Origin of the sequence: Streptomyces diacarni, from assembly GCF_003323715.1 — a bacterium.
Lineage (GTDB): Bacteria > Actinomycetota > Actinomycetes > Streptomycetales > Streptomycetaceae > Streptomyces > Streptomyces diacarni.
The window spans coordinates 115,344-229,940 of the sequence record NZ_QOIN01000036.1; the positions used below are offsets into that span (position 1 = coordinate 115,344).

A 114,597-nucleotide genomic window follows, 5' to 3' on the forward strand; every position below is an offset into this window, starting at 1 on the left:
CTTCCGCCCGACGACCCCGGACGGGCAGCCGGTGCTGGGCACGGTTTCCGGTGGTTCGGGCATCCCCGAACTGGTCGTCGCCAACGGACTCGGCTCCGGTGGCCTGACGGCAGGACCGTTCGCGGGCGCTGTCGCCGCCCGGCTGGCGCTCGGCCGTGAACCGGGCATCGACACGGGGCCGTACGACCCGCTGCGGTTCGCCTCGTCGGCGTGACGGGAGGCGGGCACCGCGGCGGCGGGCGGGGCCGACCCACCCCGACGCGCGGCGGAGCCGCCCGCCCGCACGCCTCAGCCTGACCGGGAACCCGCTCGCCGCGAGCTCCGCCCTGGCCGGCCTCTCTGCCCTGCCCCTGCCCCCCGTCCCGCCCTGCCTCCGCACCGACACCTGCGTGCCGCCCCGCCGTTCGCGGCTTCTGCCCTACCCGGCGCTGTTCCTACGGCAAGGACGGCGACCTGGCCGGTGCGGACAAGGAATCCCAGGAGGTCAGCATGCTCGCGCTGCACCTGCTCCAGTCCGCGCTGGTGCACGTCAACACGCTGCTGATACAGGAGGTCCTGGCCGATCCGAAGTGGGCGGACAGGCTCACCGACGCGGACCAGCGGGCCCTGTCGCCGCTGTTCTGGACCCATGTCAATCCGTACGGCCGGTTCGAGCTGGGCACGAACAGCCGTCTCGATCTGGACCTGTCCGTTCGGGCAACTGTGCCCGGTCCTCGTACCCCGAGCGGGGAAGCAGCCGTAGCGCCGACGTGACACCCGCGTTGAGGCAGCACGCGGGGTGCGGCCGCGCTATGCCGGATTCCCTGGCATCGGGGCTGGTGGGCTCTTATGTTGAGGCGTCGAGATGGCTGCGGATCTGTGCGATGACGACGGAGACGAGCTGGTCGAACTGGGTGTCCGCGGTGGGGATGGGCAGCGCGGCGGCCTGGCGCAGGGCAGGGAGGTCGAGATCGGCGTGGGCGGCCAGCCATACGTCGGGGACGAGCGTGCCGCGGTCCGTCGCGGCGTGCGTGGCGGGGCGGTCGACCACGAGCGCGAAAGAGAGCATGAGCAGGGAGAGGTGGCGGTGTACCTCCAGGGCAGTCGGGAAGCCGATGCCGATGCCGTGCAGGAGTTGGAGGAAGCGGTCGAGGTTGAGCAGGCGGTTGGGGTGCACGGAGGTGGGGGGCGCGTCCTCGTCGAGGGAGACCAGCAGGGCGCGCGGCCAGCGCCGGTACAGCTTGCGCAGCGACCTCGCATAACCGGCGACGGATTCCTCCCAGGCCGTGGGGTCCAAGGGAGGGGGATTCCAGGAGTCGAGCATGAGCCCCAGGGCGAGATCGACGACGTCCTGGCGGTCCTCGACGTAGTTGTACAGAGCGCGCACGGTCACATTGAGCTCAGCGGCCAGGGCGCGCATGGTGACGGAACGGAACCCCTGCGTACCAGCCATCTCCAGCGCCTTCGCGGCGATGGCCTCCCGGGTGAGGACAGGGCGGCCCTTGCGTGTCGTGGGGCGGCGGCGGGAGGTGGCAGGCATGGCGCCATCGTACGGGCCTCGCTTGAACTTCACACGCGTTGACTTTTAGCGTCGGGAGGCCGCAGGCTGGCGACACCGCCCGCTCCCGCCTGGAGGTCGTATTCCGCATGGCAGCTCAGAAGTCCCGTCGTCTCCCGCCGCTGAGCGGGGTCCTCGTGCTGGTGATGGCCTCCACGGGGCTGGTCGTCGTGGACCTCACGATCGTGGCCATCGGACTCCCGCTGATCAGCGCCGACATCGCGGACGGGGATTCGGCGGAGTCGGTGGTGGTGACCTACATGGTCGCGATGGGTGCACTGACTCAGGCGGCCGGAAGCCTCTCGGACCGCTGGGGGCGGCGGTCTCTGTTCCTGGCCGGGATCGCCGTGTTCACTCTGGCCTCCCTGGCCGCGACTTTGGCGCAGGACCTGTGGTGGCTGAACGCCGCCCGGGTGGTTCAGGGCTGCGGAGCCGCAGTGATCATGGTGAACGGCATTCCGCTGATCTCGGACCGCTACACCGGTGAGGAGCGCAATCTCGCGATCGGTGCCTGGGGATCGTTCGCGACCGCGGCCGGGCTCCTCGCCCCGACCCTCGGTGGAGTGCTGATCGACGCCTTCGGATGGCGCGCGGTTTTCGCGATCAACCTCCCGCTCGGCGCAGCGGCCTGGGTGCTGGCCGCCCGCGTGCTGCCGCCAACCGCCCCCGCACCCTCCTTGACCGGGCGGCCGGACTGGCCCGGAAGCCTGCTGCTCATGCTCGGCCTCGGTACGGCGACCCTGCTCATGCTCCGCCCCGACGACACACCATGGGCAGGTCAGGACACCGTCGCACTGCTCACCGCCTGCCTGGTACTGGCCGCCTTCCTGGCCCTCCAGCTCCGCGTGCCCATGCCGACGCTGGAGCTACGGATGTTCACCCGACCCGCGTTCTGCGGCGCGATGCTGGCCGTCCTCCTCTCACGCGTCCTGACCATTGGCGGCTCGGTCTACTTGGTGCTGTACCTGTCGGACGGCCTGGGCCTGAGCCCAACCTCGGCGGGGCTGCTGATGACGCCGATCTTTCTCGCACAGATCGCCACCGGCATGGTCGGCTCCAAGCTGCTCAGCCACTGGGCCCCCGGCCTGGTGATCGGCTCCGGCTACTTACTCAAGGGCGTCGGCTTCACGGCCCTGGCACTGCTGATCACACCCAGCACACCGTGGTGGGCGCTGCTCGGGCCGCTGCTGGCCTGGGGAGCCGGCGGCGGAATCGCCGGCGCTCCCGTGATGGCCGTGGCGGTCGAGGTGACCGAACCCGAGCGGGTCGGCATGGTCGCCGGGACCGTCTCCACCCTCGCCTCCCTCGGCGCCGGCGTCGGCACAGCGGCACTGGGCGCGATCTTCACTCTTCATGACGGCACCAGTACAGGCAGCCAGGCAGTCGCTGACGGCACCCGGGCCGTCCTCACGGTCTCCGCCGTGCTCGCGTTCATCGCAGTACTCACCACACTCGTCCTCATCCATCCGCGCCGCGTCCCTCGCCCCGACCGAAGCCAGGAACCCGCCCGGTGACCATCAATCTCGCCCGTTACCGCGCCCGCACCGACGCCGGGACCTGGCACCTGTCACACGGCACCCGCACCTCGCATGAACGACCAGATGCGAGAGTTCCGAGAACACCCTCCGGGCGATCACGTTTCCGCAGGTCGCCATTGGCAGAAGTCCTCTCAAAACTGGCACATTGTGCGAGACAGTTCTGACAGACTGCCGGGGTGGAACTGGCGCCCGATCAAGCAGCAAATGCGGTAGAACGAAAAGACTGTCCGAAGTGTGAAGCCCCGGCCGGGAGTCCGTGCCGCACCCGCGGCGGGAAGACCGCGACGAAGTACCACACCCCGCGCTTCATCCTCGTCCCCGCGCTCCGCGAAGAACTCGACGTCCGCATCCCCGAGGATCGCGGACCCGGACGGGCATGGAAGCCGGGCCCGCCCATCGAGGCGGCGCCCCCCACGCCGGCCGCAAAGCCGATCCGGATCGGGTACGCCCGGTGCTCGACCGCCCAGCAGGAACTCCAGTCCCAACTCGAGGCGCTTGCCCTCGCGCAGTGCAAGCGTGTCTTCTCCGAGAAGATCAGCACCCGCGTCAAGGTGCGGCCCGCACTGGAGGAAGCACTCAAGCTCGCGTACGACATCCGGGAAGCCGCCCCGGACCAGGAGGTCATCCTCACCGTCCACGAGCTCAAGCGCCTCGCCCGCAACGCAGCCGAGCTGATGACGCTGTCCGGCCAGCTCCAGACCGCCGGCGTCCAGCTCGAACTCCTCACCGGCCCGCTCACCGGCATCTACGACCCCAACGGCATGGGAGCGATGTTCTTCGCCGTCCTCGCGGCCGCCGCCCAGATCGAGCGCGACTACATCCGCGAGAAGACCCTGGAGGGCCAGCAGGCCGCCGCCGCCAAGGGCAACCACGGCGGGCGGCCGAAGGTCATCGACGACGACTCCCTCCTCTTCGCCCGCGCGCTCAAGGACAAGGGCGTACCCGTCCCCGAGATCGCGAAGAAGCTGATCATCAAGACCGGCAAGACGCGGGCAAGAACCCCTCGGTCGCCTTGCTGTACCGCGCACTCGCCGAAGCCGAGCAGGCCGAGGCACCGGCCGGGCCGGAGATCATCGCTCCGCGCCGGCCGACGCGGGTGGACCTCACCGGTCCCGGCAGAGGCACCGATCCAGAGCTGATGGAACGGCCCCGTCGAGACCAAGTCCCGTGAGAACAACGTCCAGGTCAACACGTTCACCGGCTCCGAGGAATCCGACCTCCTCCACGCGGCCGGCTCCTGGATGGCCGAGCACCTCGACGCCGTCCTCGTCGGCCTGAACTGGATCGGCGACTTCCTCTCCCCGCACGACATCGACCCGCCCGGCCCGCCAGGCCACCGCCTGGACCTCACCGTCGACCTCTCCAACGGGAGGGCAACTGATGCGCACTCTTTACGTCGTCACCCATCCGGAGGCGACGCACCACGTCGAAGAAGTCGTCGGCGGATGGCATGACTCGAAGTTGACGCCCGCTGGCGTCCGTGCGGCCGTCTCCATCGCGCAGGCGTTGCGGGCCCAGGTCCCGGACGGCGCCGAAGTGGAGCTGTTCTCCTCGGATCTGCAGCGCACTCTGCGGACGGCCGAGGAAGTGGCCGAACTGTTCGGCGTGAAGCCGATTGTGGATCGCAGGCTGCGGGAGAAGTCCTATGGTGAGGCAGGGGGAAAGCCGCAGGAGTGGCTGGACCGGCGCTTCGTCCCCCCGCCGGCTGTCGGGGAGCGAATGGACCACGACGAGGGCGTGCAGGGTTCCGAGACCAAGGCTGCGTGGGCGCAACGCGTCTACGCGGCAACGGACGAGATCCTGCAGAACCCTTGCGAACATCAGATCATCGTGACGCACGGCGGCTCCCTGACGTTCGTCGTGGCGTCCTGGATCAAGATGCCGATCGAGTCGGCCGGCTATGCCAGTTTCCGGGCCCCCTCCGGCAGCATCACCACGCTCCGCGAAGACGACTTCTTCCACAATCGCCAAGTCGTCAGCCTCGGTGACACTCTTCATCTCGACTCCGCACAAGCTGGCTGACCTCAGCCTGGCCCGCTTCGACGGTCCGTCGCCCTCGTGGGCGACGGGCCGTCCCACACTGACGTCAGTTCTCGTGAACATTCCCGAGCCCGTCGACGTCCCTCTGCTGCCCAAGGTGCTGGACAAACGCTGCTATTGCAAGTGAATGAAGACAGTTCGGCTTCTTCGCCGCGATGGCCGAGACGGAGCGGGAGAACATCCGAGAGTCGACGCTGGGGCGAGTCCGTCGAGCAGATCCAGCCCGCCCTGATCATCCCCACCGGCAGGCGCAAGGGACACAGCCCGTCCGTGGCCAGCATCTACCGGGCCCTCGCCGAACACCAGAAGCCCCAGGCGTACCCCGAAGCCGTCGAGACGGCCCACGCCGACTTCGCCGCCCTCCAGCAATACGACCGCAACCCCAAGTAGTTACTCAGCGCTACACGCCACCTGGCGGTAGCTATACGAGAACAGGGCCTACCCGGGGGCGCCCTGCCTGGCTTTCCTTCCCGCCGTTCCTTCCCGCCGTTCCTTTTCCCGCCCCTCCGGCCGATTCCGCGACCGCACGTGTTTTCGAGAAAGTCCTTAAGTCCTTATGTCAGGACGAAGCCTTGACAGTGCTCGTCGCGGCGCCGCAGGCTGAGCCGACGACAACGTCGACGCCGCAACTGCCCGGTCGCCGCGGACCGGGGGGAGGAGACCCCAGCCATGTCCGCACCGCGTACGGGTGCCCCCGTCCTCGACCGGCTCCGCGTCGGATCGGCGCCCGACTCCTGGGGCGTCTGGTTCCCCGAGGACGCACAGCAGGTCCACTGGCGGCGTTTCCTGGACGAGGTCGCCGAGGCCGGGTACGAGTGGATCGAGCTGGGCCCCCACGGCTATCTGCCGACAGAGCCGGACGTCCTGCGCGAGGAGACCGCCCGGCGCGGCCTGCGGGTCTCCGCCGGTACGGTCTTCACCTCGCTGCACCACGGCCCGGCCGTCTGGGACGCCACCTGGGCGCACGTCGCGCAGGTGGCCGCGCTCGCCCGCGCGATGGACGCCACCCACCTCGTCGTCATCCCCTCCTTCTGGCGGGACGACAAGACCGCGCGGGAGCTGGAGCCGCGCGAGCTGACCGCCGAGCAGTGGCGCCACCAGGCCACCGGCATGGAGCGGCTGGCCCGGCGGGTCCGCGAGGAGTACGGCCTCGACATCGTCGTGCACCCGCACGCCGACACCCACATCGACACCGAGGAGAACGTCACCCGGCTCCTGGACGCCACGGACCGCGACCTGGTCCGACTCTGCCTGGACACCGGCCACTACGCCTACTGCGGCGGCGACAGCGTCAAGCTCATCAGGACCTACGGGGAGCGCATCGGCTATCTGCACCTCAAGCAGGTCGACCCGCGGATCCTGGAAGACGTCCACGCCAACGGCACGCCCTTCGGACCGGCCGTACGGCAGGGGGTGATGTGCGAGCCACCGCGCGGTGTGCCCGAACTGCCGCCCGTGCTGCACGCGGCGCAGGAGCTGGGGGTCGACCTGTTCGCCATCGTCGAGCAGGACATGTACCCCTGCCCTGCGGATCAGCCCTTCCCCATCGCCGACCGCACCCGCCGCTTCCTGCGCTCCTGCGGAGCCTGACATGAGGCTCGGTCTCATCGGAACCGGACGCATCGGGGCCTTCCACGCGGCGACTCTCAGGTCCCTCGCGGGTGTCGACCGTGTCACGGTCGCCGACGTGGACACGGGCCGCGCGCGGGCGCTGGCCGCCTCGCTGGAGCTGGAGGCCGCGGGCAGCATCGAGGAACTGTACGCCGCGGGGCTCGACGGGGTGGTGATCACGGCGGCCACCAGCGCGCACGCGGCGCTGATCCACCAGGCCCTCGACCACGAGGTGCCGGTGTTCTGCGAGAAGCCCGTCGCCCCGGACGTGCCGGGCACCGTCGCCGTCGTCGAGCGGGCCGCGTCCGGCACCGTGCCCGTGCAGATCGGCTTCCAGCGCCGCTTCGACGCCGGCTACCTGGCCGCCCGGCAGGCGCTGCGGGCGGGCGAGCTGGGCTGGGTGCACACCCTGCGGGCCTGCACCAGCGACATGGTGCCGCCACCCGCCTCCTACGTCCCCACCTCCGGTGGTCTCTTCCGGGACTGCGGCATCCACGACTTCGACATCCTGCGCTGGGTCACGGGGCGCGAGGTGGTGTCCGTCTTCGCGGCGGGTGCCAACAAGGGGGAGGACTTCTTCGCCGCGGGCGACGACGTGGACACCTGCGCGGCGCTGCTCCGCTTCGACGACGACACCCTCGCCACCGCCACCGCCACCCGCTACAACGGTGCGGGATACGACGTCCGCCTGGAGGTGTGCGGCTCCCGGGACACCCGGATCGTCGGCCTGGACGACCGGGCTCCGCTGCCCACCGCCGAACCGGGACGGCCCTGTCCGCGTCCGACCGGGCCGGACCAGGCAGAGGCGAAGGGGGCAGGACCGGGCGCGAACGCGGTGGCGCCGGGCCCGGCAGGGGAGCGCGGCACCCCCTACGCCACGTTCCTGGAGCGCTTCCACGACGCCTACGTCGCCGAACTCGCCGCCTTCGTGGACGTCGCCGCCGGGCGTGCTGCCAACCCGTGCTCGGCCGCCGAAGCCCTCGAGGCCCTCTACGTCGCCGAGGCCTGTGACACCTCCCGTCGCACAGGGCTGCCGGTGGCCGTGTCCAACGTCCGCTCGCGACGCGCCCCGGGCGCCGGGGCGACGGGTTCCAGCCGGTAGGTGTCGCCGTGCGCCCGCACGCGGCCGCCGGTGGGCGCCGGAAAGTGGGTGCCGAGAAGAAGAACGCCCGAGGCCGCTGACGTGGCGAGCAGGGAACGGCGTGTGTCCTCGGCCTGCCGCGGGTCGATGTCGACGCAGGCGCCGAGGTCCGGGTGCGCGAACTGCACGGGGTGGTGGACGGCGTCCCCGGTGATCAGCGCCGTCTCGCCGCGGCTGCTCACCTGCACGGCCACGTGTCCGGGTGTGTGTCCCGGCGCGGGCAGCAGGCGGAGCCCGGGGGCGACTTCGGTGCCCTGCGCGGGGACGTCGACGAGGTCGAGGAGCCCCGCCCGCTCGACGGGGTGCACCGAGTCGCGGAACATCTGCCGCCGCGGCTCGTCCATGGCGTAACCGGCCCAGAACTCCCGCTCCGCGCGGGAGACCAGGTAGCGGGCGTGGGGGAAGGTGGGGGCCCAGGTGCCGTCGGCCAGGGCCCGGGTGTTCCAGCCGACGTGGTCGGTGTGCAGGTGGGTGAGGACGACCAGGTCCACCGAGTCGGGGGCGAAGCCGGCGTCGGCGAGGCGTCGCGGGTAGTCGGTGCGCAGGTCGTGCCATGCGGGGTTGGCGCGCTGCTTGCCGTTGCCGATGCCGGTGTCGACGAGCACGCGGAGGCCGCCCGCGGTGAGCGCGAAGCTGTGGCTGTCCAGGCGCAGGACGCCCGCGTCGTCGGCGAAGTCGGGGTGCAGCCACTCCTGCCGGTTGACGACGTCCGCGGTGGCGTGCGGCAGCAGCCAGGGCCCGGTGGCAGGGGGCAGTGCCACCTCGTCGATCCGGTGGACGGTGACGTCCCCCACGCTCCACGAGGGGGCCGTGGGCGGGGCGTCGGAGCCGTCGGCCGGTGGGGTGAGCGCGTCGGTGGCCATGGTGGTTCCCCTTCTCCTGTGCGGGTTCTCCCTCAAACGCAACATCTTTGCGTTTACCCACCGTAGGCCCTACAGTCCTCTAAAGCCAAGTAATTGCTTTTAGCTGCCCGAGGAAAGGAAAGGGATCTCCATGCCCACCACCGACGCGCTCACCCCACCGGAGGCGGCCCGCTGGGCCGACCGCTCCGGGCTGCCGCTCGACGCGGCCCGCCATGCCGAGGTCGCGGCCACCGCCCAGTACATCCACTCCGTCGTCTCGGTCCTGCACGAGATCGACTTCGCCGACACACCTCCCGCCCCCGCCTACCGCGTGCGGGAAGACGTGCGAGGAGGGCAGCACCGTGCGCGCGCATGAACTCTCCCTGGCCGCCGCCGCGGAGGCGATACGGACACGACGGCTCTCCCCGGTCGAACTGACCGAGGCGGTACTCGACCGCCTCGACCGGACGGAACCCCTGGTCGGCGCCTACGCCACGGTCACCGCCGAACGGGCGCTGTACACCGCGCACGAGGCCGAACGGGAGATCGCCGCGGGCCGCCCGCGGGGGCCGCTGCACGGGGTGCCCATGGGCGTGAAGGACCTGATCGACGTGGCCGGCGTGCCCACCACGGCCGGCTCGCGGGTACGGGCCGGACACCGCGCGGAGTCCGACAGCACGGTCGCCGCACGCCTGGCGGCGGCCGGCGCGATCCTCGTCGGCAAGACCCACACCCACGAGTTCGCCTACGGGCTGACCACACCGCAGACCCGCAACGCCTGGGACCGGGGGCGTGTCGCCGGCGGATCCAGCGGCGGCTCGGCCGTCGCCGTGTCCGCGGGTTCTGCGACGTTCGCCCTGGGCACGGACACCGGCGGATCGATCCGGGTGCCGGCCGCGCTCAACGGCGTCGTCGGGCTCAAGCCCACCTACGGACTCGTGCCCCGCACCGGGGTGACGCCGCTGTCCTGGTCGCTGGACCACGTCGGCCCCGTCACCCGCACCGTGGAGGACGCCGGCCTGGTCCTGGCAGCCCTGACCGGACCCGACGCGGGCGACCCTGCCTCCCTGCCCGCCCTGCCCGAGCCGGGGACGGGCCCGGCCCACCCGACCGCCTCCGCCCGCCCCTCGGACCTGACGGGGCTGCGTGTCGGAGTGCCGCGCACCTACTACTTCGACCACGTCGACGGACAGGTCGAGGCGGCTGTCCGAGGCGCGCTCGCCCACCTGGAGGCACTGGGGGCGCGGCTCGTCGAGGTCGACACCCCCATGGCGCGCTACGTCCAGGCGGCGCAGTGGGGCCTGATGGTCCCGGAAGCCACCGCCTACCACGAACGCACCCTGCGCGCAGCGCCCGACCTGTACGGCGCCGACGTCCGCGTCCTCCTCGAAGCGGGCGCGCTGCTCGGCGCTGGAGACTACCTGCGCGCCCAACGGGCCCGGACCCTGATGCGGCAGGCGTGGGAGCACCTGCTGGAGGAGGTGGACCTGGTCGCGGCCCCGACCGTCCCCACGACCGCCACCCCCGTCGACGAGGAGACCGTCACCTGGCCGGACGGCACCACCGAGGCCGTCTCCGACGCCTACGTACGCCTCTGCGCCCCCGCCAACCTCACCGGGATGCCCGCGCTCACGCTCCCCGTAGGGCACGACGCGGACGGCCTGCCGGTCGGCATGCAGCTCATCGGGCGGCCGCTGGGGGAGCCGGACCTCCTGCGGACCGGCCACGCCTACGAGGCGACCCGCCCCGTGCGCGAACTCGCCAGGGCTGCATGAGACGGCACGCCACGACCCCGCCCGGGCCCGCGCTCGTTCGTGGTGCGGGGCGGCCCCGCGCTAGAAGCAAGGATTTTGCATTAGTGTGGGGGCCATGAGCCGTCGACCGATGGTGCGCCCCGGTGGACGCAGCGCCCGGGTGCAGGAAGCCGTGCACACCGCCGTCCGCGAACTGGTGGCGGAGGTGGGCAGGGACGCGCTGACGGTGCCCCAGGTCGCCACGCGCGCCGGAGTCACCCCCTCGACGGTCTACCGCCGCTGGGGCGACCTGAAAGAACTGCTCTCGGACGTGGCGGTCGAACGACTGCGCCCCGAGGCGCCACCGGAAGACCTGGGAAACCTCTCCGCCGACCTGACGGCCTGGGCGGAGGAGTTCCTCGACGAGATGTCCTCCCCGCCGGGCCGCGCCTACATCAGGGACGCACTGCTCGGCGACCCGGACGGCGGCAACGGCGGCCAGTGCTCGGCCTACGCCGCCGAACAGATCGACGTCGTCCTCGCCCGCGCCGCCGACCGCGGCGAGACGGCCCCCGACGTCGAAACCGTCATCGACCGCGTCGTCGCCCCCATGATGTACCGCATCCTCTTCCGCCCCGACGGGCTCGACCCCGCCTACGCCCACCGACTGGTGACCGGACTGCTCACCGCTGGGGCGTAGGTCCCGCACCTCCCCCAGCCGTTACGCCGCTCCCCACCCCAACACGGGCGCCCCGTCCGCGAGTTCGCCCCTCGCGGACCGGCGTAGGCTCCCGGGCGAGCGGGACGACGAAGGGACAGCGCAGTGAGTGAGCACAGCAGCCCGTCGAGCGGCGCCGGCGGACAGGCGACCACAGTGGCCCACAACGCCAGGGTGTGGAACTACTGGCTCGGCGGCAAGAATTACCACCCCGTCGACAAGGAGATCGGCGACCACGTGCTGAGCATGTTCCCCACCCTCGCCGAAGCGGCCCGCGCCGACCGGGCGTTCCTCCGCCGCGCCGTCACCCACCTGACGGAGACGGCGGGAATCCGGCAGTTCCTCGACATCGGGGCCGGGCTGCCCACCGTCGACAACACCCACGAAGTCGCCCAGCGCAGCGCTCCCGAGTCACGGATCGTGTACGTCGACAACGACCCCACCGTCCTCGTGCACGCCCGCGCCCTGCTCACCGGCTCTCCCGAGGGCGCCACCGACTACATCGAAGCGGACGCGCACCAGCCGGAGACCATCCTGCAACGCGCCGCCCGCACCCTGGACTTCGACCGCCCGGTGGCCGTGATGATGCTCGGCGTACTCAACTTCGTCCTGGACACGGACACGGCGAAGAACATCGTGCGGCGGATCATGGACGCCGTACCCTCCGGCAGCCACCTCGTCCTCACCCACCCCACCCTGGAGATCGGCGGCGAGGGCGGCGCCGCGATGATGCGGTTCTGGAACGAGAACGCGACGCCGCCGGTCACCGACCGCGACAGCGCCCAGATCGCGGACTTCTTCGAGGGCCTCCAGATGCTGGAGCCGGGCATCGTGCCCTGCTCGCAGTGGCGGGCCGAGCAGCCGGCTGACCTGAGCCAGCGGGAGGTCGCCGAGTTCGGCGCGGTGGGACGCAAACCGTGACCAGCGCCAACCGCGGCCGCCGCGCCGCTTCCCGGCCCCGCATGCGCGCAGGGCGGGACGGGGGCGCGGCACCACAGCGCGCGGGCCCTCAGATGTCCCTGAACGTCTCGATCTGCGCGCCCACCTCGTTGAGGCGCTCCGCCAGGTCCTCGTAGCCGCGGTTGATGACGTACACGTTGCGCAGGACCGAGGTGCCCTCCGCCGCCATCATGGCCAGCAGGACGACGACGGCCGGACGCAGTGCGGGCGGGCACATCATCTCGGAGGCGCGCCAGCGGGTGGGGCCCTCGACCAGGACGCGGTGCGGGTCGAGCAACTGGAGCCTGCCGCCGAGCCGGTTGAGGTCGGTCAGGTAGATGGCCCGGTTGTCGTAGACCCAGTCGTGGATGAGGGTCTGACCCTGCGCCGACGCGGCGATCGCGGCGAAGAACGGCACGTTGTCGATGTTGAGGCCGGGGAACGGCATGGGGTGGATCTTGTCGATGGGCGCCTCCAGCTTGGAGGGCCGCACCGTCAGGTCCGTCAGCCTCGTACGCCCGTTGTCGGCCGCGTACTCGGCGCTGCGGTCGAAGTCGAGACCCATCTCCTCCAGGACCGCGAGCTCGATCTCCATGAACTCGGCGGGCACGCGCCGCACCGTCAGCTCCGACTCGGTGACGATGGCGGCGGCCACCAGGCTCATGGCCTCGACCGGGTCCTCCGACGGCGAGTAGTCCACGTCCGTGTCGATGACCGGAACGCCGTGCACCGTCAGCGTGGTGGAGCCGACGCCGTCCACGCGCACACCGAGCTGCTCCAGGAAGAAACACAGGTCCTGGACCATGTAGTTGGACGAGGCGTTGCGGATGACCGTGGCACCCTCGTGCCGGGCGGCGGCCAGCAGCGCGTTCTCGGTGACGGTGTCCCCGCGCTCGGTCAGCACGATCGGGCGCTTGGGCGCGACGCCGGCTTCCACATCGGCGTGGTAGATGCCTTCGGTGGCGGTGACCGCGAGCCCGAAGTGGCGCAGCGCGCTCATGTGCGGCTCGACCGTGCGGGTGCCCAGATCGCAGCCGCCCGCGTAGGGGATGCGGAAGTGGTCCATCCGGTGCAGCAGCGGGCCGAGGAACATGATGATGCTCCGCGTGCGCCGGGCGGCCTCCTGGTCGATCGAGTCGAGATCCAGCTCGGCGGGCGGCACGATCTCCAGGTCCGCGCCGCCGTTGATCCACCGGCACCGCACCCCGATGGAGGAGAGCACCTCCAGGATGCGGTAGACCTCCTCGATCCGGGCGACCCGACGCAGCACCGTGCGGCCGGAGTTGAGGAGCGAGGCACACAGCAGCGCCACGCACGCGTTCTTGCTGGTCTTGACGTCGATGCTGCCGGACAGGCGGCGCCCGCCCACCACGCGCAGATGCATCGGGCCCGAGTACCCCAGCGAGACGATCTCGCTGTCCAGCGCCTCGGAGATCCGGGCGATCATCTCAAGGCTGATGTTCTGGTTGCCGCGCTCGATGCGGTTCACCGCGCTCTGGCTGGTGCCGAGCGCTTCGGCCAGTTGAGACTGCGTCATACCACGGTGCTGACGGGCATCGCGGATCAACTGGCCGATACGGGCGAGGTAGTCGTCGGTCATGCGAGGAGACTATCTCAGATGTGAGATAGCGGCTCACCCGGGGGGTCGTGGCGCACCGGAGCGCCGAGGAACCGCCCGAATGCCACGGCCGGCTTGCGTACGGACCCGGAAGGTTCCAAGCATGCCGGATGTGGCATGTAAACAAAATGTTCACCACGGAGCATTGACAACAGGTGGTGGCTGACGCAGGCTGTTCCCATGACGTCCGTCGACGAACCGCAGCCCACGGGCCAGGACCCCTTCACGCCCCCGCACCCCGACCAGGCCCGGGCCCTGCGCGCACACGCCGCGCTCTTCCGGATCGCCGAGCGGCACGCGGCGACCGAAGCGCAGCGGGCCCGGCAGGCCCACCCCGTCATGCCCGGCGCGCACGAGGCCGTACGGCTGGTCGCCTACCTGCTCAGCGGCGCCGCGAGCGCCCAGGCAGGCGAACCCGCGGTGGACGAGGCGGACATCACCGCGGCGCTCACCCTCGTGCCCCGCGTGCGCGGAGAGCTGGACGAACTGGAAGAAGGCCTGGTGCGGATGGCGCGCGGCCGCGGCATGACCTGGCCGCAGATCGCCTTCGGCCTCGGCCTGGGCACCCCGCAGGCGGCTCGCCAACGCCACGAACGGCTCGCCGAACGGACCCGCTCCGGCGAGCCCGGGGACGCGTAGCGTCCCCGGGTGGGTGGGGGAGCACCACCCGGCCACGCTGGCCGGTCAACCGGTACGCCGCCTGACCGGCCAGGCGAGGGCCGCCCGGTCAACCGGGCGACCACCGGCTCGTCGGTCACCGGCCCGCGGGGCAGCGGTCGGATCACCCGCCCGTCGACGTCTGGCCTGTCGGCGGGGCGGGGCGGGGCCGCCGGTCCGTCCGCCACTGGCCCGTCAGCGAGGGGCCGTCGGTCAAGGGACCGGCCACCGCTTCGTCGGCCAGGACCCGTCGGCCACCGGCAATCGGCGCGGCGCGCCCGTCACCGGTGCGTCGGCCAGGCGCCGTCACCGGCCTGTCGACCAGGGGCCGGGTCACTGGTCCGTCGGTCACCGGCCCGTCAGCGAGGGGCCGTCGGCCAAGGACCGGACACCGGCTCGTCGGCCACCGGTCCCTCGGCGAGGCGCCCGTCACCGGTGCGTCGGCCGGGGGCCGGGCCGCCGGCTCGGCGGTCACGGCCCGGCCGGGGCCGGGCGCCCGTCGGGGCCGGACGCCCATCCGGCGGCGAGGGGCGGCGGCCAGGGGTGGCGGCCCCAACGGCGGCCGGCCGGTCAGTGACCGGCCGAGTCCTCGTGGCGTACCCGCAGCACCAGCTTGTTGACCGCCCACAGGGCGACGCCGATCAGTACGAGGACTCCGGCCCTGATGTAGACGCCGGGCTCGCGGTCGGCCAGTGGGCTGGCGAGGATCAGCGCGGTGACGGCGCCCAGCACGGGGACCGCTGTGGGCGCCCGGAAGTGGTGTTGCTCCACTCGGTCGCGGCGCAGCACCAGGACGGCCACGTTGACGACGGCGAAGACGCACAGCAGCAGGAACGAGGTGGTGTCGCCCAGTCCCGCGATCTCGCCCGTGGACACCAGGCCGACCGCCAGCAGGGTCACGAAGACGATGCCGACGATGGGGGTGCGGCGGCCGGGCAGCACGCGGCCCATGGCGCGGGGCAGGATGCGTTCGTTCGCCATGCCGTAGCACAGCCGCGAGGCCATCATGATGTTGATCAGTGCCGAGTTGGAGACGGCGAACAGGGCGATCACGGCGAACAGTTCGTGGGGGAAGTCGACACCGCCCGCCTTGACCACCTCCAGCAGCGGGCCGCTCGACTTCTCCAGCGTGCTCGTCGGTACGAGCAGTGAGGAGACCAGCGCGACGAGGACGTAGACGGTTCCGGTGACCGCGACGCCGAGGAAGATGCCGCGCGGGAAGGTGCGCTGCGGGTCCACGGTCTCCTCTGCCATGTTGACCGAGTCCTCGAATCCGACGAACGCGAAGAAGCCGAGCGCGGTGGCGCCCAGGACGCCGGAGAAGAGCGCGTAGCCGGTGCCGCCGGTCTCCAGGTCGCTCAGCCGCGCGGGGTCGCCGTCGCCGGAGAGGGCCGCGTAGAGGCCGATGCCGAGGATGATGGCCAGTCCGGTGATCTCGATCAGGGTGAGGACGACGTTCGCCTTCACCGATTCCGAGACGCCGCGCAGGTTCAGTGCCGCGAGGGCGAGCACGAACAGGATCGCCATCAGCGTCGAGGGCAGTGCGCCGTTCGTCAGCTCGTCCAGGTAGTCGCCGCTGAAGGCCAGTGCCGCCGCGCTCGCGGAGGACAGGCCCGAGCACATCACCATGAAGGCGACGATGAAGGTCAGGAAGGGCACCTTGAACGCGCGCTGTGTGTAGAGCGCGGCGCCGGCCGCTTTCGGGTACTTGCCGACCAGCTCCACATACGAGGCGGCGGTCAGCAGTGCGACGACGAAGCCGATCGCGAACGGCAGCCACAGCGCACCGCCGACCTTCCCGGCGACCTTGCCCGTCGTGGCGTAGATCCCGGTGCCCAGGATGTCGCCGATCACGAAGAGGATCAGTAGTTTCGGCCCGATGGCCCGCTTCAGCGCGGGCTCTTCCGGCCGGCCGGGTCCGCGCGGCGCGGGGGCCGCCGGGTTCGTGGAGGACACGGCACCACTGTGCGGCAGGGGGCGCCGCGGGTCCATGGGTCGGACAGGCATCGGCGCGCCGCCGCCGCGGGCGTGTCGGCGAGGTCGGGCGGGGGCACCCGGGGGCAGGCATGACCGGCGCGCGCTCGTGTACTAGAGTTATCTCGACATCGAGATAACTGGCGACGGCAAACGTCGCGGTCGCTGTCGCGAGGCGGCACGGGTGGACGGGTGAGTCAAGTAAGGCTTACCTAACTTCGTGGCTCGCTCACCATAGCGCACCGGCGGCCGATGCACACAAGGCACTGAAGGAGACTGTCGTGTCGGCGAACAGCTTCGACGCCCGCAGCACGCTGCAGGTGGGCGACGAGTCGTACGAAATCTTCAAGCTGGACAAAGTGGACGGCTCCGCCCGGCTGCCCTACAGCCTGAAGGTCCTGCTGGAGAACCTGCTCCGCACCGAGGACGGCGCCAACATCACCGCCGACCACATCCGCGCCCTCGGCAACTGGGACCCGAACGCGCAGCCGAGCCAGGAGATCCAGTTCACCCCGGCCCGCGTCATCATGCAGGACTTCACCGGCGTGCCCTGCGTCGTGGACCTGGCCACCATGCGCGAGGCCGTCAAGGAGCTCGGCGGCGACGCCGACCGCATCAATCCGCTGGCCCCGGCCGAGCTGGTCATCGACCACTCCGTCATCGCCGACACCTTCGGCACCTCCGACGCCTTCAAGAAGAACGTCGAGCTGGAGTACGGCCGCAACCGCGAGCGCTACCAGTTCCTGCGCTGGGGCCAGGGCGCCTTCGACGAGTTCAAGGTCGTCCCGCCCGGCACCGGCATCGTCCACCAGGTCAACATCGAGCACCTGGCCCGCACCGTCATGGTCCGGGGCGGCCAGGCCTACCCCGACACCCTGGTTGGCACCGACTCGCACACCACCATGGTCAACGGCCTCGGTGTCCTGGGCTGGGGCGTCGGCGGCATCGAGGCCGAGGCCGCGATGCTGGGCCAGCCCGTCTCGATGCTCATCCCGCGCGTCGTCGGCTTCAAGCTGACCGGCGAGCTGCCCACCGGCACCACCGCCACCGACCTGGTGCTCACCATCACCGAGATGCTGCGCCACCACGGTGTGGTCGGCAAGTTCGTCGAGTTCTACGGCGAGGGCGTCGCCTCGGTGCCGCTGGCCAACCGCGCCACGATCGGCAACATGTCGCCGGAGTTCGGCTCCACCGCGGCGATCTTCCCGATCGACGACGAGACCATCAACTACCTCAAGCTGACCGGCCGCAGCGCCGAGCAGCTCGCCCTGGTCGAGGCCTACGCCAAGGAACAGGGCCTGTGGCACGACGCGTCCCGCGAGCCGGAGTTCAGCGAGTACCTGGAGCTGGACCTGGCCACGGTCGTCCCCTCCATCGCCGGTCCGAAGCGCCCGCAGGACCGCATCGCGCTCGCCGACGCCGCGCACCAGTTCGGCCTCGACGTGGTCAACTACGTCTCCGAGACCGACACCGACGAGGCGGGCAAGGAGTCCTTCCCCGCCTCCGACGCGCCCGCCGTCTCCAACGGTGTGCCCAGCAAGCCGGTCCAGGTGACGGGCCCCGACGGCGTCACCTACGAGCTGGACCACGGCGCCGTCGCCGTCGCGGCCATCACCTCCTGCACCAACACCTCCAACCCCTACGTCATGGTCGGCGCCGCGCTGCTGGCCAAGAAGGCGGTGGAGAAGGGCCTCACCCGCAAGCCCTGGGTCAAGACCACCCTGGCCCCGGGATCCCAGGTCGTCATGGACTACTACGACCGCGCGGGCCTGACCCCCTACCTGGACAAGCTCGGCTTCAACCTCGTCGGCTACGGCTGCACCACCTGCATCGGCAACTCCGGACCGCTGCCGGACGAGGTCTCCCAGGCCGTCAACGACAACGACCTGGCCGTCGTCTCCGTCCTGTCCGGCAACCGCAACTTCGAGGGCCGGATCAACCCCGACGTCAAGATGAACTACCTGGCGTCCCCGCCGCTGGTGGTCGCCTACGCGCTGGCCGGCTCGATGAAGGTGGACATCACCGAGGACGCCCTGGGCACCGACCAGAACGGCAACCCGGTCTACCTGAAGGACCTGTGGCCCTCCGAGCAGGAGGTCGAGCAGGTCGTCGCCTCCGCCATCGGCCAGGAGATGTTCACCAAGGACTACGCCGACGTCTTCGCCGGCGACGCCCAGTGGCAGGCCCTCCCGGTCCCCACCGGCAACACCTTCGAGTGGGACACCGAGTCCACCTACGTGCGCAAGCCCCCCTACTTCGAGGGCATGGGCATGGAGCCGGCCCCGGTCACCGACATCTCCGGTGCCCGCGTGCTGGCCAAGCTGGGCGACTCGGTCACCACCGACCACATCTCCCCGGCCGGTGCGATCAAGGCCGACACCCCGGCCGGCCAGTACCTCACCGAGCACGGCGTGGCCCGCCGCGACTTCAACAGCTACGGCTCGCGGCGCGGCAACCACGAAGTGATGATCCGCGGCACCTTCGCCAACATCCGCCTGCGGAACCAGATCGCGCCGGGCACCGAGGGCGGCTTCACCCGGGACTTCACCCGGGCGGCCGAAGGCGATGGGGAAGCCCCGGTCTCCTACATCTACGACGCCTCCCAGAACTACCAGGCGCAGGGCACCCCGCTGGTCATCCTCGCGGGCAAGGAGTACGGCTCCGGGTCCTCCCGCGACTGGGCGGCCAAGGGCACCGCACTGCTCGGTGTCCGCGCCGTCATCGCCGAGTCCTACGAGCGCATCCACCGCTCGAACCTCATCGGCATGGGCGTCCTGCCGCTGCAGTTCCCCGAGGGCAGCTCGGCCCTCGACCTCGGCCTGAGCGGCGAGGAGACCTTCACCCTCACCGGCATCACCGCCCTCAACGACGGCGAGATCCCGGCCACGGTCAAGGTCACCACCGACACGGCCCCCGGCGAAGCCGACAACGTCCGCCGTGAGTTCGAGGCGCCCGTCCGCATCGACACCCCCGGAGAGGCGGACTACTACCGCAACGGTGGCATCCTCCAGTACGTCCTCCGCTCCCTGATCCGCGACTGACGTCCCTCCGGACGCCGACCACACACGACGGGCCGCACCCGGGAGGGTGCGGCCCGTCCGTTGGTGGTGCGGGTCGGGGAGCGGTCAGTGGCCGAGGAGTTCGAGTTCCGCGAGGCGGGAGCCCGGCTCGGTCGGTACCAGGCGGTAGCTCGTCCAGTGGCCGGCGTGGCGGAGGGAGAAGACGCGGGTCTGCTTGTCCCAGCTGAAGGTCTCACCCTTGCGCCGGTCCACCGTGTGCCAGGTCTTGCCCCCGTTGCGGGAGCCCTCCAGTTTCCAGCCGGTCGGTGCGTCGGCGTGGTCGTCGGAGGTGAGGGTGTAGGACGTGACGCGGGAGCCCCGCTCGACGGTGACCGGCGCGTCGCCGGCCTCGGCGGCCGTGTCGGAGGTGTCGTCGGTCAGTGGGGAGTTCCCGGGCTCGCTCACGTCGCCCTGCGGGGAGGGCGCCTTGTCGCCCTTGGTGAGGGAGGTCGGTGCCTGGCCGGGTCCGGCGCCCCACTTCGAGGGCTTGGGGCCCATGTCGAACTCCAGGGTGCCGCCCTTGGCCAGCAGCTTGTGCGGCAGCGCCGTGGAGCGCCACTTCTTGCCGTTGACCTTCAGGCCCTGTACGTAGACGTTCTTCGCGCTGTTCTTCGGTGCCTTGATCACCAGGTCCCGGCCGTTCTCCAGGTGCACGGTCGCCTTGGTGAACAGGGGCGAGCCGACGGCGTACTCGGGCGAGCCCATCACCAGGGGGTAGAAGCCCAGGGCGCTGAAGACGTACCAGGCGGACATCTCTCCGTTGTCCTCGTCGCCCGGGTAGCCCTGGCCGATCTCGCTGCCGACGTAGAGCCGGGAGAGGACCTCGCGGACCTTCTCCTGGGTCTTCCAGGGCTGTCCGGCCGCGTCGTACAGGTAGGCGATGTGGTGCGCGGGCTGGTTGCTGTGCCCGTACATGCCCATGCGTACGTCGCGGGCCTCGGTCATCTCGTGGATGACGCCGCCGTAGCTGCCGGCGTACTTCTCCTCGCCCGTCTCGGGGGTGGCGAAGTAGGTGTCCAGCTTCTTGGCGAGGCCGCCGCGGCCGCCGTAGAGGTTGGCGAGGCCGCGGGTGTCCTGGGGTGCGGTGAAGGCGAAGTTCCAGCCGTTGGTCTCGGTGTAGTCGTGGCCCCACACGCGCGGGTCGTACGCGTCGGGGGACAGCCGCCGGGTGCCGTCGGCGTTCCGGCCCTGGAAGAAGTCGATCTTGTCGTCGAAGAGGTGGACGTAGTTGCGGGCGCGCTGGGAGAAGTAGGCGGACTCCTCCTTGTACCGCTTCTTGCCGGTCTTCTTGTAGAGGGCCTTGCCCATCTGGGCGATGCCGAAGTCGTTGAGGTAGCCCTCCAGCGCCCAGGACATGCCTTCCTTGGTGTCGGTGCTGGTGTACCCGAGGAAGGGGGAGGTGTTCATGCCCTTGCGGCCCACACCCGGGTCCGGCGGGGCGACGGTGGCGTTCTTGAGGGCCGCCTCGTAGGCGGCCTCCGCGTCGAAGTCGACGCCTTTGAGATAGGCGTCGGCGAAGGCGACGTCGGAGGAGGTGCCGGTCATCAGGTCGGCGTAGCCGGGCGAGGACCAGCGGGAGACCCAGCCGCCGTCCTTGTACTGCTGCACGAACCCGTCCACCATCTTCCCCGCCGCTTTCGGGGTGAGGAAGGAGTAGGCGGGCCAGGTGGTGCGGTAGGTGTCCCAGAAGCCGTTGTTGACGTAGACCTCTCCGTCGACGATCTTCGAGCCGGTCTCGGTCGGGGTGTCCGGCTTCTCGGCGGGCGAGAAGGGGCTGGCGTACCGGACCGCGGAGCCGACCTTCTCGTGGCCGGCGTTGGGGTAGAGGTAGAGCCGGTAGAGGTTGGAGTAGAGGGTGGTGAGCTGGTCGGGGGTGGCGCCCTCGACCTCGATGACGTCCAGCAGGTCGTCCCACTTGTGCTGCGCCCGGTCCCGGACCTGGTCGAAGGAGCGCGAACTCGGGATCTCGTCGCGCAGGTTGGCCTCGGCCTGCTCGACGCTGATGAGCGAGGTGGCTATGCGCATCGTCACGGTGCGGTCGCTGCCCGGTGCGAAGCGCAGGTAGCCGGCCGCGTCCTTGCTGCCGCCGCCGGACAGTTCGCCCCCGTCGGTGACGGGCGCGTCGAACTCGGCGTGGACGAACATCCGGGTCGCGCCCGTGGACAGTCCGCTCTTGACGTCGGACCAGCCGCTGACGACGCCCCGTTCGGGGTCGAGGGTGAGTCCGGCGTTGTCGTCGACGTTGTCGAAGATCAGGCTGGCGTCCCGCTTGGGGAAGGTGAAGCGCATCATGGCCGCGTGGTCGGTCGGGGTGACCTCGGCCCGCAGCTTGTTCTCGAACGTGACGCCGTAGTAGTGCGGCCGCGCGGTCTCGTTGGCGTGCCGGAAGGGCAGGGCGCGTGCCTCGCGGCCGGCGTCTGGGGTGCCCTTCGCGGTCGAGGGCATCACCTGGAACGTCTGCCGGTCACCCATCCACGGGCTGGGCTCGTGGCTGGCGCTGAAGGCCTGGAGGGAGGGCAGGTTGTCGGCGTTGTTCTGCTGTGCGTAGCTGTACAGCCAGTCCTTGGCGCCCGCGTCGGTCACCGGCGTCCAGAAGTTGAAGCCGTGCGGGACGGCGGTCGCGGGGAAGTTGTTGCCGCGTGAGAACGAGCCGCTGGAGTTGGTGCCGCGAGTGGTGGTGACGTGGTCGGAGAGGTGGTCGGAGGAGTGGGCGGCCGCGGCCGGCTTGCGCGGGGCGATCCGCACGTCGTCGAGCCAGCCGCCGAAGGGCCGGGTGCCGTCCTTCGGGCCGGTGGACGCGTCGTAGCCGAGCAGTACCCGGTCGACGGTCTTGCCTTCGGCGACGCGGCCGATGCGGGCCTCGGTGTTGTTCCACTGGTTGACGTACAGGGTCTTGGAGGCTCCTTGGGCGGCCGGGGTCAGCCGGTTGCCGTGCTGGTCGGCGGCGCGCAGTTCGCTCAGGTAGGTGCCGTCGGTGAAGGCGAGGTCGACGGCCACGTGCGTCGCGGCGTAGCTGCGGTCGCCCTCGGGCATCTCGGGAAAGAGCCGGTAGGAGAGCACCGTGTCGCGGGTGACGGTGACATCGACGTCGAAGACCTTGTTGGTGGCGTGGGCGCGCCCCGCTGCGGAGTGCTCGCCGGCGAAGCGCAGCGCGTGGGTTCCGGTGAAGCCCGCGCCCGTCTTCGCTGTGGGGGACTTCTCGGGGCCCGTGCCGGTGCGGGTGGCGAGTCCGGGCTTGCCTTCGTGGGTGACGTGGTCGGCGCGCGGGGTGCCGTCGGGGCCGGTCTCGACGGTGTCGTTCCAGTCGGGGGCGGGGGTGTCGGGTTCGAAGGAGGAGGCGAACCGGGTGGGGTGCGCTCCGGAGCCGGGGTCGGGGCGGGCGACGGCGCTGGTGGCCTCGATGGTGGAGGTGGCGACCAGGGCGAGGACGAGTGCGACGGCGGTCCTTCGCGCGGCCGTCATACGGGGCGCGGCGCGGAAGCCGGAGGGTCTGCGGCGGCCCGCTCGCCCGTCGGGCGGCGGCCGGTGTCCGGGTCTGTGCCCGGACGGCATACGGAGTCGGAGCAGGGGGCTGTGCGACACACGGACCTCTCAACGGGCCGACAACGTTGTCAGTTGTGATTTTCGACGACCAGTAATGTACGCGAGCCCGCTGGTGTCAAGGGTGCCGGGGCGTCTGAACCGAAGGGGAATTCGGCACAGGTCTCAACTCGGGAAAGATGACGGGCCGGTCCGTTCTTGATCTTGCCCAAATGGCGAAGAGTGGACTATACCTGTCCGCACCTTGAGCGGTACCCGCGCGCGGGAGACCGTACTCCTGGCGCACCATCGCACAACCCGCACCAACCAGCTTGAACTTCACCCGCGGTGTCGGGCCCTTCGCCGGTGGCGAGTTGACGGGAGACCGGTACACCGCCTGAGTCCTGGAGAAGGCGAGGACTTGAGCATGGGAACCACCAACGTCAACCGTCGTGACGTGATGAAGCGGGCCACGGCGGCCGGTCTTCTCGCGGTACCCGCACTCGGGTCGCTGACCTCCTGCGCCACCGGCGGTGGCGAGGAGAACAAGGCCGAAAAGGGAAAGAAGTCCGCCGACAATCCGCTCGCGGTCAAAAAGGACGCCGAACTCCAGGTCTATATCTTCAACGGCGGCTACGACGACAAGTACGCGCGCTACGTCAGCGACATATACGAGAAGAAGTACCCGGACGCGAAGGTCGACCAGAAGAAGACCGAGAAGATCGCCACGCAGACGCAGCCGCGCATCGTGAAGGGCGATCCGCCGGACGTGATCAACAACTCCGGCGCCGACAACATGAACATCCTCTCGCTCGTCCAGAACAAGCAGGCCGCGGACGTGAGCGAGCTGCTGGACGCGCCGAGCTGGGACGACCCGGAGGTGAAGGTCCGCGACACCTTCGTGCCCGGCGTCGTGGAGATGGGGCAGTTCGGCAGCGACGCCGTCTACCAGCTCAACGTCGCGCAGACCGTCTACGGCATCTGGTATTCGGACACCATGCTCAGCAAGACGCTGGAGGTCGAATACCCCAAGACGTGGGACGAGATGCTGGCGGTCTGCAAGACGGCGAAGAAGAAGGGCGTGCACGGCTGGACGTATCCGGCCGGACACCCGCGCTACATGTTCTTCAGCATGTACGCGATGTTCGGACAGGCAGGCGGCCGCAAGCAGCTGGAGGCCATGGACTACCTGGAGCCGAACGCCTGGAAGTCCGACGCGGTCAAGGCCGTCTTCGAGGCCTACGAGGAGCTGCTGGCCAAGAAGTACGTCCTCCAGGGGTTCGACGGCGAGAAGGCGCACATCGAGGCCCAGACCGCCTGGACGAAGGGCAAGGCCGTCTTCATCCCGGACGGCTCCTGGGTGGAGAACGAGGCGAAGCCCACCACGCCGAAGGACTTCGAGATGCGGGTGGGCGCCACCCCGTCCCTCGACAAGGGCGACGCCATGCCGTTCGGCACCCTGTACGCGCCGCCAGGCGAGCCGTTCCTCATCCCCGAGAAGGCCAAGAACAAGCAGGGGGGGATGGAGTGGATGCGGATGATGTACAGCAAGAAGGCCGCACAGAACTTCTTCCGCGAGGTCTCCTCCATGCCCGTGGTCAAGGGCGCCATCGACGGCCTCGACCTGCCCCCGGGCGTCGCCAGCTCGCAGAAGGCCATCAAGGCGGCGGGCGACAACATCGTGATCGCCTTCTTCAAGGAGTGGTACACGGCGCTGTGGAACGAGGAGTTCAACAACGTCGTCGGCTCCTTCATGAACGGTGACTCGTCGGTCAAGGAAGCGATGAACACCATGCAGAAGGCCGCCGACCGGGTCGCCAAGGACCCCGACGTCCACAAGATCAAGAAGGCCTGAGGCAGGGCGTCGGGAACGGGGAGTGGGGGAGAGCGGAGCGGCGTGAGGACTCGGACACGGCCGGACCCGAGCGGGCCGGCGACACAGGGAACGGTCCCGTGGCGGAAACTGCCGCCCGGCGACAAGCTGGCCTTCGCGGTGGCGGTCCTGCTGCCGCCCCGGTTCACCCCGGCACGGGTGCGTGCCGATCGCAGGTACCGGACGCTGGACAAGTACCGGTTCATCGTGGGATTCCTGATCCTGCCGCTGGCCTTCTACGCCGTCTTCGTCATCTCCCCGTTCTTCCAGGCGATCTACTACTCGTTCACCGACTGGGCGGGCGGCGCCACGGCGAACTTCGTCGGCTTCGACAACTACGTGAAGATGTGGAACGACGAAAAGTTCTGGTCATCGGTCCAGACCAGTCTGCTGCTGCTGGTGTTCGTTCCGGTGGTCACGCTCGCGCTCGGCATCTTCTTCGCCTACATGATCACCGCGGGCGGCCGGCACCGCAGGGGAGAGGCCGTCTCCGGGGTCGTCGGCTCCTCGTTCTACAAGGTCGTCTACTTCTTTCCCCAGGTCCTCTCCATCGCGCTGATCGCGGTGGTCTGGCAGCAGGTCTACAGCTCCCGCAGCGGCCTGCTGAACGGGCTGCTGGGCGAGGTGGGCCTCGGCTCCCTCGAACAGCGCTGGCTGGGCGGCGACTACAAGCTGGGCCTGTTCGCCACGATGGCGGTGATCGCCTGGAGCTTCGTCGGGTTCTACGTGGTGCTCTTCTCGGCCGCGATGGGGGCGATCCCCAAGGACATCTACGAGGCGGCGCTGCTGGACGGCGCGGGCCGGGGCGCCACGTTCTTCCGGGTCACGCTGCCCCTGATCTGGGACACCGTGCGCACCGGCTGGATCTACATGGGCATCCAGGCGCTGGACGCCTTCGCCGTCGTCCTGATCATGGTGCCGGGACACGTGCTGAAGGTGACCCCGGTCTACCTGTACGAGCGCTTCCGTGAGGGCCAGTTCGGCTACGCCACGGCCATCGGTGTGGTGCTCCTCGTCCTGAGCATGGCGTTCACGCTCATCGTGATGAGGATCGGCCGCCGTGAGACGATCGAGTACTGAGAAGCGGGTTGCGATGAGTGCCGAACCGATGAGCACGGACGCGGCGGCGGTGGCCGAGAAGGCGGCCGCGGACCCGGCGTCCGGGAGCACCACCCGCCCGCGCGCCGCGGGCGGCGGCAGGGGCGGGAAGGGCGGGAAGGACGCCAGGGGCCTCAAGGGCGGCGAGAGCCGCACCCTGAACGCCTTCTCGCACGGCTTCCTGGTCCTGTGGGTGATCATGGCGGCGGGCCCGCTGGTCTGGGTGGCGCTGACCGCCTTCCGGCCGACGGCGGACTACCTGGGCGACCCGATGGGTCTGCCCACCTCGCTGCACTGGGAGAACTTCGTCAACGCCTGGACCGAGGCGAAGGTGGGCCGCTACGCGCTCAACTCGGTCATCATCCTGGCGGGCTCGCTCACGGGCACCATGCTGCTCGGCTCGATGGCCGCCTACGTGATCGCCCGCTTCACCTTTCCCGGCAACCGGTTCATCTTCCTGCTGTTCGCCGGCGGAATGATGTTCCCGGTGATCCTGGCGCTGATCCCGCTGTTCACGATCATGGACAACTTGTCCCTGCTGGACACCCGTCCCGGGCTGATCATCGCGTACATCGCCTATTCGCTGCCGTTCACCACCTTCTTCCTCACCTCGTTCTTCCGGACGCTGCCCAGCGGGGTGCAGGAAGCGGCGATGATCGACGGGGCCTCGCACACCCGGACGTTTTTCCAGGTCATGCTCCCCATGGCGAAGCCGGGCCTGGTCAGCATCGGCATCTTCAACTTCCTCGGGCAGTGGAACCAGTACCTGCTCCCGCTGCTGCTCAACAACGACGACGAGAACAACTACGTGCTGCCCCAGGGGCTCGCGGCGCTGACCGTCTCCCAGGGGTACGCGGGCGACTGGGGCGCGCTGTTCGCGGGGCTGACCCTGGCCATGGTGCCGGTGCTCGTCGTCTACGCGGTTTTCCAGCGCCAGGTGCAGGCGGGGCTGACCGCGGGCGCGATCAAATAGGCACTATCGCGGTCGCGAACCGGGTGGGCGGCCCGGAGGCCGGGGGGAAACGCGCCGGTCAAACTACCCGCCCACAGCGGTGATTTCAGGTTGGCCACGAAAGTGGCCTAGACCTGTCGAGGCGGAATCCGCCATGGATAGTCTGCGCCGTGACTGCTGCGGGATCACCTTTCCGGGCGGTCGGGGCTCCTCGCCCGAGCGTTGCGTGGGGGACCGGGTGGCGCCCGGTGCGACGCATCACCTGCGAGCAAGTCGACACCGATGTCGAAGGGTTGAGCAACATGAACAAAAGAGCAGTGGCGGCCGGCGCCGCAGCGCTCGCCATGGCACTGAGCGTGACCGCCTGCGGCGGTGACAGCGGGAGCTCCGGGGACAAGAACACCCTCAAACTGGTGGCTGCCGACTACGGCGACAAGAAGTCCAACGCCTCGAAGGTCTACTGGGACTCGGTGGTCAAGGACTTCGAGAAGCAGAACAAGGACATCAAGGTCGAGGTCCAGGTCATCAACTGGAACGACATCGACAAGCAGGTCAAGACGATGATCCAGAGCGGCAACGTGCCGGATCTGCTGCAGACCGGCGGCTACGCCGACAAGGTCGCCGACGACCTGCTCTACAAGGCCGACGAGGTCCTCTCGCCCAAGACGAAGAAGAACCTCATCCCGTCGTTCGCCGAGGCCGGCGAGGTGGACGGCACCCAGTACGGCATCCCGTGGGTCTCCTCCACCCGCGTGCTGTTCTACAACAAGGAGGTCTTCAAGAAGGCGGGCATCAAGACGCCGCCCAAGACCTGGGACGAGCTGGCCGAGGCCGCCGAGAAGATCAAGAAGTCGAAGGCGGCCGACACCCCCTACGCGCTCCCGCTGGGCCCCGAGGAGGCGCAGGGCGAGTCGCTGATCTGGGAGCTGGGCAACGGCGGTGGCTACACCGACTCCAGCGGCAAGTACACCCTCGACAGCAAGAAGAACGTCGAGACCTTCGACTGGCTCCAGGACAACCTGGTCAAGCCGGGCCTGACGTACTCCAACCCGGCCTCAACCGACCGCAAGACGGCCTTCGCCGACTTCGCCGCGGGCAAGGCGGGCATGCTCAACGGCCACCCGAGCCTCGTTCAGATGGCGAAGGCGGGCAAGGTGGACTACGGGGTCACCACCATCCCGGGCAAGGACGGGCCGCTCAAGACGACCCTGGGCGTCGCCGACTGGATGATGGCCTTCAAGGACGGCGGCAAGCAGGAGCAGATAAAGAAGTTCCTCGACTTCGTGTACTCGAAGAAGATGCTGAAGTTCGACGAGATGTACAACTTCATGCCCGTCACCAAGGACGCGCTGGAGACGATGCAGTCGAACGGCAAGCACAAGGACCTCCAGCCCTTCTTCGACGAGCTGGACGGCGCGCGGTTCTACCCGCTGGGCGACCCCGCCTGGGACATCGTCTCCGCCGAGATGAAGAAGACCGGCGGCAAGGCGGCCAAGGAGGACCCGAAGAAGATCCTCGGGGACCTGCAGAAGAAGGCGGAGGAAGCGGCGGCGAACACCAAGTAGGCCGCCCGACGCCCCACTTCGCCCCTCCGTACCGCAAGGAGACCCCGTGTCATTGAAGGCCCCGCCGTCCCCGGCCAGCAGGAGCCGGGGGCGGGGCGGGCAGTCGGCCAGGCCGGTCCGCCGCTCGCGCGGCGGGCTGGCCCGGCTCGGCCCGCTTCCCTGGATAGCCCCGGTCGTCCTGCTCATCCTCGCCGTCGTCGTGTGGCCCATCGTCGAGCTGATCAGGACCTCGTTCCAGAACATCAGCATCTCGGGGGTCGTGCGGGGCTCGGCCGGCACCGAGAAATACGAGAAGCTCTTCGACGAGTCCGGCTTCGGGCACGTCATCGGCTACACCGTCCTGTGGACGGTCGTGGTCGTCAGCGTCACCATGCTGGTGTCGCTGGGCCTGGCCCAGCTGTTCAACCAGCGCTTCCCGGGGCGCAGCGTCACCCGATGGGCGCTCATCGCGCCCTGGGCGGCCTCGGTCCTGATGACCGCCATCGGCTTCAAGTGGATGCTCAACCAGACCGCCGGTGTGCTCAACACGGTGATGCTGGACCTGGGCATCATCGACAAGTCAACGGACTGGCTGGGCTCCCAGTCCACCGCCTGGCCCTGGATGATGTTCGTGGCGGTCTTCGTCTCGCTGCCCTTCACCACCTACACCCTGCTGGCGGGGCTCCAGACGATCCCGGGCGATGTGTACGAGGCGGCCCGCATCGACGGTGCGGGTCCCTGGCAGACCTACCGGAGCATCACCCTGCCCCTGCTGCGCCCCGCGTTCCTCGTCGGTGTGGTCATCAACCTCATCAACGTCTTCAACTCGTTCCCGATCATCTGGGCGATGACGCAGGGCGGCCCGGGCAGCGACACCTCGACGACCACCGTGTTCATGTACAAGCTCAAGGAGACGGACATCGCCGAGTCGGCGGCGATGTCGGTGGTCAACTTCGCCATGGTCGTCGTGCTCGTGCTGCTCTTCCTCAAGGTCAGCCGGTGGAACGAGGAGGACTGATGGCGACCGCAACACAGACCGCCGGGCCCGGGCCCGTCAAGGAGGGGCCCGCGGGGCCCGCCAAGCGCACCGTGCGCCCGCCCAGGCGCGGCTTCCGGCCGCGCAGCCTGGTGATCGCCGCCTTCGCGTGGCTGCTCGCCGCGCTGTTCCTGGCGCCGTACCTGGAGATGATCGTCACGGCGCTGCGGCCCGCCGACGAACTGCGTGACCGCACCTACCTGCCCGACAAGCTGGACTGGTCGAACTTCATCGAGGTCTGGCGCGAGTCCTCGCTCGGGAACAACCTCCAGGTCACCCTGTTGGTGGCGGGCGGCTCCACGCTGCTGGTGCTGCTCGTCTCGCTGCCGGCCGCGTACTACACGGCGCGGATGAAGTTCAGGGGCCGCAAGTGGTTCCTGCTGCTGGTGCTGGTCACCCAGATGTTCCAGCCGACCGCCCTGCTGGTGGGTCTCTACCGCGAGTTCTACCAGCTGGACATGCTCAACTCGGTCTGGACGCTGATCCTCACCAACGCCGCGTTCAACCTCGCCTTCGCCGTGTGGATCCTCACCGCCTACATCGGGTCCATCCCGCAGGAGCTGGAGGAGGCGGCGATGGTGGACGGCACCAGCCGCTTCGGGGCGATGACGCGGGTGACGCTTCCGCTGGCACTGCCCGGCGTCGTCACGGCCGTGATCTTCACCTTCATCTCGGCCTGGAACGAGTTCGTGATGGGTCTGACCCTCTCCACGGAGCCGGACAAGCAGCCGCTGACGGTCGGCATCAACAACTTCATCGGCGCCTACACGGTGCAGTGGAACTACCTGTTCGCCGCCTCCGTCGTCGCCATCGTCCCGGTGATCATCCTGTTCGCGTTCATCGAGCGGCACGTGGTCTCCGGGCTGACGGCGGGCTCCGTCAAGTGAGGTGAGCACCGCTGCGACGGCCCCGAGCCCGGGTCCCCGGCCACCGGCCGGGGACCCGGCGCGTTGAGCCCGCTCACCTCCGTATGATGAGGCACAAATGAGCGCCGACCGCTGCCGGCTCGATCGAAGGACTTGACGGGGAGGACCGCCGGGGCTCTTCTTGGGGTTCAGATGTTGGAGACAAGCGGGGAGTGAACAGTGGTGGAGACTCCGGGGTCGCAGTCCTCGCTGCACCGGGCGAATCTGGAGCGCGTCGTGCGGGCCGTACGGATGGCGGGCTCGCTCACCCAGGCGGAGATCGCCCGCAGTACGGGGCTGTCCGCCGCGACCGTCTCCAACATCGTCCGTGAGCTCAAGGACGCCGGAACCGTCGAGGTCACCCCCACCTCCTCCGGCGGCAGGCGGGCCCGCGCCGTCTCCCTCAGCGCCGACGCGGGCATCGTCGTCGGCGTCGACTTCGGCCACTCGCACCTGCGCGTCGCCGTCGGCAACCTGGCGCACACCGTACTGGCCGAGGACGCCGAGCCCATCGACGTCGACGCCTCGGCGGGAGAGGGCTTCGACCGCGCCGAGCGGCTGGTGCGGCGGCTGGTCGCCGAGAGCGGGATCAGCCCGGGCAAGGTCATCGGCATCGGCCTGGGCGTCCCGGGGCCGATCGACATCGAGACGGGCGTGCTGGGCTCCACCGCGATCCTGCCGGGATGGGCCGGCACCAACCCGCGCGACGAGCTCGCCACGCGGATCGGCGTGCCCGTCTACGTCGACAACGACGCCAACCTCGGTGCCCTCGGCGAGCAGGTGTGGGGCGCGGGGCACGGCGCCGGTGACCTGGCCTACATCAAGGTCGCCAGCGGCGTCGGCGCCGGACTGGTCATCAACGGCCGGATCTACCGCGGCCCGGGCGGCACGGCGGGCGAGATCGGCCACATCACGCTGGACGAGTCGGGCCCCGTCTGCCGCTGCGGCAACCGCGGCTGCCTCGAGACCTTCACCGCGGCCCGGTACGTGCTGCCGCTGCTGCACTCCAGCCACGGCACCGACCTGACCATGGCGCGGGTGGTGCGGCTGGCCGGCGAGGGCGACCCCGGCTGCCGGCGCGTCGTCGCCGACATCGGCCGCCACATCGGCAGCGGGGTGGCCAGCCTCTGCAACCTTCTCAACCCCTCACGGGTCGTGCTGGGCGGAGACCTGGCCGAGGCCGGAGACCTGGTGCTGGACCCGGTGCGGGACTCGGTGGCGCGCTACGCGATCCCCAGCGCGGCACGGCAGTTGACGGTGGCGCCCGGCGAACTCGACAGCCGCGCCGAGGTGTTGGGCGCGCTCGCTCTGGTGCTCAACGAGATGGGTGACACCACACTGGTGGACGCGGCAGCCTCGGCCGCGGCCTGAGCCCTGGGGGTCCTGTCGAGGCCTCGCCGCTGAGGCCCTGCGGTCCTGCGGCGTTGCGCGGTGCGGGCTCGTTGTGGCCGGCCGCGCAGTGCCCCGTACCCCTTACGGGGCGCCCCCTCCGGTCGTTCTGTGGCTTTCTGTTTTCAATGGATGGCATCGTTGTCATCTCGTTAAGGATTTTCTTATTGACCGGTGTGACGGCGGCGAGTTGACTTCCGGCTACCCCGGCCGCGACGCCGCGGCCCCGTCAGGGAGGTCACCATGCACGCAGCGCTGCGCGGCATCGTCTTCGGTACCGTCACACTCTCGCTCGCCCTCACCACAGCCGCCTGCGGCAGTGCTGACCAGGCGGACGGCAACGACAGCGGCAAGGAGAAGGAGGGCCCGCTGACGATCGGGCTGCTGCTCCCAGAGAACCAGACAGCACGTTACGAGCGGTTCGACAAGCCGCTGCTGGAGAAGAAGATCAAGGAACTGGCGGGCAAGGACACCAGAATCCTGTACTCCAACGCCAAACAGGACGCCAACCTCCAGCAGCAGCAGGCCGAGACGATGGTCACCAAGAAGGTCGACGCGCTCATCGTGGACGCCGTGGACGCCAAGTCCATCGCCAGCTCCGTCAAGAAGGCCGACGACGCCGACATCCCCGTCGTCGCCTACGACCGCCTCGCCGAAGGCCCCATCAAGGCCTACACCTCCGTCGACAACCCGCGGGTCGGCAAGATCCAGGCCGAGTCCCTGCTCAAGGAGCTCGGCGACAAGGCCGACGACGGCAAGATCGTCATGATGAACGGCTCCGTCACCGACCCCAACGCCAAGATGTACAAGGAGGGCGCCCACTCCGTCCTCGACGGCAAGGTGAAGGTCGGCAAGGAGTACGACACCAAGGAGTGGAAGCCGGAGAACGCCAACGGCAACATGAAGGGCGCCCTCTCCTCCCTCGGCAAGAAGAACATCGTCGGTGTCTACTCGGCCAACGACGGTATGGCCGGCGGCATCATCACCGCGCTCAAGGGCGCCGGTTTCACCAAGGACAACATGCCTCCGGTGACGGGCCAGGACGCCGAACTCAACGCCGTGCAGCGCATCCTGTCCGGCGAGCAGTTCATGAGCGTCTACAAGCCGTACGTGCCCGAGACCTCGGCGGCGGCCGAGTTCGCCGTCGCACTGGCCAAGGGCGAGAAGCTGGACGACATCGCCACCTCCACGTCCGACAGCTCCTCGCAGAAGGAGATCCCCACCAAGATCGTCACTCCGCTGCCGCTGACCAAGGACGACATCAAGAAGTACGTGGGCAAGTCCGGGTTCTTCACGGCCAAGGAGATCTGCACCAGCAAGTTCAAGAAGGCCTGTGACGAGGCGGGCATCAAGTAGGTCCAGGCGACATCGATCGGCCCGGCGGCCCCGTCGGCACCGCACTCGCCCGCCCGCCGTACGGAAGCCCCAGCGGCCCCGTCCGGCGGGCGGGCGGCGGCCCGACGGCCCACCGCCGGCGCGCCGATCACGGTTAAGGAGTGATTCACGTGTCCGCTACGCCCGTGCTGGCGTTGCGCGGAGTCTCCAAGCGGTTCGGCGCCGTGCAGGCGCTCACGGACGTCGAGCTGGAGGTCCACCCCGGCGAGGTCGTCGCGCTCGTCGGGGACAACGGTGCAGGAAAGTCCACCCTGGTCAAAGCCATCGCGGGCGTCAGCCCCGCGGACGAGGGCCGCCTGGAGTGGAACGGCGAGCCCGTCAGCGTCGACAAGCCGCACGACGCCCAGGAACTCGGCATCGCGACCGTCTACCAGGACCTGGCGCTGTGCGACAACCTCGACGTCGTCGGCAACCTCTTCCTGGGCAACGAACTCAAGTCGGGGGGCATCCTCGACGAGGTCGAGATGGAGCGCCGCTCCCGCGAGCTCCTCTCCACCCTCTCGATCCGCATTCCCAGCGTCCGCATCCCCGTCGCCTCCCTCTCCGGCGGGCAGCGGCAGACCGTGGCCATCGCCCGCTCGCTGCTCGGCGAGCCCCGCGTCGTCATCCTCGACGAGCCCACCGCCGCGCTCGGCGTCGAGCAGACCGCGCAGGTTCTCGACCTGGTGGAGCGGCTGCGGGAGCGGGAGCTGGGCGTGCTGCTCATCAGCCACAACATGGCCGACGTGCGCGCCGTCAGCGACCGGGTCGCCGTCCTGCGCCTCGGCCGCAACAACGGCACCTTCACGGTGAGCGAGACCTCCCAGGAGGAGATCGTCTCGGCGATCACCGGAGCCACTGACAACGTCGTCACCCGGCGCAATGCCCGAACCGCACAGCAGGCGTCCACCACGGAGGTGCGCAAGTGACCACCGGCACCCCCACAGACGGAGCCACGGGCGACAAGGCCACCGCCCCCCAGCAGGACGGGGGCGAAGCGAACGGCACAGCGGCCGCCGGATCCGTCGCGTCCGTCGACCCGCGCCTCCTCGTGCGCGAACGCGGCTTCGCCGGCTACCTCGACGACCTGACGCGCCGCCTGCGCACCGGCGAACTCGGCTCGCTGCCCGTGATCGTCGGGCTCATCGTCATCGGCCTCGTCTTCCAGCTCCAGGACTCCGCGTTCCTGAGTGCGAACAACCTCAGCAACCTGTTCGTGCAGAGCGCCGGAACCGGGCTGATCGCGGTCGGCATCGTCTTCGTCCTGCTGCTGGGCGAGATCGACCTGTCCGTCGGCTCGGTCAGCGGCATGTCCGCAGCCGTGCTGGCCGTGCTCAACATCAACCAGGGCATGAACGAGGTCCTGGCCGTGATCCTGGCCATCCTCGTCGGCATGGCGGCCGGCGCCCTGCACGGCTTCTTCTTCGCCAAGATCGGTGTCCCCGCCTTCGTGGTCACGCTGGCCGGCCTGCTCGGCTGGAACGGCCTGATGCTCCAGATCCTCGGTCCCAGCGGCACCATCAACCTCGACGACGACGGCGTGGTCGCCCAACTGACCAACCACTACTTCGCCGACAAGTTCTGGGCGATGGGGCTGGCCACCGTCTGCGTGCTGGCGTTCCTCGGCTTCTCGCTGCTGGACGCGCGCCGGCGCAAGGCGGCGGACGTGCCCAGCCGCCCGCTCAGCGAGATCGTGCTCCGCACGGTCGTCGTGGCGATACCCGCCTACGCGGCGGCCCTCGTCTTCAACTCCTACAAGGGCCTCCCGCTGGCGGTCGTCATCTTCGTCGGCGTCATCGTCCTCGGTGACTTCGTGCTCCGCCGCACCACCTACGGGCGGCAGGTCTTCGCCGTCGGCGGCAGCAGCGAGGCCGCCGCGCGGGCCGGCATCAGCGTGCCCATGATCCGGATCACCGTCTACGCGATCGCCGGGACCATGGCCGCCGTCGGCGGACTGTTCTTCGCCTCCCAGATCAACGCCGCCAACCAGTCCTCGGGCGCGGGCAGCCTGCTGATGAACTGCATCGCCGCCGCCGTCATCGGCGGCACCAGCCTCTTCGGCGGCCGCGGCAAGACCTGGTCGGCGCTGCTGGGTGCCCTCGTCATCCAGTCGATCAACTCCGGCATGGCCCTGCTGGGTACCGGGTCCGCCGTCCGCGACATGATCACCGGCGCGGTGCTGCTCGCCGCGGTCGTCATCGACTCGATCTCCCGCCGCACGCAGAAGACCGCGGGGCGCGCCTGAGAGCCGGTGCCGGGTGGGCGGGCGCGCCGCCCACCCGGCACCGGCCGCCGCGGGCACGTGCGTCGTCACGGCAGCCGCGGGCGGCGCCGGCTCGCATGCCGTTGCGGACGGCGACGCGGTGTCACACCCGCCCTCTAGGATCCTGGAATGACTCAGATCGTATGCGCTGACGAGAGCACGTCCCAGGGCCGGTTCGCGGCGCTCGTGCTCGATGTGGAGGAGGAACGGGTCAGTGTGCGGGAGCTGATCAGAAGGCGGGTGTTCCAGGAGGTCGCCGAGTACCACGCGGGGGAAGCGGCCGGACCGTTCCGAGGGCTCGTGCGGCCGACGGCGGACGAGGCCGTGCTGAACGGCTCGCGGGGCCCGTCCCGTCCGCCGCACCGGATCGACCCGGAGCGGCAGTTCGACGCCGCGGTGCGGGCGTTCGAGAGGAACGGCTTCCTGCTCCTGACCCAGGAGCGGCAGCTGACGCGTCTCGACGAGGAGATCGACCTCGTGGCGGGTTCGGAGATCACCTTCTTGAAGCTCGTCCCCCTGGTGGGTGGCTGATGAGCGACTTCGACGCGTGCCGGGCCGCGGTGCGGGCCGCCGCCGAACGCGACGACGCCTCGGCGGTCCACGAGGCACTGGCCTCCGCTCCCGAGCTGTCGTGGGCGGTGGAGCTGCTGCGGCCCCTCCCCGAATATCTCCGTCTGCGCGCGCGGTTGCGGGCCGGCGAGGCCTACGGGCAGGCCGAGACGGAGCAGCGGCGTGCCGCGGCCATGTACATGCAGGTATCGGAGTCGCCGGAGCTGGAGGTGATGGGCCCACGCGAGCTGGAGGCCGTCGTACGGACGGTCGTCGCGGACAAGACTTCGGCGGCGGCCTGCAAACGGGCTTTCGGCGCCAGGCGGCTGCCGTGGGTGCTGCTGGACGTGCTGCCCGACGACGCCCGGCACCGCCTGCTGCGCCACTGCGTCGAGGTCTACCAAGACGCCGGGACACCGGAGCAGCGCGACAAGGCCGTGGTCCTGCATGCCATGGCGTCCTCGGGCCGTCCTGACGACCTCATGGCGGCGGACCGTCAGCGCTTGCTGGAGGGCTACCGGGAGAACGTCGACTGGGCGCTGGAGAGTTACGACGTGGCCTGGGTGGAACTGGCCTCAGGGCGTCGGATCCCGCCGGCTCTCGGCGCGGAGATGCGGCGTGTGTACCACGACAGCCATCCCGTCAGGACGTCGGCGTCCCGGGAAGTCCTGCGGCTGCTCGCCGAGCGCCACCCGGTGCTCAACGCCGGTGAGCGGTGGTCGGACCACGCGCTCGCCGAACTGGCTCAGCTGCCCGCTGCCTGGACCGACGTGCTGCGGCACGCCGCGACGCTGACGTCGGTCAAGCCTGGCGCACCCTGGGCACGGACCGCGCGGACCCTGCTCGCCGAGGTCGACGCGGAACGGTTCCCGGAGCGGGTGGCGGACTGGCTGGCCCTGCTGGGCGGCCCGCCCACACTGCCGCGTGAGCCGGGGTTCGCCTACGACCCGTACAACTACGAGGTGGCGCGCGGCCTGGTGTGGACGCTGACGCTCCTGCCCGGACAGGCGCAAACGCCCCGGGCGCTGGGCGCGGTGCTGGGTAGAGCGCTGCGCAAGCTACCGGGCGTGGGTCCGGGCATGCCGAAGCTCGCCAACGCGTGTGCGACGGCGCTGTGCACGATGGAGGGCGAGGCCGCCCTCGCGGAACTCGCCCGGCTCACCACCCGGGTGACGTACAAGGCGACACTCAAGATTCTCCAGACCGGGCTGGACACGCGTGCCCGGGACCTGGGACTCGGCCGGGAGGAGATCGAGGAGCTGGCCGTTTACTCGTACGGGCTGTCGCAGGACGGCCGCCGGGTTGTGCACTTCGGCGACGAGGCGACGGAAGCGACCGCCGAGCTGGCGATCGACGGTGGCACCGCGGTGCTGCGCTGGCGGAACGCCGCCGGCAAGCCGGTCACGTCGGTGCCCGCCGCCGTACGCCGCGACCACGCCCGTCAGCTGAAGGAGCTCAGGGCCGAGGTCAAGGAGATCAACGCGACGCTGGGCGCGGTGGCCAAGCGCCTGGAGAGGGTCCTGCTCACCCGGCGCGCATGGCCCGCGCAGGTGTGGCGCGAGCGCTACCTGGAGCATCCGCTGGCCGGTACGGTCGCCCGCCGCCTGCTGTGGACGCTCGACGGCACGGCATGCCGCTCCACCGACGGCGCACTGCGCGACCTGGCGGGCGAGCCGGTGACGGGCCAGGGCACCGTGCGGCTGTGGCACCCGGTGGGCAGGACCGTCGAGGAGGTGATGGCCTGGCGGCAGCGCCTGGAGGACGAGCGGATCACCCAGCCCTTCAAACAGGCGCACCGCGAGGTCTACCTGCTCACCGACGCGGAACGGCGCACCGCCACCTACTCCAACCGCTTCGCCGGGCACATCCTGGGCCAGCACAGGTTCCGCGCACTGGCGGCCCAGCGCGGCTGGCGCGACGCCGAGTTGCGGATATGCCATCACGACACCTCCTACCCGCCCGCCGTGCGCGAACTGCCCGAGTGGGGGCTGCGCGCCGAATACTGGGTGCGCGGCGAGGGCGAGCCCGGCACCGTGCCCACCACCGACTCGGGCGCCTACACGCTGCTGGCCACGGACCAGGTGAGGTTCTATCCGATCGACGCGCCGGGCAACACGATCAGCAGCGAAGGGAGGCAGGGGTTCTGCATGCCGGGACCCCGGAAGGTGGACCCCGTGCCGCTGGAGGAGATACCGGCCCGGGTGCTCAGCGAGGTGCTCAGAGACGTCGACCTGTTCGTCGGCGTCGCGAGCGTGGCCGGTGACCCCACGTGGCAGGACGGCGGACCCGGCGGGCACTACGCCCGGTACTGGACCTCCGTCGGCTTCGGCGAGCTGAGCGAGACCGCGCGGACCCGCCACGACCTGCTGGCGCGGCTGCTGCCCCGGCTGGCCATCGGCGACCGGTGCCACGTCGAGGGCCGCTTCCTGCACGTCAAGGGCGCACTGCACACATACAGGATCCACCTGGGGTCGGGGAACGTCCTGCTGGACCCGGGGGACCGGTACCTGTGCGTCCTCGCGAAGAGCGAGCCCTCGTCCTCCGCGCACGTGTATCTGCCGTTCGACGGCGACTGGACACTGTCGGTGATCCTCAGCAAGGCGCTGATGCTGGCCGACGACACACAGATCACCGACCCGGTCCTTCTCGAACAGCTCCGAGGGTGACGCAGCACCTCAGCCGTCGGCGCGGCCTCTGGCGTGGAGCCGCATCAGGTTGTGCAGCCGGTAGCGCCCGGGCCCGGCCGACTCCAGCAGGGAGCTGTCGACCAGGGCCTCCAACAGGTCCTCGGCCTCTTCCGCCGAGCGGTCGAGGAGCGCGGCGGCGGCGGACAGCGGGATGTCGGGGCCCTCGGTGAGCCCGAGCAGGCGGAACGCCCTGGCCTGCTCCGCGTCCAGGTGGGCGTAGCCGAGTTCGAAGGTGGCCCCGACGGCCTGGTCGCCGGCCTGCAACTCGTCCAGTCGGCGGCGCTCGTCGGCCAGCTTGGCGGCGAGCACGGACACGGTCCACGTCCGGCGGGCCGAGAGCCTGGCGGCCGCGATGCGCAGCGCCAGCGGCAGGAACCCGCACGCCGCCACGACATCCATCGCGGCCTCCCGCTCCGCGCCGACGCGTTCCGCCCCCACGACGCGGGAGAAGAGGGCCATGGCCTCGCCGGGGCCCAGCACGTCCAGATCGACGAGGCGGGCACCGGCCAGGTCGACCATGCGGACGCGGCTGGTCACCAGCGCCGCGCAACCCGCGGTGCCCGGGAGGAGGGGGCGGACCTGGGCGGCGTCGCGGGCGTTGTCGAGCAGGATCAGGACACGCCGCCCCGCCAGCAGCGAACGGAAGAGCGCCGCACGCTCCTCGACGCCCTCCGGGAGGGAGGCGTCGTCGGTTCCCAGGGAGCGGAGGAACCCCCCGAGCACGGCCGCGCGGTCCGCGGGAGAGGCGCCGGTCCCCTGGAGGTCGACGTAGAGCTGTCCGTCGGGGAACCGGTCGGCCACGGCGTGCCCGAGGTGGACGGCCAGCGCCGTCTTGCCGACGCCGCCGATACCCGCGAGGGCCATGACGGTGCCGTCGGCCCGCGCGAGCTGGGCGCCGAGCCGGGCGACGAGCGCGTCACGGCCGGTGAAGTCCGGGAGAGTGGCCGGGAGTTGCGCGGGCCGGGCGAACGTCCGTGGCTGCGCGGTGCCGCTCTCGTCCGGGCACGCCAGGCTCTCGTCGGCCGCCAGGATGCGCTGCTGGAGCTCCGTCAGCTCCGGGCCCGGGTCGACACCGAGCTCGTCGGCGAGCAGCCGCCGGATGTCGGCGTGCACGGCCAGCGCCTCGGCCTGGCGGCCGCTGCGGTAGAGGGCGAGCATCAGCAGCTCGCGCAGCCGCTCCCGCAGCGGGTGCGAAGCGGCGAGCGCGGTCAGACCGACGACGGCCTCCGCATGCCGGCCGAGCCGCAGGTCCAGGTCGTACCGCAGCTCCAACAAGCTCATCCGCCACTCCGTCAGGCGGGCGCGCTGGGCCTCCGCGTACGGGCCCGGTACGTGGGCGAGCGGTTCCCCGCTCCACTGGGCGAGGGCCGCGTCGTACAGCTCACAGGCCCTGACCAGGTCACCGCCCGAGACGGCCGTGTCGGCCTGCGCGGCCAGCCGACGCGCGGTCTCCACATCGAGCGACGTACCGTCTCCGTCTCCGTCGCCCAGCGCGTAGCCGCCGGACTCGCTGACCAGCAGGTCGCCGTCGGGCCCGAGCGCCTTGCGGATGCGCGAGGCGTAGGTGCGCAACGCCGCCCTCGCCAGCTCGGGGGGCTCCTCGCCCCAGATCGCGTCGATCAACTCCTCGGCCGTCGCGGTGTGCCCGCCGCGCAGCAGGAGCGCCGCGAGCAGCGCCTTCTGCTGAGGCGACCCCAGCGCCAGAGGCTGCTCACCGCGCCAGACGCGTACGGGACCGAGAACGGTGAGGCGCAGTGCGCCGGCGCGCGGCGGGACGGGGCCCGTACGGGGCCCGGGCGCGAGCCCGGACCGGGGCGCGGGGAGAGGCTGCGCCCGAGCCACGTGTGCACCGGAGAAGAGACCCTCCACAAGGAACGGGCCCCCTTCGCGCAGGGGTTCGCGGAAGGCCTCTTCGCCGGGCTCGCGGAAAGTGGCCTCCTCGCGAGGCGGGGCCACACCGGTGCCCGGCGGCGTGCGCGTGACCACCCGCCGCCACGCCTCCATCCACGGGCGCCGCTCCCTGGCGGGAACCTCACAGGCGTCCAGGAACGCGACCAGTTGCCGCTCGTCCCGCGGCACCGTCTGCCCGCGCAGAATGCGGTGGACCGTGCTGTGCGGCAGCGCGCCGTAACCGCCCGCGCGGCGCTCCATCGTCCGCAACGGGGGCCCGCCCGCCGCGCTGTAGAGGCCCCACAGCGCGGCCGACAGGCCCGGCAGATCCGCGACGGTCTCCGGGGCCAGTGCCACACGGCCCCCCGCGGCGCCGTGCAACTGCTCCTGCCGAGCCCTCCGCCACATGCGCAAGGCCACCTCCACCGACACGCCGCACCCCCGGGCGTACGCCTCGACAACGGGCCCCGTGGGCACCGACGCCGCCGAAGCGGCCCGTTGCAGCGTCGTGGCATGCAGCCCGGTGCGCGCGGCCAGCTGAGCGTAGGTCAGGCCTTCCGCCGCCCGCTGATGCCGCAGCCACCTGACGAGATCGGCGAGCGCCCGGTTCGGTGTGGTGATCGGCTTCTCCCTGCGCCCCACGTCGAGACACCCTCAAGCCTGAGAGCCGGCCTGCAGCCCCCGTATCACCAGGCGGCCCACCCGGCTGCCGCCGCGCAGCGCGAGCAGCACGCCGAGCGCGACGAGCCCGGCGGCCCCCAGCACGTCGCGGACCGCGGGAGGCGGCGTCCCGGTGACCGTCAACGCGCTCGCCAGCACGGCGATCACCACGATGACCACGACCTCCGACGGGCCGGGCCCGCCCTGGTCGTGCGGGTTCGGACCGACACAGCGAGCCGGAGAAGCCGGAGAAGCCGGAGAAGCCGGGAAAGCCGAGGAAGTCGGGGAAGGGATCGCCCCGGCGCGGCGGGCCGGGAAGGGAAGGCGGAACATGGACCGTGCCTCCTGAGATCGTCCGCCCGGGCGTTACGAGCCGGGCGCGTTGCGGGCTCCACATGTCTGCACGGCCGACCGGTGCTTGCCGACACCGGCGGCTGGAGAAGCATCGTGCCACTCCCCGCACCCGGAAGCAGGGGCCCGAAGGGGGCAGGGGGAGTTGATGCGTTCCCGTCCCGGACGCCGGGCCCGGAACGGCCGGGGCCTGACGCTGCCGACACGGGTGTGACCAGCGGCGGAACACCCGCCGGTGGGGCGGCGCCACGCTACCGCGCCCGAAGATGCGCGCCCGTCCCAGCTCCGCTTGCCGATTGGTGACCGGCCTCTGCGAGCATCGTCGGCGTACGGGAGAACTCCCGTACCGCTCCCTGAGAGTTGCGGGCTCCACCGAGACGAGCAGGGACACGAGGCGGACACGCGTTGCCGCGCGTCACCGCTTACGGGGCCGGCGTGCGCGCACGCCGGCCCCGCCACGAGGCGTGCCCGGTCCGGACCGGGCACGCCTCGTGGCGGGGCCGGACACGCCGGTGCGGCCCCGGCGCTGCCGCGCCGATGCCTGTGCCGCCGCCAGCACCCGACCTGGGCCGCCCGAGCCCAGAGCGAGCAGCCCCGGACCCGGGCCGACGGTGCCCACCCGGGCCATCGGACCCGCCAGGACCACCCGCCTCCACCCGCCCCATCCGACCTGCCCGAGCCGACCCACCCCACCGGCCCACTCGGCCCCGGACCGCCCCCGCTGGCCCGGCCGATCCCGCCGCCCGGGCCACCGGCTGACCCGCGCCACTCGACCCACTCGGCGTACCGGGCCGATCCGGCCCACCGAGCCGACCCGGCCAATCGGGGCCGATCCGGGCGGCCGGACCCCCGAGCCACCCGGCCAACCCGGGCCGACTCGGTTCACTCGGCCGATCCGGCCGACCCGGGCCCACCGGCCCACCGTGGGGCCCGGCCCACCGAGCCGACTGGGCCACCCGGGCCACCGGGCCGCCCCGGGGCACTCGACCGACCAGGCCCGCCGACCCGGCCGACCCGGGCCCACCGGCCGACCGGGCTCACCCGGCGAACCCGACCGGCCCGGCCGACGCGGCCGAACCAGCCGCCCGCCACCCGGCCCCCCGGCCGGGTGGCCCAGCGTTGGTGTGTCCGGGCGGGGTGGGTGGGGGAGGGGCGTCGTGGGGCGTGGACGTAGGTTTGGGAATCGCACAGGGATTCGAGTGCGGGTGGCCGGTCGCCCGGCTGCCGCGGTGTGAGATACGAGTCATCCGGGTCACCGGAGGCATGGGGGGCGGGTGCGAGGGAACAGCCGGACCCACCTCGCGCGGGTGTCCGCACACGCCGCGCGGGGCTGCCATTCGTGTGACTGATATGGCACCGGCCGGTGAACCTGAACGTCGGCGGAACATTAGACTCTGGAAGACCGCCCGGCCGAAGGGTTGGGGAGGAATCGGTACGGTCCGACAACGACAGCTCGACAGCGTGTTCACACGCTCGAAGCAAGGAGGTACGGGTGGCGTTGCTGACCCGCATCACGGGACCACGCGATCTGGACCGGCTCACTCCGGAGCAGCTGGAGACGCTGGCAGGGGAGATCCGCACCTTCCTGGTGGAGGCGGTCTCCAAGACCGGCGGGCACCTGGGCCCGAACCTCGGCGTGGTCGAGCTGACCCTCGCCCTGCACCGCGTCTTCGACTCCCCCAAGGACAAGGTCCTCTTCGACACCGGGCACCAGTCCTACGTGCACAAGGTGCTCACCGGGCGGCAGGACTTCTCCCGGCTGCGCGCGAAGGGGGGCCTGTCGGGCTACCCCTCGCGGGCCGAGTCGGCGCACGACGTGATCGAGAACAGCCACGCCTCCACGGTGCTGGGCTGGGCCGACGGGCTGGCCAAGGCGAACGAGGTCCGGGGCAGTGACGACCACGTGGTGGCCGTCATCGGTGACGGCGCGCTGACCGGCGGTATGGCGTGGGAGGCGCTGAACAACATCGCCGCGGCGAAGGACCGTCCGCTGGTGATCGTCGTCAACGACAACGAGCGCTCCTACTCGCCCACCATCGGCGGCCTGGCCAACCACCTGGCCACCCTCCGCACCACCGACGGCTACGAGCGCTTCCTGGCCCGCGGCAAGGACGTGCTCAACCGCACCCCCGTGGTCGGCAAGCCGCTGTACGAGACGCTGCACGGCGCCAAGAAGGGGCTCAAGGACTTCATCGCGCCGCAGGGCATGTTCGAGGACCTGGGTCTGAAGTACGTCGGGCCGATCGACGGGCACGACATCGCCGCCGTCGAGTCCGCGCTCCAGCGCGCCAAGCGCTTCGGTGGTCCCGTGCTGGTCCACTGCCTCACCGAGAAGGGCCGCGGCTACCAGCCCGCCCGCCAGGACGAGGCCGACCAGTTCCACGCCGTCGGCGTCATCCATCCCGACACCGGACTGCCCGTCAAGTCCTCCGGGGCCGACTGGACCTCCGTCTTCAGTGACGAGATGGTCAAGCTCGGCCGGGAGCGCGAGGACATCGTCGCCATCACGGCCGCGATGATGCGCCCCGTGGGGCTGCACGCCTTCGCGCAGGAGTTCCCCGAGCGGGTCTACGACGTGGGCATCGCCGAGCAGCACGGCGCGGTCTCCGCCGCCGGGCTCGCCACGGGCGGACTCCACCCCGTCTTCGCCGTGTACGCGACGTTCCTCAACCGCGCCTTCGACCAGCTCCTGATGGATGTGGCCCTGCACAGGTGCGGTGTCACCTTCGTGTTGGACCGGGCCGGTGTCACGGGCAGCGACGGTGCCTCCCACAACGGCATGTGGGACATGTCCCTGTTGCAGTGCGTGCCGGGCCTGCGGCTGGCCGCGCCCCGCGACGCCGAGCAGGTGCGCGCGCAGCTGCGTGAGGCCGTCCGGGTCGACGACGCGCCCACGGTGGTGCGCTACTCCAAGGGCGCGGTCGGCCCCGCGGTGCCCGCGGTGCGCCGGGTGGGCGGCATGGACGTGCTGCGGGAGCCGGCGGACGGCCCGGGCGCGGATGTGCTGCTGGTGTCGGTGGGCGCGCTCGCTCCGATGTGTCTGGAGATCGCCGACCTGCTCGACAAGCAGGGCATCACCACCACCGTGGTCGACCCCCGGTGGGTCAAGCCGGTGGACGAGGCGCTGCCGCCGCTGGCCGAGCGGCACCGGGTCGTCGTCACCGTCGAGGACAACAGCCGGGCGGGCGGTGTGGGCTCCGCCGTCGCGCAGGCGCTGCGGGACGCGGGCGTCGACGTGCCGCTGCGCGACTTCGGCATCCCCGAGAAGTTCCTGGACCACGGCAGCCGCAAGGAGATCATGGCGGAGATCGGGCTCACCGCGCCCGACGTGGCCCGCCAGGTCACCGGACTCGTCGCCAAGCTGGACGGCCGCGGCCCTGACCCCAGCGGCCCGCAGGTCAGTGCCTGGGAGGGCGCGACCCCCTCGTAGCGGCGTCGCGCCCGCCCGCGTACGGTGTGCGCCGCGTCGGCCTCTTACGGCGCCCGTCGCCCCTCCGCCCCGTTGTGGGCCGAGAGGGCGGCGCGCGCCGGGGGTGGCGGCCCGTCCGTGGCGGGCCTCGCTAGATTGGGGCGTATGCCGTTGCCCCGTACCGTCCGCGTCGAGCGGGCCACCGTGCAGCGTGTCGGCCGACGCACCGAGGCGGCGTCCGCGACGAACTGGACGCGGCTGATCACCGTCCTGGCGGCGCTGACCGTCCTCACGCGCCTGCCCTCGTTCGTGCGCACTCCGTGGAACCCCGACGAGGGCTTCCTGGCGACGCAGGCACGGCAGTTGGCGGACGGGGGAGTGCTCTACGAGACCGTCGTCGACCGCAAACCCCCGCTGGTGCCCTGGCTCTACCGTGCCGCCTTCGCGGTGTTCGGGGACGATTCGCTGTGGCCGGTGCGGGTCGCGGCGATCCTCGCCGTGCTGGTGGGCGCCGTGCTGGTGGCCTCCATGGCGGCGCGGCGCTGGGGGGAGCGGGCCGCGTGGGTCGCGGGCCTGTGCTACGTCTTCCTGTCGGTGGGGCTCGACCCCGAGGACACGCAGGCCGCCACGTTCGAGGTTTTCATGCTGCCCTGGACGGTGGCCGCGATGTGGTGCGCGGAGCGCTCGCGCTGGTTCGTGGCCGGGCTCGCCGTCGCCGGGGCCGTCTTGACGAAGCAGACGGGTGGCGCCGTCCTGTTGCCGGTCTGTGTGGTGCTGTGGCGGTCGCGGGCCGGGTGGACGGCGATGCTCGGGGCCGGCGCGGGGACGGCGCTGCCGATCCTGGGCACCGCCTTCGCCTTCGGACCGGGGAAGTTCCTGTACTGGATCGCCACCGGATCCGGCGCCTACCTCTCGGCCGACGGGGCCGGTCTCAAACCCGTGCTGCGTGCCCTGGGGGCGCTCGGACTGCTGACGCTGGCCGCTCTCCCGCTCGTCGTGGCCCTGGTGCACGCCGTACGGCGGCGCCGCGTGGGCGGGCACCCGTACACGGCCACCTGCCACGGGTATCGCCCGCCGCTCGGCGGCACCGCCGACGTGTGGCTGTGGCTCGCCGCGTCGTTGGCCGCCGCCGCCGTCGGACTCCAGTTCTTCGGCCACTACTTCCTCCAGCTCGTTCCCCCGCTCGCCCTTCTCGGGGCCGCGGCGCTGCACGAGCTGACGGCGCGGGCCGCGACGGCGGCGCTCGCCGGCACGGCGCTGCTGGCGTGCGGCTATGTCGGGTGGGGCTTCACGGCGGGGCGCGACGAACTCGACCACGCGCACCGGCTCGCGGACACCGTCCGCTCCTACACCGACCGCGAGGACCGGGTGCTGCTGTGGGGCATGCACCCGGAAGGGTACTGGCTGTCCCAGCGCGCCCCCGCCTCCCGTTATCTGACCGCCGGCTTCCTCACCAACTTCAGCGGCGGCCGCGGCGAGGCGCGGGTGGGGGAGCGGTACGCGATGGAAGGCGCCTGGCAGCGCTTCGAGAGGGACCTGCGGCGGCGGAAGCCCGAGCTGGTCGTCGACGACTCGCGCGGCAAGGAGTACGGGGTGCGGCGCACGCCCACGCTGCGCCGCCATCTGGGCCGTCACTACGAGAAGGTGGCCACCATCGACGGCTCCGAGTTCTATCTGAGGACCAGCCTCGACGCCGTCGGCCTCCACCGGGAGCAGGCTGCCGGTTCCCGCTGAACGGGCGGCTCCGCGCGGTTCCCGGCTGTCCAGCTTCCGCACCCCGGTTGTCCAGCTTCCGCACCCCGGTTGCTCGCCTTCCGTTTCCCCACGGCCGTTATGTTCGCCGCCCGCGCGCGGGGACGGCATCCCGCGGCGCGCGATCCGACGACGCACAGGGACAACGGGAGGACAGCGTGTCGTTCCAGGAGGAGTGGGCCCAGATCAAGTCCGCGTACGCGCCGGACGGCTCGGCCCGCACGAGACTCGCCGGAACGGGCGCCCCGAACGGGCATCCGGACGGCCAGGAAGGCCCGCGGCCCGGGCTCACCGTGACGGCCGGCGTGCTGCGGGGGCGCGCCGGCCGGGCGGATACCGTCCGCGGCTGGTTCCTCAAGGCCGACGACGCGGTGATGCGCGAGACCGGCCAGGTCGCCGGCAGCCTCAAGGGCTTTTGCACCGACACGGCGCTCGCCACCTTCCAGGAGCGGTGGCGCGAGCAGATGGCCTACGTCTCGCAGCAGTTCACCGGCACGGCCACCGCGCTGCGCGACGCGGCCTGCGCGTTCACGGCCGAGGACCACGGGCGCAAACAGGACCTCGACGCCGTCCCCGGCGGCGAGCACCGCGACGGCGGCAGGCCGTGAACGAGGGGCCCGGCTACTCGGAGGTCAGGGGGGCCGACCTGACCCCGCTGGACGAGGCGGTCGCCACGTGGCGGAACGCGCCCGGCGCCTTCCAGCAGGTCGCCACCGACTTCGGCACGGAGGTGACCAAGGGCCTCGCACACGCGCGTTGGGAGGGCGAGGCGGCGCAGGCGGCGTGGCGCCGGCTGCGTACCGTCGACGCCCAACTGCGTGCGGCGCAGGAGGAGTCGCGCCGCGTGCACGCGGTCCTCTCCCAGGGCCTGGAGGCGTTCCGCGCCGCACAGCAGGCACTCCAGGCCATCGAGGACGAGCTGGCGGGTCACGCGCACCTGATTCTCGACACGAGCGACGGCTCCGTCAGGCTGCACCTGACCGACGCGGAGGAGAAGCACCGCAGCGCCTACACCAAGGCCTACCGAGAGACCGTCGCCGCCTACCGCGACCGTACCCGCTCCGCCCTCGCACACGCCGGCGACGCCGACCGGGACCTCGCGCACGCGCTGACCGCCGACGTCAACGGCGCGGCACGCGGCTTCAACGACCATGGCTACGCCAGTCTCGAGGCGGCGCGCGCCCACACCGCCCGCGATCTCGCCGAAGCCCTCCGCCTGGCCGGTGTCGCACAGGGCCGCATGACCTCCGCACAACTCGGCAGACTCACCGCGTTGCTCACCCGGCACAGCCGCGACGCGGAGTTCGCCGAACGGTTCGCCGCCGGGCTCGGCGCGGAGAACACGCTGCAGCTCTGGTACAACGCCACCCACCCGCACCACCCCGACCACCCGGACACGCGGATCGACGAGAAGGAGTGGTGGCACTCCGCCGGCACGCTCCAGGATTCCCTCGGCACCACCCTGGCCACCGCCTCGCACGCCGACACGCCCGCGATGCGGCGCTGGCAGCAAGAGATCATCGCCCTCGGCGACGAGCGCCTGCGGACCGGCGCGGCCACTCACCCCTACGGCTTCCAGCTGATGAGCAACCTGCTGCGCTCCGGCAGCTACGACACCGGCTTCCTACAGCGCTACGGAGACAAGCTGCTGGCCTGGGACGAGAAGCTCAACACCCGCGACGGCTACGCCTACTGGGCCAACACGGCCACCACCGGCACCCTCAACCCGCGCGGGCAGCCCGACGACGACGGGCACGACGCGGTGATCGGCTTCCTGGCGGCCCTGGGCCACAACCCGGAGGCGGCGACGGCCTTCTTCGCCCCGCCGGACGGCGTGCGCGGCGCCGTCGACCGCGACACCGAACTCAGCGGCCACCTCACCTACCTGACCGAGGAGCGCAACTGGGTCTTCGACGGGAACACCGGCGCGGGCCCGCGCCGGATGCCGGGACACGAGGCACTCGGGCACGCCCTGACCGCGGCGACCACCGGCTACGCCTGGGACGACCCCGTACTCGGCGGCCGGAACCCGGAGCTCTACGAGGACGGCGGCGACCGCCGCACCGCGGCCACGGCACGCGTCATGGAACAGGTCGTGCGCGTCTACGGGGGCGAGGAAGGACCCCGGCTGCTGCACGAGCAACCGGCGCTGGCGGCCGGCCTCGGCGCGATGGGAGGCGCGTACGTGGACGACCTCAACCGCGCCGTCAGCGGCGTCGGCGACGCGCTGCGGAACACCGACGCGTTCCCGCCCGCTCCCGGGGCGGCCGACCTCGGCCGCGACGAGGCCGTGGACTTCCTCAGCGTCCTCGGCCGGCACGAGGACTCCCACCGGATCATGAACCAGGCCGAACACCTCTACACGCTCGAGCGGCTGAGCGACAACCCGCCCGCGCAGGGCGCCGAGAGCTGGGCGAAGGGGCGGCGCGTCCTGCTCACCGAGGCCGAGGTCCGCGGCACGCTCGACCACTCCCGGGTCCAGCAGATCGAGGCCGCGTACGCGGCGGACAGCGCGGCCGCGCAGGACGCCTACCGGCAGTCCGCCAACTGGACGCGCGTGGGCATGAGCGCCTCGGCCCCCGCGCTGGCCAACGGCGTGCTGCACGTCGTGGGAAAGAGCGGACCCTGGGGCGTCGCCATTCCCCTCGTCCAGGCGGCCGGTGTGGAATTCGCGAAACTCTTCCACGAGGACGCGGTTTTCGGTGGCCCCGATACGCCGGACCCACCGCACGACCAGGACCAGTTCTTCGCCCGCGGAGAGCACGAACTGGGCGCCACAGCGGAGAAGTACCTCGCCTCTTACGGAGAAGGGGCCGATGTGAGGGGTGATCTCGCCGACGACATCAAGAGCAGATATCTGGCGACGGGCCCGCAGAGCAATGCCTACGAGGGCCCGGAACCGTACACGGGATGATCCCGGCCCGCCTGGGCAGCCCGGGAGCCCGGAAACGGGCGTGGCGACCGCGGAAGAGGCTCGGCTCCTCCGCGGTCGCCACGGCACGGGGTGCGGGGCGCTGCTCAGTCCCTCACGCGGGGACGGTGGCGACGCCCGGAGCCAGGAAGCGGCGCGAGGTGACGCGCTCGCTGACGCCCTCGCGGTCGAGGTAGGGCGTGATCCCACCGAGGTGGAAGGGCCACCCGGCCCCGGTGATCAGGCACAGGTCGATGTCCTGCGCCTCGGCCACCACCTCGTCGTCCAGCATCAGCCGGATCTCCTCGGCGATGGCACCCAGCGCCCGCTCGCGGACCTGCTCCTCGGTCAGCACGCTGTCCCCGACCTGGAAGAGCTCGGCGACCTCGGGGTCCAGCTCCGTCGTACCCGGCAGGTACAGGCTGCGCTTGCCGGCCTCGACGACGCGGCCGAGGTTGTCCGAGACACCGAAGCGCTCGGGGAAGGCGCCGTGCAGGGTGCCCGCCACGTGGTGCGCGACGGCCGGGCCGACCAGCTCCAGCAGCTGGATCGGCGACATCGGCAGCCCGAGCGGTGCCAGCGCCCGGTCGGCGACCTCCACCGGGGTGCCCTCGTCGATGGAGCGCAGGACCTCGCCCAGGAACCGGGTGAGCACACGGTTGACGACGAACGCCGGCGCGTCCTTGACGAGCACCGCCGTCTTCTTCAGCTTCTTCGCGACACCGAACGCGGTCGCCAGCGCCGCGTCGTCGGTCTTCTCACCGCGCACGATCTCCAGCAGGGGGAGGATCGCGACGGGGTTGAAGAAGTGGAAGCCGACCACGCGCTCGGGGTGCTCGAGCTGCGAGGCCATCTCGGAGACCGACAGCGAGGAGGTGTTGGTGGCGAGGATGGCGTGCTCGGGCACGACCGCCTCGACCTCGGCGAACACCTTCTGCTTGACGCCCATCTCCTCGAAGACGGCCTCGATGACGAAGTCGGCGTCGGCGAAGGCGGTGGCCTTGTCCAGCGACCCGGTCACCAGGGCCTTGAGGCGGTTGGCCTTGTCCTGGTTGACGCGGCCCTTCAGGAGCAGCTTGTCGATCTCCTCGTGGCAGTAGGCCACGCCCGCCTCCACGCGCTCCTGGTCGATGTCGGTCAGTACGACCGGCACCTCCAGGCGGCGGGCGAACAGCAGACCGAGCTGCGAGGCCATCAGCCCGGCGCCGACGACGCCGACCTTGGTGACCGGACGCGCCAGGTCCTTGGAGGGGGCGCCGGCAGGGCGCTTGGCGCGCCGCTGCACCAGGTCGAACGCGTACAGTCCCGCACGCAGTTCACCGCTCATGATCAGGTCGGCCAGCGCCTGCGTCTCGGCCTCGAAGCCCTGCCGCAGGTCGCCGTTCTTGGCGGCGGCGATGATGTCCAGGGCCCGATAGGCGGCCGGTGCGGCGCCGTGCACCTTGCCGTCCGCGATCTGCCGGCCGCGCTGCACGGCGGCGTCCCACGCCTCGCCGCGGTCGACCTCGGGCCGCACGACCTCGATCTCGCCCTTGAGGACGGCCGCGGTCCAGCGCAGCGACTCCTCCAGGAAGTCGGCGCCTTCGAACAGGGCGTCGGCGATGCCGAGTTCGTAGACCTGCTTGCCCTTGAGCTGGCGGTTCTGGTTGAGGGAGTTCTCGATGATGACGCTGACCGCGCGGTCCGCGCCGACCAGGTTCGGCAGCAGCGCGCAGCCGCCCCAGCCGGGCACCAGACCGAGGAAGACCTCGGGCAGCGAGAAGGCGGGCAGCGCGGCCGAGACGGTGCGGTAGGTGCAGTGCAGCCCGATCTCCACACCGCCGCCCATGGACGCGCCGTTGTAGTACGCGAACGTCGGCACCGCGAGGTTGGCCAGCCGCACGAAGACATCGTGGCCGCCCTTGCCGATGGCGGCGGCGTCCTCGTGCCGCTTCAGCAGCTCGACGCCCTTGAGGTCGGCGCCGACGGCGAAGATGAAGGGCTTGCCGGTGACACCGACGCCCTTGATCTCGCCGTCGACGGCCTCCTTCTCCACCTGGTCGAGGGCCGCGTCGAGGTTGGCCAGCGACTGCGGGCCGATGGTGGTGGGCTTGGTGTGGTCCAGCCCGTTGTCCAGCGTGATGAGGGCGAACCTGCCGGCGCCGCCTGGCAGGTCGAGGTGGCGTACGTGCGCCTGGGTGACGACTTCGTCGGGGAACAGCTCGGCCGCGCCCCTCAGCAGCTCAGCGGTCTTGCTAGTCACTTGTTGCCCTCCCAGTGGGGGTTCTCCCAGATGACGGTCCCGCCCATGCCGAAGCCGACGCACATGGTGGTGAGGCCGTAGCGGACGTGCGGCTGCTCCTCGAACTGCCGGGCGAGCTGGTTCATCAGCCGCACCCCGGAGGAGGCCAGCGGGTGTCCGAAGGCGATCGCGCCACCGTACTGGTTGACGCGCGGGTCGTCGTCGGCGATGCCGTAGTGGTCCAGCAGCGCGAGCACCTGGACGGCGAACGCCTCGTTGATCTCGAACAGGCCGATCTCGTCGATGGACAGACCCGCCTTGGCCAGCGCCTTCTCGGTGGCCGGGATCGGGCCGACGCCCATGACCTCCGGCTCGACACCGGCGAACGCGTAGGAGACCAGCCGCATCTTGACCGGCAGGCCCAGCTCGCGGGCCACGTCCTCGGCGGCCAGCAGGGAAGCGGTCGCACCGTCATTCAGACCCGCCGCGTTGCCCGGGGTGACCCGGCCGTGCGCACGGAAGGGGGTCTTGAGTCCGGCGAGGTTCTCCAGCGTCGTGCCGGGCCGCATCGGCTCGTCCGCGGTGGCCAGGCCCCAACCGGTCTCCCCTCCCTCCGGCGAGGTGCGGCGGAGGGAGATCGGCACCAGGTCTGGCTGGATCCTGTCGTTGGCGTACGCCTTGGCCGCCTTCTCCTGGCTGGCCACGGCGAACTTGTCCGCGCGCTCCTTGGTCAGGTGCGGGAAGCGGTCGTGCAGGTTCTCGGCGGTCATGCCCATGAACATCGCCGACTCGTCGACCAGCTTCTCCGAGACGAAGCGCGGGTTGGGGTCCACGCCCTCGCCCATCGGGTGGCGGCCCATGTGCTCGACACCGCCGGCCACCACCAGGTCGTAGGCGCCGAAGGCGATCGACCCGGAGGTCGTCGTCACGGCCGTCATGGCGCCCGCGCACATCCGGTCGATGGAGAAGCCGGGCACGGTCGTGGGCAGCCCGGCGAGGATGCCGGCGGTGCGGCCGAGGGTCAGCCCCTGGTCGCCGATCTGGGTGGTCGCCGCGACGGCGACCTCGTCGATGCGCTCCGGAGGCAGGTCGGGGTTGCGGCGCAGCAGCTCACGGATGCACTTGATGACCAGGTCATCGGCGCGGGTCTCGTGATAGATGCCCTTGGGGCCCGCCTTGCCGAACGGGGTGCGTACGCCGTCGACGAAGACGACGTCCCTTGCGGTACGAGGCACGTTGGCTCTCCTCCAGGTGCGGCCAGGGGTCGGTCGACCCCCATGCTACTTACCGGTAACCAGGTGGCAAGGGCCGACCACGGGGAAGGGCACACGTCACATCACACGGCGGGCGAGCGCGGCGTCACAGCGCCGCGTTTCACGCACGAGCGTCACGCTCCACCACGCGTGAGCGCGGGAGCCGGGACGAGGCTTGCGGCGCGGGGACCGCGGCTGGGCGCGGGAGCCGGGACGAGGCTTGCAGGCACGGGAGCCGGGGCTGGGCGCAGGCGTCGCGGCACGGAAGCCGAGCCGCCCGGCTCAAATGTCGCCGCAACGGCGGTCGGAGGCCCGGGGAGTCGAGCCGCTCGCACACCAGGGCGAGCGGCTCACGCGCCGGGAGACGAGAGCGCGGCACGCAGCAGCTCCGCCGTCTGCGCGATCTGCCACTCCCGCGCACCCAGCCCGCGCAGCGCACCCGAGACGGACTCCGCGCTCACCGCGGCAGGCGGCTCCCAGCACAGACGGCGCACCGTGTCCGGCGTCAGCAGATTCTCCTGCGGCAGGTTCAACTCCTCCGCGTGCCGGGTGACGGCGGCCCGCGCCGCCGACAGCCGGGCCGCGGCCGCCGGATCCTTGTCCGCCCACGATCTGGGCGGCGGCGGACCACTGGTCGCCTGCCCCTGCTGCGGCAACTCCTCCTCGGCCAGCGCCCGCGCCCGATCGACGGCGGCCTGCCACTGATCGAGCTGCTTGCGGCCCATCCGCTGCCCGAACCCGGGCAGCGCCGAGAGAGCACGCGCCCCGGTCGGCATCGCCAGGGCGGCCTCCACGATCGCCGCGTCCGTCAGCACCTTGCCGGGCGAGACGTCCCGCTTGCGTGCCACCGCGTCCCGCGCGAACCACAGCTCCCGCACCACCGCCATCTGACGGCGACGACGCACCTTGTGCATGCCCGACGTGCGGCGCCACGGATCCTTGCGGGGCGGCGGCGCGGGGGCCGCGGCGATGGCCGCGAACTCCTCCTGCGCCCACTCCAGCTTCCCCTGCCGGGACAGCTCGTCCTCCAGCGCGTCCCGCAGGTCCACCAGCAGCTCCACGTCCAGCGCCGCGTACCGCAGCCACGGCTCCGGCAGCGGGCGCGTCGACCAGTCCACCGCTGAGTGCCCCTTCTCCAGCGCGTAACCGAGCACGTTGTCCACCATCGCGCCCAGCCCCACACGGGCGAATCCGGCCAGCCGCCCGGCCAGCTCCGTGTCGAAGAGCCTCGTGGGCCGCATACCTATCTCACGCAGACACGGCAGATCCTGCGTGGCGGCGTGCAGCACCCACTCGCTGCCCGCCAGAGCCTCATCGAGCCCCGACAGATCGGGGCAGGCCACCGGGTCGATCAACGCCGTGCCCGCGCCCGCGCGACGCAGCTGCACCAGATAGGCCCGCTGCCCGTAGCGGTAACCCGACGCGCGCTCCGCGTCGACGGCCACCGGACCGCTGCCCGCACCGAAAGCCTCGACGACTCGTGCCAGATCCTCGGCGGAAGCGGTCACCGGAGGAATCCCCTCACGGGGTTCCAGCAGGGGGACCGGCGCCGGCGCTGAGTCTGCGGAGGGGGCCTGAGCTGCGGGGGCTGCTGCGGTCTCTTGGGCGTCGGTCACCCGTCAAGGGTAGCCGCGCACACGCGCCGCCGGGCGCCCGCCGACGGAACGTTACGTCGACGAGCGCCCGGAAAGCGGAACGGCGCGGGAGGAAAGACCCGAGGATTCAGTGGATGATGCCCGTCCGCAGCGCCACGGCGACCATGCCCGCGCGGTCACCGGTGCCCAGCTTGCGGGCGATCCGGGCGAGGTGGCTCTTGACGGTCAGCGCCGAGAGGCCCATCGACACGCCGATGGCCTTGTTCGACTGCCCCTCCGCGACGAGGCGCAGTACCTCCACCTCGCGGCCCGACAGTTCCCGGTAACCGCCCGGGTGTCCAGGACCGCCCGGGCCGCCGCCGGGGCGACGGTGCATCCGGGCCGCCGCCGCGGCACCGATGGGGGCCGCGCCGTGCCGCGTCGGCATGGCACCGCCCAGGTTGGTACGGGTACCGGTGACGACATAGCCCTTGACGCCGCCGGCCAGCGCGTTGCGTACGGCGCCGATGTCATCGGCCGCGGACAGCGCCAGCCCGTTGGGCCAGCCCGCGGCTCTCGTCTCCGACAGCAGGCTGAGTCCTGAACCGTCGGGCAGGTGCACGTCGGCCACGCAGATGTCGCGCGGGTTACCGACGCGGGGACGGGCCTCCGCGATGGACGACGCCTCGATCACATCCCGCACCCCGAGAGCCCACAGGTGGCGGGTCACGGTGGAGCGGACACGGGGGTCGGCCACGACGACCATGGCCGTCGGCTTGTTCGGGCGGTAGGCGACCAGGCTTGTGGGGTGCTCAAGGAGAACAGACACCGGGCCTCCTGGGGGGAGTGGCTGTGGGGGACGGAACCGAACGAGTCGGATATTCCGTGTGAAGGGTCACAGACTCCTTCGGCACCTTCTCCGTGCCTCTTTAGAGAAAGATCACGAATTAGTGACCCGAATTTCCCCAATGCCGTTTCCGGCGCCAATTCCCTCCTCGAAGAACATTCCTTTGTCTACACAGAGACTGATAGGTCGAGACCGGTGACCGGAATTCGGAGAGGTTCTTTGTAGACAAAACAACGCGACGGGATGCCACGTCGGCGGGGCGCCGGGAAAGGGGCCGTGGCCCCGCGGGGCCACGCGGGCGCAGGGGCTTGGCATGCGCGAAGGGGCCGGCTAGGGGGCCGCAGGGCAGTGCCGCGCGCGGCTGCCTACGCGTGTCAGGTGGTGCGGACGGGCCTCGCCCGTGCTGGTCGTTCCACGTCTGTCGGCCGAAGCCGCGAGCAGGAACGCGGTCGCTCCGCAGGGCTCGCGGAAAGGCGCGGCGGGCGAGACCGATTGCACACGGCCACGGGGTTCGCCGGCTCGGCGTCGCCGACCGCTCCCAGGGGCGGGCGTGCTGCCAACGGCCGACATGGCTGATGGCGACCGGGGCGGGGCGGCCGACGAGTCTTTCGGCGACCTCCCGGCCCCCGGAGCGCTGAGCCGAGCCCGGGCGCTGGACTGTTCCGGCCCCGGTATGTGTCAGCCAGGAGCGACCAAGGCGCCGCATCGCGCGGGCGTCGGCGGTGCCGGTCGGTCAGGCGGCCGGCCCGGGGCCTGTCCCCACCGGCCGCGGCCGGTGGCTTTCCGCAGTGGCCCGGGGCCGGTCGCGCCCGAACCCGTCCGGGCCGGTCGCCTCCCGAAACCGTCCGAGGACGGTCGAGCCTCGGCGACCTCCGACGCCGGCCGGTTCGCTCGGTCGCCGGTGGAGAAGCGGGCGAGCGGACCGGAGCCGGCAAGGGGGGGGCGAGGGGAGGTCGGGTGGGCGCGGTACGCGCCGGCGGTGCCGATCGGGCCGGGGCTCGGTGGCGAGGGAAGCGGCCGGGGTGGCCCGGTGGCCCGGGGAGGGGTGGCCCCGGGAGCCCGGGAGCCCGGGAGCCCGGGAGCTCGGTGGCCCGGAGATCCGGTGGCCCGCGAGTCCGGATGCCGGAGGTCCGGGAGCCCGGTGGCCCGGTGGCCCGGTGGCCCGGAGGCCCGGAGGCCCGGAGGCCCGGCGGTCCGCGAGTCTCCGGATGCCCGGGAGCCCGGGAGCCCGGAGGCCCAGGAGTCCGGTGGCCTGGAGGCCCGGAAGTCGGTGGCCTGGTGGCCAGGAGCCCGAAGGCCCGAAGGCCCGGGGGTCCAGAGGCTCGGAAAACCGGAGGCCCGCGAGTCCAGAGGCCCAGTGGCCGGGAGCCCGGGGGCCCGGGGGCCGCAGGCCCAGGGGCCCGGAGGGCCTGGTGCTCCGGGCGGTCGTCGTACCGTCCGGAGCCCGCGGTGGGTGTCAGTGGGGGCCGCGGCGTTGGGGGAGCTGGACGACCGAGGTGCCCTCGCCGGTCTCCGGGGGCAATCCGGCGCACTGGCAGAGGAGTTCGCACCAGGCTGTCAGGTGTGCGGAGGCGTCCGGTGTGGAGCCCTCGGGGGTCCAGCTGGCGCGGATCTCCAGCACCTCCTCCGCGGGGCGTTCGGCGAGGCCGCCGAAGAACGCGGAGCTGGACCGTGTGACCGTCCCGCTCGCTTCCCCGTATCCGGCGCCGCGTGCCTCCAGTGCGCCGGTCAGCCACGACCAGGTCACCTCGGGCAGCAGGGGGTCGCCGGCGATCTCCGGTTCCAGTTCGGCGCGGCCCAGGGTGACGACCCGGAAGGTGCCTCGCCAGCCCTCCTGCCCCTGCGGGTCGTGCAACAGGACGAACCGTCCGTCGGCCAGTTCGACGCCCGCGTCGTCCGGCTCGGTCACGGCCGCTTCCAGCGCGAACGCGTAGGGCGCCAGTCGCTTGGGTGCAGGCAGCGGGGAGATGCGCACTTCGGGGCGCGGCCGCGTCTCGCTCAGCGCGGTGACCGCAGCACGGAAGGGTGGGGGAAGGGAGTCCCCGCCACCGCCACCAGAACCGCCCGTCCCGCCGGTGTCTTCCACTCCGCCGAAGCCTCCCGCCTTCGCTGCCCGACCCGCAGTCATGGGTCCGAAGAGTAGGCGGCGGCGGGCCTTGAGGCTGGTAGGGACACCCCGTTCGGCCGTGGGAGACTTCCTTGTGTGAGTGGAAACGACCGCCCCGTGGGCCAGCCGACGCAGACACCGAACGCCCCAGCCGACCCCGCCGGGGACGCTGTCCTCGATTCGGCGTTCCTTCGGGCGTGTCGTCGTGAGCCGGTGCCGCACACGCCGGTGTGGTTCATGCGGCAGGCGGGACGCTCGCTGCCCGAGTACCGCAAGGTGCGTGAGGGCGTCGGGATGCTGGACTCGTGCATGCGGCCCGATCTCGTCGCCGAGATCACTCTCCAGCCCGTGCGGCGGCACAAGGTCGACGCGGCGATCTACTTCAGCGACATCGTCGTCCCGCTCAAGGCCATCGGTGTCGATGTCGACATCAAGCCCGGTGTCGGCCCCGTCGTGGAGAAGCCCGTTCGAAGCCGCGCCGATCTGGAACGGCTGCGGACGCTGGAGCCCGAGGACGTCGCCTATGTGACCGAGGCGATCGGGATTCTCACCCGCGAGCTGGGTGGCACGCCGCTGATCGGTTTCGCCGGGGCGCCCTTCACTCTCGCCAGCTACCTGGTCGAGGGCGGTCCCTCCAAGAACCACGAGCACACCAAGGCCATGATGTACGGCGAGCCCGAGCTGTGGGCCGACCTGGTGGACCGTCTCGCCGACATCACCGCGGGCTTTCTGAAGGTGCAGATCGAGGCGGGCGCGAGCGCTGTGCAGCTGTTCGACTCGTGGGTCGGCGCGCTCGCTCCCGAGGACTACCGGCGCAGGGTGCTGCCGGGCTCGGCGAAGGTCTTCGAGGCCGTGGCCCCCTACGGCGTGCCCCGCATCCACTTCGGCGTCGGGACCGGTGAGCTGCTGTCCCTGATGGGCGAGGCCGGCGCCGATGTCGTCGGCGCCGACTGGCGGGTGCCGGTGGACGAGGCGGCTCGCCGGGTCGGTCCCGGCAAGGCGATCCAGGGCAACCTCGACCCGGCGGTCCTCTTCGCTCCCCGCGAGGCCGTCGAGCAGCAGGCCGGGCGCATCCTGCGGGCCGCCGACGGTCTCGAGGGGCACATCTTCAACCTGGGCCACGGGGTGCTGCCCGACACCGACCCGCAGGCGCTGACCGACCTGGTGTCCTACGTGCACGAGCACACCAGCTGAGGCCGCGGGCGGCACCGGGCCGCTGGCCCGGTGCCGCGCCGGTTCTCAGCCGGCGCGCACCGCTGCCGCCGCCTTTCTGGCGGCCACCAGGACCGGGTCCCACACGGGGCTGAACGGTGGGGCGTAGCCCAGGTCGAGTGAGGTCATCTGCTCCACCGTCATTCCCGCGTGGAGGGCGACCGCGGCGATGTCGACGCGCTTGCCCGCGTTCTCCCGGCCGACGATCTGGACGCCGAGCAGCCGCCCCGAGCGGCGCTCGGCGATCATCTTGACGTGGATGGGGCGGGTGCCCGGGTAGTAGCCCGCCCGGGTGGTGGACTCGATCACCACACTCTCGTACTGCAGCCCGACCGCCGAGGCTTGTGCTTCCAGCAGGCCCGTCCTGGCGATCTCCAGGTCGCACACCTTGCTGACGGCCGTGCCCACCACGCCGGGGAACGTGGCGTAGCCCCCGCCGACGTTCTGGCCGATGACCTGGCCGTGCTTGTTGGCGTGGGTGCCCAGGGGGACGTGCTGGGCGCGGCCGGAGACGAGGTTGAGGACCTCTACGCAGTCCCCACCCGCCCACACGTTCTCCTGGCCCCGCACCCGCATCGCCAGGTCGGTCAGCAGCCCGCCCGACGTGCCCAGGGGCAGTTCGGCGGCGCGCGCCAGCTCCGTCGCCGGCCGCACTCCGAGGCCGAGCACGACGACGTCCGCCGGATACTCGGTGTCCTCGGTCGCCACCCCGCGGGCCCGCCCGTCCTCGTCGGTGAGGATCTCGGTGACGGCGGCTTCGAGCACCGTCTCGATGCCCAGGGAACACATGGCCTCGTGCACCAGCCGGCCCATGTCGGGGTCCAGGGTGGACATGGGCTGCTCGGCCTTTTCGAGCACCGTCACCTCGTAGCCGCGCTGGACGAACGCCTCGGCCATCTCGACGCCGATGTAGCCCGCGCCGACGACGACCGCCCGCCGCGCGCCTTCGCCGCCCGAGCCGCCGCCCCGCTCGATGCGGTGCTCCAGTGCGTCGAGCAGTTGACGTCCGTCGTCCAGCGTCTGCACCCCGTGCACGCCCTCGGCGTCGATGCCGGGCAGCGGGGGGCGGGTCGGTACGGCGCCGGTGGCCAGCACCAGGTGGTCGTAGCCCTCCCAGCGCTCTGTGCCCGCCTCCTCGCGCACCCGTACCCGCGCACCCGCGAGGTCCAGCTCGACGGCCTCGGTGCGCATGCGCAGGTCGATGCCGCGCGAGCGGTGCTCCTCGGGGGAGCGGGCGATCAGCGCGTCGCGCTCCTTCACGTCACCGCCGACCCAGTAGGGGATGCCGCAGGCCGAGTACGAGGAGAAGGGGCCGCGCTCGAACGCCACGACCTCCAGATCCTCGGGTTTCCGCAGCCTGCGGGCCTGCGACGCGGCCGACATGCCCGTCGCATCGCCGCCGATGACCACCATCCGCTCCGCCGCCATCCTCGAACTCCTCTCGCCGTCCCGCCCGTGCCTGCTGTGCGTGCTGCGTCTGCTGTGCCCGCTTGTGCTGTCCCACTTCTACGCCTGCTTCCGCGCCCGCTGCGCCCTCCCACTTCTTCTGACCCACTACCGGGCCCCACGTTATGCACCATCCGGCACTCTGCGAGACTTGCGATATGCACGTACTTGTCATCGGAGGTGGCATCTCGGGTCTGGCCGCCGCGCACCAACTCCTCGCGGACGGTGCGCGGGTGACCGTGCTGGAGGCCGGGGCCGTGCTCGGCGGCAAGCTGCGTGCCGGAAGCATCGCCGGCACCGCCGCCGTGGACCTGGGCGCCGAGTCCATGCTGGCCCGCCGCCCCGAGGCCGTGGAGCTGGCCCGCGCGGTCGGGCTCGGCGAGCGGCTGGCGCCGCCGTCCGTCGCGGGCGGTGCCCTGTGGACGCGCGGCACCGTGCGCCCCATGCCCAAGGGGCACGTGATGGGCGTGCCGGGCGACCCGGCGGCCGTGGCGGGCGTGGTCTCGCCCGAGGGGCTCGCCCGTATCGAGGAGGACGAGCGGCTGCCGCGTACCGAGGTCGGCGAGGACGTGTCCGTGGGGGACTACGTGGCCGGGCGGCTCGGCCGCGAGGTCGTCGACCGGCTCGTGGAGCCCCTGCTGGGCGGCGTCTACGCCGGTGACGCGTACCGCATCTCGCTGCGCGCCGCGGTGCCGCAGCTGTACGAGGCGGCCCGCGGCGAGCGTTCCCTGCTGGCCGGGGTGCGCGCCGTACAGCAGCGGGCCGCGGCGGGTCCCGCGCGCAGGGGACCGGTCTTCATGGGTGTCGAGGGCGGCATCGGCCGGCTGCCCGGGGCGGTGGCCGACGCCTGCGCGGCCAAGGGCGCCGACATCCGGCTGAGCACGCCGGTGCGGGAGCTGCGCCGGGTGGCGGGTGAGGACGGCGCCCGGGACTGGCTCGCGGTCACCGACCACGGCACGGTGCGCGGGGACGCGGTCGTGGTGGCCGTACCCGCGCCCGCGGCGGCCCGCCTGCTGGGCCCGCACGCACCGGACGCCGCCGCCGGTCTCGACCAGGTCGCGTACGCCTCGATGGCGCTGGTCACCCTGGCCTTCCGGCGGGCCGACTGCGACGGTCTGCCGGACGGCAGCGGCTTCCTGGTGCCACCGGTGGACGGGCACGCGATCAAGGCCGCCACCTTCTCCACCCGCAAGTGGGGCTGGGTCGCCGAGCAGGATCCCGGTCTGTTCGTCCTGCGCACCTCGCTCGGCCGGCACGGCGAGGAACGGGTGCTGGAGAGGGACGACGCCGAACTGGTCGAGCTGTCCCTGGGCGACCTGCGCGCCGCCACCGGGCTGCGTGCCCGACCCGTCGACACGCTGGTCACCCGCTGGCGCGGCGGCCTGCCGCAGTATCCGGTGGGGCATCTGGAACGCGTGTCGCAGATCAAGGAAGCCGTCGCCCGGGTCCCCGGGCTGGCCGTCGCCGGCGCGGTCTACGAGGGCGTGGGCATCCCCGCCTGTGTCGCGGCGGGCCGCCGCGCGGCCCGGCACCTCGTGCAGCACCCCGCCAACCCCGCCGACCGGACGGTCCCCCAGGCAGGGGAGACCGGCGAACGAGAGCAGAGAAGAGAGCCATGACCGACGCACAGCCCAAGGCCCCCAACGCGGGCAAGAAGGCCAAGGACCTCAACGAGGTCATCCGCTACACCCTCTGGTCCGTCTTCAAGCTGCGCGACGTGCTGCCCGAGGACCGTGCCGGGTACGCGGACGAGGTGGAGGAGCTGTTCGGTCAGCTCGCCGCCAAGGACGTCGTGGTCCGCGGCACCTACGACGTCTCCGGGCTGCGCGCCGACGCGGACGTGATGATCTGGTGGCACTCGGAGGAGTCGGACGCCCTCCAGGACGCCTACAACCGCTTCCGCCGCACCAGGCTGGGCCGCGCGCTGGAGCCCGTCTGGTCGAACATGGCGCTGCACCGTCCCGCCGAGTTCAACAAGTCGCACATCCCGGCCTTCCTCGCCGAGGAGGAGCCGCGCAACTACGTGAGCGTCTACCCGTTCGTGCGCTCCTACGAGTGGTACCTGCTGCCGGACGAGGACCGCCGCAGGATGCTCGCCGACCACGGCAAGATGGCGCGCGGCTTCCCCGACGTGCGGGCCAACACCGTTCCCGCGTTCTCGCTGGGCGACTACGAGTGGGTCCTCGCCTTCGAGGCGGACGAACTGCACCGCATCGTCGACCTCATGCGGCACCTGCGGGGCTCCGAGGCGCGGCGGCACGTCCGCGAGGAGATCCCCTTCTACACCGGTCGCCGCAAGCCGGTCGCCGAACTGGTGGCCGGGCTGGCGTAAGCCTCAGCCCCGCTCAGCGGGCGGCCCGGGTGTTGGAGGCCGGCTTGGTCCCCGCCCGGTGCCGCCCGCCGGGCTCCGGCTCGGGCCGGGCGGCACACTCGGCGTGGAACCCGGGCGTCCTGCCCTCGAACAGGTACCGCTCCACGTGCGCGTCGACACACGCGTTGCCGCCGCTCACGCCGTGGTTGCCCGCGCCCCTCTCCGTCACCAGCGAGGAGCCCGCGAGTCTGCGCCGGGTCTCCAGCGCCCCCTGGTACGGGGTGGCCGCGTCCCGGGTCGCGGCCACCAGCAGCACCTTGGGCAGCTCGCCCGCCCGTGTGCCCACCTTCACGGGGTGCGAGGGCCGGGTCTTCCAGTAGGCGCATGGCAGGTTCATCCAGGCGTTCTCCCAGGTGTTGAACGGGGCGACGGCCGCCGAGGCGGTGTTGTCCAGGTCCCAGCGGTCCCAGTCGCGCGGCCAGGGCGCGTCCTGGCACTCGACCGCGTTGTAGACGGCGTTGCCGTTCTCCTCGCCCTTCGCCGCCGCCTCCTCGGGCGCCGCCAGGCTCACCAGCGGCTTGTCGTCCCCGGCCCGGTACGCGGACAGCGCCCGTGCGTACGGTGCCCACAGCGCGTCGGCGTATCCGGTGTTCAAAAACGCGGCCACCAGCTCCTTCTGCCCCACCGTCCCACCCGCGGGCTTCCGCCGTACCGCGGCCATGGCCGCGTCGAAGGCACGCTGGACCTCCTCGGCCGTCGCCCCGAGGTGGTACGTGTCCTGGTGCCGCGCCACCCAGCTCTTCCAGTCGCCCCAGCGGCGCTCGAAGGTGCGGTTCTGCTCCAGGTTGGCCCGGTACCACACGCTGTCGGGCGAGGGGTTGACCACGCTGTCCAGTACCAGCCGGCCGACGTGCCCGGGGAAGAGCGTCGCGTACACCGAGCCGATGTAGGTCCCGTACGAGACACCCAGGTAACTCAGCTTCCGCTGCCCCAGTGCGGCGCGCACGACGTCCAGGTCCCTGGCGTTGTTCGGCGTCGTGTAGTGCGGCAGCCTCTCGGGCTGGGCCTCGGCGCAGCCTCGGGCGTAGGCGGCCGCCTTCTTCTTCATCTTCTCCTTGAACGCCTCCGTGGGGTGGCGCGGCGAGGGGCTCGGGCCCTTGGTGAACTCCCGGGGGTCCTGGCACGACAACGGATCGGAGCGCCCGACTCCGCGGGGCGCGTACCCGACGAAGTCGTACCGTGCGTTCAGCCGCTTCCACAGGCCGCCGAGGCTCGGGTAGAGGGGGAAGCTCATGCCGCTTCCGCCGGGCCCGCCGGGGTTGTAGACGAGCGGCCCCAGCCGCTTTTCCGGCGTGCCCGTGGCCCGCGCCCTGCTGAGGGTCAGCGGGATCCGCTCACCGTCCGGCTCGCGGTAGTCGACCGGGACCTCGACCGTCCCGCACTCCACGGAATCGGGCAGGTGTTCCGCTTCGGGGCACGTGCCCCACTCGATCCCCGCCCGAGCCGCTTTCGCCGCGGCGGCGGCGACCCCGGCCGCCTCCGTCATGTCCCCGGTGGGCGCCGCCGCCACAGGTGCCGCGGGCGCGACCGCCAGGGCCAGGGCCGCCACCGTCATCACCGCTGCACGCACTGTGGGCTCCCTGGCGCTGGTCGCTGTCACTCCGTCAGCCGTGCCGTGCGGCACCGCTGTTCATATCGGATGCTCAGCCGCTCATACGCTCATGTAAAGCAACGCCCCCGGGTGTCGCCCACGACCCCTCGTACGGCCCCCGCCCGGCCCCTGCGGCACGCCGCGCGACGGCGACCGCCCGGCCCCCGCCCAAAGAGCGCAGGGAGGGCGTCACCGCGGTGCGGGCCCCAGCCGGGTCAGCCGCCACCGCTTCAGGCTCGCGCGCCAGCGGCGGGCGAGCCGTCCCCGCTCCCGCGCGAAGCCCGCGAAGTCGAGCGCGTCCCACCGGTGGTTGCCCGGCAGCGGACACCGCGTCGCGTACGCACGGAACAGCCGCTGGCACACGTCGGCGCAGAGCGGAACTTGAGGTTCCCGCCGCCTCGACTCCGCGGCCCGCGCTCAGCGCGCCTCGGGGGAATCGCGCTCCTTCTGGCCGTCGCCAGGGGGCGCCCCGCTCGGCGCGGAGACCTCGATGAACTCGGCGCGTTTGTTCTCCGTGAGCCGCAGTATCGGCACCGCCTTGTTGCGCGGATCGCCGTTGTTGCGGAACGACAGGAAGCCGCTGCCGCCGGGCACCCGCTGCTCCAGGTTCATCTTGTGGAACATGCGGCCCACCGACTCGCCGGTCACCTCACCGCCCCACTGCGCGGCCATGCCGGCGCCGCGCGCGGCCGTGAGCACCGCGTCGTGCGCCATGATGGCCTGTCCGTCGTCGCGGGTGTCGTGCGGGAACCAGCGGTCCAGCTCGCCGCCGTCGCGGAACTTGGCGGCCGTCGCGGCCGAGACCGCGCGCTTGCCCGCCGCACTGCCCTGCCACATGTCCGGGTGCGCCAGCCCGGTGTAGAGCACTTCAACGCCGGTGTCGTAGGCGCGCTCCAGCTCGCGGCTGGTCAGGTTGCTGGTGTCGTCGCCTGTGACGACGAGGAAGTCCTCTCGCGTGCAGGTGCGGTTGGCGAGCGCGTCGAGGAAGTGGGTGAGGTGGCGGCCGCGTCCGGCGAAGAAGACGACCTGCGGCTTCTGCTGGCACAGCTGGCCCGTCATGTGGCGCAGTTCGTTCTCCCAGCCGGTGCTCGCGGACGAGTCGAACGTCAGCTCCTCGTCCGCGACGATCCGGTGCTCGCCGCCCTCGTCGCCGAACGCCTCCTCGAAGGCGGGGCCGAGGGTGTTGGCGTAGCGGTTCGTCGGTGCGATGTCCTGCACCACCACGGCCGTGCGGTACTTCTCCCGGCGCAGGAAGGCCGCCGCGGCCCGCGCCTCGTCGGTGTTGGGCGGCGCGACGCGCACGAAACCGTCGATGCTGTGGAAGTCGGTGGCGGTCATCGTGCCGGCCACCATCGCGATCCGGTGCCGCGACAGGGCCCGCAGCGCCGCCTTGTTCTCCTTCGTGCTGGGGCCGAGTCCGGTGACGGCCACCAGCCGGTCGGGGGCGTCCCTGCGCTCGGCGAGCTGGTCGACGACGTCCCACCAGTGCGCGGACTCGCTGCCCGGGTTGACGATCAGCAGCCGGATTCTGGGCGAGCCCCGCAGGTCGCCCGCGTTGTGCCGGCGCTGCGCCAGGTAGGCCCCTTCCAGCTCGTGCCGCACCGACTCCTCGGAGTTGCTGTCCTTGTCGGTGAGCGTGAACGTCGTCATGTACGCCACGCTGACGTACGGGGCGCCCTTCTCGGCCACGCGGTCGTTCTCCGCCTCGATCCGCCGGGAGACCTCCCGCAGATGCGGCGCGAAGACGTGCGAGCCGTCGCTGATTCCCACGCACTCCTGCTCGCCGGGGCGGCTGCGGACGTCCTTCTTGACGACGCCGTCGGCGCAGCGCGACTGCCGCTCCTGAACCCACTGGTAGGTGAGCGGCACCGCCACGCCGAGTACGGCGAGGGCGACCACGAGCGCGGCGACGCGCTTGACGATGTGGAGCGGCCAGGTGATCCGGAACACGCCTTCACCCTTCCTCTGCGCACGTCTGCGGATGAATCCAACTGCGGTAGCGGTCGGCTTCGTTGAGCAGGTGGAGGCTGTCGCTGCCGGCGTGCTCCTCGGACAGCCGCTCGAACCGGGCCGCCAGCGTCGGCCCGAGCCCCCGCTCGGGGTCGGTGAGCGGGTCGCTCCACAGCCATCGGGCCACCAGCAGGGCGCGCACCGCGGCCTCGATCCTGCTGCCCGCCGCGGGATCGTGGGTGAGCGGGCCCAGGACATCGCGGTAGACCTTGTCCTTGGGCACCAGGTTGGGGGCCGCGGCCACGGCGTCGAGTTCGGCGACCCATCCGGGCGTGTCCACCTCGTCCAGGCGCCGCACCAGGAAGGCGGTGACCGCACCGATCTGGTGCAGGGCCAGCCGGTGGTACATCGCGCGCAGCGGCTGCCCCTCGGCGGCGTGGTGATCGCTCAGCCGCTGGTGCGCGGTGACCCACTCGGCGGGCCGTTCCGCGAGCTGCCACAGCAGCAGCCGACGCGGCCAGGGGTGCAGCACGAGACGGCCGCTGCGCGGTCCGGGGGCGAGCAGGAACCCGGCGTGCGCCTTGCCGTACAGGGAACTGCCGGCCTGGGTGCCCGCCGCCTCGCCGCCGCCCGCGAGCACCCGGTACCCGACGGACAGGTCGGGCGTCGCGGCGCACAGGGCCAGCGCCGTCCGTTCGGCGTCGTCGAAGTCGGCCAGCAGAGCGCCCAGCGCGGCCTGCGCCAGTCCCGCACCCTCCGGGGCCGCGGGCGGTGGCTCGCGCTCGGTCCTGTGCGCTTCCCGGCGCTCGCGGTGCCGGTCCTGTGCGGAGTGTCCTGGCAGGGGCCTGTCCGGCAGGCGGCGCAGCCACAGTTCGCGCTCGTGTCCGCTGCCCGACGGCAGGTCCGCCTGGTCGAGCAGCGTCAGCACCTGTTCCACGGCGCGGGGCAGCCCGCAGGTGAGGCGGTGTACGAACGGGGTGAGCGTCGCGTCGCGCCGGGGCCGGTCCGAGAGCTGGAAGTGCACCTCGTCCAGCGTCAGATCCCGCAGCCGCAGCGGATACCAGGCGGCGCCGTCCCCGCGCGGCCTGCGCGCCCGCCAGTCGTCCAGCGACGCGGCGTCGGGCGCGGAGGCGGACCAGCCCCACTGCTCGCCGGTGGACGAGCCCCACTCCGGCAGCCACCTGTGGACGCTGGCGGCCACGGTGAGGGGATCGCCCGCCTCCGCTTCGGGACGGCCGGCGCGCCGGGCCGCGGTACGGGAGTCCTCGCGCGCCTTGACCAGCAGGTCGAGGAAGCGCCTTCCGTGGTGCGTGTGGCAGCCGTCGAGCAGCAGCAGGTACGAGGGCGGTGCGAACGACAGCTCCGCGTTGCGCCGCAGGTCCTCCAGGAACGCCGCGCACAGGACGCGGTCGAGCGTCGCCGCCTCGGCGGAGGAGCCCCGGCGCCAGTGGTTGAGCTCGATCACCGCGTCCCAGGGGTTGGAGCCGCCGGCCGACTGGTGTTCGGCGTACCAGCGCGCGCTCTCGGCGAACCGGTGCCGCGACAGCAGGCCCGAGACCATGCGCGCGCCCTCCCTGGCCGTGCCCTGGACCATGTCCTGGAACACCGCGGGGATGCCGAGGGGCAGCCCCAGCGCCGACTGGCCGACCTGGAGGAAGCCGGACAGATAGTCGCCGTGCGCCGCGAAGGCGCTGTTCTCGAACGTGCTCAGGCGGCGGTGGAGGTCCCGGCGCTGGTCCCGCCGCGAGACGGTGCTCAGGTCACCGACGTCGGTGTCGGAGGCCAGTAGCCCGAGCGTCAGCCGGGGGAAGCGCGAGACCCGGTAGCGGGCGAGTTTCCGCTCCAGCTGGCGTGCGATCAGGCCCAGCGCGTACCGGGGCCGCAGGGGCTGTTCGGAGCCGAAGTTGAGGTAGGCGAACGGCGCTCGGTCCGTACCGAACCGCGCCAGCAGCGCTCCGTGCGCCTCGCTCGCGCCCGCGCCGTGCGGTCCGAGCAGCACGATGAGGGGCCGCTCCGCCTCGGGCGGCAACTCCAGGCACTCGCCCACCAGCGGTACCAGTCCCGCGGGGCCCACGGGGCTGAACGGCCCCGCGCCCGGTGTGTACGCCTGTGTCATCTCCCGCACCCCGATCCCCCTCGCGCGCCCCCCGCGCGCGGCGCATCGCGCCCAGTGAGGAGGATGCCACCATCTGTGGCCACCTGTCAGGGGTACGACAGACGCGGCAGAGGACCGGAGTTACTTTCCCCTCATAGGGCTTACAGTCCTTTCGGGTTGTTGACCCGCTTTTTCGGCTGTTCAGGTGATGTGCGGGCGTATGCACGGCCGTAGACGTGGACGACCTGCGCCGATGTCCCCTGGGCCGCCGCGTTGGAGGCCGGCCACAACACCATCATCCGGGTGGCGAACGCGGCAGGCGCCAATGAGCCGTCACCGACAGACCGATGGGGGAGAGCAGCAGTTCGCCGATGGCGAGAACGCGAAACTGCCCAGCAGCCACAGCGGGTCGCTCTTGCCGGGCTGCATCGCGGGCAGGACGAGCAGCACGTGGGAGAGCCCGGCCAGTACCAGCCCGCAGCCGAACTCGACCGGCGCGGACGGTGCCCGCGGGCCCCACCGCACCCACAGCACCGCGAAGAGCGGCGCGGGGCCGCGCGCTACTGCCGCGCTTCGCGCGGAAGGGGGCCCCATCGGCTGCCCCCCTCGACTGCGACGGTTTTTCCGGGGGCGATCTCGGTGAACCCGGCGTCCTGGACGACCGGGAGCCCGCCGGTGGTCAGGTCGTGCCAGTGCGCGCTGTCGCGTGCCGGGCGCACCGCCAGGGGGAAGCCCGCTTCGCGCCAGGCGGCCCGCGCGGCGGGGTCCAGCCGCCACCAGGCGAGCTGCGCGCCGTGGCCCGCCTGCGCCATCGCCTTGCCCGCCGACATCTCAAGACCGGGGTTGAGCCACAGCACGGGTGTGCCGGCGTCCGGTGCGGGTAGTGGTCCGGTCTCCGCCAGGTCGGTGCCGGAGACCTGGAGCCGCGCCAGCTCCTTGGGCCAGCCGTCCAGCGGGACCGGCGGGAAGACGCGTACTTCGGCGCGGTCGCCGGTCACCGTGAGCCCGCCCAGCGGTTCCGTGCGCCGCCACTCTGCGCCCCGGGCCCGCCGCACCACCTTGCGGATCTGCAGGTCCTCCCACCGCCGCACGCGCGCGTGCCACGCCCCCGTCTCCTCCACCGTGCGCGGATCGGACAGCAGCGCCAGTACCGCGCGGGCCGCCGTCTGGAGCGCGTCCGTACGTGCGGGCGGGTCGGTCCGCTCGATGCGGACGACGAGGGGGAGGACGTAGCGGTCGGGCCCGGCGCCGGGCTGCTCGCAGGACGCGGCGGGCTCCGGGGCGGTCGAAGAGGGGGAATCGGTCACCTGGTCAGTCTGCCAGCGGCTAGCGTGACCCCCATGAGCTGGGCTGTCACGCTGGACGACGTGGGGCGCCGGTACCGGGCGGGCGGGACGTGGGTGTTGCGCGGTGTCGACCTGGAGGTGCGCGCGGGCACTTTGCTGCGCGTCGAAGGCGGCAACGGCACCGGCAAGTCCACCCTGCTCCGGCTGCTCGCCGGAATCGAGGCCCCGAGCGCGGGCCGGGTGCGGGGGCTGCCCGGGGTGCGCGGATACGTCCCCGAACGCTTCCCCGCCGCCCTGCCGCTGACCGCTGCCGCATACGTCACCCACCTGGGGCGCGTGCGCGGGCTGCGCGGGCGTGCGGCCGCCCGGGAGGGCACGCGCTGGCTGGAGCGCCTCGGCGCGGACCGGTACGCGGGCACGCGTATGCGGGAGCTGTCCAAGGGCAGCAGCCAGAAGGTGGCCGTGGCCCAGGCCCTCGTCGGGCGTCCTCCCCTGCTGGTGCTCGACGAGGCGTGGACCGGTCTCGACCAGCCGGCCCGCGCGGTCCTCGACGAGGTGGTGCGCGAGCGGGTCGCCGAGGGCGGAGCGGTGGTCTTCGTGGATCACGACCCCGCACGGCTGGCGGCGGACGCGGACGCCGTCGTACGGGTCGCGGCGGACGGCCGGGTGGAGAGGGACCAGGGCGTTCCGCGCGCTCGCGCCGGTGCCCCACCGCGCTCCCCGGCGCCCCACTTCCGCATCGAGGCGTGGGGGACGCCGGGTGCCGGTGCGCCTGCCGGGCTGCCGAGCGGTGCCCGCTGCCGGGTGGCCCCGGGTGGTGCGTTGTCCCTGACGGTGCCCGCCGCCGCCTCGGACGCGGCCCTGCGCACCCTGCTGGCGGCACACCCGGGCTGGCACGTGCGCTCCGTACGGCAGGAGGACGCCGCACGGGAGGAGGAGCACGCCGTATGCGAGACGGACTCCGTACGGGAGGAGAACTCCGGGTGGGGGGAGGCGGGACGGGGATGAGAGAGACACTCGCACTGACGCGCTACCAGCTCGCGGTACTCCTGCGCTCCCAGCGCTGGCTCGCGCCGCTGCTGCTGTACGCGGCGCTCCTGGCGGTCGGCGTGCGCGCGGGCGATCCGGTGCTGGACTCCCTCGGGTTCGCCGCCGCCGCGCTGCTGCCCACCGCGGTGTGGCTGGTGCGCGTCTGCGTGACGGCCGAGCCGGCCGCGGCCCGGCACTGCGCCGCGGCCGCCACGGGGCCCGGCCGCGCCCACCTCGGGGGTGTCGCGGCCGGTGCGGTGGCGGCCGCCGTGCTGGGAGCGGCGGCGGTGGGCCTCGTCACGGCGGTGGGCAGCCGGGGGAGCACGGACGGCGGGGACGCCGTCCCCGCCGCGTCCGCGGTGGTGGCCGGCGTGTGCGGGATCCTCACGTGCGTGCTGGTGGGGACGGCCGTGGGCGTGCTGTGCAACCGCCCGCTGGTCAGGTCGCGGGGTTACGCGGTGGCGGCGTCCGTGCTGGGGACGGTCGCGGCTCTGGTGGCGGGCGCCTCGCCGGCGCGTGCGGCGGTCGGCGCGCTGTCCCGCGCCTCGGCGCGGGGAAGCGTGGACGTGCCGTGGGTGCCGCTGCTGTGCGCGCTGGGGGTGGCGGGGCTCGCCGCGTGCGCCGCCTGCGCCGTGGCGGCCCGCCGCCCGTGACAGCCCGCCCCCGGGAACTCCCCCGGGGGCGGGGCGGTGTCAGTGCCGCCAGGGCCCGGTCACCGCGAAGGTGGTGCCGGGCGTGTAGCAGTTGACGTACATGGTGCGTCCGTCGGGGGCGAAGGTGACGCCCGCGAACTCGCCCCACTCCGGCTCCTCGGGGGTGCCGATGTTCTGGGCGCCCCGCGCCATCGGGTAGACGGTGCCGTGCCGGGTGAGGCCGAAGACGTGCTGGGCGCCGGCGCCGTCCTCGCACACCATCAGGCCCCCGCTGGGCGCGAGGCAGATGTTGTCGGGCTCCTCGCCCGGCAGTTGCACGTCGGTGTCGGGGCCGAAGAGGATGACGAGCGTGAGGCGGCGGCGCCGCGGGTCGTACCGCCAGATCTGCCCGAAGTGGTCGCGCTGCGACCCCTCGGAGCTGCGCGCGTAGCTGGAGACGAAGTAGACGCAGGAGCCGCCCCAGTAGCAGCCCTCCAGCTTCTGGGCGTGGGTGATGCCGCCCTTGCCGAAGTCCTGGAAGCGGATGGGGGTTTCCTTGGCCACCGGGTCGGGAACCTCGACCCACTCGATGTTCTCGAAGGTGGTTCCTGTCTCGGTGACGGAGGACAGGTCGGCCACGCCGGGCACGCGCATGGCCTCCAGCGTGCCGCCCGCGTGCAGCGAGCCGTGGCCGCCCCGGGGCTTGCGGGGCAGGAAGCGGTAGAAGAGGCCGAACGGCGCGTCGAAGGCGTCCTCGGTCTCGTAGACGACGCCGCTGTGCGGGTCGAAGGCGACGGCCTCGTGCTGGAAGCGGCCCATGTCCTTCAGCGGCTCGACCGAGGTGGGGCGGCGGATGTCGAAGCCGACCTCGAAGACGAAGCCGTGGTCCTTGGTGTAGCCCTCCTCGCCCGCGGTGAACTCCGTCTCCTCGCAGGTCAGCCAGGTGTCCCACAGGCTGGGGCCGCCCGCGCAGTTGGTGGAGGTGCCCGCGATGCCGACGCGTTCGGTCAGCACGTCGTTGTCGCCGTCCAGTTCGAGGACGGTGCAGCCGCCCTCGCCCTCGGGGTCGTAGGTCAGCCCCTCGACGGTGGGTACCGGGACGCGTGAGTCCTTGCGGTTCTCGTGGTTGCGGACGAGCCAGGTGTGGCCCTTCCCGTGGCCGTGACCCTTGCCGTGGCCGTGGCCGTGGCCGTGGCCGGGGCGCGCGGGGAAGGCGGACATGCCGTCGCAGTTGCTGGGCACCTTGCCCTCACCGGAGCGGAGCCGGTCGCCCTCGGTGGACAAAACCTTGTAGCGGAAGCCTTCGGGCAGGTCGAGCAGTCCGTCGGGGTCGGGGACGAGCGGGCCGTAACCCGCGCTGCCGCCGGTGGCCTGGGCCGCGGCGGTCCCTGTGAACAATTCCGAGAGCGCGCCGCTGAAGGCGACGGCCGCCCCAACGGCTCCGGTTCTTGCCAGCGCTTGGCGTCGTGTCGTGGGCATCGGGCACTCTCTCCTGTTGGCGGACAGGTGACCCGAGTGTGTGTACCACGCACGCCGAGGTGCCCACACCGCCCAGGACGCAACTGATTGCCGCGCGACCGATTACTGCGCACTGAGGGCCGCGCACTGACTGCTACGCGTCCGCGAGCGCCTTGCCGTCCCGGGCGAGTGCGGTCAGCCGGGATATCGCCCGGAAGTACTTCTTGCGGTAGCCGCCCTGCAGCATGTCCTCGCTGAACAGCTGGTCGAACGGCACCCCGGCGGCGACGACGGGCACTTCGCGGTCGTAGAGCCGGTCGGCGAGCACCACCAGGCGCAGGGCCGTCGACTGGTCGGGCACCGGGGCCACGCCCGTGAGGCAGACCGCGTCGACGCCCTTGACCAGTTCGCCGTACCGGCTGGGGTGGACCCGCGAGAGGTGGCCGAGCAGGGTGGGGAAGGCGTCGAGCGAGGCGCCGGCGGTCCGCTGGGCGGCGCGGGTGACCTGGTCGTCGGTGTGCGGCTTCGGCGCCTCGGGCAGCCCGCGGTGGCGGTAGTCCTCGCCGTCGATGCGCAGCGTGCGGAAGTGCGCGGACAGGCCCTGGATCTCGCGGAGGAAGTCGGCGGCCGCGAACCGCCCTTCGCCGAGCTTGCCCGGCAGGGTGTTCGAGGTAGCGGCCAGCGCCACGCCGTTGTCCACGAGCCGTGACAGCAGGCTGGAGACCAGCACTGTGTCGCCGGGGTCGTCCAGTTCGAACTCGTCGATGCACAGCAGCTGGTGTTCTGCCAGGGTGCGGACGGTCTGCTGGAAGCCGAGGGCGCCCACCAGGTTGGTCAGCTCCACGAAGGTGCCGAACGCCTTGCGCTCGGGCGCGGCCGGGGCCGCGTGCCACAGCGAGGCGAGCAGGTGCGTCTTGCCGACGCCGTACCCGCCGTCCAGGTAGACGCCGCGCGGGCCCTCGGGGGCCTGCTGCTTGGGCTCGCGCCGGAACCAGCGCCTGCGTGCGCCGGCCGTACGGCCCGTTCCGCCGCCGAGGCCGTCGGCGAACGCGCTCAGCACCTGGACGGCTTCGGTCTGGCTGGGCTGCGCGGGATCGGGAAGGTATGTGGCGAAGCGCACACCGTCGAAGCGTGGTGGCGGCACCATCTCGGCCACCAGCTGCTGTGCCGGGACGTGCGGCTCGCGGTCGGCGAGCGCGACGGGAGCCCCGTCCTCTGCGGCGCAGGCGGGCCCGGAGCCAGCTGGGGATATGTGCGCTTCGGTCGTTGACACGATTGTCATGCTAGTCGGCCGAGTGCGGGCGGTGTGCCGCCCGCCCGGCGTGCGCCGTGCCACACTGCGGCCCATGCGACGCCTGTTCCACCCGAGTACCGACCGCAGGACCGCTCCCCAGTGGAGCGTCGAGGAGATCGCCGAGGAGTACGCCTACCCGCCGCTGGGCGAGGGGTCCGGCGGTGCCGACGCGTGGCTGCGCGGCAACATGGTGGCCTCGCTGGACGGCGCCATCCACCACCAGGGCCGCTCCCAGCCGCTCTCGTGCAAGGCCGACATGCGGATCTTCGGGGTGCTGCGGGCGCTGGCGGACGTCGTGGTCGTCGGCGCGCAGACCGTGCGGCAGGAGGGGTACCGCCCGGCGAAGCGGCGCTCGGGCTTCGCCGACCGCCGCGCCGCGCTGGGGCAGGCGCCGGTGCCCGCGATCGCCGTCGTCAGCGCAGGTCTGGAGCTGGACTTCACGCAGCCGCTGTTCACCGAGCCCGTCGTGCCGACGCTGCTGCTGACCGGGCGGGGCGCGCCCGAGGACCGGGTGGCGGAGGCGCGTCGGGCGGGCGCCGAGGTGGTCTTCGTGGGGGAGGGGGCGGCGGTGGATCCGGTGCGGGTGCCCGCGGCGCTGGCCGCGCGGGGCCTGCGGCGGCAGCTGACGGAGGGCGGCCCGAAGCTGTTGGGGGAGTTCGCCGTCGCCGGGGTACTCGACGAGCTGTGCGTGTCGATCGCCCCGCGGATCGTGGCGGGCCCGGCTCCGCGGATCATGAACGGGCCCCTGCTGCCGGACCCGGACGAGTTCACGCTCGAAGGGGTGTTGGAGGAGGGCGGGTTCCTGTTCACGCGGTACCGCAGGGCGCGGACCGGCACGGATCGAGCGGAATGAGACGTTCCGCTTTTCGTCCTGCTGGGCAGACTGACAAGCGCAGGATGGTTTCTTTCCGACAGGAGAAGGGGCGCCCGTCGTGATCACGACAGTGCTGATGATCGAGAAGCCGCTGGTGCAGACCGACGTGGAGATGGTGGCGACGCTGCACGGCGAGGAGCCCGTCTCCTTCGTCGTCCTCCTCCAGCCGCGCGGTGACCAGGACAGGTTGCTGCGGGCGCTGGACGACGTGGCCCTCGGGGAACTGGACCAGGTCGTGCACGAGGGGGAGGAGCCCGAGGGCGGCGAGGCCGTCGGGCCCGCCGAACAGTTCCTCGAGCTCTCCCTCAAACGGCTCAGAGACGCGGGGTCCGAGGCGGTCGGGCAGATCGTCGACGAGCACCCTCTCGACGTCCTCAAGTCCGTCGCGGAGCAGACCCGCGCCGACGAGGTGATCGTCTTGACGGCCCCCCACCTGGTGGAGGAGTTCTTCCACCGGGACTGGGCCTCGCGGGCCCGGCACAAGGTGGGCGTGCCGGTGCTGAAGTTGTTCGCGCACAACGAGGAGTGAGGGCCGGCGTGGCGGCGGGGCCGTACCGCATAGGCTGGGCGCGTTCCGCAGTCCGTTGTTGAGCCAGCCAGGAGACGCACGTATGACCGCTGCCGTCACTCCCTCCCTCCCTTCCGCCATGGAGCGGCCGCACTTCATCGGGGTCGGCGGCGCGGGGATGTCCGGTATCGCGAAGATCCTGGCGGTGCGGGGTGCGCGGGTCGCGGGCAGCGACGCGCGGGAGTCCGCGACGGCTGACGCGCTGCGTGGTTTCGGCGTCACCGTGCACATCGGGCACGCCGCAGGACACCTGGCCCCCGACGCGACCGTGGTCGTGGTCTCCAGCGCGATCCGCGAGGACAACCCGGAGATGGCCGAGGCCAGGCGGCGGGGCCTGCCGGTGCTGCACCGCGCCGACGCGCTCGCCGCGCTGATGGTGGGGCTGCGGCCGCTGGCCGTGGCCGGCACGCACGGGAAGACGACGACGACCTCGATGCTCGCCGTCAGCCTGGCCGACCTGGGCCTGGACCCCTCGTACGCGATCGGCGGCGATCTGGAGGGTCCTGGATCGAACGCCCACCAGGGCACGGGTGAGATCTTCGTGGCCGAGGCGGACGAGAGCGACCGCAGCTTCCACAGGTACGCGCCCGAGGTGGCGATCGTGCTCAACGTCGAACTCGACCACCACGCGAACTACGCGTCCATGGAGGAGATCTACGAGTCCTTCGGCCTCTTCGCCGGGCGGATCGCGGAGGGCGGCACGCTCGTCGTCTCCGCCGACCACGAGGGCGCGCGGGAACTCACGCGCCGCCTGCGGGCCGAGAGTGACCGCAATCTCACGGTGCGTACGTACGGGGAGGCGGAGGACGCCGACGTGCGGGTCCAGCGGATCACCCCGAAGGGGCTGACCAGCGAGGTCGCCGTGGTGCTCGACGGCGAGGAGCTGACCTTCGGCGTCTCGGTCCCCGGCAGGCACTACGCGCTCAACGCGGTGGCCGCGCTCACGGCGGGCGCGGCGCTCGGCGTACCGGCGGGCGATCTCTCGCGGGCGCTGGGCTCCTACACGGGCGTCAAGCGCAGGCTCCAGCTCAAGGGGCTCACCGGCGGCGTGCAGGTGATCGACTCCTACGCCCACCACCCCACCGAGATGGCCGCCGACCTGGAGGCCATCCGCGGCGGCGCGGGGGAGGGGCGGATCCTGGTCGTCTTCCAGCCGCACCTCTTCAGCCGCACCCAGGAGCTCGGCAAGGAGATGGGCGAGGCGCTCGCGCTGGCCGACGGGTCGGTCGTGCTGCCGATCTACCCCGCGCGCGAGGACCCGATCCCGGGCGTCACCAGCGCGCTGATCACCGACGCGGCGCAGGCGGCGGGGGCCGCGGTGCGCGGGGTCGACGCGCCCGAGGACGCGGTGGCCGCCGTGGCGGGAATGGCGGAGTCCGGTGATCTCGTTCTCACCATGGGGGCCGGGGACGTCACCGAGCTGGGGCCCCGGATCCTCGCCAAGCTGGCAGAGTGAGCACCGAGGAGCGAGCCGAGATGGCATACGAAGTCGACAGGACCGACGAGCAGTGGCGGGCGGAGCTGACGCCCGAGGAGTACCACGTGCTGCGCGAGGCCGGTACGGAGCGGCCGTTCACCGGCGAGTACAACGACACGGAGACGACCGGCGTGTACCAGTGCCGGGGGTGCGGCGCCGAGCTGTTCCGCTCCGACACCAAGTTCGCCTCCCACTGCGGCTGGCCCAGCTTCTACGACCCCGCGCAGAGCGAGGCCGTCGAGCTGCTGACCGACCGCTCCCTGGGCATGGCCCGCACCGAGGTCCGCTGCGCCCGCTGCGGCTCCCACCTCGGACACGTCTTCGAGGGGGAGGGCTACCCGACCCCGACGGACCAGCGCTACTGCATCAACTCGGTCTCGCTGAAGCTGGTCCCGCGCGAGAGCACCGACTGAGGTACCGCACAGCCCTCCCGCCGCAGGGCGCCGCGCGCGTCACCCGCCGAGGCGCATCGCGAGACCGCGGGAGGGCGGTGCGCGGCGCGGCGCGAGAAACGCGCGGGGGCGCGTTGTGTGCCTCGTCTCTCCCCGCGGAATACGGGTCGGCCCCCGGCAGTTCATTTGTACGCTGCACGTGAGTGGTAGACAGCGGTACGTACACAGCAGAAGAGCGAAAGGGCGGGGTCGACGCGTGGGGGAGAGCGTGGGAGCGAGTGCCGGGGCGCACATACGCACCGAGGGGGAAGCGGGGGCCCGGGGCCCGGGAGGCGGACGGTGGCTGGTGCCTGTCCTGGCGTTCGGCGGGATCTCCGTCGCCGTCATGCAGACACTCATCGTGCCGGTCGTCGCCCAACTGCCCACCCTGCTGGACACGTCCACATCCAACGCCTCGTGGGTGATCACCTCCACGCTGCTGTCGGGCGCTGTCGCGACGCCGATCATGGGGCGCCTCGGTGACCTGTACGGGAAGCGGCGGATCGTGCTCCTCAGCCTCGGGCTGATGGTCCTCGGCTCGCTGATCTGCGCCTTCACCTCCGCGCTGGTGCCGATGGTGGCCGGGCGGGCCGTGCAGGGCTTCGCCATGGGAGCCATCCCGCTGGGCATCAGCATCATGCGGGACGAGCTGCCACCCGAACGGCTCGGCTCCGCCATGGCGTTCATGAGCTCCTCGCTCGGCGTGGGCGGCGCGCTCGGGATGCCGCTGGCCGCGTGGATCGCCCAGTACACCGACTGGCACGTGCTGTTCTTCGGCGCCGCGGGCATCGGCGTGGTGGCCATGGTGCTGGTGTTCCTCCTGGTGCCCGAGTCCCCGCTGCGGACCCCGGGCAGGTTCGACGTCCTGGGCACCCTGGGACTCACCGCCGGTCTGGTGACCCTGCTGCTGCCCATCTCCAAGGGCGGCGACTGGGGCTGGGGCAGTCCGGCGGTACTGGGCCTGTGGGGCGCCTCCGCGCTGATCTTCCTGGCGTGGGGCCTGCTGGAACTGCGCATCAAGGACCCGCTCGTGGACCTGCGGACCTCGGTCCGCCGCCAGGTCCTGCTGACCAACCTCGCCTCGATCATGGTCGGGCTGGCCTTCTACGCGCTCACCCTCGTGCTGCCCCAGATCCTCCAGCTGCCCGCCGCCACCGGCTACGGGCTGGGCCAGTCGATGGTCGTCTCCGGGCTGTGCGTGGCGCCCATGGGCGTCGCGATGATGCTCGTCTCCTCGCTGTCGGCGCGGCTGTCCCAGGCGCGGGGGCCCAAGGTGTCGCTGATGACCGGCCTGGTGATCCTCGCCGCCTCCTACCTGCTGGGCACGGTGCTGCTGAGTGCCGTGTGGCAGACCGTGCTGCTGTCCGTGCTGATCGGCGTCGGCATCGGCATCGCCTACTCCGCGATGCCCGCGCTCATCCTCGGCGCCGTGGACCCGTCCGAGTCCGGCGCGGCCAACGGGCTGAACACGCTGATGCGGTCGATCGGCACCTCGACGTCGAGCGCCGTGGTCGGCGTCGTCCTCGCCCGCATGAGCAGCCCGCTCGGCGCGGCACGCGTGCCCAACCTGGACGGCTTCCGCACCGCCTTCCTCATCGCCTCGGGAGCCGCGCTCCTCGGTTTGCTGATCGCCTCGTTCCTGCCGTCGTCCGCGACGAAGCGCGCGCCGGGGGCGGCGGCCCACGGCGACCTGTCCGACCCGCACCTGGTGCAGCGCGGCGGGCCGAGCGCGGACGACGAGTCCCACAGGGCGGCCGTGCCCCGGTGACCGGGGCACCCGGTGACCCGGTGACCCGGTGACCTGAGCCGGGCTCCGGGCCGCCGTCACGCGTGCTGGTGCAGGCCCCTTCCGGCCAGCGTGAGGAACGTTTCGCCGACCGCCTCGCTCAGCGTGGGGTGCGGGTGGATGTGCTGGGCGATGTCCGCCGGTGAGGCGTCCCAGGCGACCGCGAGCTGGGACTCGGCGATCATCTCGGAGACGTGCGGGCCCACCAGGTGGACGCCCAGCACCCGCCCCTCGCCGCCCCGTTCGGCGACGACCTTCCCCATGCCGCCCTGGCCGTGGACCATGCCCTTGGCCGTGGCCGTCAGCGGCATCACGTTGGCACGCACCTCGTACCCCGCCGCGCGGGCCTCCGCCTCGCTCAGGCCGACCGAGGCCGTCTGCGGGCTGGAGTAGGTCACGCGCGGCACGGCCGCGTAGTCCACGGGGCGTGGCGCCAGGCCTGCCAGCGTCTCGGCGACGACCAGCCCTTCCGCGAACGAGGCGTGCGCCAGCCCCAGGGAGGGCGGCGGCAGCAGGTCGCCGACGACGTGGATGCCGCTGGCGGCCGTCTCGAAGGCGTCCCAGCGCGCGGGCGGCAGATACCCCCGCGCGTCGGTCGTCAGCCCCGCCGCCCCGAGCCCCAGCCCGTCGGTGACCGGAACCCGCCCCACCGCGACCAGCAGCCGTTCCGCGGCGAGCGTCGCCGCGTCGCCCCTGGCCGGCTGGACGCGAGCCTCGACGCCAGGCCCGACGCGGTGGGCGTCCAGCAGCCTGGCGCCCGTCAGTACGGTGATGCCGCGCTTCTTCAGCGCGCGGGTCAGGTGGCGGCTGGTGTCCTCGTCCTCCAGGGGCAGCAGCCTCCCGGCGGCCTCCACCAGCGTGACCTCGGCGCCCATGGAACGGTGGAAGGAGGCGTACTCGACACCGATCGCGCCGCCGCCCAGCACCAGCACGCTGTGCGGCAGGCCCGGCGCGAAGAGCGCGTCGTCGCTGGTGACGATGTGCGCCCCGGCGGGGTCGAGCCCCGGCAGCGTCCGCGGCCTGGAGCCGGTCGCCAGCACGAGACCGCGCCGCGCCGTCCACCGCTGACCTGCCCCGTGCGCCGTGGCGTCTCCGCGTGCCGTGGTGGTGACGTCGACCTCCCGCGCACCGGCCAGCGTGGCGGTTCCCCGCACCACGGTGACGCCGGCCTCGACCAGTTGGCCCTCCACGCCCTTGTGGTTGCGCGAGACGATGTCGTCCCTGGTGGCGACCAGCGCGCCCCAGTCGACGCCGTCCAGCGTCGCCTTCACGCCCCACCGCTCGCGTGCCTCGGACACCCCGTCGACCAGTTCGGCGGCGTGCAGCATCGCCTTGCTCGGCACGCAGCCCCGGTGCAGACAGGTGCCCCCGACCAGATCGCGCTCGATCAACGCGACGTCCAGACCGAGGTGTGCGGCGCGAAGAGCCGTGCTGTAGCCGCCCGTTCCACCGCCGATGACGATCACATCTGTGCTGTTCCCGCTCATGGGCCCAGCCTCATCCCCGGCTGGTCGATGAGTCCAACGCAATGCTTCTATGGACGCGATGAACAGCGCTCATGGACAGGCGGGGGGCGGCTCGTGAGTCTGCGGCAGATGGAGTATCTCGTCACGGTCATCGAGGAGACGTCCTTCACCCGCGCCGCCGAGGCGCTGCACGTGACGCAGTCGGCGCTCTCGCACCAGATCAAGGCCCTGGAACGGGAGGTGGGCGGCCCGCTGCTGGAGCGGCTGCCGCGCGGGGTGCGGCTCACGCCCATGGGGCGGGCGTTCCTGCCGGACGCCGAACTGGCCGTCCGCAGCGCTCGGCAGGCCCGCCGCGCCGCGCGGGCCGCGGCCGGATCCTGCGGTGGCGAACTCCAGATCGCGACCGTGCACGGGCTGGCCGTGGGTGTCCTGACGGACGCGATCGCGCGGATGCGGCGGCTGTACCCCGCCGTGGAGCTGCGGCTGCGCGAGTACGTGACGGAGGACGAGCTGCGGGAGCGGATGGCCCGCGGGATCGCCGACCTCGCCGTCGGCTACCGGCTGCCCGACTGGCCGGGCCCCTCCTGGGAGATCGGCGAGGAGAAGGTGGTGCTCGTCGTCCCGCCCGGCGACCCGCTGTGCGGGCGTGGGGCAGACGGCGGCGAGCCGGTGCGTCTTGAGGAGCTGGCCGACCGCGGCTGGGTGCGGTGCGGGATGGAGCCGTGGATCGAAGGACAGCAGTTCCTCGACCTGGTCTGCGGACAGGCGGGGTTCTCTCCGCTCACCGCCGTGCGCGTCGAGCATCCCACGACGGCCGCGCGCATGGCCGCGGCGGGCGCGGGCGTCTGCCTGGTCTCCGCCCACCTGGCGACCTCGCTCGTTCCCGAGGACCAACTGGTCGGTGTCGGGCCGCCTTGGCGCCGCCCGGTGACGGCCTTCTGCCGGTCCGAGCCGACGGGCGCGGCGCACGCCTTCCTCCGCCTGCTGACCGGGGAGCGGCCACTCACGTGACCGAGTGAGGGCCGCCCGTGCAGCGGCGCGGTCCTGACGGTGGCGCGCGCCGGTTCCCCCGCGGCGGGGACGGGGACGAGGCCGGGGCCGGGGCCGGGACGAGGGGACGAGGGGACGAGGGGCCGAGGCATCGGGGCGCGGACGGAACGCCGGCGTGTCATGCGAACGTACGTACCCACCCGGGTCCATTTCGTGCGTCCTGTCCGTGCCGGGGGGTGATCCACGCGGGTAGCGTCGGGCGATGGCTGGAGCACTGGTGACGACATACCGCACGGTGATCGGCCTGGGAGGGGGGCCACTCCTGCCCGCCGTCTCGTTCCTGGGACGGCTGCCGACCGCGATGTGCCAGCTCGGCTCGCTGCTGCTGGTGGCACGTACCAGCGGCAGCCTCGCCACCGCAGGTCTGGTGGGGGGCGCGTTGGCGGCTGGACAGACGGTGGGTGGGCCCGTGGTCGGGCGACTGGCCGACCGGCTTGGACAGCGTCCGGTCGTGCTGGTCGCCGCCCTCCTGAACGCGTGCGCCGTCACCGGGCTCGTCACCGGGGCGCTCGGCCACGCGCCGACCGCGGGCCTGGCGGCGCTCGGGGTCCTCGTCGGAGTGAGCGTGCCGCAGGTGGGCCCGCTGTCGCGCTCCCGCATGGTCGCGCTCGCCCGGCACGCGGGAGCGGACGAGCGCACGGTGTCGGGGGTGCTGTCGCTGGAAGGCACCCTGGACGAGACCTCGTTCGTGCTCGGCCCCGCGCTGGTGGGCGTCGCCGCGACGGTGGCGCACCCGGCGGTCGCGCTCGGTCTGGCGGCGGCGCTCCTCGCGGTGTGCGGCGTCGCCTTCGCGCTGCATCCGACGGCGCGGGCCGTCGCACCGGCGGGCGGTGTCCGCAGGGGCACCCCTCCTCAGGGCGGCGGCCTCCGAGAACCCCGGCCCGAGGGCAGCGCCCTGACGGGTGCCGAGTTCGGGCGCGCGAGGCGGCGGCGCGGCACCGTCTACGCGCTGCGTTCCTCCGCGGCGTTGCAGGGCGCCATGTTCGGGGCCTGCCAGGCGGGCATCACGGCGCTCACCGAGGACCTGGGCGCCCCCGGCCAGTCGGGGCTGGTCTACGCCGCGATGGGCGTGATGAGTGCCGTGGTGGGGCTCGCCATGGCCTCGGTGCCACCCGCCGTGACGCTCACGGTCCGGTGGCGCGCGGCGACATGTGCCGCCCTGGTGCTGGCCCTGCCGCTGCTGGTGGTGCACAGCCTGGGGTGGCTGTACGTCGTGGTGGTGATCCTCGGCAGCGCCTACGCCCCGCACCTGATCACGCTGTTCTCCCTCACGGAACGGGTGGTTCCCGCCTCCAGGCTGGGCGAGTCGATGGCGTTCATGACCAGCGGCGACATCGGCGGCCAGGCCCTCGCCCTGATGGCCGCGGGCCCCGTGGCCGAGGGGTACGGTCCCGGCGCCGCCTTCGGGGTCGCGGTGGGCACCGCCGCCGCGGCGTGCGCGCTCGCCTGGGCGGCTCGTCCTGAGAGGGCGCGGGAAGGGCACGGCGGCGCGCTCGCGCCCGCCTCGTCGGCCGGGTGAACGCGCCGAGAGGCGCGCCGCCGTGGAGAGCCGCGCCGCACGTGCCCGCGGCGGTGGCCGGCCGGCGGACGCGGCGCCTGGGGATCAGCGGTGAATTCCCCGTGCCGGTCGTGTCGGTGCGGTAGCGCGGAGCGTGCCCGAGACGGTAGTACGGGGCCTTGTCGGGGCGTTCCGTACCCGCAAGGGATGCGCGCGCCCCGGCAGGACCTGCACAGGAGTGTCTCTTCCCCGTCGTCACCTCGTTGCGGCACCGTGCGGTGCGCGGCGGACCGCGGGGGGACCCGGCCGTCATCCGAGCCCGTGCGCGCGTACGGGCACCCGAAGTTGACAGGGGTTACGGGTGCGGCTGTGAGAGGGCCGCAGTAGTCTTCCTTGATCGAACAGCGGGGGTCGGACCGGGGTGCGGAAGGCGGTGCGCAGTTGGGCTCGGGAGGGTTTGAACTCCCCCCAGGTGACGGCGGTGAGGGGCCGGACGGCGGCGGAGCCGCCGCGCAGGACGGAACGGCCGACGACCCGCCGGGCGGTTGGGAAGCGGGCGTACCGCCCCGGAGCGGGCTGGGGGAGGCCGGGCTCCAGCCGGGCGCCGTTCCGCTGGCCCGCCCCATGGAGATCGGCGCGGACGTGGGGTGGGACGAGAACGACTGGGCGCAGGTGCGCACCAGGGCGCAGCGCGCCGGGCGCGCCTACGTGTGGCTGAATCTGGTCGAACAGCGGATGCGCGCGGTCGTCTCCGCCGTGCTGCGGCCGATCTACGAGCCGGTGCACGGCGAGGAGTGGGTCATCGCCGCCGCGGGCCCCGCGGGGCAGGAGTGGGTGCAGCGGGCCGTCGCCGTGCGGGAGGTGAGCCGCCGCAAGGGCTATCTGCTCGATCCGGCGGACGACACCCTGATCTCCTTCCTCACCCTGCCGCAGTTGCGCGAGCTGATGGTGCAGCACTGGCCCTGCTTCGAGCCGTACTTCGCCGACCGCAGGGAGGTGGAGCTGGCGCTGGACGAGCTGGAGGTCGCCCGCAGCGCGGTGGCACGCAACCGCGCGCTGTCCGAGACGGTGCTCGCGCAGGCCGAACGGATGTGCCGCAGGCTGCTGGAGGTGCTGGGCGCGGCGCCGCGGGGTGCCGCCTCGGGGGAGAGGCTGCCCGTCGACGCCGTCGAGGAACTGGTCGGAGACCGGTTCGCGGATGTGGTCGGTGTCCACGCGGACCGCGTACGGCTGCAACGTCAGCTGCCCGCAGAGGACCTGTTCGCCGGGGCGCGCAGGCTGGACGCCATCGGCATCGGGCTCAACCTGCTGGTGCAGAACTACAGCGGGCGCCGGCTCGTGCGGCTGGCCGAGGCAGGATGCCGGGTGCGGCTGCTGTTCATGAACCCGGCGAGCAGCGCGCTGCGGCGCAGGGAGCGGGAGCTGGGCCTCAAGAAGGGCGAGTTGGCCCGCTCGGTGGAGACCAACATCCTGCACATGCGGCGGGTGCGCTCCCGGCTGCGGGACGACGGGGCGTTCGAGATCCACGTCTTCGACGAGACCCCGCGCTTCAGCGCTTACCTGGTCGACGGCGACGGTTCCGACGGCCTGGCCGTCGTCCAGTCCTACCTGCGCCACGCGCGCGGCATGGAGACCCCGGCGTTCGTCCTGCGCGGCCCGGGCCGCCACGTGTCCGGCGACTACGACGTGGAGGGGGCGCTCTTCCCGCTGTACCGCGAGGAGTTCGACCACTTCTGGGCGGACTCCCGTCCTGTCTCGTAGCCCCACGCAACCGCCGCGGCACATACGGTGTACGGCATGACGAGGTATGCCGCGCTGTTGCGAGGGGTCAATGTCGGGGGGCACAACAAGGTGCCCATGGCCGAGCTGCGCACGGTCATGGCCGAACTCGGGTGGGGCGACGTGCGCACCTACCTGCAGAGCGGCAACGCGGTGTTCACCGCGGACGAGGAGGACCCGCGCCCCGTACTGGAGCGGGCCGTCGCCGAGCGGTTCGGCGTGGAGGTGCCCGCTCTGGTGCGGACGGGTGAGGAGTTGCGGGCCGTCGCGGCGGCCTGCCCCCTCCCCGTGGCGGAGCTGGATCCGGCCAAGCTGCTGGTGCTGTTCATCGAGGAGGAGCCGGCCGCCGACCACTTCGCGGCCCTGGACGCGGACGCCTTCGCGCCCGAGGAGTACCGGCACGTGGGACGTGCCGTCTACTGCCACTTCCCGCACGGGATGGGCCGCAGCAAACTGGTGCCCGCGCTGGAAGGCGTGCGGCCCCGGCTGACCATGACGGGGCGCAACTGGCGCACGGTCCAGCGCCTCATCGAGCTGACCAGCTGAGTCCCGCGCCGGAGAGGCCGGCGCGGGGTGCCGCGCGGACGGCGTGCGGGCGCCGGGTGGACGCCGCTTGGACGCCGCGCGGGTGGTCGCGGGGGCGCGGTCGGGCGCGTGGGGTGACTGTCCCTCAGCGGTGTTGTGTCCGTCACAGAACGACATGCCACTTGAGCCGTACACGGCAATCCGACAAGGATTCGATCGGTCCGACACCGGATCGGTCAACCGCCACCAGCGAAAGGCTCCCTGGGCATGCCACTTCACGGCACACGGAACACCAAACGACGGATATCCCTCGCGCTCGGCGCGGCGCTCGCTGTCGCGGGCGGGGCGACGCTGCTCACCCTGCCCGCCGGCGCGGGCGCCCCCGAGGAGGGCACCGTCCTGGGCGCGGACGCCGAGGGTGCCGTCAAGGGCAGCTACATCGTGGTGCTCGACAAGAGTGCCGGGACTGCCGGAGCGCAGGCCGCCACGGAGGCGAAGAGCCTCTCCGGCGAGTACGGCGGCACCGTCGAGCACACCTACCACGCGGCACTGACCGGTTACGCGGCCGAGGGGCTCAGCGCGCAGGAGGCGCGGCGTCTCGCGGCGGACGACAAGGTCGCCAAGGTCGTGCAGGTGCGGCAGATCAGGGCGCAGGCCACCCAGACGGACCCGCCCTCCTGGGGTCAGGACCGCGTCGACCAGGCGGCGACGAAGGGGGACGGCAAGTACACCTACCCCGACAGCGCGGGCGCGGGCGTCACGGCCTACGTCGTCGACAGCGGTATCCGCGTCAGTCACCAGGACTTCGGCGGCCGCGCCGCGAACGGCTACGACGTGGTGGACGACGACAAGACCGCGCAGGACGGCGCCAACCACGGCACCCACGTGGCCGGCACCATCGCGGGCACGAAGTACGGCATCGCCAAGAAGGCCGATCTGGTGGCGGTGCGCATCCTCGGCGACGACAACAAGGGCACCACGGCCGACGCCGTCGCGGGCATCGACTGGATGATCAAGGACCACGAGGGCGAGGAAGGGCCCGCGGTCGCCAACATGAGCATCGGCGGCTTCAAGGACTACGCGCTCGACGAGGCGGTGGAGCGCGCCGTCGACGCGGGCATCACCTGCGTGGTCGCGGCGGGCAACTACAGCAGCGACGCGAGCGAGGCCTCCCCGGCGCGCGTGCCCGAGGCGATCACCGTGGCGGCGAGCGACCAGAACGACAAGCAGACGGACTTCTCCAGCTACGGCAAGAGCGTCGACCTCTACGCGCCCGGCATCGACGTCGTCTCCGCCAGCAACAAGAGCGACACCGCCTCCATGGCCGGATACGGCACCTCCATGGCCACCCCGCACGTCACGGGAGCCGCGGCGCTCTACCTGAGTGAGCACAAGACGGCCACCCCCGCGCAGGTCGCCACCGCGCTGACGGACGGGGCGACGAAGGACGCCATCGCCAACCCCGGCGCCGGCACGCCGAACCGGCTGATGCGCGTGCCCAAGTAGTCCGCGACTCCGTGCGGTCGGCGGACTCGTAGCGGCCCTGAACCGGCCGCGTCCGCGTTCACTCGGAGCGCCGACCGCACCACCCGCCTCACCCGTTGCGTGTGTCACACCCGCACGGAGAACTTGAGCTGTGCGCGCCCATCCGACAGGGTTTCGAACCAGTCGGCGACGGTCCTGCGCCCCACCCGGGGCGCAGGACCGCCACCCCCCACACGACACCAGGAGAGGCGCTCCCCGCATGGCAACGCACGTGGCCCGCAACACCAAACGCCGGATATCCCTCGCGATCGGGGCGGCCGTCGCCCTCGCGGGCGGCGCCACCCTCCTCACCCTCCCCGCGGGTGCGGCACCCGCCGAGGGCACCGTCATCGGAGCCGGCTCCCACGATGCCGTCAAGGGCAGCTACATCGTGCTCCTCAAGAACGGCGGCTCCACGCACGGCAAGACCTCCGCCACCCGCGTCGAGAGCGCGGGCAAGGACCTGGCCGACGAGTACGGCGGCAAGGTCGCGCGCACCTACGGGTCGGCCGTCCACGGCTTCAACGCCACCGGTATGAGCGCACAGGAGGCCAGGCGCCTCGCCGCCGACGACCAGGTCGCCCAGGTCTTCCAGAACCAGCGCATCACCACCACGGCCGCCACCCAGAAGAACCCGCCCTCCTGGGGCCTGGACCGCATCGACCAGAAGTCGCGGAAGCTGAACAAGACCTACACCTACCCCTCGGGCGCGGGAGCCGGGGTGACCGCGTACATCATCGACACCGGCGTGCGCATCAGCCACAAGGACTTCGGCGGCCGCGCCTCCTACGGCTACGACGCCGTCGACGAGGACAAGACAGCCCAGGACGGCAACGGCCACGGCACCCACGTCGCGGGAACCGTCGCGGGCACCCGGTACGGCGTCGCCAAGAAGGCCGACATCGTGGCCGTACGCGTGCTCGACGACGAGGGCTCCGGCACCACCGCGCTCGCCGTGGCAGGCGTCGACTGGGTCACCGAACACCACAAGGGCCCCTCCGTCGCCAACATGAGCCTGGGCGGCAACAAGGACGCGGCCCTCGACGCCGCCGTCCAGCGCTCGATCTCCTCCGGCGTCACCTACGCCGTCTCGGCCGGCAACGAGGGCGCCGACGCCTCCACCTCCTCGCCGGCCCGGGTGCCCGAGGCGCTGACCGTGGCCGCCGCCGACAAGAAGGACGCGCAGGCGGAGTTCTCCAACCACGGCAAGCTCGTCGACCTCTTCGCCCCCGGTGTCGACATCGTCTCCGCGAGCAACAAGAGCGACACCGGCACCGCCACCATGTCGGGTACCTCCATGGCCTCCCCGCACGTGGCGGGAGCCGCCGCCGTCTACCTGAGCGGCCACAAGGACGCCGCCCCGGCGCAGGTGACCGCGGCGCTCACCAAGGGCGCCACCGCCGGCGCGGTGACCGATCCGGCCAAGGGGACGACCGACAAGCTCCTCCGCGTGGTCAAGTGACCGCCTTTCACGGTCAATTGTGAGCCCCTTCTGTGCGTAACCCCGGTTTTCCGGGTAAGCGCAACACCAGGCCCGCCGTGCCCTCCCCCCACGGGGCACGGCGGGCCTTCGCCGTGCCGGAGACCCCGCGGCGGTCGCCCGATGAGGGCCGGGGCCGCCGTCGTCGCCGAGAGCCTCCCCGCACGTGCTGCGGCTGCCCGCAGCCGAGGGCATCCGCGTCGACCGCGAGCGGCGCACCGTCGACGTTCACGCCGCCCGGCTGCGGCGCAGGCTCGGAGCGCGCTACCGCGCCCGCATCGTGACCGTGCGGCGCGTCGGCTGCAAGTACACGCCGTAGTCCCTCCCCAGGGCGTGGCCCTGCCGCCACGGGGCCACTCCCCGCACCCACGAACTCACGGACCCCACGTAACATTCGTCCTCCTGCCGACCAGTGGCGGCAGCCGCCGCGTGGTGGCCGGCGGCCACGGCAGCCCACTGAACGGGGCGAGCGCCGACCGGCTCCCAGCGCGAGGACGCCTGGTTGACGACGGCGATGCTCTCCCAGCAGACCGAACGCCTCAAGTTCCTGGTCGCCTTCCGGCCGGTAGCCAGCTGTTTCGAGCTCGTGCTGGGCGAGGGCGAGCATAGGCCCCGCGCGGCCCACTTGACGTTCCCCGCCTCGCGTAGACCCCGAGGCGTAGCCCGGCGATGGCTACCTCGGGGGTTTACCCCACGGCACAACCAGTGGTTGACGCGACCCAACCTGCGACAGACCTACGGTTGGCACCGACGTCATCGGGTCCGTAGGGGATCGCGATGCGAGAGCTAGGGGGAAGCATGAACGCACGCGGAATGCCGTTGCGACGCAGCATTGCAGCCACCGTCCTGGGGCTCGCGCTCGCCGGTGGGATGTCCGCACCCGCCCACGCCGGCAGCACGGCACAGGGGAGCTCGTCGGCAGCCGTCGCGGCAGCCCGTCCCCCCTCGGGCGGCGAGGGGAGCGCTACAGGGGTTGCTGCCTGCCGGGCTCGCGTGACCTACTGGGGTCACACCGGCTACAAGAAGTGCGGCACGAGCACCGCCGCGGTCGACTGGAACCGAGACGGTCGCACGGACGAGGTGTTCGTCGTCGCTCCTGACCGAACCGTCTGGCATACCTGGAAGGCCGCGGGCCGCTGGGTGGAAATGCCGGGCAACGGACGAGCTGACGAGATGCGCGGCTCCGCAGAGACCGGCAATCCCTCCCGGCGCTGTGTCATCGTCTACGTCGACAACGCGTCCTACCACTACTGGCAGAACTGCTTCTACAACGGTCGCTGGCACGACTGGGGCGTCACCGGATAGTCACCACCGTGACCGGCAAGACGGGAGCCACCGCCGCCGACAGACGGCGGTGGCTCGCTCGGTGCTGAAGGCGAGGAGCCCCGGGCTGAGCTCGGCAAGAGGAGCCCCTGCGGGGCTCCTCGTCACGCCGCCGAGGCGGTCAGGTCGGGTGCGAGGGCGGCTCGGTAGCGTTCGAGTACGACGCGGGCGACTTCTGGGGCGGGGCCCAGGGCGGGGGCGAGGGCGTCGGCGCCGGCCTCGCGGGCGCCGGCGGCGATGCGGTCGGGGAGGCGTCCTGGGGCCAGCACGTACGGTGCCACCGCGACCCGGCGCGCTCCCGCCGCGCGCAGGTCCCGTACGGCGTCGGCGGTGCGGGGTGCCGAGGCGGAGGCGAACGCAGGCCGCACGGCACACCAACCGGTGGTACGCCGCCACTCCCGCGCGATTGCTGCGATCACTGCGCTCGCCTCCGGGTCAGAGGAGCCGGCCGCCGCCAGGACGACGCCGGTGTGGGGCGCGTCGCCGGGCGCCACCCCGGCCACGCGCAATCGCCGCTCCAGGGCGACGGTCAGTGCGGGGTGCGGGCCCAGGACGTCCGCCTGGCGGACGGTCAGGCCCGGTAGGGGCGCGCTCTCCTCGGCCAGCACCCCGGGGATGTCCGTCTTGGCGTGGAAGGCGCGGGTCAGCAGCAGCGGGACGGCGACGACATCCCGCGCCCCCGCCGCGTGCAGCGACCGCAGCGCGGTCCCCACCGACGGCGCGTCGAAGTCGAGGTAGCCCACCGCCACTCGCAGCCCCGGCGCGCGCCGCCGCACGCGGGCGGTGAGTGCGGCGACCGTGGCGGCGTGCCGCGGGTCGCGGCTGCCGTGCGCGATCAGCAGCAGCGCGGAGGAGGCGGGGGTGTGGGGCGTGGCGCGGGACGGGGACATCAGCGCAGCAGCCCCCGGTGGCGCAGAACGCGCCGCTCGACGGGCGCGAAGACGAGCAGTTCGATGCCGATGCCCACCAGCAGGATGAGCAGGATCGCGCCCAGGACGAGCGGCATGTCCTGGTAGGAGCGGCCGGTGTCCAGCAGCCGGCCGAGTCCGACGCCGAGTTCGGGTGAGGTGGCGATCAGTTCGGCCGCCATCAGGGACCGCCAGGAGAACGCCCAGCCCTGTTTGAGTCCGGCGATGTAGCCGGGCAGCGCGGCGGGCAGCAGCACGTGGCGGACGCCGCGCAGTCCTCGTGCGCCGATCACCTTGCCCGCGCGCAGGTGCAGCGGGTCGATCCGGTCGACGCCCGCGACCAGGCCGTTGGCGATGGAGGGCACGGCGCCCAGCAGCACGACGGCGTAGATGGTGGCGTTGGTCAGCCCGAACCAGATGATCGCCGCAGGTACCCATGCGACCGAGGGCAGCGACTGGAGTCCGGAGAGGATCGGTCCGATCGCGGCGCGCACCGGCCGCACCCTGGCCACCAGCAGGCCCAGCGGTGTCCCGACGACGAGGGCGACTCCGAAGCCCAGCGCCCCGCGGGAGACGCTCTGCCAGACGACGCCGAGGATCGTGCCCTTGTACCACTCCTCGGCCAGCGCGTCCCACACCATCAGCGGGCTCGGCAGCTGGTAGTCGGGCTTGAGGCCGAGCGCGAACGCCGCCTGCCACAGGGCCAGGACCAGCACGACCGCCAGCACCGGCGGCAGCACCTTGCGGCGCAGCACCTCCCGCAGCGCGGGGCGCTCCGTGGCGTGGGTGTCCAGCGCGTCGAGCCCGGCCCCCAGACCGGCCAGGTCGCTGCCGGGCGCCGGGGTCTCGCGCGCCGCCGTGGTGGCCGCCGCGCTCGTGGCCTTCTCGTCGTCGTCGGGTCGCGGCCTTGAGGCCGTCGGCTGGGTCTCAGTGCTGGCCATGGCGGCGGATCTCCCCCCGGAGCTGTTCGGTGATCTCGACGGAGAGCGCGGCCACGTCCGCGTCCTCGATGCGGCGCGGGTGCGGGATGCCGACCTCCCACTGTTTGGCGACGCGTCCCGGCCGGGAGGAGAGCAGCACGACGCGCTCGGCCAGCCGTACGGCCTCGCGGACGTTGTGCGTGACGAAGAGCACGGCGACGTTCGTCTCGGACCAGACGCGGGTCAGTTCCTCGTGGAGGACGTCGCGGGTGATGGCGTCCAGTGCGGCGAACGGCTCGTCCATCAGCAGCAGTCTGCTGTCCTGCGCCAGTGCGCGGGCGAGCGCCACCCGCTGCCGCATGCCACCGGACAGCTCGTGGACGCGTTTGGTGTATGCGCCCCGCAGCCGTACGAGCCGCAGCAGCCGTTCGGCCTCGTCGGGGCGGTCGGCCTTGGGCATGCCGCGCATCTTGAGGGCCAGTTCGATGTTCTTGCCGGCGGTCAGCCACGGGAAGAGCGCGTGTTCCTGGAACATCAGTGCCGGGCGTCCGCCGGGTACCTCGATGGTGCCGGTGGTGGGAGCGTCGAGGCCCGCCACGAGGTTGAGCAGGGTGCTCTTGCCGCAGCCCGAGGCGCCGAGCAGGGTGACGAACTGTCCGGGGGCGACATCGATGCTGATGTCGTCCAGTACCTGCTGGGGGCCGAACGACTTGGTCACGTGCGTGAGGCGGGCGGCGGTGCCGGCCGCTGTGGTCACGGTCACTGGTTCACCTCCTTCTCGTAGGGGGCTCAGGCTTGTCGTCGTGTGGCTCAGGGCTCACCGGTGGCCGAGTCCGGCGTCGGTCACGGCGGGGCGGCCCTCGCTCTCGAGGACCCGGTTGAGCGGGGCGAGGTCGTAGATCCCGGCCAGGTGCGGCTTTTTCAGCAGTCCGGCCGCGGCGGCGTGTTGTGCCTGCTTGCGCAACGTGGCGGCCAGTGGGTCGTCCGTCACCTCGATACGGCGGAAGGCCGCGTCCAGTACGTCCTCGGGCAGTGGCTTGCCCGCGTCGCGCTGCAGGGCCTCGTTGAGGTGCTTCTTCGCGGTGCCGGGGTGCGAGCGGATCCACGTGTTGGTCCGCACCGAGCCGCGCAGCACCGCCTTGACCACGTCGGGATGCTTTTTGAGGAAGTCCTGGCGCACCACCAGGTTGGTGGTGACGAACTTCCCCTCCTTCCACAGCTTCTTCTCGTCGAGCAGGACTTTCCCGCCTTCCGCCACGAGTTTGGAGGCGGTCGGTTCGGGGACCCAGGCGCCGTCGATGCCGCCCTGCCGGAAGGTGGTGGGGATCTCCTTGTTGTCCTGGCGCAGCACCGAGGTGGCGCCCTTGCCGGTCTCCGGGTCGACCTCGATGCCCTTGCTCCGCAGGTGGTGCAGGAGTGCGACGTCCTGCGTGTTGCCCAACTGGGGTGTGGCGAGCGTCTTGCCTTTCAGGTCGTCGAGCGAGGTCACCTTCTCCGGGTCGACGACGAGGGAGGCGCCGCCCGAGGTCGCGCCCGAGACGATCCGCAGGTTCTTCCCGCCCGACTGCACCCATCCGTTGACGGCGGGGGAGGGGCCGACCCAGGTCATGTCGACGGCCTTCGCGTTGAGCGCTTCGACGGCGGAGGGCCCGGCGTTGAAGACCTGTGTGGAGACCTTCGTGCCGCCCAGCTCGCGCGGTATCGGGCCGCCGGAGCGCAGCCCGACCAGGGGGGTGGCGTGGGTGACGTTGGGGAAGTATCCGAGCTTCACCTCGTCGAGCCCGTCGATCTTCTTGCCGCCCACGGGTGCCGGACCGCCGCTCTCGACGGCCTTCGACCCGTACCCGCAGCCGGCCGCCGGCAGCAGTGCCCCGAGTGTGGCGAGTGCCGCCAGGGTCCGGCGGGAAGGGCGTGGTGGTAGGGCTCGGATGCGCGGCACTGAGGTGTCCTCTCACGGGGGCGGGTGCGGGGCGGCGTCCGCGCGGTGTCCGGGGGTGCCGGGCCTCACGGACGGCGGGCGGCGAGTGTGGCGTACGGGGGGCGTACGCACCTCACCGTGCACATCGCCCCACTCCGCCCTGTCCGCTGCCGCGTGTGCCGCTGCCGATGCGGCCACCGGTCTGGTCGAAGGTCGAGAAGGCCTCTTGCGAAAGGCCGCGAAGACCGAGAACGCCGGGAATGCCCATGGTGTGCGGACCCCCGGTCCTCAGAAGTCCCAGCCCTCGTCGTCGGCGGCCGTGGCCACCGGGGTGTCCGCGTCGGCGAAGGCCTCGCCCGCCATGCCGGCGGTGAGGGTGCTGCCGTCGGAGGGGTCGACGAGGAGGAAGGAGCCGGTGCGGCGGGAGCGGGCGTAGGGGTCGAGGGGCAGGGGTTCGGCGGTGCGCAGTACGACGCGGCCGATGTCGTTGGCCACCAGCTGCCTGGGCGCGGGGTGCTGGGACAGGTCGGCCAGGGTGAGCCGCGAGGGGATGTCCTTGACCAGTGCCTTGACGGTGCGTGTGGCGACCTTGAGCAGGACGCGGGAGCCGGGGGTGAGGGGCGTGTCGTGGAGGTGGCAGACGGTCGCGGTCACGTCCTGGCTGGGTACCAGGTCCGCTTCGCTGGGCGCGAGCACGTCGCCGCGGGAGATGTCGAGGTCGTCGGCGAGCCGGAGGGTGACCGACTGGGGTGCCCAGGCTGTCTCGACGGCCCGGCCGAGGGCGTCGATCGCGGTGATGGTGGAGGTCTGCCCCGAGGGGTGGACGGTGACGCGGTCGCCGACGCGCAGCACTCCCGAGGCGAGTTGCCCGGCGTAGCCCCGGTAGTCGGGGTGCTCGGCGGTCCGCGGTCTGATGACGTACTGGACGGGGAAGCGGGCCGCGTCGTCGGTGGGGTCGTGGGTGACCTGCACGGTCTCCAGGTGTTCGAGGACGGTGGGCCCCGAGTACCAGTCCATGTGCGCGGAGGCGTCCACGACGTTGTCGCCTTCGAGCGCGGAGATGGGGATGGCTGTCACCTCCGGCACCCCGAGCGAGGTGGCGTAGGTGGAGAACGCGTCGGCGATGGCGGCGAAGGCGCTCTCCCGGTAGTCGACCAGGTCCATCTTGTTGACGGCGAGGACGACGTGCGGGACGCGCAGCAGCGCGGCCACGGCGGCGTGCCGGCGGGTCTGCTCCACCACGCCGTTGCGCGCGTCCACCAGGACGACGGCCAGTTCGGCGGTGGAGGCACCGGTGACCATGTTGCGGGTGTACTGCACGTGTCCTGGTGTGTCCGCGAGGATGAACCGCCGCTTGGGCGTGGCGAAGTAGCGGTAGGCCACGTCGATGGTGATGCCCTGCTCCCGTTCGGCCCGCAGGCCGTCGGTCAGCAGCGCCAGGTCGGGCGCTTGTTGGCCGCGCTCCTGCGAGGCGCGGGAGACGGCCTCCAGCTGGTCGGTGAGCACCGACTTGGAGTCGTGCAGCAGGCGGCCCACCAGGGTGGACTTGCCGTCGTCGACGCTGCCGGCGGTGGCGAAGCGCAGCAGCGACGTCGTCGCCGTGGCCGCGGTTCCCAGCGCTTCGCTGTCCAGTGTTCCGGTCATGGTCAGAAGTAGCCTTCCCGCTTGCGGTCTTCCATCGCGGCTTCGGAGAGCTTGTCGTCGGCCCGGGTGGCTCCGCGCTCGGTCAGCCGGGAGACGGCGATCTCCGCGATCACCTTCTCGACCGTGTCGGCGTCCGAGTCGACGGCGCCGGTGCAGGACATGTCGCCGACCGTGCGGTAGCGCACCTGCCGCCGCTCGACCCGTTCGCCGTCCTTGGGGCCGCCCCACTCGCCGGGCGCCAGCCACATCCCGGAGCGGGAGAAGACCTCACGCTCGTGCGCGTAGTAGATCGCCGGGAGTTCGATCTTCTCCCGCGCGATGTACTGCCACACGTCCAGCTCGGTCCAGTTCGAGAGCGGGAAGACGCGGACGTGCTCTCCGGGCGCGTGCCGGCCGTTGTAGAGCTGCCACAGCTCGGGACGCTGGCGCCTGGGGTCCCAGCCGCCGAACTCGTCCCGCAGGGAGAACACCCGCTCCTTGGCGCGCGCCTTCTCCTCGTCGCGGCGGCCGCCGCCGAAGACGGCGTCGAACCGGCCCGAGGAGATGGCCTCCAGCAGCGGTACCGTCTGCAGGGGGTTCCGCGTCCCGTCGGGGCGCTCGCGCAGCGTGCCGGCGTCGATGTACTCCTGCACCGAGGCCACGTGCAGCCGCAGCCCGTTGCTCGCCACGGTGCGGTCCCTGAACTCCAGCACTTCGGGGAAGTTGTGCCCGGTGTCCACGTGCAGCAGCCCGAACGGCACCGGCGCCGGCGCGAACGCCTTGAGCGCCAGGTGCAGCATCAGGATCGAGTCCTTGCCGCCCGAGAACAGGATCACGGGGCGCTCGAACTCTCCCGCGACCTCCCGGAAAATGTGCACCGCCTCCGACTCCAGGGCGTCGAGGTGCGAGAGCGCGAACGGGTTGTCGGTCTCCTCCGGTGCGGTCACCGCCGTCGTCACAGCAGTCCCCTCTCCCTCAGCAACGTGTGCAGTGCCGTGGCCGACTCGGTGACGCTCCGGCCGTCGGTCTCCAGCCGCAGATCCGGGCTCTGAGGCTCCTCGTACGGGTCGTCCACGCCGGTCAGTCCGGTCAGTTCGCCGGCCGCCTGCTTCGCGTACAGGCCCTTCACGTCCCGCTCGGAGCACACCCGCAGCGGCGTGGCGACGTGCACCTCGACGTACGGCGTGCCCTCGGCGGCGTGGCGCTTGGCGACGGCCTCGCGGCTGTCGGCGTACGGGGCGATGACGGGCACCAGCACGGTCACGCCGTGCGAGGCCAGCAGCTCGGCGACGAAGCCGATGCGCTGCACGTTGGTGTCCCGCTCTGCGCGGGAGAAGCCGAGTCCCGCGGAGAGGAAGGTGCGGATCTCGTCGCCGTCCAGCACCTCGACCCGCCGGCTCTCGCCGTGCAGCCGCTCGGCCAGCGCGGTGGCGATCGTCGTCTTGCCCGCGCTCGGCAGGCCGGTCAGCCACACGGTCGCGCCGCTTGCCCCGCTCATCACGCTCCCCTGCTCTTCTCGGTCTCGCGTCATCCGTGCAGCCCGCACTCGGTCTTGCCCCGCCCGGCCCACCGGCCCGCGCGCGCGTCCTCGCCCTCCAGCACGCGGCGGGTGCAGGGTGCGCAGCCGATGGAGGCGTAGCCGTCGCTCAGCAGCGGGTTGGTCAGGACGCCGTGTTCGGCGATGTAGTCGTCCACGTCCCGCTGACTCCAGCGGGCGATGGGGGAGACCTTGACCTTCCGGCGCTTTTCGTCCCAGCCGACGACCGGGGTGTGGGCGCGGGTCGGCGACTCGTCGCGGCGCAGCCCGGTGGCCCACGCGTCGTAGGCGCGCAGCCCTTCTTCCAGCGGCTGCACCTTCCGCAGCGCGCAGCACAGGTCGGGGTCGCGGTCGTGCAGCCTCGGGCCGTACTCGGCGTCCTGCTCGGCCACCGACTGGCGGGGCGTGAGGGTGTGGACCTCCACGTCCATGACGGCCTCGACGGCGTCGCGGGTGCCGAGGGTCTCGGGGAAGTGGTAACCGGTGTCGAGGAAGACGACGCGGACGCCGGGGAAGACGCGTGAGGCGAGGTGCGCGACGACGGCGTCCTCCATGGAGGAGGTGACGCAGAAGCGGTGGCCGAAGGTGTCGGCGGCCCAGCGCAGGATGTCCGGCGCGTCGGCGTCCTCCAGGTCGCGGCCCGCCTGTCCGGCCAGCTCCTGCAGCTCCTCGGCGGAGCGCTGAGCTGGTATGTGCGCGATGCTCATGACGTGGGGTCCTCTCCGTGTACCGACCGCAGTCCGGAGGCCAGCAGCCCCAGGAACTTCAGCCGGAAGGCGCGGTTGCAGGCGGCGCACTCCCAGGCCGCGCCCTGCCCCGGGGCCGTCGCCTCCTCGCTGGGCCGCAGGTCCTCGTCGCCGCAGTAGGGGCAGTGGAACGGCGCGGCCCTCTCCCCGCCTTCGGCCGAGCTCATTTCAGGTCTCCCTCGTCGGCGCGAGCCGCCCACTGGGCGAACCGTTCGCCGTCCTCGCGCTGGTCCTGGAAGGCGCGCAGCACCCGTTCGATGTAGTCGGGGAGTTGGTCCGCTGTCACCTTCAGACCGCGCACCTTGCGGCCGAGTCCCGGCTCCAGGCCCAGCGAGCCGCCCAGGTGCACCTGGTAGCCCTCGACCTGGTTGCCGTCGGCGCCGGTGAGCAGCTGCCCTTTCAGGCCGATGTCGGCGACCTGGATGCGGGCGCAGGAGTTGGGGCAGCCGTTGAGGTTGATGGTGAGGGGCTCGTCGAAGTCGGGGAGGCGGCGCTCCAGTTCGTCGATGAGCCAGGAGCCGCGGCCCTTGGTCTCCACGATGGCCAGCTTGCAGAACTCGATGCCGGTGCACGCCATGGTGCCCCGCCGGAAGGGCGACGGCCGCGTCGACAGGTCGAGCGCCTCCAGGCCCTCGGTGAGCGAGTCCACCTGGTCCTGCTCGACGTCCAGCATGATCATTTTCTGCTCGGCCGTGGTGCGCACCCGTCCCGAGCCGTGGGCCTCGGCCAGGTCGGCGATCTTGCTGAGCGTCGCGCCGTCCACGCGGCCCACCCGGGGGGCGAACCCCACGTAGTAGCGGCCGTCGTTCTGCCGGTGGACGCCGATGTGGTCGCGCCACTGCTGCGGAGGCTGCTCGGGCGCTGGGCCGTCGAGCAGTTTGCGCCCCAGGTACTCGTCCTGAAGCACCTGCCGGAACCTGTCCGCGCCCCAGTCGGCGAGGAGGAACTTCAGCCGGGCGCGGTTGCGCAGCCGCCGGTAGCCGTAGTCGCGGAAGATCCCGGTGACGCCCTCGTGGACGTCGGCGACCTCCTCCAGCGGCACCCACGCGCCCAGCCGCACCCCCAGTTTCGGGTTGGTGGACAGCGCGCCGCCCACCCACACGTCGAAGCCGGGCCCGTGCTCGGGGTGGTGGACGCCGACGAAGGCCACGTCGTTGATCTCGTGCGCCACGTCCAGCAGCGGCGACCCCGAGACGGCGGTCTTGAACTTGCGGGGCAGGTTGGAGTAGGCGGGGTTGCCGATGACCCGGCGGTGGATCTCCTCGATGGCCGGGGTGCCGTCGATGATCTCGTCGGCGGCGATGCCCGCGACGGGCGAGCCGAGGATGACGCGCGGGACGTCGCCGCAGGCCTCGGTGGTGGACAGCCCGACGCCCTCCAGACGCCGCCAGATCTCCGGCATGTCCTCGATGCGGATCCAGTGGAACTGGACGTTCTGGCGGTCGGTGATGTCGGCGGTGCCGCGCGCGAACTCCTGCGAGATGTCGCCGACGACGCGCAGCTGTTCGGTGGTCAGCCGGCCGCCGTCGATGCGGACGCGCAGCATGAAGAACTCGTCGTCCAGCTCCTCCGGCTCCAGCACTGCGGTCTTGCCGCCGCTGATGCCGGGCTTGCGCTGGGTGTAGAGGCCCCACCAGCGCATCCGGCCGCGCAGGTCGGCGCCGTCGATGGAGGCGAAACCGCCCTTGGCGTAGATCGTCTCAATACGTGTCCGTACATTGAGACCGTCGTCGTCCTTCTTGGTCTGCTCGTTGCCGTTCAGCGGGGTGAAGTGGCCTGCGGCCCACTGGCCTTCGCCGCGGTGGCGTCCCGCCTTGCGGCGGGCGGGGGCTGGGGGGCGCTCGGAGGTGTCGGCCATGGCTCAGATCCTTCGGGCAGGGGGCGCGGGCACACGCGTGGCGGGTGCGGTCGGGTACGCGAACGGGCCGGACCCGGCGCGCGGTGGCGGACCACCACGCGGGAAGCGCCCGTACGCGGGGGATGCGGCGACGCCGTCCGGAGGCTGTGCCCGCGACGGTGAGGGCGGTGGCCTGGGGCCGGCCGAGGGGGAAGGCGTCGGAAGAAAGGTGTCGAGACGGCGGTGCTGTGACTGTCAGCCCGCCGGACAGATGGCGCTGGACACGCGAACGAGGTCGACGTGACGTCGACTCACCAAGGCGATTCCAGCGCGAGACATGACGGAAGCGTCGCACGCCCGTCAGACGCCAGTCCACTGCCATCCGTATGATGGACAAAAACATACCGAATGGCGAGACCGGGCGGTGCGGCTCCACTGCGGTCCTGCTCAGGACATGTCGCGTGCTCGCCGCCCGCCGGTTGTGCGGCGGGCGGTGCCGCCCGCCGCACAACCGGACGGAATCCGAACGGGGAGGGGCCGGTTCAGCGCGGGGACGTGCGGCGTGCGGTGCGGGCGGGCCGCCTGACTGCGGCGTGCCAGACCAGAGCAGCGCACACGAAGGCGGTCGCCGCGCTGACGAGCGACCTTGTCGCGGTGTCGGGCCGTAGCGCGGAGGCGAGGGCGATGACGGACGCCAGCGCAAGGGTGAGAGGGGCCAGCGTGCGGGGGCTCTCCACCATGCTCGGCCTGGCGGCCGGCGGCAGGAGCCACGTGGCCAGGCTGTAGCAGACACAGGCCAGCAGCGTGGCTCCCAGGACTTCGCTGGGCCGGTGCCCGCCGAGGGTCGCACTGGCGGCGGAGATGCAGGACAGCCACAAGACGCCGGTGGCGACGGCGTAGGGGCGGATGCGGGGGGAAGCCACGAGAGCGGCTGCGAGGGTCAGCGCGGCGGGGATGGCCGTGTGACCGCTGGGGAAACCCTGGTCGAGGAGGTTCTCCGGTGCGCCCACCAGGTCGGGGCGGGGGAGCACCGATGTGAGTACCTGCTTACCTCCCGTCGTGCAGATGACGACCCCGAGCGCCGCGCACCCCTGCCACCAGCGCCGCCGCACCACAGTGACGGCCGCGACAACGGCCAAGCCCACCAGCAGGGTGGGTTCGGCGCTCAATTCCATCGGTGGCAGGGGAATGGAGCCGTACTCCGCTCCGGACAGGGGGTAGATCCAAGCGGCGTCGCGTCTCTCGCCGAGGCCGAACAGGTAATTTTCGGCTCGTTGCCCCCAGGGGGTGCAGACGCCGAGGAGGTAGACGGCCACAAGTCCCAGGCTGTGCAGCGCAGTCGGCATCCAGGGCCGTGGTGTGCGCGGCGCCCCGGGATCGAGGGGGGCGTGCGGGGTTATCTCCGAAGCCTCCGCACGGCGCGGGCGCACGGGTGGAGAGTGGTACGGGGTCATCGTCGTCGTCCTGTTCCGGAATAAGTCCTGTACCAGTGCTGGGCAAAGTCCTGTACCAGCCACACGTCTTGTGGCGAGACCGAGCCGCCGGCCCCGGTCGGTGGCGCCGACCGGGGCGCTCTATTCGACGAGTGCCTGTTCCCGTCGGCGCTGGGCGGCGTACGCCAGGGCGGGCAGCGGTGCGACGAGCAGGAGGAGGCCGACCAGTTCCGGAACGGCCTGCATGAACGCGTCCGGCTGAGCGACGATCGCCTGCGTACGAACGAGCGCGACCGCGGCGACGGGGACCAGCCACCGACGGTCGCCGGTGGCTGCCGTCGCCACCCCCGAGGCGAGCAGTGCGACGATTTCGAGAAGGGCCAGACCGCGCTGGAAAAGCGGACTGACGGAGGTGATGTGCGCTCCACCGGCCGTGATCATGGCGAGCGCGACGGGAACCAGCCAGCGGTAGGAGCGGCGTCGCAGCCGGCTGGGGCGGCAGAGCGCCAGCACGGTGCACGCGGCGCACAGCATCCCGGAGAGCACCAGGTCACGGGCCGTTATGGGGGCTCCCAGGCCGTAGTAGCTGAGGCCCGCCATGCCCTCGTCGCCGAAGAGGGTGCGGCCGCCCGAGGTCGCGCCGGCCCAGATCATCGCAGCGGCCATCGGTGCCGCGATCCAGGGTCTGCCGCGCAACAGGGCGATGAGGCAGCCCAGAGGGAGTAGCCCGTAGGGCAGGAGCCGTGTCCGGGTGGGCCCGTCGGCCCATGGGTACCAGCCGGAGAAGTGGAAGGCGATGGCCTGCTGTCCGGGGTCGATGTGCAGGGCCCAGTGATACACGTCCTGCAGGTACGGAACCAGCGCCAGCGCGGCAAGCGCCAGGGCGGCGAGGTGGATGCCGTCCAGCCACCACGGGCGGGCCGTGTCGGCGACGACGGCACGGGCGCGGGCCCGCACTCCTGCTCGCGCCAACGCGGCGATCTCCCTGGGAGGGGGGCAGGAACGTCCTGGATACGCCTCCGCGAGGCAGTTCAGCACCTCCTGTCCGTGCCGGGAACGGTAGGACGAGGGGTAGGCCGCGAGGAGAAGACGGTTCATGCGGGCGCCACCCCGCCGTTCGGCGAGCGTCCGATGACGAGGGCCGCCGCCTGCTGCATCCGCAGCGCTTCCCGGCCGAGGACCTCGTTGCCCTTTTCGGTGATCCGGTAGTAGCGCCGCGCCCGACCGTCCACGATCTCCTCGTGGTCGACGGCCACCAGGTCGGCGCGTTCCAGCCGTTCAAGCGCACCGTAGAGCGTGCCCACGGCGATGCGCAGGCGTCCGTCCGTGGCGGCCCCGGCGGCCTTGATGATGCCGTAGCCGTGCAACGGGCCCTTCATGAGGGCGGCGAGGATGAAGTACTGCGACTCCGTCAAGGAGGCGTCCCGTCTCGTCATACCGCGACTATATATCGGCACACATGATATGTCGCGGGCCGACTGCCACCGCTCGTCCTCGACAGCCTCTGCCCACGGGCGGCCCCGCAGGACACAGGGGTCACCGGTGTGCCGGAGTGGTATCAGGCCCCCGGCCAGGGCCCCGGCGAGGGTACGTCCGGCTCGTCGCCGGTCTCGGTGCGGTAGACGCGCAGGCCGCGCCGCTCGTAGTTGGCGCGGGCGTGCCGACCGTCCCGCGAGCAGGTGTGCAGCCACACGCGGCTGGTCGCGGAGCGGCCTTCCCACCGCTGCGCCAGGTCCCAGGCGCGCGCGAGCCCCACCGAGAGCAGATGGCCGCCGATGCCGCGCCCTCGGAAGGCGGGCAGCAGGCCGAAGTAGCTGATCTCCACAACGCCCTGAGCGGCCTCACTCGCGCCGTCCAGTTCGATGAACCCGGCAGGTGTGCCCCGCTCGTAGGCGACCCACGTCTCGACACCCGGACGCCCGAGGAAGTGCTCCCACCGCGCGTACGTCCACGGCAGCCGGTCGACCCACGTGGTGTCCGCGCCCACCGAGGCGTACAGGAACCTGCTGAACTCGGGGCTGGGGACCTCGGCGCGGGCGACGCTCACCCCGGACGCCTCCTCGGGCACGCGCGCGGGCGTCAACTCCCGCGCCGAGTTCTGCTCCAGGTACCAGGTGATGACGGACACGCTCGCGCTCATGGGGGACATCCCACCACGCCGCCTCAGCGCAGCATCCGCAGCCCCCTGATCCGGTTGAGGGCCGCGGCCGTCTCGAACCTGCGCGGCACGGCGAAGTCCTCGTCCCGCACGGTCAGCAGCGGCCACGTCGGCCCGTCGGCCAGCATCTCCTCCAGCAGGTCGAGGGCTTCGGACAGAGTGCGGCGCCCGTCCAGCATGGAGCGGCGCACCATCAGTTCGAGCGCGAGGCCGACGCCGGTGACCTGGCGCGGGTCGGCGATCTGCTCGACGGCGCGCAGGTCCACCTCGTGGTCGCCGAAGGAGAGCACGTCCTCGCCGCGCGCCCGGATCCGGGACCGCCCCCGCACCTCGGCGTCCAGCGAAGCCGGTTCCGGCACTCGGGCCACGACGCCGGGGAACGCCTCGGCCTCGGCGTGCCTTCCGGTGGGGACGGCCGCGATCTGCCGGGCCCGCTCGGTGACGTCCGAGGGGCGGTAGGCGTCCATCATCACGACGCGGTCGGCGACCTCCAGGTAGTCGCCCGAGCCGCCCATCACCAGCACCGTGGAGACGCCGTGGTCGCGGTGCAGGGAGCGGATGGTGTCCACCAGCGGGGTCAGCGGCTCGCGGTCCTTGGCCACCAGCGCCTGCATCCGCGCGTCGCGGATCATCAGGTTCGTCGCGGCGGTGTCCTCGTCGATCAGCAGCACGCGCGCCCCCGCCTCGACGGCCTCGCACAGGGACGCGGCCTGCGAGGTCGACCCCGAGGCGTTCTCGGTGGAGAAGTCGGAGGTGTCCGAGCCGTCGGGGAGGTGGTCGACGAAGGCGTGCACGTCGACCCGCTCCACCCGGCGGCCGTCCTCGGCCCGCAGCTTGACCGTCTCATTGCGCGAGACGACCAGTTCACGACCGTCCCCCGGTACGTGGTCCCAGATCCCGGTCTCCAGCGCGCGCAGCAGCGTCGACTTCCCGTGGAAACCGCCGCCGACGACGAGATTCACCCCCTCGGGGACACCCATGCCCGTGACGGCGCCCGCGTGCGGCAGCTCCACCGTCACGCGCAACTCCTCGGGCGCGGCGAACGGCACCACGCCGCCACCCGCCGCCGGGCGGTCGTCGACCCCGCTGCGGCGCGGCAGTACGGCGCCGTCGGCGACGAACCCGACCAGACCGAGCCCCGCCAGCGCGTCCCGCAGCGCCACCGAGTCCTCGACGGTCTCCACGAAGCGCCGCACCTGGTCGGCGTCCAACGCCGCGTACACCAGCGTGCGTTCGGCCGCGCCCGGCAGCACCTGGCACAGCAGCCGCTCGGCCTCGCGCCCGTCGATGCGCCGCCCGTGGCCCGGCAGCGCCACGCCCAGCCGCAGGACGACCGAACCGTCGTCCCCGCTGACCGTGCACGAGCTGCGCTCCAGCACCTCCTGGCCGCCCGCGTCCACCCGCAGCGCCTTCTCGCCGCGCACCGCACGCGCGGCTCCGCGCGCAAGGTAGGAGGCCAGCGCCCGCCGCCGGGTCGGGGTCGCCCACAGCTCGGCGGGCAGCCCGGCCTGCCCGCCGGGCACGTGGACGGCCACCCGCGCGGGCGGCGCGTACGGGTCGGACTGGCCGCGCACCAGCTCCAGCACCAGGCCGCCGGGCAGCTCCCACCGCCCGGTCAGGCCCTTGTACCGCCCGTACTGCGCGCCCTCCAAGCCCCGCAGCTCGGCGGCGAGCCCGGTGCGCGGCGCCCGAGCCCGGCCCTCTGCATATCCGGCGGCCCCGGCGGGCCCATCGCCCCCGGCGTGCTCGCGCGGCGGACCGCCGCGCCCCCGGGGACGGCCCCCGCGCGGACCGCCGTGACCGCCCCCGTATCCGCCGCGCCCGTACGGCCGTCCACCGCCGCGCCGCCGGCCTTCAGCGCCACCGAACTCCTCGCGCACGCCGTTTTCCGCCTTCCTGTCGTCCGTGTCGTCGGCTCCGCTCGCTCCCGACCGGGCCGTGCCCGTCGCCGGGCCGCCGTGCCGGCCAGGGCGCCCGACAGCCGCTGGGGCCGCCGAAGGCCGGTCGGGGCCGACGATACGGGCCGGGGGCGAGCGCCCCGAAACGCCGCCCGGGGGACGCCGAGCTGTCCACGGCGCCGGCCCGGAACCGCCCCGGCGCCACCCTGGCACGGTTCCGGCACATCCCCAGAAGGGGTCACATTCTTCCACTCGCCCTTTTCCTGACGGAAAGCTCCATATTCTCTCTCGGAGGGGGAGAAGGAGGGGACCATGTCCGCGCTCCGCTGGGCCGCTGCTCTCGGCAACGCCGACTGGCACCTGTGCGCGCCGCTGCTCGTCGCCCTCGCCGCCGCCTGGCACACCGACATCGCCACCGTCACGACCGGAATCGCCGCCTACTCGCTCGGCCAGGGCCTCGCGCTGCCCCTGTGGGGCTGGCTGGCCGACCGCTACGGGCCGGGGCACAGCCTGCGCACCGGACTGGCCGTCGCGGCAGCCGCCTCCGTGGGCTCCGCACTGTGCCCCGGGCCCGGCTGGTGGGTCGCGCTGCGCACCGCGGCAGGAGCGGGCTTCGCCACCGTCACCCCGTCCGTGTCCCTGTACTACGAGTCGCTGCGCTCCGCCCCCGCCAGACAGCGGGCGTTCGCCACGCTCACCACCGTGACGGCGGCGAGCGCCATCGCCTCACCCGTACTGGCGGACACCGTGCTGCGCATCGGCTCGTGGCGGCCGGCCTTCGCCGTCATCGCCGTCCTCACCGCCGTGACGATCTGGCGCCTCGGCGACACCCGCTCCGGCCAGGCACCGGCACACGCACAGGCACCGGCGCACGGCGGCCGGCGGCGCACGGGAAGCTGCGCCGCGTCGCCCACCGGGGACGGTGCGAGGGAACGCGCACGGGCGGCGGACGAGAGGGCGGCCGGGCCCCGCACGCCGGACGAGTGCACGCCCCAGGCGGGCTCCGCGGCGCGGACCTGCACCGCCTACGGGACCGTACTGGGCCTCGGCGCGGCAGAGGGAGCCGTCCTGCTCGGCCTCCCGGCCCTCCTCGCGCCCGCCCTCGCCACCGCGGGCGAGGAGACGTCGACCTCCGCCGTGCTGGTCACCTACGCCCTCGGCGTGCTCACCGGCACCCTCGTGCTGCGCCGCCACGCCAGGGTGTGGAGCCCCAAGCGGCTGCTGGGCACCGGGGGTTCGCTCGCGATGACCGGAGCCTTCCTCGCCGCCGTCCTGCCCGGCACGGGCGTACTGATGCTGTGCGCCGCGCTGCTGGGCGTCGCCTGGAGCTACCTGCACACCACCCTCCAGACCTGGCTGCCCCGGCTGCTGCCGCCCCCGGCCAGGGCCCGCGCCGCCTCGCTGTTCTCGGCCGCCGCCATACTGGCCAGCTCCGCGACGGTCGCCGCCACCACCTCACTCCTGCAGGACGGCAGACACAGCGCGGTCTTCGCCACCGGAGCGGCGCTGTGCGCCGCGCTCACCTGCTGGACCCTCCTGGTGGCCCGCCGCTGGCCGGGCCCTGGACCTCAGCCCGGGTCGCCGCCCTCGGGGATGGGCGCGCCCGAGGGCATGCCGGAGGCCACATAGGCGTCGTAACGGGCCTGCCAGTCACCCGCCGGGCCGCTGTGCGGTCCCGAGGGGGAGCCGCCGGTGAGGAGCTTGTCCAACTCCTCCAGGCAGATCTCCCAGCCCGCGGCGTTGCGGGCCGCGGCGCCGCGCTCCTCCAGTACGTCGGTGAGGGCGAGCAGGCAGCCCTCGCCGCGCGGGCCGAGCTCGAAGAGCAGCTCGTCGTCCCCCCAGGTGTAGCCCAGGCGCCGCGGCGGGTCGAACTCCAGCACGGTTCCGGCGGCGTCGTCCGCGTACGGATCGCCGGCGAACTCCACCCGGCCGCCCACGTGCGCCTCCACGTGCACCGTGGGCGACGGAAACCACGCCGCCAGGCTGCTCGGTTCCGTCAGCGCCCGCCACACCTGCTCGGCCGGCACCCCGAACGGGCGCTCCAACCGCACCGCGGGCAGCCCGTCCCGCTCCACGAAGATGCCCAGCTCCACGTTCATGGCCTCATGCCCTCTTGCCTCATGCTCGGCTTCGCGCTCTTGCCTCTTGCTCACTTGCCTCTCGCCCGCATGGCTCGCCGCCCGTCGAGGGCTCGCCACCGGTGACCGTCCATGCGATCCTCCCGCCACGGGCCCGCGCCCGCTGCCGGGCAGGGGCCGTACGGGGGACCGGGAACACGGACTCGTCAGGGGAGGGCATGTGGTGGACGTCCGTGCGCACACACGCGGGGTGGGGAATCCGGAGACTCCGGGGAAACCGGTGCCGGCGCGCACCGGGCCGGGGGAGAGCAGGTGAGCGGGCGACGGCCCGTCCGCCGGGCGGTCCGGCGGACGGTCGGGCGGGTGCCGGTGCGGCGTCGCGGGTGGCGCACCAGGCGGCGCGGCCGGCGGCAGGAGGAGAAGCCGATCGTCGCGCTGGCGGTCGCCGTACTCGGCGTCGGCCTGGTCGTGGCGGTGGTCCAGTGGCTCCTCGCGCACTGGTGGGTGCTCGTCCTCGCCGCCGTGCTGGGGGCGGGGGCCGGTGCGCTGTGGTGGCAGCAGCGCCTGAACCGGCGGCGCTGGGAGGCGGCGCGGGCCCAGGGGCTGCGCTACCAGGTGGCCCAACTGGACGCGCTGGACCACGCGGCGTTCGAGCAGGCGGTCCGCGACCTGATGTTCCGGGACGGCTGCCGGGACGCGGTGCGCACCGGCGGGCGCGGGGACAGAGGCGCCGACGTGATCGCGACCGATCCGGCGGGCCGCCGATGGGTCATCCAGTGCAAGCACCGGCGCGACGGCCCGGCCGGATCGGCCATCGGCACGCCGGACCTGCAACGGCTCAACGGCACGGCCCGTCCGGTGCACGGGGCCGACGTGGTCGTCATGCTGACCAACGGCCGCTTCACCAGGGACGCGGGGCCGTTCAGCGAGGACACCCGGATGCACCTGGTCGACCGGCAGCTGCTCGCCCGCTGGGCCGCGGGCTCCTGGCCGCTGTGGGATCTGCTGCACAGAGTCCCCCCGCCTCGCCGCCCGCGACGCTGACCGCTTCCGCGCGGGGGCCGACACTCTCGGGTGCCGGCCGACCCGGCGGTTGCCATCGTCCTGCTGCTACGGCTCCGCACCGAGGCGCACAGCCTGTGAGGCGCCCGGCTTCCGGGTTCGGGCACGTGTCCCCGTCCGGCTGGCTAGGGTGGCCGGATGACCGCCACCTGGGATCCCGGGGCGCCGGGAACGCTGCGCCTGCCCTCCGGACGGCTCGTGCGCGGCAGAGGGCTGCGCCATTCGCTGCCCTCCGGGCCCGAACCGGCGTTCGGCCTCTATCTGTTGGGCCGTGAGCCCGCGCCTGTCGCGTGGGAGTACCGCTGGCTGCGCTGGCCGGACTTCCGCCTGCCCGCCGACCGCGGCGCGGCCCGCGACGCCTTCCGTCAGGTGTGGGAACGCAGCGGAAGCGAGCGCGTGGAGGTGGCCTGCGGAGGCGGCCAAGGCCGTACCGGAACGGCCCTCGCGTGCCTGGCCGTCCTTGACGGCGTCCCGCCCCGCGAGGCCGTCGCCTACGTCCGCGCGCACTACGCGCCCCGCGCGGTGGAGACCCCCTGGCAGAGACGGTATGTCCGGCGCTTCACCGCGCCGGACACGGCGCCGTCCGGACAGGGGTAGAGCAGGCCCGGAGCCGGGCCCCGGCGGTGGTCACGCCGCCGGAGCGAGTACGTAGGCGCCGTCGGCGAAGGTGAGGAGAGACGGGGCCGCGCCGGGCTGTGACGGGTCGGCGGTGGCCGCCCGTACATGGCCGCCGTAACCGGGTTCGGCCACGTACGGCGCCAACAGGCCCAGCAACGCGTCCAGTTGGCCCAGGTCGTCCTCGTGCCGGCACGTGCGGCTGAACAGCCCCCATGCGTGGTGGTCCTCGCCGCGCAGTACGCCGTAGTCGCCGCCGGGTAGCGGGCTGCCGGGATCGGGTTCGAGGAACGGGTACGGGTGGGCCTCCTCCTCCAGCCCGCCGGGGCGGGCGGCGGAAGTGCCCAGATGCCAGCGCAGCGCCTCCAGTACGTGCGACGGCGTGTCCTCGCGCAGGAAACAGGTGACGACGACCTCGTAGCGCTCGCTCATGACGTGCAGTGTGCCGTGCGGTGCGCCGGGGATTTCACCTGCCCCGGGGCGGGCCGCCTGCGCTCGCCTCCACGGCAGCGGCTACCCGTGCCGTCAGCCGGGCGTGGTGGGCGCCCGGCCAGTAGAGACGGGCGCACGACGTGCACCGGGTGAAGGTGTCGTACGTGCGGCGGGTCCCCGGCGGCAACCGGTCGGCGATCTCCTCCTTGGCGACGGGCTCCAGCGTGCCGTTGCAGGCCGGGCAGCGCGTCCACGGCGCCGTCGGCGGTGCGAACCGGGACAGCACGTCGGTGAGCTGGTCGTCGGGCCCGCTGCCCCACACGTACGCCCCGCACCACAGGGCCCGCCTGCGCAGCAGACCCCGGTCCCGCGTCAGCAGGACGCGCCGCTCGGCGTTGGCCTGCTCCACCAGTTCGGGGTCGTCCGCGTCGTTGCGGTACGCGGTGTCGACGCCCAGCAAACGCAGGCGCCGCGCCAAGGCGCCGAGGTGCACGTCGAGGACGAAGCGCGGCGGGAACGGCGCGGACGCGGGCAGGCTCTGCGGGCGTACGACGGGCTCCACGTCGATGTGCGCCCCGGTGCGCGGGCGGTACGCGGCGGGGACCACCTCGCCGTCCACGCGGAGCCCGGCCACCTCCGTCAGCGGCACACCGAGGGACTGCACCACGTGACCGAGTGAGGACGTGCCGTCGTACGCGCACCACAGGCCGTCCTCCGGCGCCGCGCGCTCCGCCTCGCGGCGGAGGCGGCTCGGCAGGAAGAGCCGCAGCGTGCGGGGCACCCGGACACGGAGCCCGGCGTTCCCGGCGGACTCCGCCGGCTGACGCGGCCCGCTCACCCGTCCGCCGCCCCCGGCCCGGCGGTGGGCCGCACCTGGAACGCGGAGTGCCCGCGCGGCTCCCGGTCGGTGACGGTCACCTCCTCGACGACCGCCGCCGTGGGGCCCTCACGGGCCCACTCCACCAGCGCGTCCACCGCCTGCGGCTCGCCCTCGAAGACCGCCTCGACGGTGCTGTCGGCGCGGTTGCGGACCCACCCGGTGACGCCGCGCGCGGCCGCCGTCCGGCGGCAGGTGTCCCGGAAGAACACGCCCTGCACCTGCCCCGTCACGCTCACGTGCTTCGCCGCCACAGCCATAGGCACTCTCCGCGCTCCTCGTCCCTCGCCCCCATGGTCGCGCGGAGCGGCTGCGCGGGCATCGCGGCCGGGGGAGCGTACGGCCGGGTCGGATGACGCCGACGGTGTGCCCGCCGCCCTGGCGGCGCTCGTCGACGCCGCGACCGTGCGGTAACTGCGCATCGGTCACCACGCGCCCGTGCTCCTGGTGCATACCGCGACCGCGCCCAGCGCGGTGCCGGCCTGCCTGCTGTGCTTCCGGCCGAGGTGTGGCGGGCGAGCCTGGCCGCCGCGTGGGCCGCCACGGTCGCCCTCACCCTCACCAACGCCGTCGCACCCGGCGACCGCTCCACCGCGATGAGCACGTCATCAAGTCTGCCGACACGGCCGACGATTCGTTCGAGCGCACCGGGAACCGTGACGCGCTCGCCGCTGCCCACTTGGCCGCCGACTTGATCGACGTCTCGCGATGGCGGCCGCCCGGGACGGCCGCCGCCGGCCCGGAACGTCGTGTCGTTGCGCATGCGCAAGTCTCACGCAAGAATAACCAGATACCGCCCAGGGGTATAGCGGCGATGGAGTGTCCAGACATCAATGGAGGAGCCGGATGTTTCTCATAGAGATCACCTGTCCGCGCGGCGCGTTGAGCGATGACGACCGGAGAGAACTCGCCGCCGACGTTTGCCAGGTGCTGGTCGGCGCCGAGGAAGGCGTGGCGGAGGAGACCATGCGCCGGGCCCGCGCGATGATGCACGTCGGCTTCCGCGAGCTCGACGGTTGGACCACCGGTGATGGTCCGTGGATGCCCGGGAGCGCACCGCCACTGTGGGTCACGCTCACGGTGCCGGAGGCGTGGCGCGCCGAGATGTCGCGGACCACCATCGGCATGGTGCGCCGTGCGGTGCGCCGCCTCGATCGTTCGCACGGCTGGCAGCGCCCGGAGGGCCATCTGTGGATCAACGTCGTCGGCATCGTCGACGGGAGCATCGGCATGGACGGCAAACCTGGCACCGCCGACGACGTCGTCGGCCGGATGACCGCTGAGTACCGGGCGCAGGCCGATGCCGCGAACGCCGACCTTCCCGAAGGCGTCACGATCGACCCCATGTGCGGCATGCGCGTGCGACTGGGACGGGGCGCCTTTACTCTCGAGCACGCGGGCCGGACGATGGGTTTCTGCGCGAAGAGTTGCCGCGCGGCATACGCCCGCGAGCACGGACTGTCTGCTCCCGCCTGAGCGAGCCGTTGTCGAACTTCCCTGAGAACGTGCGGTCCGGTTCGGCGTCACCTCACGGGCGAGGAAGCGCAGAGCGGAAGTGGACAGATCGACCCCGGCCGGGCCTCGCGGTGCGCAACGCGGTGGGCCGCGCGGTCGGTCGCACGAACGGGATCGCCTCTCGCGAAGCCGCGAACCGGTAGACCCAGCCCGCACCGACCGCTCACCGGTCGGTGTGCAGCTCCCCTGTAGCTCCCAACCGGGCCGGCGCCGCCATGTCCGACGAGCCCGACTCGGCGTGGTAGGCCATCGCCGATGCGGCAGGCCGACCGCTGTCGGCCTCACCCACCGTTCCCGCGCCCGCCACGACACGGGTGCTGCGTGCCATGTCGGGGTTTTTCGCTGCGGTCCTCAGCCGTCCAGTTGCCTGTTGTGGAGGGCGTTGAGGAAGTGCGTCCACTGGGTGGTGGGGAAGGTGAGCACCGTGCCGGTGGGGGCCGTCTTGGTGTCGCGGACCGGAACGATGCCCGCCGTGGCGGCACCCGTGCCGACCTCCACGCAACTGCCGCCGCTGCCGTTGCTGTAGCTGCTCTTACGCCACTCAACCGCGCTCAAGCCAAGGTGGCTGTGTGCCATTTCGGTAATCCTCTGCTGCGCTCAGAATCATGGCCAGGGAGGCCCCCGGCGACAGTGCGAAGGCCCTCAGAAGATCGTACGACCTTCGGTACTCCGCTACGAGGGCTGGATCGTCGATGACCTCGCCACTGTGCAAGCCTTCTGTGTAGACGAGGGCGGGCGCATCGGCGAAGGTCATGATCGCGGTCATCCCCGTCAGGAAAGGATGCGGTCCCGCGTTCCCCGGAACGACCTGCGGAACGATCCGGCGCCTCTGTGCCGAGTCGGCGATATGCGCGAGTTGTTCGGCCATCTCGGCTGCGCCGAGTAGGGGCTGCCGGATCACGTTCTCATGCATGATGACCCAGAACAGTGGTTGCTTCGGGGCGCCGTCGAGAAGTCGAGCGCGAGACAGGCGACCGTTCACCTTCGTAGCTACCTCGTCCGGCGACTCCAAAGGGTGGGTCGCTTCGACCACGGCCCGGGCGTATGCCTCTGTCTGCAACACACCTGGCAGGAGAACGGAACTCCATTCCTCAATGCTCAAGGCCTTGGTTTCGACCTCCAACACTTGCTCGAAGTACGGGGCGTGCCCTCTCCGTCGTGCGCGGCGCACATCCTCACAGCGGCGGGTGAAGAACCCGTCCGTCTTGAGGGCTCGGTCCACGTGTTCCGCCAGATCCAGCGGCATGCGGCGTTCGCCGCGTTCGATCTCGCTCAGGTGGCTGTAGCCGTAGAAGCTGCCCTCCACCAGTTGTTGCTGGGTCATTCCGGCCTGCTCGCGCTGCCAGCGCAACTCCGCACCGTAGAAGGTGGGGACGCCCACTGAGCCGTCGATGTCTTTTGGTCCTGGCACGGTTCACCGCCGAGAGTTGGTGGCTGTTTTCGTTCGGGTGGGGCCATTCCCGGTGGGTCCGTAATGGGACGTCGCTGATGGGCGGTTCGCTCGCGGGAGCCCGATACGCGGCAACGCTACCCGCACTGGGGTCATGGTGTGAGGGGTCCGTCACACACTGCTCAGGAAAGGTGCGACATATGAACGAACATGCGTACAGCCGATCGAGGAATGTCGAGGAATGCGTTGCGGGGCTGCATGAGGCCCTTCGTGCGCACGGGCTGACGTTGCCGTCTCTCGGGGTCGATCCGGTGACGTACGCCGGGTACAGGCCCGATCCGCTGATCGCGCTCGGCAACTGCAACGTCGACACGGTGCGCGCTCTGACGGCCGTACTGCGCGCCGCTGCGGCGGAGGGTCGAGCCGAGGGGCAGGCCGAGGGGTGAGGTGGCAGGTGTGGCGGGTCGCCACGGCCCCGCAGCGGCCGGCGCTGTCCCTCGCGGTGCTGGCGCGGGCCGCCGACGTCGGCGCGGTGCGCCACGAGGTGGCCGCGCACTGCACGCGGTGGGGCGCGCCGCGTGCGGTGGCCGACGCGGCGGCGCTCTGTGTCGGCGAGTTGCTCGCCAATGTCGTCGTGCACGTGGGGGAGGCGGCTCCGGCGACCGTACGGGTCGTGTGGTGCGGCGGTGGGCGGCTGCGGATCGCGGTCAGCGATTCCGACCCGCGTCCGCTGCCTGTGCTGCTGGCCGCCGCGCCGGAGGCCGAGTCCGGCAGGGGGGTCGCTCTGATCGAGGCGTTCGCGCTGCGCTGGGGTGTGGAGCAGGGGGCTTACACGAAGACGGTGTGGTGCGAGTTGAGTGCCACGTGTCCGCCGGGCGGGAGCTGTTGTTGACAGGTGTTATCGCCGCGCCCACTCTTAGCTGCGCCGTGTACATGCCATCTTCACCTCGACTGGGTGGCATACGGCCCCGAGACGGTGAGGGAGTGGCGCATGGCAGCCCAGCGGTCCTGTGACGGCGTCAGTAGGCGGACGGTACTGGCAGGGGTCCGGGGGAGTGGGCGCGGCCGCCGTGCTGGGCGGCGGCGCCGTGGCGCAGCCGGCGTGGGCCGCCGCGCCCGCCGCCGAGAAGCTGCCGCTGCCCGACAAGGCCGAGCTGACCGTGCTGCTGACCGGGGACGCCGGTACCGGCGGGGACGGTCAGTGGGCCGTCGCCGACGCGGCCCGCGCGCTGTGCGAGCGGCGCGGGGTGGACCTGGCGATCGGGCTCGGGGACAACATCTACGAGAACGGCCCCGAGAGCGACACGGACGACGAGTTCCAGAGCAAGTTCGAGCGGCCCAACACGGGGATCGACGTGCCCTGGCTGATGGTGCTGGGCAACCACGACACCAGCGGGATCATCCCGGGCAGCGGCGGGTGGCCTTCGCGGGGCGACCACGAGGTGGCCTACCACCGGCACTCGGCGCGCTGGTACATGCCGGACCGGCACTACACGGTCGCCGTCCCGGCCGGGAGCGGCGAACCCGTGGCCGAGTTCTTCGCCGTGGACACCACTCCGCTGTCCTCCTACGTGCTCCAGACCGACCCGGAGTACTACTGGGACGGGCCTTTCGCCCGCAGGCAGCGCGCCTGGCTGGAGAAGTCGCTCGCGGCCTCCCGCGCCCGCTGGAAGTTCGTCTTCGCCCACCACCCGCTGCGCAACAACGGCACGCACCGCAACGCGGGGGAGTACGAGGGCGTCTCCTGCGGCGACTACCTCAGCGGAAAACACGTCGAGGAGCTGTACGAGGAGGTGGTCGTGGGCCGGGCGGAGTTCCTGCTGGCCGGGCACGACCACTCCCTGCAGATCCTCGACACGGCCGGCACCTACCGGGGTACGCAGCAGATCGTGTGCGGTGCCGCGGCGAAGACCTCGGGGCGGGCGGACGAGCCG

At 72.1% G+C, this 114,597-nt stretch carries 98 protein-coding genes and 3 pseudogenes (2 of these 101 running past the window's edge); 55 read left to right on the plus strand and 46 right to left on the minus strand.

Going from position 1 to position 114,597, the window contains the following annotated elements; genetic code table 11:
- Both DTL70_RS09205 and DTL70_RS09210 read left to right on the plus strand, forming a co-directional pair.
- Positions 1 to 214 carry the 3' end of an NAD(P)/FAD-dependent oxidoreductase gene (locus tag DTL70_RS09205; RefSeq protein ID WP_114021375.1) on the plus strand. It extends 971 nt beyond the left edge of the window, so 214 of the gene's 1,185 nt are visible here — the last part of the coding sequence; its start codon lies beyond the left edge, outside the window; the stop codon is at positions 212 to 214.
- 125 nt (positions 215 to 339) lie between these two features.
- Positions 340 to 753, plus strand: a complete 414-nt coding sequence (locus DTL70_RS09210) for a Tn3 family transposase (protein ID WP_114021376.1) — start codon at positions 340 to 342, stop codon at positions 751 to 753.
- 73 nt (positions 754 to 826) lie between these two features.
- On the opposite strand, the gene DTL70_RS09215 is transcribed toward DTL70_RS09210, so the two are convergent.
- Entirely contained in the window at positions 827 to 1,519 is a 693-nt protein-coding gene (locus DTL70_RS09215) for a TetR/AcrR family transcriptional regulator (protein ID WP_114021377.1), read from the minus strand.
- A 107-nt stretch (positions 1,520 to 1,626) separates the two neighbouring features.
- On the opposite strand from DTL70_RS09215, the gene DTL70_RS09220 reads away from it, so the two are divergent.
- The 5 genes from DTL70_RS09220 (at position 1,627) to DTL70_RS09245 (ending at position 7,828) form a co-directional block, all read left to right on the plus strand.
- Positions 1,627 to 3,051 carry an MFS transporter gene (locus tag DTL70_RS09220; protein WP_114021378.1) on the plus strand — a complete coding sequence of 475 codons (1,425 nt, stop codon included), beginning with the start codon at positions 1,627 to 1,629 and terminating at the stop codon, positions 3,049 to 3,051.
- A 200-nt stretch (positions 3,052 to 3,251) separates the two neighbouring features.
- Positions 3,252 to 4,214, plus strand: a complete 963-nt coding sequence (locus DTL70_RS09225; protein ID WP_245979163.1) for a recombinase family protein — start codon at positions 3,252 to 3,254, stop codon at positions 4,212 to 4,214.
- 241 nt (positions 4,215 to 4,455) lie between these two features.
- A complete protein-coding gene (locus tag DTL70_RS09230; RefSeq protein ID WP_114021379.1) occupies positions 4,456 to 5,097 on the plus strand; it encodes a histidine phosphatase family protein in 642 nt (213 codons plus the stop codon).
- A gap of 687 nt (positions 5,098 to 5,784) precedes the next feature.
- Complete coding sequence (locus DTL70_RS09240) at positions 5,785 to 6,705, plus strand: sugar phosphate isomerase/epimerase family protein (RefSeq protein ID WP_114021380.1); 921 nt, start codon at positions 5,785 to 5,787, stop codon at positions 6,703 to 6,705.
- Between the two features lies 1 nt (position 6,706).
- Positions 6,707 to 7,828 (plus strand): Gfo/Idh/MocA family protein, encoded by a 1,122-nt coding sequence (locus tag DTL70_RS09245; protein ID WP_114021381.1) that lies wholly within the window; start codon positions 6,707 to 6,709, stop codon positions 7,826 to 7,828.
- Here DTL70_RS09245 and DTL70_RS09250 read toward each other — a convergent pair.
- Complete coding sequence (locus tag DTL70_RS09250) at positions 7,717 to 8,730, minus strand: MBL fold metallo-hydrolase (protein ID WP_114021382.1); 1,014 nt, start codon at positions 8,728 to 8,730, stop codon at positions 7,717 to 7,719. The genes DTL70_RS09245 and DTL70_RS09250 overlap by 112 nt on opposite strands.
- A gap of 130 nt (positions 8,731 to 8,860) precedes the next feature.
- Between DTL70_RS09250 and DTL70_RS09255 the strand changes: the two genes are divergently transcribed.
- The 4 genes from DTL70_RS09255 to DTL70_RS09270 all read left to right on the plus strand — a co-directional run bounded on the left by DTL70_RS09255 (position 8,861) and on the right by DTL70_RS09270 (position 12,081).
- Positions 8,861 to 9,085, plus strand: a complete 225-nt coding sequence (locus tag DTL70_RS09255; protein WP_114021383.1) for a hypothetical protein — start codon at positions 8,861 to 8,863, stop codon at positions 9,083 to 9,085.
- Positions 9,072 to 10,484, plus strand: coding sequence for an amidase (locus DTL70_RS09260; protein ID WP_114021384.1), 1,413 nt, complete (start codon positions 9,072 to 9,074; stop codon positions 10,482 to 10,484). Before DTL70_RS09255 ends, DTL70_RS09260 begins: the two co-directional genes overlap by 14 nt.
- 94 nt (positions 10,485 to 10,578) lie before the next feature.
- A complete protein-coding gene (locus DTL70_RS09265; protein WP_114021385.1) occupies positions 10,579 to 11,142 on the plus strand; it encodes a TetR/AcrR family transcriptional regulator in 564 nt (187 codons plus the stop codon).
- A gap of 123 nt (positions 11,143 to 11,265) precedes the next feature.
- Positions 11,266 to 12,081 carry an SAM-dependent methyltransferase gene (locus DTL70_RS09270; RefSeq protein WP_114021386.1) on the plus strand — a complete coding sequence of 272 codons (816 nt, stop codon included), beginning with the start codon at positions 11,266 to 11,268 and terminating at the stop codon, positions 12,079 to 12,081.
- Between the two features lie 88 nt (positions 12,082 to 12,169).
- On the opposite strand, the gene DTL70_RS09275 is transcribed toward DTL70_RS09270, so the two are convergent.
- Positions 12,170 to 13,699, minus strand: coding sequence for a helix-turn-helix domain-containing protein (locus tag DTL70_RS09275; RefSeq protein WP_114021387.1), 1,530 nt, complete (start codon positions 13,697 to 13,699; stop codon positions 12,170 to 12,172).
- A gap of 198 nt (positions 13,700 to 13,897) precedes the next feature.
- On the opposite strand from DTL70_RS09275, the gene DTL70_RS09280 reads away from it, so the two are divergent.
- A complete protein-coding gene (locus DTL70_RS09280) occupies positions 13,898 to 14,356 on the plus strand; it encodes a DNA-binding protein (protein ID WP_114021388.1) in 459 nt (152 codons plus the stop codon).
- A 588-nt stretch (positions 14,357 to 14,944) separates the two neighbouring features.
- On the opposite strand, the gene DTL70_RS09285 is transcribed toward DTL70_RS09280, so the two are convergent.
- Positions 14,945 to 16,366, minus strand: a complete 1,422-nt coding sequence (locus tag DTL70_RS09285) for an APC family permease (RefSeq protein WP_114021389.1) — start codon at positions 16,364 to 16,366, stop codon at positions 14,945 to 14,947.
- 263 nt (positions 16,367 to 16,629) lie between these two features.
- Between DTL70_RS09285 and acnA the strand changes: the two genes are divergently transcribed.
- Positions 16,630 to 19,389, plus strand: a complete 2,760-nt coding sequence (gene acnA, locus DTL70_RS09290; RefSeq protein WP_114021390.1) for an aconitate hydratase AcnA — start codon at positions 16,630 to 16,632, stop codon at positions 19,387 to 19,389.
- An 84-nt stretch (positions 19,390 to 19,473) separates the two neighbouring features.
- Here the strand turns inward: acnA and DTL70_RS09295 are convergent, their stop codons facing one another.
- Positions 19,474 to 22,869, minus strand: a complete 3,396-nt coding sequence (locus DTL70_RS09295) for a GH92 family glycosyl hydrolase (RefSeq protein WP_114021391.1) — start codon at positions 22,867 to 22,869, stop codon at positions 19,474 to 19,476.
- Between the two features lie 484 nt (positions 22,870 to 23,353).
- Between DTL70_RS09295 and ngcE the strand changes: the two genes are divergently transcribed.
- From ngcE to DTL70_RS09355, 12 genes are all read left to right on the plus strand, one after another.
- Positions 23,354 to 24,781, plus strand: coding sequence for an N-acetylglucosamine/diacetylchitobiose ABC transporter substrate-binding protein (ngcE, locus tag DTL70_RS09300; RefSeq protein WP_114021392.1), 1,428 nt, complete (start codon positions 23,354 to 23,356; stop codon positions 24,779 to 24,781).
- Positions 24,782 to 24,823: 42 nt separating this feature from the next.
- Positions 24,824 to 25,879, plus strand: a complete 1,056-nt coding sequence (locus DTL70_RS09305; protein ID WP_114021393.1) for a carbohydrate ABC transporter permease — start codon at positions 24,824 to 24,826, stop codon at positions 25,877 to 25,879.
- Between the two features lie 13 nt (positions 25,880 to 25,892).
- Entirely contained in the window at positions 25,893 to 26,870 is a 978-nt protein-coding gene (locus DTL70_RS09310) for a carbohydrate ABC transporter permease (RefSeq protein WP_114021394.1), read from the plus strand.
- 281 nt (positions 26,871 to 27,151) lie between these two features.
- Entirely contained in the window at positions 27,152 to 28,414 is a 1,263-nt protein-coding gene (locus DTL70_RS09315; protein WP_181860846.1) for an extracellular solute-binding protein, read from the plus strand.
- Positions 28,415 to 28,460: 46 nt separating this feature from the next.
- On the plus strand, positions 28,461 to 29,411 hold the full coding sequence (locus tag DTL70_RS09320; RefSeq protein ID WP_181860847.1) for a carbohydrate ABC transporter permease: 951 nt from the start codon (positions 28,461 to 28,463) through the stop codon (positions 29,409 to 29,411).
- On the plus strand, positions 29,411 to 30,316 hold the full coding sequence (locus DTL70_RS09325; protein WP_114021396.1) for a carbohydrate ABC transporter permease: 906 nt from the start codon (positions 29,411 to 29,413) through the stop codon (positions 30,314 to 30,316). The genes DTL70_RS09320 and DTL70_RS09325 overlap by 1 nt, the downstream gene beginning before the upstream one ends.
- A gap of 201 nt (positions 30,317 to 30,517) precedes the next feature.
- Positions 30,518 to 31,705: an ROK family transcriptional regulator gene (locus DTL70_RS09330; protein WP_114021397.1), complete on the plus strand. Its 1,188-nt coding sequence runs from the start codon at positions 30,518 to 30,520 to the stop codon at positions 31,703 to 31,705.
- A 261-nt stretch (positions 31,706 to 31,966) separates the two neighbouring features.
- Entirely contained in the window at positions 31,967 to 33,079 is a 1,113-nt protein-coding gene (locus DTL70_RS09335; protein ID WP_114021398.1) for a substrate-binding domain-containing protein, read from the plus strand.
- 140 nt (positions 33,080 to 33,219) lie between these two features.
- Positions 33,220 to 34,026: an ATP-binding cassette domain-containing protein gene (locus tag DTL70_RS09340; RefSeq protein WP_114021399.1), complete on the plus strand. Its 807-nt coding sequence runs from the start codon at positions 33,220 to 33,222 to the stop codon at positions 34,024 to 34,026.
- Complete coding sequence (locus DTL70_RS09345) at positions 34,023 to 35,342, plus strand: sugar ABC transporter permease (protein ID WP_114021400.1); 1,320 nt, start codon at positions 34,023 to 34,025, stop codon at positions 35,340 to 35,342. The genes DTL70_RS09340 and DTL70_RS09345 overlap by 4 nt, the downstream gene beginning before the upstream one ends.
- A 147-nt stretch (positions 35,343 to 35,489) precedes the next feature.
- A complete protein-coding gene (locus DTL70_RS09350; RefSeq protein ID WP_114021401.1) occupies positions 35,490 to 35,891 on the plus strand; it encodes a hypothetical protein in 402 nt (133 codons plus the stop codon).
- Entirely contained in the window at positions 35,891 to 38,575 is a 2,685-nt protein-coding gene (locus DTL70_RS09355) for a DUF4132 domain-containing protein (RefSeq protein ID WP_114021402.1), read from the plus strand. Before DTL70_RS09350 ends, DTL70_RS09355 begins: the two co-directional genes overlap by 1 nt.
- 15 nt (positions 38,576 to 38,590) lie before the next feature.
- On the opposite strand, the pseudogene DTL70_RS09360 reads toward DTL70_RS09355, so the two are convergent.
- The 3 genes and pseudogenes from DTL70_RS09360 to DTL70_RS09365 form a co-directional block, all read right to left on the minus strand.
- A pseudogene (locus DTL70_RS09360) lies at positions 38,591 to 40,351 on the minus strand (AfsR/SARP family transcriptional regulator); the annotation flags it as partial.
- Between the two features lie 567 nt (positions 40,352 to 40,918).
- Positions 40,919 to 41,128, minus strand: a pseudogene (locus DTL70_RS34175) (helix-turn-helix domain-containing protein); the annotation flags it as partial.
- A gap of 12 nt (positions 41,129 to 41,140) precedes the next feature.
- Positions 41,141 to 41,326, minus strand: a complete 186-nt coding sequence (locus DTL70_RS09365; RefSeq protein WP_114021404.1) for a hypothetical protein — start codon at positions 41,324 to 41,326, stop codon at positions 41,141 to 41,143.
- Between the two features lie 1,663 nt (positions 41,327 to 42,989).
- On the opposite strand from DTL70_RS09365, the gene dxs reads away from it, so the two are divergent.
- The 4 genes from dxs to DTL70_RS09385 all read left to right on the plus strand — a co-directional run bounded on the left by dxs (position 42,990) and on the right by DTL70_RS09385 (position 49,572).
- Entirely contained in the window at positions 42,990 to 44,927 is a 1,938-nt protein-coding gene (gene dxs, locus DTL70_RS09370; RefSeq protein ID WP_114021405.1) for a 1-deoxy-D-xylulose-5-phosphate synthase, read from the plus strand.
- Between the two features lie 144 nt (positions 44,928 to 45,071).
- On the plus strand, positions 45,072 to 46,640 hold the full coding sequence (locus DTL70_RS09375; RefSeq protein ID WP_114021406.1) for an ArnT family glycosyltransferase: 1,569 nt from the start codon (positions 45,072 to 45,074) through the stop codon (positions 46,638 to 46,640).
- A 176-nt stretch (positions 46,641 to 46,816) separates the two neighbouring features.
- Complete coding sequence (locus DTL70_RS09380) at positions 46,817 to 47,266, plus strand: hypothetical protein (RefSeq protein WP_181860848.1); 450 nt, start codon at positions 46,817 to 46,819, stop codon at positions 47,264 to 47,266.
- Positions 47,263 to 49,572, plus strand: coding sequence for a hypothetical protein (locus DTL70_RS09385; protein ID WP_114021407.1), 2,310 nt, complete (start codon positions 47,263 to 47,265; stop codon positions 49,570 to 49,572). The genes DTL70_RS09380 and DTL70_RS09385 overlap by 4 nt, the downstream gene beginning before the upstream one ends.
- 112 nt (positions 49,573 to 49,684) lie before the next feature.
- Here the strand turns inward: DTL70_RS09385 and DTL70_RS09390 are convergent, their stop codons facing one another.
- The 5 genes from DTL70_RS09390 to DTL70_RS09410 all read right to left on the minus strand — a co-directional run bounded on the left by DTL70_RS09390 (position 49,685) and on the right by DTL70_RS09410 (position 57,592).
- Positions 49,685 to 51,811 carry a 3-hydroxyacyl-CoA dehydrogenase NAD-binding domain-containing protein gene (locus DTL70_RS09390; protein WP_114021408.1) on the minus strand — a complete coding sequence of 709 codons (2,127 nt, stop codon included), beginning with the start codon at positions 51,809 to 51,811 and terminating at the stop codon, positions 49,685 to 49,687.
- Positions 51,808 to 53,025, minus strand: a complete 1,218-nt coding sequence (locus tag DTL70_RS09395) for a thiolase family protein (protein WP_114021409.1) — start codon at positions 53,023 to 53,025, stop codon at positions 51,808 to 51,810. The genes DTL70_RS09390 and DTL70_RS09395 overlap by 4 nt, the downstream gene beginning before the upstream one ends.
- Positions 53,026 to 53,393: 368 nt before the next feature.
- Positions 53,394 to 54,659, minus strand: coding sequence for an HRDC domain-containing protein (locus tag DTL70_RS09400; RefSeq protein WP_114021410.1), 1,266 nt, complete (start codon positions 54,657 to 54,659; stop codon positions 53,394 to 53,396).
- A 106-nt stretch (positions 54,660 to 54,765) separates the two neighbouring features.
- Positions 54,766 to 55,446, minus strand: a complete 681-nt coding sequence (locus DTL70_RS09405; RefSeq protein ID WP_027737418.1) for a response regulator transcription factor — start codon at positions 55,444 to 55,446, stop codon at positions 54,766 to 54,768.
- Positions 55,447 to 56,920: 1,474 nt separating this feature from the next.
- Positions 56,921 to 57,592: a DUF3000 domain-containing protein gene (locus DTL70_RS09410; RefSeq protein ID WP_114021411.1), complete on the minus strand. Its 672-nt coding sequence runs from the start codon at positions 57,590 to 57,592 to the stop codon at positions 56,921 to 56,923.
- Positions 57,593 to 57,667: 75 nt separating this feature from the next.
- Between DTL70_RS09410 and hemE the strand changes: the two genes are divergently transcribed.
- Positions 57,668 to 58,765: a uroporphyrinogen decarboxylase gene (hemE, locus tag DTL70_RS09415; protein ID WP_181860849.1), complete on the plus strand. Its 1,098-nt coding sequence runs from the start codon at positions 57,668 to 57,670 to the stop codon at positions 58,763 to 58,765.
- Positions 58,766 to 58,810: 45 nt separating this feature from the next.
- Here hemE and DTL70_RS09420 read toward each other — a convergent pair whose 3' ends face one another.
- On the minus strand, positions 58,811 to 60,211 hold the full coding sequence (locus DTL70_RS09420; RefSeq protein WP_114021413.1) for an FAD-dependent oxidoreductase: 1,401 nt from the start codon (positions 60,209 to 60,211) through the stop codon (positions 58,811 to 58,813).
- 176 nt (positions 60,212 to 60,387) lie between these two features.
- Between DTL70_RS09420 and hemG the strand changes: the two genes are divergently transcribed.
- Positions 60,388 to 61,848, plus strand: a complete 1,461-nt coding sequence (gene hemG / locus DTL70_RS09425; RefSeq protein WP_114021414.1) for a protoporphyrinogen oxidase — start codon at positions 60,388 to 60,390, stop codon at positions 61,846 to 61,848.
- Entirely contained in the window at positions 61,845 to 62,561 is a 717-nt protein-coding gene (gene hemQ / locus DTL70_RS09430) for a hydrogen peroxide-dependent heme synthase (protein ID WP_114021415.1), read from the plus strand. Before hemG ends, hemQ begins: the two co-directional genes overlap by 4 nt.
- Before the next feature lie 13 nt (positions 62,562 to 62,574).
- Here the strand turns inward: hemQ and DTL70_RS09435 are convergent, their stop codons facing one another.
- The 6 genes from DTL70_RS09435 to DTL70_RS09455 form a co-directional block, all read right to left on the minus strand.
- Entirely contained in the window at positions 62,575 to 64,155 is a 1,581-nt protein-coding gene (locus tag DTL70_RS09435; protein WP_114021416.1) for an alpha/beta hydrolase, read from the minus strand.
- A 225-nt stretch (positions 64,156 to 64,380) separates the two neighbouring features.
- Complete coding sequence (locus tag DTL70_RS33475) at positions 64,381 to 64,554, minus strand: hypothetical protein (protein WP_181860850.1); 174 nt, start codon at positions 64,552 to 64,554, stop codon at positions 64,381 to 64,383.
- A 54-nt stretch (positions 64,555 to 64,608) separates the two neighbouring features.
- Positions 64,609 to 66,141: an ABC transporter substrate-binding protein gene (locus tag DTL70_RS09440; RefSeq protein ID WP_114021417.1), complete on the minus strand. Its 1,533-nt coding sequence runs from the start codon at positions 66,139 to 66,141 to the stop codon at positions 64,609 to 64,611.
- Positions 66,142 to 66,145: 4 nt separating this feature from the next.
- Positions 66,146 to 68,257: a hypothetical protein gene (locus tag DTL70_RS09445; protein ID WP_114021418.1), complete on the minus strand. Its 2,112-nt coding sequence runs from the start codon at positions 68,255 to 68,257 to the stop codon at positions 66,146 to 66,148.
- A gap of 312 nt (positions 68,258 to 68,569) precedes the next feature.
- Positions 68,570 to 68,830 carry a peptide MFS transporter gene (locus tag DTL70_RS09450; protein ID WP_147266755.1) on the minus strand — a complete coding sequence of 87 codons (261 nt, stop codon included), beginning with the start codon at positions 68,828 to 68,830 and terminating at the stop codon, positions 68,570 to 68,572.
- Positions 68,797 to 69,543 carry an aminoacyl-tRNA hydrolase gene (locus DTL70_RS09455; RefSeq protein ID WP_114021420.1) on the minus strand — a complete coding sequence of 249 codons (747 nt, stop codon included), beginning with the start codon at positions 69,541 to 69,543 and terminating at the stop codon, positions 68,797 to 68,799. Before DTL70_RS09455 ends, DTL70_RS09450 begins: the two co-directional genes overlap by 34 nt.
- A gap of 33 nt (positions 69,544 to 69,576) precedes the next feature.
- Here DTL70_RS09455 and DTL70_RS09460 point away from each other — a divergent pair, with 33 nt between their 5' ends.
- Positions 69,577 to 70,530, plus strand: a complete 954-nt coding sequence (locus DTL70_RS09460; protein ID WP_114021421.1) for an ATP-binding cassette domain-containing protein — start codon at positions 69,577 to 69,579, stop codon at positions 70,528 to 70,530.
- Complete coding sequence (locus DTL70_RS09465; RefSeq protein WP_114021422.1) at positions 70,527 to 71,204, plus strand: ABC transporter; 678 nt, start codon at positions 70,527 to 70,529, stop codon at positions 71,202 to 71,204. The genes DTL70_RS09460 and DTL70_RS09465 overlap by 4 nt, the downstream gene beginning before the upstream one ends.
- Before the next feature lie 39 nt (positions 71,205 to 71,243).
- Here DTL70_RS09465 and DTL70_RS09470 read toward each other — a convergent pair whose 3' ends face one another.
- Positions 71,244 to 72,662, minus strand: a complete 1,419-nt coding sequence (locus DTL70_RS09470; protein WP_114021423.1) for an alkaline phosphatase PhoX — start codon at positions 72,660 to 72,662, stop codon at positions 71,244 to 71,246.
- Positions 72,663 to 72,795: 133 nt separating this feature from the next.
- On the minus strand, positions 72,796 to 73,923 hold the full coding sequence (gene zapE, locus DTL70_RS09475; protein WP_114021424.1) for a cell division protein ZapE: 1,128 nt from the start codon (positions 73,921 to 73,923) through the stop codon (positions 72,796 to 72,798).
- Positions 73,924 to 73,987: 64 nt separating this feature from the next.
- On the opposite strand from zapE, the gene DTL70_RS09480 reads away from it, so the two are divergent.
- The 5 genes from DTL70_RS09480 to DTL70_RS09500 all read left to right on the plus strand — a co-directional run bounded on the left by DTL70_RS09480 (position 73,988) and on the right by DTL70_RS09500 (position 79,053).
- Positions 73,988 to 74,788: a pyrimidine reductase family protein gene (locus DTL70_RS09480; protein WP_114021516.1), complete on the plus strand. Its 801-nt coding sequence runs from the start codon at positions 73,988 to 73,990 to the stop codon at positions 74,786 to 74,788.
- A 79-nt stretch (positions 74,789 to 74,867) separates the two neighbouring features.
- Entirely contained in the window at positions 74,868 to 75,338 is a 471-nt protein-coding gene (locus tag DTL70_RS09485) for an indole-3-glycerol phosphate synthase (RefSeq protein ID WP_114021425.1), read from the plus strand.
- An 82-nt stretch (positions 75,339 to 75,420) separates the two neighbouring features.
- Entirely contained in the window at positions 75,421 to 76,833 is a 1,413-nt protein-coding gene (gene murC / locus DTL70_RS09490) for a UDP-N-acetylmuramate--L-alanine ligase (protein ID WP_114021426.1), read from the plus strand.
- A gap of 20 nt (positions 76,834 to 76,853) precedes the next feature.
- Positions 76,854 to 77,267, plus strand: coding sequence for a peptide-methionine (R)-S-oxide reductase MsrB (msrB, locus tag DTL70_RS09495; RefSeq protein WP_114021427.1), 414 nt, complete (start codon positions 76,854 to 76,856; stop codon positions 77,265 to 77,267).
- 235 nt (positions 77,268 to 77,502) lie between these two features.
- Positions 77,503 to 79,053: an MFS transporter gene (locus DTL70_RS09500; protein ID WP_114021428.1), complete on the plus strand. Its 1,551-nt coding sequence runs from the start codon at positions 77,503 to 77,505 to the stop codon at positions 79,051 to 79,053.
- A gap of 56 nt (positions 79,054 to 79,109) precedes the next feature.
- Here the strand turns inward: DTL70_RS09500 and lpdA are convergent, their stop codons facing one another.
- Positions 79,110 to 80,558 carry a dihydrolipoyl dehydrogenase gene (lpdA, locus tag DTL70_RS09505; RefSeq protein ID WP_114021429.1) on the minus strand — a complete coding sequence of 483 codons (1,449 nt, stop codon included), beginning with the start codon at positions 80,556 to 80,558 and terminating at the stop codon, positions 79,110 to 79,112.
- A 108-nt stretch (positions 80,559 to 80,666) separates the two neighbouring features.
- Between lpdA and DTL70_RS09510 the strand changes: the two genes are divergently transcribed.
- From DTL70_RS09510 to DTL70_RS09555, 9 genes and pseudogenes are all read left to right on the plus strand, one after another.
- Positions 80,667 to 81,548 carry a LysR family transcriptional regulator gene (locus DTL70_RS09510; RefSeq protein WP_181860851.1) on the plus strand — a complete coding sequence of 294 codons (882 nt, stop codon included), beginning with the start codon at positions 80,667 to 80,669 and terminating at the stop codon, positions 81,546 to 81,548.
- Positions 81,549 to 81,789: 241 nt separating this feature from the next.
- Positions 81,790 to 83,106 (plus strand): MFS transporter, encoded by a 1,317-nt coding sequence (locus DTL70_RS09520; protein WP_245979167.1) that lies wholly within the window; start codon positions 81,790 to 81,792, stop codon positions 83,104 to 83,106.
- Positions 83,107 to 83,526: 420 nt separating this feature from the next.
- Entirely contained in the window at positions 83,527 to 84,846 is a 1,320-nt protein-coding gene (locus DTL70_RS09525) for an SAV2148 family HEPN domain-containing protein (RefSeq protein ID WP_114021432.1), read from the plus strand.
- A 36-nt stretch (positions 84,847 to 84,882) separates the two neighbouring features.
- A complete protein-coding gene (locus tag DTL70_RS09530; protein WP_114021433.1) occupies positions 84,883 to 85,410 on the plus strand; it encodes a DUF1697 domain-containing protein in 528 nt (175 codons plus the stop codon).
- 246 nt (positions 85,411 to 85,656) lie between these two features.
- Positions 85,657 to 86,895 (plus strand): S8 family peptidase, encoded by a 1,239-nt coding sequence (locus DTL70_RS09535; RefSeq protein WP_114021434.1) that lies wholly within the window; start codon positions 85,657 to 85,659, stop codon positions 86,893 to 86,895.
- Positions 86,896 to 87,133: 238 nt separating this feature from the next.
- On the plus strand, positions 87,134 to 88,375 hold the full coding sequence (locus DTL70_RS09540) for a S8 family peptidase (protein ID WP_114021435.1): 1,242 nt from the start codon (positions 87,134 to 87,136) through the stop codon (positions 88,373 to 88,375).
- A 184-nt stretch (positions 88,376 to 88,559) separates the two neighbouring features.
- The gene (locus DTL70_RS09545) at positions 88,560 to 88,712 is read left to right on the plus strand and encodes a winged helix-turn-helix domain-containing protein (RefSeq protein ID WP_114021436.1); all 153 of its coding nucleotides are present in this window, start codon (positions 88,560 to 88,562) and stop codon (positions 88,710 to 88,712) included.
- Positions 88,713 to 88,795: 83 nt separating this feature from the next.
- A pseudogene (locus DTL70_RS34180) lies at positions 88,796 to 88,958 on the plus strand (LLM class flavin-dependent oxidoreductase); the annotation flags it as partial.
- A 428-nt stretch (positions 88,959 to 89,386) separates the two neighbouring features.
- Positions 89,387 to 89,698 (plus strand): PLL family lectin, encoded by a 312-nt coding sequence (locus DTL70_RS09555; RefSeq protein ID WP_114021437.1) that lies wholly within the window; start codon positions 89,387 to 89,389, stop codon positions 89,696 to 89,698.
- A 122-nt stretch (positions 89,699 to 89,820) separates the two neighbouring features.
- Here DTL70_RS09555 and DTL70_RS09560 read toward each other — a convergent pair whose 3' ends face one another.
- The 16 genes from DTL70_RS09560 to DTL70_RS09630 form a co-directional block, all read right to left on the minus strand.
- Complete coding sequence (locus DTL70_RS09560; RefSeq protein WP_114021438.1) at positions 89,821 to 90,606, minus strand: sirohydrochlorin chelatase; 786 nt, start codon at positions 90,604 to 90,606, stop codon at positions 89,821 to 89,823.
- Positions 90,606 to 91,565 (minus strand): ABC transporter permease, encoded by a 960-nt coding sequence (locus DTL70_RS09565; RefSeq protein ID WP_114021439.1) that lies wholly within the window; start codon positions 91,563 to 91,565, stop codon positions 90,606 to 90,608. The genes DTL70_RS09560 and DTL70_RS09565 overlap by 1 nt, the downstream gene beginning before the upstream one ends.
- Positions 91,552 to 92,307: an ABC transporter ATP-binding protein gene (locus DTL70_RS09570; protein ID WP_245979168.1), complete on the minus strand. Its 756-nt coding sequence runs from the start codon at positions 92,305 to 92,307 to the stop codon at positions 91,552 to 91,554. Before DTL70_RS09570 ends, DTL70_RS09565 begins: the two co-directional genes overlap by 14 nt.
- A 54-nt stretch (positions 92,308 to 92,361) precedes the next feature.
- Positions 92,362 to 93,483: an ABC transporter substrate-binding protein gene (locus tag DTL70_RS09575; RefSeq protein ID WP_181860852.1), complete on the minus strand. Its 1,122-nt coding sequence runs from the start codon at positions 93,481 to 93,483 to the stop codon at positions 92,362 to 92,364.
- Between the two features lie 267 nt (positions 93,484 to 93,750).
- Positions 93,751 to 95,106, minus strand: a complete 1,356-nt coding sequence (locus tag DTL70_RS09580) for a sulfate adenylyltransferase subunit 1 (protein ID WP_114021441.1) — start codon at positions 95,104 to 95,106, stop codon at positions 93,751 to 93,753.
- A gap of 2 nt (positions 95,107 to 95,108) precedes the next feature.
- The gene (gene cysD, locus DTL70_RS09585; RefSeq protein WP_114021442.1) at positions 95,109 to 96,044 is read right to left on the minus strand and encodes a sulfate adenylyltransferase subunit CysD; all 936 of its coding nucleotides are present in this window, start codon (positions 96,042 to 96,044) and stop codon (positions 95,109 to 95,111) included.
- Positions 96,041 to 96,583: an adenylyl-sulfate kinase gene (gene cysC / locus DTL70_RS09590; RefSeq protein WP_114021443.1), complete on the minus strand. Its 543-nt coding sequence runs from the start codon at positions 96,581 to 96,583 to the stop codon at positions 96,041 to 96,043. The genes cysD and cysC overlap by 4 nt, the downstream gene beginning before the upstream one ends.
- A gap of 29 nt (positions 96,584 to 96,612) precedes the next feature.
- Complete coding sequence (locus tag DTL70_RS09595) at positions 96,613 to 97,329, minus strand: phosphoadenylyl-sulfate reductase (protein ID WP_114021444.1); 717 nt, start codon at positions 97,327 to 97,329, stop codon at positions 96,613 to 96,615.
- Positions 97,326 to 97,535, minus strand: coding sequence for a hypothetical protein (locus DTL70_RS09600; RefSeq protein WP_114021445.1), 210 nt, complete (start codon positions 97,533 to 97,535; stop codon positions 97,326 to 97,328). Before DTL70_RS09600 ends, DTL70_RS09595 begins: the two co-directional genes overlap by 4 nt.
- Positions 97,532 to 99,226 carry a nitrite/sulfite reductase gene (locus tag DTL70_RS09605; protein ID WP_114021446.1) on the minus strand — a complete coding sequence of 565 codons (1,695 nt, stop codon included), beginning with the start codon at positions 99,224 to 99,226 and terminating at the stop codon, positions 97,532 to 97,534. Before DTL70_RS09605 ends, DTL70_RS09600 begins: the two co-directional genes overlap by 4 nt.
- Positions 99,227 to 99,460: 234 nt before the next feature.
- Positions 99,461 to 99,544, minus strand: coding sequence for a putative leader peptide (locus DTL70_RS34940; RefSeq protein ID WP_312000843.1), 84 nt, complete (start codon positions 99,542 to 99,544; stop codon positions 99,461 to 99,463).
- A gap of 203 nt (positions 99,545 to 99,747) precedes the next feature.
- Positions 99,748 to 100,551: a phosphatase PAP2 family protein gene (locus DTL70_RS09610; protein ID WP_114021447.1), complete on the minus strand. Its 804-nt coding sequence runs from the start codon at positions 100,549 to 100,551 to the stop codon at positions 99,748 to 99,750.
- Between the two features lie 228 nt (positions 100,552 to 100,779).
- A complete protein-coding gene (locus DTL70_RS09615; protein ID WP_114021448.1) occupies positions 100,780 to 101,736 on the minus strand; it encodes a hypothetical protein in 957 nt (318 codons plus the stop codon).
- Complete coding sequence (locus DTL70_RS09620) at positions 101,733 to 102,074, minus strand: PadR family transcriptional regulator (protein WP_114021449.1); 342 nt, start codon at positions 102,072 to 102,074, stop codon at positions 101,733 to 101,735. Before DTL70_RS09620 ends, DTL70_RS09615 begins: the two co-directional genes overlap by 4 nt.
- 122 nt (positions 102,075 to 102,196) lie before the next feature.
- Complete coding sequence (locus DTL70_RS09625) at positions 102,197 to 102,778, minus strand: GNAT family N-acetyltransferase (protein ID WP_181860853.1); 582 nt, start codon at positions 102,776 to 102,778, stop codon at positions 102,197 to 102,199.
- Positions 102,779 to 102,801: 23 nt separating this feature from the next.
- A complete protein-coding gene (locus tag DTL70_RS09630; RefSeq protein WP_114021451.1) occupies positions 102,802 to 104,676 on the minus strand; it encodes an ABC-ATPase domain-containing protein in 1,875 nt (624 codons plus the stop codon).
- A 330-nt stretch (positions 104,677 to 105,006) separates the two neighbouring features.
- Between DTL70_RS09630 and DTL70_RS09635 the strand changes: the two genes are divergently transcribed.
- Positions 105,007 to 106,323 carry an MFS transporter gene (locus DTL70_RS09635; RefSeq protein ID WP_114021452.1) on the plus strand — a complete coding sequence of 439 codons (1,317 nt, stop codon included), beginning with the start codon at positions 105,007 to 105,009 and terminating at the stop codon, positions 106,321 to 106,323.
- Here the strand turns inward: DTL70_RS09635 and DTL70_RS09640 are convergent.
- On the minus strand, positions 106,263 to 106,793 hold the full coding sequence (locus DTL70_RS09640; RefSeq protein WP_114021453.1) for an SRPBCC family protein: 531 nt from the start codon (positions 106,791 to 106,793) through the stop codon (positions 106,263 to 106,265). The two genes, DTL70_RS09635 and DTL70_RS09640, sit on opposite strands and share 61 nt — an antisense overlap.
- A gap of 348 nt (positions 106,794 to 107,141) precedes the next feature.
- Between DTL70_RS09640 and DTL70_RS09645 the strand changes: the two genes are divergently transcribed.
- Both DTL70_RS09645 and DTL70_RS09650 read left to right on the plus strand, forming a co-directional pair.
- Positions 107,142 to 107,816 carry a restriction endonuclease gene (locus DTL70_RS09645; protein WP_245979196.1) on the plus strand — a complete coding sequence of 225 codons (675 nt, stop codon included), beginning with the start codon at positions 107,142 to 107,144 and terminating at the stop codon, positions 107,814 to 107,816.
- A 156-nt stretch (positions 107,817 to 107,972) separates the two neighbouring features.
- Entirely contained in the window at positions 107,973 to 108,431 is a 459-nt protein-coding gene (locus tag DTL70_RS09650; RefSeq protein WP_114021455.1) for a protein-tyrosine phosphatase family protein, read from the plus strand.
- Positions 108,432 to 108,461: 30 nt separating this feature from the next.
- Here DTL70_RS09650 and DTL70_RS09655 read toward each other — a convergent pair whose 3' ends face one another.
- Genes DTL70_RS09655 through DTL70_RS09665 form a run of 3 tightly spaced genes read right to left on the minus strand, consistent with a single transcriptional unit; the run spans position 108,462 to position 110,018 of the window.
- A complete protein-coding gene (locus tag DTL70_RS09655; protein ID WP_114021456.1) occupies positions 108,462 to 108,881 on the minus strand; it encodes a hypothetical protein in 420 nt (139 codons plus the stop codon).
- Between the two features lie 34 nt (positions 108,882 to 108,915).
- Positions 108,916 to 109,662, minus strand: a complete 747-nt coding sequence (locus DTL70_RS09660) for a Mut7-C RNAse domain-containing protein (protein WP_114021518.1) — start codon at positions 109,660 to 109,662, stop codon at positions 108,916 to 108,918.
- 53 nt (positions 109,663 to 109,715) lie between these two features.
- Complete coding sequence (locus DTL70_RS09665) at positions 109,716 to 110,018, minus strand: acylphosphatase (protein ID WP_114021457.1); 303 nt, start codon at positions 110,016 to 110,018, stop codon at positions 109,716 to 109,718.
- A gap of 586 nt (positions 110,019 to 110,604) precedes the next feature.
- Between DTL70_RS09665 and DTL70_RS09670 the strand changes: the two genes are divergently transcribed.
- Positions 110,605 to 111,234, plus strand: coding sequence for a hypothetical protein (locus DTL70_RS09670; RefSeq protein ID WP_114021458.1), 630 nt, complete (start codon positions 110,605 to 110,607; stop codon positions 111,232 to 111,234).
- A 202-nt stretch (positions 111,235 to 111,436) separates the two neighbouring features.
- Here the strand turns inward: DTL70_RS09670 and DTL70_RS33480 are convergent, their stop codons facing one another.
- Genes DTL70_RS33480 through DTL70_RS09680 form a run of 3 tightly spaced genes read right to left on the minus strand, consistent with a single transcriptional unit; the run spans position 111,437 to position 112,624 of the window.
- Positions 111,437 to 111,601: a hypothetical protein gene (locus DTL70_RS33480; RefSeq protein ID WP_181860855.1), complete on the minus strand. Its 165-nt coding sequence runs from the start codon at positions 111,599 to 111,601 to the stop codon at positions 111,437 to 111,439.
- Positions 111,602 to 111,624: 23 nt separating this feature from the next.
- Positions 111,625 to 111,828 carry a DUF397 domain-containing protein gene (locus DTL70_RS09675; protein WP_425470340.1) on the minus strand — a complete coding sequence of 68 codons (204 nt, stop codon included), beginning with the start codon at positions 111,826 to 111,828 and terminating at the stop codon, positions 111,625 to 111,627.
- Positions 111,815 to 112,624 (minus strand): helix-turn-helix domain-containing protein, encoded by an 810-nt coding sequence (locus tag DTL70_RS09680; RefSeq protein ID WP_425470341.1) that lies wholly within the window; start codon positions 112,622 to 112,624, stop codon positions 111,815 to 111,817. The genes DTL70_RS09675 and DTL70_RS09680 overlap by 14 nt, the downstream gene beginning before the upstream one ends.
- A 239-nt stretch (positions 112,625 to 112,863) precedes the next feature.
- On the opposite strand from DTL70_RS09680, the gene DTL70_RS09685 reads away from it, so the two are divergent.
- The 3 genes from DTL70_RS09685 to DTL70_RS09695 form a co-directional block, all read left to right on the plus strand.
- On the plus strand, positions 112,864 to 113,109 hold the full coding sequence (locus tag DTL70_RS09685; protein ID WP_245979170.1) for a hypothetical protein: 246 nt from the start codon (positions 112,864 to 112,866) through the stop codon (positions 113,107 to 113,109).
- Positions 113,106 to 113,555 (plus strand): ATP-binding protein, encoded by a 450-nt coding sequence (locus DTL70_RS09690; RefSeq protein WP_245979172.1) that lies wholly within the window; start codon positions 113,106 to 113,108, stop codon positions 113,553 to 113,555. The genes DTL70_RS09685 and DTL70_RS09690 overlap by 4 nt, the downstream gene beginning before the upstream one ends.
- Before the next feature lie 163 nt (positions 113,556 to 113,718).
- Positions 113,719 to 114,597 carry the 5' portion of a metallophosphoesterase gene (locus tag DTL70_RS09695; RefSeq protein ID WP_245979174.1) on the plus strand. Its footprint extends 162 nt past the window's final position, so only the first 879 of its 1,041 coding nucleotides appear in the window; the start codon lies at positions 113,719 to 113,721; its stop codon lies off the right edge, out of view.

What these genes read in the sequence shown, in the direction of transcription:
- DTL70_RS09215 (WP_114021377.1), bottom strand. Translation starts at nt 1,519, where the DNA reads ATGCCTGCCACCTCCCGCCGCCGCCCCACGACACGCAAGGGCCGCCCT.
- DTL70_RS09220 (WP_114021378.1), top strand. Translation starts at nt 1,627, where the DNA reads ATGGCAGCTCAGAAGTCCCGTCGTCTCCCGCCGCTGAGCGGGGTCCTC.
- DTL70_RS09230 (WP_114021379.1), top strand. Translation starts at nt 4,456, where the DNA reads ATGCGCACTCTTTACGTCGTCACCCATCCGGAGGCGACGCACCACGTC.
- DTL70_RS09240 (WP_114021380.1), top strand. Translation starts at nt 5,785, where the DNA reads ATGTCCGCACCGCGTACGGGTGCCCCCGTCCTCGACCGGCTCCGCGTC.
- DTL70_RS09245 (WP_114021381.1), top strand. Translation starts at nt 6,707, where the DNA reads ATGAGGCTCGGTCTCATCGGAACCGGACGCATCGGGGCCTTCCACGCG.
- DTL70_RS09250 (WP_114021382.1), bottom strand. Translation starts at nt 8,730, where the DNA reads ATGGCCACCGACGCGCTCACCCCACCGGCCGACGGCTCCGACGCCCCG.
- DTL70_RS09255 (WP_114021383.1), top strand. Translation starts at nt 8,861, where the DNA reads ATGCCCACCACCGACGCGCTCACCCCACCGGAGGCGGCCCGCTGGGCC.
- DTL70_RS09265 (WP_114021385.1), top strand. Translation starts at nt 10,579, where the DNA reads ATGAGCCGTCGACCGATGGTGCGCCCCGGTGGACGCAGCGCCCGGGTG.
- DTL70_RS09275 (WP_114021387.1), bottom strand. Translation starts at nt 13,699, where the DNA reads ATGACCGACGACTACCTCGCCCGTATCGGCCAGTTGATCCGCGATGCC.
- DTL70_RS09280 (WP_114021388.1), top strand. Translation starts at nt 13,898, where the DNA reads ATGACGTCCGTCGACGAACCGCAGCCCACGGGCCAGGACCCCTTCACG.
- DTL70_RS09285 (WP_114021389.1), bottom strand. Translation starts at nt 16,366, where the DNA reads ATGGACCCGCGGCGCCCCCTGCCGCACAGTGGTGCCGTGTCCTCCACG.
- DTL70_RS09295 (WP_114021391.1), bottom strand. Translation starts at nt 22,869, where the DNA reads ATGACGGCCGCGCGAAGGACCGCCGTCGCACTCGTCCTCGCCCTGGTC.
- ngcE (WP_114021392.1), top strand. Translation starts at nt 23,354, where the DNA reads ATGGGAACCACCAACGTCAACCGTCGTGACGTGATGAAGCGGGCCACG.
- DTL70_RS09310 (WP_114021394.1), top strand. Translation starts at nt 25,893, where the DNA reads ATGAGTGCCGAACCGATGAGCACGGACGCGGCGGCGGTGGCCGAGAAG.
- DTL70_RS09315 (WP_181860846.1), top strand. Translation starts at nt 27,152, where the DNA reads ATGAACAAAAGAGCAGTGGCGGCCGGCGCCGCAGCGCTCGCCATGGCA.
- DTL70_RS09325 (WP_114021396.1), top strand. Translation starts at nt 29,411, where the DNA reads ATGGCGACCGCAACACAGACCGCCGGGCCCGGGCCCGTCAAGGAGGGG.
- DTL70_RS09335 (WP_114021398.1), top strand. Translation starts at nt 31,967, where the DNA reads ATGCACGCAGCGCTGCGCGGCATCGTCTTCGGTACCGTCACACTCTCG.
- DTL70_RS09350 (WP_114021401.1), top strand. Translation starts at nt 35,490, where the DNA reads ATGACTCAGATCGTATGCGCTGACGAGAGCACGTCCCAGGGCCGGTTC.
- DTL70_RS09355 (WP_114021402.1), top strand. Translation starts at nt 35,891, where the DNA reads ATGAGCGACTTCGACGCGTGCCGGGCCGCGGTGCGGGCCGCCGCCGAA.
- DTL70_RS09375 (WP_114021406.1), top strand. Translation starts at nt 45,072, where the DNA reads ATGCCGTTGCCCCGTACCGTCCGCGTCGAGCGGGCCACCGTGCAGCGT.
- DTL70_RS09410 (WP_114021411.1), bottom strand. Translation starts at nt 57,592, where the DNA reads ATGACTGCGGGTCGGGCAGCGAAGGCGGGAGGCTTCGGCGGAGTGGAA.
- DTL70_RS09420 (WP_114021413.1), bottom strand. Translation starts at nt 60,211, where the DNA reads ATGGCGGCGGAGCGGATGGTGGTCATCGGCGGCGATGCGACGGGCATG.
- hemG (WP_114021414.1), top strand. Translation starts at nt 60,388, where the DNA reads ATGCACGTACTTGTCATCGGAGGTGGCATCTCGGGTCTGGCCGCCGCG.
- hemQ (WP_114021415.1), top strand. Translation starts at nt 61,845, where the DNA reads ATGACCGACGCACAGCCCAAGGCCCCCAACGCGGGCAAGAAGGCCAAG.
- DTL70_RS09435 (WP_114021416.1), bottom strand. Translation starts at nt 64,155, where the DNA reads ATGACGGTGGCGGCCCTGGCCCTGGCGGTCGCGCCCGCGGCACCTGTG.
- DTL70_RS09445 (WP_114021418.1), bottom strand. Translation starts at nt 68,257, where the DNA reads ATGACACAGGCGTACACACCGGGCGCGGGGCCGTTCAGCCCCGTGGGC.
- DTL70_RS09450 (WP_147266755.1), bottom strand. Translation starts at nt 68,830, where the DNA reads ATGGGGCCCCCTTCCGCGCGAAGCGCGGCAGTAGCGCGCGGCCCCGCG.
- DTL70_RS09460 (WP_114021421.1), top strand. Translation starts at nt 69,577, where the DNA reads ATGAGCTGGGCTGTCACGCTGGACGACGTGGGGCGCCGGTACCGGGCG.
- DTL70_RS09465 (WP_114021422.1), top strand. Translation starts at nt 70,527, where the DNA reads ATGAGAGAGACACTCGCACTGACGCGCTACCAGCTCGCGGTACTCCTG.
- DTL70_RS09470 (WP_114021423.1), bottom strand. Translation starts at nt 72,662, where the DNA reads ATGCCCACGACACGACGCCAAGCGCTGGCAAGAACCGGAGCCGTTGGG.
- zapE (WP_114021424.1), bottom strand. Translation starts at nt 73,923, where the DNA reads ATGACAATCGTGTCAACGACCGAAGCGCACATATCCCCAGCTGGCTCC.
- DTL70_RS09480 (WP_114021516.1), top strand. Translation starts at nt 73,988, where the DNA reads ATGCGACGCCTGTTCCACCCGAGTACCGACCGCAGGACCGCTCCCCAG.
- murC (WP_114021426.1), top strand. Translation starts at nt 75,421, where the DNA reads ATGACCGCTGCCGTCACTCCCTCCCTCCCTTCCGCCATGGAGCGGCCG.
- msrB (WP_114021427.1), top strand. Translation starts at nt 76,854, where the DNA reads ATGGCATACGAAGTCGACAGGACCGACGAGCAGTGGCGGGCGGAGCTG.
- lpdA (WP_114021429.1), bottom strand. Translation starts at nt 80,558, where the DNA reads ATGAGCGGGAACAGCACAGATGTGATCGTCATCGGCGGTGGAACGGGC.
- DTL70_RS09510 (WP_181860851.1), top strand. Translation starts at nt 80,667, where the DNA reads ATGGAGTATCTCGTCACGGTCATCGAGGAGACGTCCTTCACCCGCGCC.
- DTL70_RS09520 (WP_245979167.1), top strand. Translation starts at nt 81,790, where the DNA reads ATGGCTGGAGCACTGGTGACGACATACCGCACGGTGATCGGCCTGGGA.
- DTL70_RS09530 (WP_114021433.1), top strand. Translation starts at nt 84,883, where the DNA reads ATGACGAGGTATGCCGCGCTGTTGCGAGGGGTCAATGTCGGGGGGCAC.
- DTL70_RS09535 (WP_114021434.1), top strand. Translation starts at nt 85,657, where the DNA reads ATGCCACTTCACGGCACACGGAACACCAAACGACGGATATCCCTCGCG.
- DTL70_RS09540 (WP_114021435.1), top strand. Translation starts at nt 87,134, where the DNA reads ATGGCAACGCACGTGGCCCGCAACACCAAACGCCGGATATCCCTCGCG.
- DTL70_RS09560 (WP_114021438.1), bottom strand. Translation starts at nt 90,606, where the DNA reads ATGTCCCCGTCCCGCGCCACGCCCCACACCCCCGCCTCCTCCGCGCTG.
- DTL70_RS09565 (WP_114021439.1), bottom strand. Translation starts at nt 91,565, where the DNA reads ATGGCCAGCACTGAGACCCAGCCGACGGCCTCAAGGCCGCGACCCGAC.
- DTL70_RS09580 (WP_114021441.1), bottom strand. Translation starts at nt 95,106, where the DNA reads ATGACCGGAACACTGGACAGCGAAGCGCTGGGAACCGCGGCCACGGCG.
- cysC (WP_114021443.1), bottom strand. Translation starts at nt 96,583, where the DNA reads ATGAGCGGGGCAAGCGGCGCGACCGTGTGGCTGACCGGCCTGCCGAGC.
- DTL70_RS09595 (WP_114021444.1), bottom strand. Translation starts at nt 97,329, where the DNA reads ATGAGCATCGCGCACATACCAGCTCAGCGCTCCGCCGAGGAGCTGCAG.
- DTL70_RS09600 (WP_114021445.1), bottom strand. Translation starts at nt 97,535, where the DNA reads ATGAGCTCGGCCGAAGGCGGGGAGAGGGCCGCGCCGTTCCACTGCCCC.
- DTL70_RS09605 (WP_114021446.1), bottom strand. Translation starts at nt 99,226, where the DNA reads ATGGCCGACACCTCCGAGCGCCCCCCAGCCCCCGCCCGCCGCAAGGCG.
- DTL70_RS34940 (WP_312000843.1), bottom strand. Translation starts at nt 99,544, where the DNA reads ATGTCTCGCGCTGGAATCGCCTTGGTGAGTCGACGTCACGTCGACCTC.
- DTL70_RS09610 (WP_114021447.1), bottom strand. Translation starts at nt 100,551, where the DNA reads ATGCCGACTGCGCTGCACAGCCTGGGACTTGTGGCCGTCTACCTCCTC.
- DTL70_RS09615 (WP_114021448.1), bottom strand. Translation starts at nt 101,736, where the DNA reads ATGAACCGTCTTCTCCTCGCGGCCTACCCCTCGTCCTACCGTTCCCGG.
- DTL70_RS09620 (WP_114021449.1), bottom strand. Translation starts at nt 102,074, where the DNA reads ATGACGAGACGGGACGCCTCCTTGACGGAGTCGCAGTACTTCATCCTC.
- DTL70_RS09625 (WP_181860853.1), bottom strand. Translation starts at nt 102,778, where the DNA reads ATGAGCGCGAGCGTGTCCGTCATCACCTGGTACCTGGAGCAGAACTCG.
- DTL70_RS09635 (WP_114021452.1), top strand. Translation starts at nt 105,007, where the DNA reads ATGTCCGCGCTCCGCTGGGCCGCTGCTCTCGGCAACGCCGACTGGCAC.
- DTL70_RS09640 (WP_114021453.1), bottom strand. Translation starts at nt 106,793, where the DNA reads ATGAACGTGGAGCTGGGCATCTTCGTGGAGCGGGACGGGCTGCCCGCG.
- DTL70_RS09650 (WP_114021455.1), top strand. Translation starts at nt 107,973, where the DNA reads ATGACCGCCACCTGGGATCCCGGGGCGCCGGGAACGCTGCGCCTGCCC.
- DTL70_RS09655 (WP_114021456.1), bottom strand. Translation starts at nt 108,881, where the DNA reads ATGAGCGAGCGCTACGAGGTCGTCGTCACCTGTTTCCTGCGCGAGGAC.
- DTL70_RS09665 (WP_114021457.1), bottom strand. Translation starts at nt 110,018, where the DNA reads ATGGCTGTGGCGGCGAAGCACGTGAGCGTGACGGGGCAGGTGCAGGGC.
- DTL70_RS09670 (WP_114021458.1), top strand. Translation starts at nt 110,605, where the DNA reads ATGTTTCTCATAGAGATCACCTGTCCGCGCGGCGCGTTGAGCGATGAC.
- DTL70_RS33480 (WP_181860855.1), bottom strand. Translation starts at nt 111,601, where the DNA reads ATGGCACGCAGCACCCGTGTCGTGGCGGGCGCGGGAACGGTGGGTGAG.
- DTL70_RS09685 (WP_245979170.1), top strand. Translation starts at nt 112,864, where the DNA reads ATGAACGAACATGCGTACAGCCGATCGAGGAATGTCGAGGAATGCGTT.